Here is a 110,796-nt window from a genome sequence, read left to right on the forward strand (position 1 = left end):
CCGGGGCGACCGGTGCGGCGCTGGTGTGGATCCCGCGCCGGGCGGGCGAGCGGGGCGCACTCGAAGCGGGCGCCCTGCCGGGGCTGCTGCCGGGCGGGCGCCCGGCGACGGATCCGCGGGCGCGCGAGGAGACGGCGGCCGCCTGGGGCGTGGCCGAACTGCCGCGCAGCCCCGGGCGGGACACCGGCCAGATCGTCGAGGCCGCCGCCTCGGGCGAGCTGGGCGCGCTGGTGGTGGCCGGGCTGGAGCCCGCGGACCTGCCCGACCCGGCGCGGGTGCGTGAGGCGCTGGACGCGGTCGGGTTCCTGGTGAGCCTGGAGCAGCGGCCGGGCGAGGTGACGGAGCGGGCGGACGTGGTGCTGCCGGTCGCGGCCGTGGCCGAGAAGCCGGGCACGTACGTCGACTGGGAAGGCCGGGCCCGCCCGTTCGAGGCGGCGGTCCGGCCGGACCAGGCGACGACCCGGCAGCCCATGCCGGACGCGCGCGTGCTGCACATGCTGGCCGCCGCCATGGACGTGGACCTGGCACTGCCCGATGTGCCGTCGGCGCGGGCCGAGTTGGAGCGGCTGGGCCGCTGGCGGGGCGAGTGGGCGTCCGGCCCCTCCGAGCCCGCGCGCCCGGTGCCGCGGCCGCAGGCCGGGGAGGCGGTGCTCGCCGGGCACCGGCTGCTGCTCGACCGGGGCCGGCTCCAGGAGGGCGACGACGCGCTGGCCGCCACCCGGCACGCGGCCCTCGCACGGGTGTCGGCGGCGACGGCGGAGGAGGCGGGCGTCAAGGACGGCGACGTGCTCCGGGTGACCGGCCCGGCCGGGTCCGTCCAACTGCCCCTGAAGGTCACCGCGATGCCGGACCGGGTGGTGTGGCTGCCGCTGAACTCCACGGGCGGGGGCGTGGCCTCCGACACCGGCGCCCAGCCCGGCGCGGTGGTCCGCATCGGCCCCGCGACGACTCCGGAGGTGCAGTCGTGAACGTCCCGCACACGGTCCTCGCCGCCGAGGACCTGTCCATGTTCGGCTCCGACCCGTGGTGGCTGGTGCTGATCAAGGCCGTGTTCTGCTTCGCGTTCCTCATGCTGACCGTGCTGTTCTCGATCGTCTGGGAGCGCAAGGTCGTGGCGTGGATGCAGCTGCGCATCGGCCCCAACCGGCACGGCCCGTGGGGTCTGCTGCAGTCGCTGGCCGACGGCATCAAGCTGATGCTCAAGGAGGACGTGGTCGTCCGCCGCGCGGACAGGATCGTCTACGTCCTGGCCCCGGTCGTCGCCGCGATCCCCGCGTTCATGGCCATCGCCGTGATCCCCTTCGGGCCCGCGCACGACGAGATCTCGATCTTCGGCCACCGCACCACCATGCAGCTCACCGACCTGCCGATCGCGGTGCTCTACATCCTGGCCGTCGCCTCGGTGGGCATCTACGGGATCGTGCTGGCCGGCTGGTCCTCCGGCTCGACCTATCCGCTGCTCGGCGGGCTGCGCTCCTGCGCGCAGATGATCTCCTACGAGATCGCGATGGGCGCGGCCTTCGCCTCGGTCTTCCTCTACTCCGGCTCGATGTCGACGTCGACGATCGTCGAGGCACAGCACGACCGCTGGTACGTCCTGCTGCTGCCGGTCTCCTTCCTCGTCTACATCGCGACGATGGTCGGCGAGACCAACCGGGCCCCGTTCGACATGCCGGAGTCCGAGGGCGACCTGGTCGGCGGCTTCAACACCGAGTACTCGTCGATCAAGTTCGCGATGTTCATGCTCGCCGAGTACGTCAACATGGTCACGGTCTCGGCGGTGGCGACCACCCTCTTCCTGGGCGGCTGGCAGGCCCCGTATCCGCTCTCGGCGGTGTGGCCGGGGGCGAACCACGGCTGGTGGCCGCTGCTGTGGTTCGTCATCAAGGTGCAGGTGCTGCTGTTCTTCTTCATCTGGCTGCGCGGCACGCTGCCCCGGGTGCGCTACGACCAGCTGATGAAGCTGGGCTGGAAGGTGCTCATCCCGGTCTCGGTGGTCTGGCTGATGCTCGTCGCGACCGTGCGGGCGCTGCGGAACGAGAACTACGACTTCCAGGACATCGTGCTCTACGTCGGCGGCGCGGTGCTCACGGTGCTGCTGCTGTCCTTCCTCGTCGACGTCTTCCGGGAGCGGGACGGCGGCGGGAAGCACGCGGGCGGGGTGCCCGCCGGCCAAGCCGGGCCGGGGGCAGGGCCGTTCGGCCCGGTGGCGGGCGGCTTCCCCGTGCCGCCGCTGCCCGGCCAGGAGGTGCCGCACGTGCCGCGGCGGCGGCCGCGCCGGGAGCGGGAGCCCGTTGTCAGTGGCGGGGTGGACACTCTGAGTGACGGAAAGGAGGCGGGGGGCAGTGTCTGACTTCCAGAACCCCGTGGCCGGCTTTGGCGTGACCTTCAAGGCCATGTTCAGGAGGCGGCTCACCGAGCAGTATCCGGAGTACAAGAAGCCGACCGCGCCGCGCTTCCACGGCCGCCACCAGCTCAACCGGCATCCCGACGGCCTGGAGAAGTGCATCGGCTGCGAGCTGTGCGCCTGGGCCTGCCCGGCGGACGCCATCTACGTGGAGGGCGCGGACAACACCGAGGAGGAGCGCTACTCCCCGGGCGAGCGGTACGGCCGCGTCTACCAGATCAACTATCTGCGCTGCATCCTGTGCGGCCTGTGCGTCGAGGCGTGCCCCACGCGGGCGCTGACGATGACCAATCAGTACGAACTGGCCGACGAGAGCCGCGAGTCGCTGATCTACACCAAGGAGCAGCTGCTGGCCGGCCTCGAAGAGGGCATGGTCGACACCCCGCACGCGATCTTCCCCGGCATGACCGAACAGGACTACTACCGGGGGCTGGTGACGGAGGCGGCGCCGGGCACGGTCCGGCAGCCGGCGGTGTCCAGGGGCGAACACCCCGAAGAGGAAGGGGCGGACGCATGAGCGCCCTCGCGGACGCCGTCTCGTCCACGTCCACCGGTGAGGCCGTGCAGTTCTGGATCCTGGCGGTGGTCGCCGTGGCCGGGGCGCTCGGCACGGTGTTGATAAGGAAGGCCGTGCACAGTGCGCTGTGCCTCGCCGGGACGATGATCGTCCTCGCGGTCTTCTACCTCGCCAACGGCGCCTACTTCCTCGGCATCGTGCAGATCGTCGTCTACACCGGCGCGATCATGATGCTGTTCCTCTTCGTCGTCATGCTGGTCGGCGTCACCGCCGCGGACTCCCTGAAGGAGACCATCAAGGGCCAGCGCGTGCTCGCCGGACTGTGCGTCCTGGGCTTCGGCATCCTGCTCGCCGCGGGCATCGCCAACGCCTCGCTGCACCGGTTCAACGGGCTCGGCCAGGCCAACTCCGGTGGGAACGTGCAGGGGCTGGCGGCGCTGATCTTCACCAAGTACGTCTTCGCCTTCGAACTCACCGGCGCACTGCTCATCACCGCGGCCGTCGGCGCGATGGTGCTCACCCACCGGGAGCGCACCGAGCGCGCCGCCACCCAGCGCGAGCGGTCCGAGGCGCGCGTCCGCACGGGCACCCAGGTCCCCCCGCTGCCCGCGCCCGGCGTCTACGCCCGGCACAACGCGGTCGACGTCCCCGGCCTGCTGCCCGACGGCACGGCGTCCGAGCTCACCGTCAGCCCGACACTGCGCGACCGCGGCCAGATCCGCGACGTGTCCGGCGAGGCCCTCGCCGAGCTCGCCGCGCTGGAGCAGCGCGCGCAGGAGCGGCTGGAGAGCGGCCGCGGCGAGGAGAGCGCGCACGGACAGGGAGCCGCCAAGTGAACCCGGTCAACTACCTCTACCTCGCGGCCCTGTTGTTCACCATCGGGGCGGCCGGTGTGCTCGTCCGGCGGAACGCGATCGTCGTCTTCATGTGCATCGAGCTGATGCTGAACGCCTGCAACCTGGCGTTCGTCACGTTCTCCCGGATGCACGGCACGCTCGACGGCCAGATCATCGCCTTCTTCACGATGGTCGTGGCGGCCGCCGAGGTCGTCGTCGGCCTCGCGATCATCGTGAGCATCTTCCGCTCCCGCCACTCGGCCTCGGTCGACGACGCCAGCCTGCTGAAGCTGTAAGGGGACGCAGACGTGGAGAACCTCATCGGATTGCTCGTCCTGGTGCCCTTGCTGGGCGCGGGCGTGCTGTTGTGCGGCGGGCGCCGGCTCGATCGCAGCGGGCCGTGGGTGGGCACCGGGCTCGCGGCCGTGTCCTTCGTGCTCGGCGTGTGGCTCTTCGCCGACATGCTGGGCAGGAAGGGCGACAACCGGGCGCTGGACGTCACGGTGTTCAGCTGGGTGCCGGTCGGCGGTTTCCGGGCCGACGTCGGCTTCCACCTCGACCAGCTGTCGATGACCTTCGTCCTGCTGATCACGGGCGTGGGCTCGCTGATCCACCTCTACTCGGTCGGCTACATGGCGCACGACGAGCGGCCGCGGCGCTTCTTCGGCTACCTCAACCTCTTCCTCGCCGCGATGCTGCTGCTCGTCCTCGCCGACAACTACCTGCTGCTGTACGCCGGATGGGAGGGCGTGGGCCTCGCCTCCTACCTGCTGATCGGCTTCTGGCAGCACAAGCCCAGCGCTGCGACGGCGGCGAAGAAGGCCTTCCTCGTCAACCGCGTCGGCGACATGGGCCTGTCCATCGCGATCATGGTCATGTTCACCACCTTCGGCACCTTCTCCTTCGCGCCCGTCCTCGCCCACGCGGACCAGGCGGGCGAGGGGAAGCTCACGGCCATCGGCCTGCTGCTCCTGCTCGGCGCGTGCGGCAAGTCGGCCCAGGTGCCGCTGCAGTCCTGGCTCGGGGACGCGATGGAGGGCCCGACTCCCGTCTCGGCCCTGATCCACGCGGCCACGATGGTGACGGCCGGGGTGTATCTGATCACCCGGTCCTCGGCGATCTTCAACGGGGCGCCGGACGCGCAGACGGCCGTGGTCACGGTCGGCGCGGTCACGCTCCTCTTCGGTGCGATCGTCGGTTGCGCGAAGGACGACATCAAGAAGGCCCTGGCCGGTTCGACGATGTCCCAGATCGGCTACATGATCCTCGCCGCGGGCCTCGGGCCGGTCGGCTACGTCTTCGCGATCATGCACCTGGTCACCCACGGCTTCTTCAAGGCCGGGCTCTTCCTCGGTGCCGGTTCGGTGATGCACGGTATGAACGACGAGGTGGACATGCGCCGTTACGGCGGCCTCCGCTCGTACATGCCCGTCACGTTCTGGACGTTCGGCCTCGGCTATCTCGCCATCATCGGCTTCCCGGGCCTGTCCGGCTTCTTCTCCAAGGACAAGATCATCGAGGCCGCCTTCGCCAAGGGCGGCACCGAGGGCTGGATCCTGGGCGCCGCCGCCCTGCTGGGCGCGGCCATCACCGCGTACTACATGACGCGCGTGATGCTGCTGACCTTCTTCGGCGAGAAGCGCTGGCAGCCGACAGTGTCTGACAGCGGCTCCGCCGCGGAGGACGGCAACCTGCCGCACCCGCACGAGTCGCCGAAGACCATGACGATCCCGATGATCCTGCTCGCCGTCGGATCGGTCTTCGCCGGTGGCCTGTTCAGCATCAACAGCGCCTTCCTGAAATGGCTGGAGCCCGTCACCGGGCACGCCGAGGGACACTCGCCGGTCGGCGCCGGGCAGGTCACCGCGGCCACCATGGTCGTCCTCGTGATCGGCGCCGCCGTCGCCTGGCAGCAGTACGGGCGCTCGCCCGTGCCGGTCACGGCGCCGCGCGGCACGCTCCTCACCCGGGCGGCCCGGCGCGACCTGCTGCAGGACGACTTCAACCACGTCGTGCTGGTGCGCGGCGGCGAGCACCTCACGCGCAGCCTGGTCTACGTCGACCACAAGCTCGTCGACGGCGTGGTCAACGGCACCGCGGCCTCCGTCGGCGGGCTGTCGGGCCGGATGCGCCGGCTGCAGAACGGCTTCGCGCGGTCGTACGCGGTCTCGATGTTCGGCGGCGCGGCGGTGCTGATCGCCGCGACCCTGCTGATGAGGGCGGTATAAGCCATGACTTCTCTGCTGACGGTCACGGCGGCGGTGCCCGCGCTCGGCGCGGTGGCCACGGCCGCGGTCCCCGCCGCGCGCCGCACCGCCGCCAAGTGGCTCGCGCTGGCCTTCTCGCTCGCCACGCTGGGCCTCGCCGGGGTGCAGCTGGCGCAGTTCGATCCGCATGCGGCCGGGCCCTTCCAGCTCACCGAATCGCACGCCTGGATCAAGGACTTCGGGGTGCGGTACGAGCTGGGCGTCGACGGCATCGCGGTGGTGCTGATCGCGCTCACCGCGGTGCTGGTGCCCTTCGTCGTCCTGGCCGGCTGGCACGATGCCGACCCGCTGGAGACGCACTCGAAGCGCTGGCGGCCCACGCAGGGCTTCTTCGCGCTCATCCTCATGGTCGAGGCGATGGTGGTGATCGCCTTCGAGGCCACCGACGTCTTCCTCTTCTACATCTTCTTCGAAGCCATGCTCATCCCGATGTACTTCCTCATCGGCGGCTTCGGGGACCGGGCGGGGGAGCGCACCGAGGAGGAAGCAGCGGCCCAACGCTCGTACGCGGCCGTCAAGTTCCTGCTCTACAACCTGGCCGGCGGTCTCATCATGCTGGCCGCGGTCGTCGGGCTGTACGCGGTCACCGCCCACCAGCTGGGCACCGGCACCTTCTCCCTCCAGGAGATCCTCCAGGCGCGCGCCGCGGGCAGGCTGCACTTCGCGACCGTCACCGAACGCGCCCTGTTCCTCGGCTTCTTCTTCGCCTTCGCGGTGAAGGCGCCGCTGTGGCCGGTGCACACCTGGCTGCCCAACGCCATGACGGAGTCCACGGCCCCGGTCGCCGTGCTCATCACCGCGGTGGTCGACAAGGTCGGCACGTTCGCGATGCTGCGCTTCTGCCTCCAGCTCTTCCCCGAGGCCTCGAAGTGGGCGACCCCGGTGATCCTGGTGCTGTCGCTGATCAGCATCCTCTACGGGGCGCTGCTGGCCGTCGGCCAGCGGGACATCAAGCGGCTGATCGCCTACGCCTCGATCTCGCACTTCGGCTTCATCATCCTGGGCATCTTCGCGATGACCACCCAGGGCCAGGGCGGTGCCACGCTCTACATGGTCAACCACGGGATCTCCACGGCGGCGTTGATGCTGATCGCGGGCTTCCTGATCTCGCGCCGCGGTTCGCGGCTCATCGCGGACTACGGCGGCGTGCAGAAGGTGGCGCCGGTCCTCGCCGGCACCTTCCTGGTGGCCGGTCTGGCCACGCTGTCGCTGCCGGGCCTGGCGCCCTTCGTCTCCGAATTCCTGGTGCTCGTCGGCACGTTCAGCCGACACCCGGTGATCGGCGGGGTGGCGACCCTCGGCATCGTGCTGGCCGCGCTCTACGTCCTCGTCCTCTACCAGCGCACCATGACCGGCCCGGTGCGCGAGCCGGTGCGCGGCATGCCGGACCTCAGGGTGCGCGAACTGGCCGTCGTGGCACCGCTGATCGCGCTGCTGCTGTTCCTCGGCGTCTATCCCAAGCCGCTGACCCGGATGATCGACCCGGCCGTCGCGCACACGATGGCGCAGGTGGACCGGACCGATCCCAAGCCGCCCGTGCAGGCGAACGATGTGGAGGCCGCGAAGTGAGTCACCCGGCATCCGTGCAGGCCGTCCATGCCGCCCAGACTGTCCACAGCCTGTGGACAAGTGTGGCGGCCGAGGCACCACGGAAGATCCCCGGCCCGCACATCGAGTACGCCCAGCTGTCCCCGACGCTGATCGTCCTCGGTGCCGCGGTCCTGGGCGTCCTCGTCGAGGCGTTCCTGCCGCGCCGCGCCCGCCATATCTCCCAAGTCGTGCTGGCCGTCGTCGGGTTGGCCGCCTCCTTCGCCGCCGTCGTCGCGCTGGCGGCCGACGGCTACGCGACCGACAAGGCGCATATCGCGGCCATGGGGGCGCTGGCCGTCGACGGCCCGGCGCTGTTCCTGCAGGGCGTGATCATTCTCGTCTCCCTGGTCGCGGTGTTCACCTTCGCCGAGCGCCGGCTCGACCCGGCCGCGCACGGCCGCCCGGTGGACTCCTTCGTCGCCGAGGGCGCCGCGGTGCCCGGCGGCGACGCCGAGCGCAGGGCGGTGAAGGCGGGCCTGACCACGACCGAGGTCTTCCCGGTGCTGCTCTTCGCAGTCGCGGGCATGCTCGTCTTCCCCGCCGCCAACGACCTGTTGACGCTCTTCGTGGCCCTGGAGGTCTTCTCCCTCCCGCTGTACGTGCTGTGCGGGCTGGCCCGGCGGCAGCGGCTGCTCTCGCAGGAGGCGGCCGTCAAGTACTTCCTCCTCGGCGCCTTCTCCTCGGCGTTCCTGCTCTTCGGCATCGCGCTGCTCTACGGCTACGCGGGCACGGTCACCTACGCGGGCATCGCCGAGGTCGTCGGCGGCACGACGCCGACGGTCGACCCGGCGCTCGCATCGACCATGGGCAACGACGTGCTGCTGCTGACCGGCGGCGCGATGGTGCTGATGGGCCTGCTGTTCAAGGTGGGCGCGGTGCCGTTCCACATGTGGACCCCGGACGTGTACCAGGGCGCCCCCACGCCGGTGACGGGCTTCATGGCGGCGGCGACGAAGGTCGCCGCCTTCGGGGCCCTGTTGCGGCTGCTGTACGTGGTGCTGCCGGGCATGCGCTGGGACTGGCGGCCGGTGATGTGGGGCGTCGCGATCGTCACGATGCTGATCGGTGCGGTCGTGGCCGTCACGCAGACGGACGTGAAGCGGCTGCTGGCCTACTCGTCCATCGCGCACGCGGGCTTCATCCTGGCCGGTGTCATCGCGGTGACGCCCGACGGTGTCTCGTCGGTGCTGTTCTACCTCGCGGCGTACTCGTTCGTGACGCTGGGCGCGTTCGCGGTGGTGACGCTGGTGCGGGACGCGGGCGGCGAGGCGACGCACCTGTCCAAGTGGGCCGGTCTCGGGCGGCGTTCGCCGCTGGTGGCGGCGGTGTTCGCGGTGTTCCTGCTGGCGTTCGCGGGCATCCCGCTGACGAGCGGGTTCGCGGGGAAGTTCGCGGTCTTCAAGGCCGCGGCGCAGGGCGGGGCGGCACCGCTGGTCGTCGTGGGTGTGCTGGCGTCCGCGATCGCGGCGTTCTTCTACATCCGGGTGATCGTGCTGATGTTCTTCAGCGAACCGAAGGCGGAGGGCCCGACGGTGGCGGTACCGAGCCCGCTGACGTCGACGGCGATCGCGATCGGGGTGGCGGTGACGGTGGTCCTGGGCGTGGCCCCGCAGTACTTCCTGGATTTGGCGGGCCAGGCGGGGACGTTCGTGCGCTGAACGGACACCCCGCGCCCCGCACCCCGTTTCCCCGCGCCCCGTAAGGGGCGCGGGGAACTGCGCGACCAGCCCAAGCCGACCCGCAGCCGAAGAACGACCGCTCAGTGCCCGATCTTGCTGAGGTCCGGCAACTGCGGCATCTGCCCACCGGAAGCGCCCCCGGGCGCACCCGCCTTGGTAAAGGTCTCCTTGACCCCCGAGGCCCAAGCGATCGTCAGCGACGATCCATCCGCCTTCTCGACGGTGCCGTGCGTCCGCTTGGTGTCACCGTCGGCACAGGTCAGGTCCAGCGCGGCCGGCTTGGCCTGGTTGATGCCGCCGCTGCACTTGTGGGCGCCGTTGACCACGGCGGCCTTGGTGCCGCTGATGTAGAGACCGACGGCGCCGTCGGGCGACTTGAGGTCGGCCCAGCCGCCGTTCAGCGCGGCGGCGTCGGCCTTGTTGTTGGAACCCGGGTCCGGGGCCGGGGCGTTGCTGCCCGGCGCAGCCGGCTGCGCGCTGGCGGTCGGCTTGTCGCCGTCCGCCTTCTTGTCGCCGCCGCTGTCACTGCTCTTGCTGCAACCGGTCATCAGCACAGCGGCGATGCACGCCGCCCCCGTGATCTGTACTGCCTTGCGCACTACGTGCCCTTCCGTTGTCCTCGTGGAACTGGACACGACAAGTTAGCAGCGCGACTCCGGTACGCACCCCGCGCCCGTCCCTACGCCGTGCGCGCCGGGAGGATGCGCCCGCGGACCTCGCCCAGCCCGATGCGCGCGCCGTCGGCGCCCGGTGCCCACGCCGTCAGCACGACCTCGTCGCCGTCCGCGAGGTACGGCCCCTTGCCCTGCGTGAGTTCGAGCAGGCAGCCCAGCTGGTCGGGCTCGGGACCGCTCACCGTGCCGGACGCGTAGAGGTCGCCGGTGCGCAACGAGGCGCCGTTGACGGTCATATGGGCCAGCTGCTGGGCCGCGGTCCAGTACATGGAGGCGAACGGCGGCCGCGAGACGACCTCCCCGTTGATGCGCACCTCGATCCGCAGGTCGATGCCGCCGGGTTCGGCGGCGCTGTCGTCCAGGTACGGCAGCAGCGGGTGCGTGCGCTCCGGCGGTGCCGTGCGGGCCGCGTCGAAGGCCTCCAGCGGGGTGATCCACGCCGAGACGGACGTCGCGAAGGACTTGCCGAGGAACGGGCCGAGCGGCACGTACTCCCATGCCTGGACGTCGCGCGCCGACCAGTCGTTGACGAGGCAGACGCCGAAGACGTGCTCGCGGAACTCCCCGATCGGCACAGGAGTTGCGGCCGGTGCCGGAGTGCCGACGACGAAGCCGACCTCGGCCTCGATGTCGAGCCGCAACGACGGCCCGAACGAGGGCAGTTCGGCGTCGGGGGCCTTGCGCTGGCCCTGCGGGCGCACGACGTCGGTGCCCGACACCACGACCGTGCCCGCGCGCCCGTGGTAACCGATGGGCAGGTGCTTCCAGTTGGGCGTGAGCGGGTCCATGCCGGGGCGGAAGATGCGGCCCACGTTGGTGGCGTGGTGCTCGCTGGCGTAGAAGTCGACGTAGTCGGCGACCTCGAACGGCAGGTGGAGCGTCACCGCGTCCAGCGGGAGGAAGTACGGCTCCTGCAGCCAGCCGCGGATCTCCCGCCGTACGGCCTCCCACACCGGACGCCCGGCCGCCATCAGCGCGTTGAGCGTGGGCTGCGCGAGCAGCCCGGCGTGGGCGGAGCCGTGCGCGGCCGCCGCGGCCGCCGCGTCGAGGACATGGTCGCCGAGGCGGACGCCGACGCGGGGGCGGTCCGGCGCGTCGGGCGTGCTGAAGATTCCGTACGGAAGGGTGGCCGCGCCGAAGGGGTCGCCTTCGGGCAGTTCGCTCGGGCTGTGCACGTGCATGGTGATGCTGCCTCGCCTTCTCCTGGACGTCCGGACGCTCCGGTTCGGCCCCGGGGGCCGGTCCACACATTACGTCGTGAATGTTCCATGGCAAGAGGTGTTCGAGGGGCCGCCCGATCGTTGGCTAAAGGGGGAGCAATGTCCGGTAACTCCTTGCTGGAAGCGGCGATTCCGAAGTAGCGTCCTAAGTCGGGTCACACTCATTGGGGGGCCGCTGAGGCTGGGTGGCCGAGGGGGGTGCTGGTGGCGATCAGGCGCGCGCCCGTAGCGGCGGACCGGTCCGTACCAGGTTTGATCGTGAAGATCGGTGACTATCCCCTGCACCACGGCGGGGTGGGCGCGATCCGCAGCCTCGGCCGGCTGGGGGTCCCGATGTACGCGGTCACCGAGGACCGCTGGACCCCCGCGGCGCTCTCCCGCTATCTCACCGCGGGCTTCGTCTGGCCCACCACGGGCACCGAGCCCGCGGAGGAGCTGGTCGCCGGCCTGCTGGGGATCGGGCGGCGGATCGGCCGGCCCGCGGTGCTGGTGCCCACGGACGAGGAGGCGGCCGTCCTCGTCGCCGAGCACGCCGCCGAACTCGCCGGCAGCTTCCTCTTCCCCCCGGTCGAGCAGGGGCTGCCCCGCAGACTCGCGAGCAAGCAGGGGCTGCACGAACTGTGCACGGAACACGGGGTGCCCACCCCGGCCACGCTGTTCCCCGTCTCGTTCGAGGAGATCGAGAAGTACGCGTCCGTCGCCCGTTTCCCCGTGGTCGCCAAGAACCGCGAGGCCTTCGAGCGGCGCCGCAGGCCCGCCGTGCACGGCACGACCCGCATCGGCGGCCCCCGCGAACTGCTGGACCTGGCCCGGGAATGGGGCCCGGAACCCGGCGTGATCCTGCAGGAGTACCTGCCGCGCGAGGAGGCGGAGGACTGGATCGTCCACGCCTACTTCGACGCCGAGTCCGCGCCGCTGGCCCTGTTCACCGGCGTGAAGGTGCGCTCCTGGCCGCCGCACGCGGGCATGACGGCCAACGCCTACATCGTCGACAACCCCGAACTGGCCGCGATGGCCGAGCAGTTCATCAAGCGCATCGGCTTCTGCGGGATCATCGACCTGGACTGGCGCTTCGACCGCCGCGACGGGCAGTACAAGCTGCTCGACTTCAACCCGCGGATGGGCGCCCAGTTCCGCATGTTCGAGAACGAGGCCGGCATCGACGTCGTCCGGGCCCAGCACCTCGACCTCACCGGCCGCAAGGTGCCCGAGGGCGAGCAGCTCACGGGGCGCCGCTTCGTCGTCGAGAACATCGACCTGCCCGCCCTGGCCGCGTACCGCCGCAGCGGCTATACCACCCCGCACGCCCCCGCCCGGGCCAGCGGCACCGAGCTGGCGTGGGCCGCGCGCGACGACATCAAGCCCTTCTTCACCATGCTCGCCCGGTTCGTACGGCCGGGAGTCCGGCACCTGCGGCAGCTGTGGCGCTCCCGGCGCCGCGCCGCCGCCGCGGCGGCCGTGGAGCAGTCCGCCGAGCAGTCCGCCCGATAAGCCCTGGCCCGCACAGGCCCTGGAGCGAGGAACGCCCTGGAGGGGGAGCACGTGACACTTCCGGTAGCAGTCATCGGGGCCGGCCCGTACGGCCTCTCGACCGCGGCCCACCTCAAAGCGCGCAACGTGCCCACGCGGGTCTTCGGCGCGCCGATGGTGAGCTGGCGCGAGCACATGCCCGCCGGGATGCTGCTCAAATCCACCCCGGTCGCCTCGAGCATCGACGCCCCGCAGCCGGGCCACACGCTGTCCGACTTCTGCCTGGACACGGGAGAAGGCCGCTACGAGTCCGACTGGGACGTCATCCCCGGCGACACCTTCTCCCGGTACGGACTGTGGTTCCAGGAGCGGCTGGTGCCCGCGCTGGAGCAGGTGCGCGTGGTGTCCGTGGAGCGGCGCGACCATGGCGCCGGCTTCGAGCTGAAGCTGGACTCGGGCGAGCAGTTCGCCGCCCGCGCGGTGGTCGTCGCCACCGGGCTGAGCGGGCTGGCGCACCTGCCGCCCGAGCTGGCCGCGGCGGCCCCGGACGGCCCCGCGCCGGGTGCCGCCTTCTCGCACAGCTCCCAGCACCGCGACCTGTCCGGCTTCGCGGGGCGCGAGGTCGTGGTCGTCGGCGCCGGACAGTCCGCCCTGGAGACCGCGGTGCTGCTGGCCGACGCGGGGGCGACCGTGCGCGTGGTCGCCCGCAGGCGCGGCGCGGTGCGCTTCGGGGCGCCGCCGGACGGGCAGTCCCTGCTGAAGCCGGACACGCCGTTCGGGCGCGCCTGGTCGCTGTACGCCTTCTCGTACCACGCGGACCGCTTCCGCCATCTGCCGTCGCCGACCCGGGGTTTCCTGGTGCGCCGGGTGCTCGGGCCGCTCGGGGCCTGGTGGCTGCGGGACCGGTTCGTCGGCCGGGTGCAGGTCAGCGAGGGGCGGCGAATCACCGGTGCCCGGACGGAGGACGGGCGCGCCGTGCTCACGCTGACGGGTGACGGGGGCGTCACGAGCGAGATGCGCGCCGACCACGTCATCGCCGCCACCGGCTACCGCATGGACCTCGGCGCGCTCGACTTCCTCGGGGCCGGGCTGCGCGCCCGGCTGGCGGTGGCGGCCGGCGGACCGCGGCTCGGGGCCGGTTACCGGTCCTCGGTGCCGGGCCTCTTCTTCACCGGGCTGCCCGCGGCGGCCAGCTACGGGCCGGTGATGCGGTTCGTGTGCGGGACGGAGTACGCGTCGCCGCGGCTCGCGCGGGCGGTCGCGGCGCTGTAGCAGAACCGGATCCACGAACGCCGGACGGGTATTTCCAGCCCGTCCGGCGTTTGCGTGGACGGCCCCCGGAAGGGGCGCTCCACGCAGGGGGCGAAAGGATTGCGCCACGGGGCGGCCGGGCCGGAAAGGGCGGGCGCCGAGGGTGATCGACAGCCGACCGGATACGCTGACTTTCGGTGGAGACAGCGACACATCGACAAACCCCGTAGTCGCAGGCAGACAGGAGTACCCCTCGTGACCGTCGTCGGGCCTTTCGGGCTGAGCGTGCGGGACCAGGCTCTTGAAGCCGATGTCCAGGCCGGGCTGGCCGCCGTCGAGGAGGGCCTCCTGGAGGCCACCAAGAGCGAAGTGCCCTTCATCACCGAGGCCGCCCAGCACCTGGTCCGGGCCGGCGGCAAGCGGTTCCGGCCGCTGCTGGTGTCGCTCGCCGCGCAGTTCGGCGACCCGTACGCCCCCGGCGTGGTGCCCTCGGCCGTCGTCGTCGAGCTCACCCACCTGGCCACGCTCTACCACGACGACGTCATGGACGAGGCCGCGGTGCGCCGCGGCGTGCCCAGCGCCAATTCCCGCTGGGGCAACTCCGTGGCCGTCCTGACCGGCGACTTCCTCTTCTCCCGCGCGTCGCAGATACTCGCCGATCTCGGCCCGGAGGCCGTCCGCATCCAGGCCGAGGCCTTCGAGCGCCTGGTGACCGGCCAGATCCTGGAGACGGCGGGCCCGCGCGACGGGCGCGACCCCGTCGAGCACTACCTGGACGTCATCGCGGGCAAGACCGGCTCGCTGATCGCCGTCTCCGGCCGCTACGGCGCCATGATGTCCGGCGCGGACGAGGGTGTCGTCGAGATCCTCACCCACTACGGGGAGCGGCTCGGCACCGCCTTCCAGCTCGCCGACGACGTCCTGGACATCGCCAGCGACTCCCACGAGTCCGGCAAGACGCCCGGCACGGACCTGCGCGAGGGCATCCCCACCCTGCCCGTGCTGCACCTGCGGGCCCACGCCGAGGCCACCGGCGCGCCCGCGGACCTGGAGCTGTGCGCGCTGCTCGACGGCGACCTGTCCGACGACGCGGTCCACGCCGAGGTGCTGCGCAGACTGCGCGCCCACCCGGCGCTGGAGCAGGCGCGGCGCGACACCGTGCGCTACGCCCAGGAGGCCCGCGCGATCCTGGCGCCGCTGCCCGCCTGCCCGGCGAAGGCCGCGCTGGAGGAGCTGTGCGACGCCGTGGTGCACCGCGCGGGCTGACGGGCTGACGGTGCGTCGGTGACGGGTGTTCCGCCGCGCGGCGGGCCCGTCATCGTTCCGTGTCATACCCGAGGCGTACGCCGAGTTGATCCCGTCGGCTGATGACCGTCCACGGCCGCTTTGGTGGAATGGAAGACGTCCCCACCACCGAGCGGTCGGGCCACTGTTGAGCCTTGGGTGGGGACACACGTAAGTCTTACGACGTGCAAGACCGCCGCAGACGACGGAGGTAGAGCACATGGCACGGATCCAGCCGACACCAGAGGCCGACGGCACCGCCGGGGCCACGGGCCGCCGCAAGGCCGTCCGTTACGCGGTTCCGGTCGTGGTGGCGGGCGTCGCCGCGTCGGCCATCGGGATCGGCTCCGCCCTCGCGAGCTCCGGCGCCCCCGACCTTCCCAAGATCAGCGCGCAGGACCTGATAGCGAAGATGGCCGCGTCCGACACCCGGCAGATGTCGGGCACGGTGAAGATCAGCACGGACCTCGGCCTGCCCGCCCTGCCCTCGGGCCTCTCGCTGGGCGGCGGCGCCAAGGGCGGTGGCGGGAAGGGCGGCGATGCCTCCCCGCAGGCCAAGCTCACCGAACTCGCCTCCGGCACGCACACGCTGCGGGTGGCCTCCGACGGTCCGGACAAGCAGCGGCTCTCGGTCGTAGAACAGTCCGCCGAGTACAGCGTCGTCCGCAACGGCGACCAGGTGTGGGCGTACGACAGCGCGAGCAACACCGCGTACCACTCCAAGGCGCAGCAGGGGCAGCACGGCGGCAGCAACTCCCGTGAGGGCATGCCCGGTGACGTGAAGGACGCCTCGCCGCAGGAGCTGGCCAAGAAGGCCCTCGCCGCGGCTGACGACACCACGGCGGTCACGGTCGACGGCACGGCGAAGGTGGCCGGGCGGGACACCTACCAGCTGCTGATCAAGCCCAAGCAGTCCGAGACCACGGTCGGTTCCATCCGGATCGCGGTGGACGCGAAGAACGGCGTGCCGCTGAAGTTCACGCTCTCGCCGAAGAGCGGCGGCAAGGCCGTGGTCGACGCGTCGTTCACCAAGGTGGACTTCGGCAAGCCGGCGGCGGACACGTTCTCGTTCACCCCGCCGAAGGGCGCCAAGGTGACCGAGGGCGGCAAGGAGGTCGGCAAGGAGGCGAAGGGCGGCAGGCTCCCGGAGGGCCTCGACGGTCTGACCGGCGGCGCCGGCCACGAGGGCGGCTCGAAGGTCATCGGCAAGGGCTGGGCGTCCATCGCCGAGTTCAAGGGCGACAAGGCCGCGGTCCCCGGCAAGGGCAGGAGCCAGGGCGCCGACAAGAACGCCGGCAAGAACGGCGACGCGTCCAAGCTGCTGGACAGCTTCGGCTCCAAGGTGACGGGCGACTTCGGCTCCGGCCGGGTCTTCAGCACCCGGATCGTCAACGCCCTGATGACGGACGACGGCAGGGTCTACGTCGGTGCGGTCTCCAAGGACGCGCTGATCAAGGCGGCGGACGCGGCCAAGTAAGCCGTGTCCCGATGTCACCCCGGCCGTCGCCGGGCCGGGGTGACACGCGCGTCGGCGAAAGCCGGCGGAAGGAGACCTGTGGTGGACGAACCGGTGATCGAGACGCACGCGCTCACCAAGCGCTACGGCCGCGGCCGGCCGGCCGTCGACGGCCTCGGCCTCGTCGTGCCGCGCGGCAGCGTCTTCGGCTTCCTCGGCCCCAACGGCTCCGGGAAGACGACCACGATCCGCATGCTCATGGGCCTGATCGAGCCGACGTCGGGTGTCGCCCGGGTCCTCGGCGAGCCGATGCCGCGGGCGGGGCAGCGGGTGCTGCCCCGGGTGGGCGCCCTCATCGAGGGCCCCGCGCTCTACGGCTTCCTCAGCGGCCGCGACAACCTCGTCCGGCTCGACTCCGCCGACCCCGCCGCGGACCCCCGCACCCGGGCCGCCCGGGTCGGCGAGGCGCTGGACCGGGTGGGGCTCGCGAACGCCGCGGCCAAGAAGGCCCGGGCGTACTCGCTCGGCATGAAGCAGCGACTCGGCCTGGCGGCAGCCCTGTTGCAGCCGCGCGAGCTGCTGGTGCTCGACGAGCCGACCAACGGCCTCGACCCGCAGGGCATGCGCGAGATCCGCACCCTGGTGCGCGACCTGGCCGCCGGCGGCACCACGGTCTTCCTCTCCTCCCACCTCCTGGACGAGATCGAGCAGGTCTGCACGCACGTGGCGGTGATGTCCCGGGGCCGGCTGCTCACCCAGGGCACGGTGGCCGGACTGGCCTCCTCCGTGCGCGGCCGGCTGTCCGTCACCACGCCCGACACGGCCGAGGCCGTGCGCGTCCTGAAGGAGCACGGTGTGAACGACCTGGTGGTCACCGACGACCGCGTGACGGGCGAACTGCCCGCCGGCGAACTGGCGGACCTCAACGCCGCACTGGTCCGCGCGGACGTCCGGGTACGGGCCTTCGGCGCCCAACGGGCATCCCTGGAGGACGCGTTCGTGGCACTCACCGGGGAGGGTTTCGATGTCGCAGGCTGACGTGCTGCCGATACGGCCGGGGCGCCCGAACCCGCTGTGGCGCCTCTCCCTCTTCCGCAACGAGACCGTCACCGTGTTCCGCCGCTGGCGCACCCTGGCGCTGCTGGGCGTGCTGGCGGCCGTGCCGGTGCTGGTGGGCATCGCGGTGAAGCTGGAGACCGGGCGCGGCGGGGGCGACGGCGGCGGGGGAGGCCCCGCCTTCATCAACCAGGTCACCAACAACGGCCTGTTCCTTGTCTTCACGTCCCTGGCGGTGACGCTGCCCTTCTTCCTCCCCATGGCGGTGGGCGTCGTGGCGGGCGACTCCGTCGCCGGCGAGGCATCCGCCGGCACGCTGCGCTACCTGCTCGTGGCCCCCGCCGGCCGGACCCGGCTGCTGCTCGCCAAGTACGCGTCCACGCTGGTCTTCTGCCTGGCGGCGACGCTGGTCGTGGCGGTGTCCGCGCTGACGGTCGGGGCCCTGCTCTTCCCGCTGGGCGACGTGACCCTGATCAGCGGGACGACGGTGTCCTTCGGCGACGGCCTGCTGCGGGCCCTGGCCATCGCGGGCCTCGTGGCGGCATCGCTGACCGGCCTGGCGGCACTGGGCCTGTTCGTCTCGACGCTCACCGACAGCGGCATCGCGGCGATGGCGACGACGGTCGGCCTGCTGATCACGGTGCAGATCCTGGACCAGTTCCCGCAACTGCACGCGGTGCAGCCCTACCTCTTCCCGCACTACTGGCAGAGCTTCGCGGACCTGCTGCGGGACCCGGTCTGGGGCGAACAACTGCTCCGCAACCTGGGGCTGCAGGCGCTGTACGTGGCGGTGTTCGGCTCGGCGGCGTGGGCGAGGTTCACGACGCGGGACGTGACGGCGTGAGGGAGCCGGGGCCCCGGGGCCCCGGCGGCCCCCGTTACGAGTTGCTGCTCAGCTTCCACACCGCGGAGGCAATGGCCGCCGTATTGGTGCCGAGCGCGGTGTCGTCCAGGTTCTTGGACGTATCGCACGCCTGGTGATAGCAGGCGTCGAATGCCTGCCCGGCCGTCCCGCCCCACTGCGCCGCCTGCGCATCCGTCTTGATGTAGTCGGCCCCGCTGAACAGCCCGCCCACGGGGATCCCGGCGTCCTGGAAGGGCGCGTGGTCCGACCGGCCGTCTCCCTCGTGGTCGACCTCGGTCGCGATGTTCTTCGCCGCGAACCAGTTCTCGAAGAGTCCCTGCAGCCGGGAGTCGTACCCGTAGACGAAGTAGCCGGGGTTCGGCGAGCCGATCATGTCGAAGTTCAGATACTCGTCGATCTTCGAACGGTCGGCGCCGGACAGCTTGTCGACGTAGTTCGTGGAGCCGACCATCCCGAGCTCCTCCGCCCCCCACCACCCGAACCTCAGGTGCTTGTCCGGCTTGTAGCCGGAGCGGGCGACGGCGAGGGCGACTTCCAGGACGCCGGCCGAGCCGGAGCCGTTGTCGTTGATGCCGGGGCCGCGGGTGACGGAGTCGAGGTGCGAGCCGGCGAAGACGACGTGGTTCGGGTCGCCGCCCGGCCAGTCGGCGACGAGGTTGTAGCCGGTGGACCCGTTGGACGTGAACCGCTGGACGGTCGTGGTGTATCCGGCCGCGTCCAGCTTGCTCTTGATGTAGTCGAGCGAGGCCTTGTAGCCGCTGCGCCCGTGGGCGCGGTTGCCGCCGTTGGCGTCGGCTATGGACTGGAGCCGGTCGAGGTGCGCCTTGATGTCGGCGACGGGTATGTCGGGCGCGTCGGCGGCCGTTGCGGGGCGCGCCGCGGATGCCGGTATGGAGGACGAGCCGATGAGGGCGGCGGCGAGCAACGCCGCAGCAAGGTGGGTTCTGGGACGCATGTGGGGGGCTCCCAACTCAGTGCTTGACGTGAGCATGATGCTGGGTGGCCCCCCGGACGTGCGTCAAGAGCGGATTTCGGACACCGGATTCCGCTTATCGGAGGGCGGGTTGGCCGCGGTCGAGGCCTTCTCCTGCGCGCCCCGCAACTCGACGCGCGCCTTCCGCGCCGTCCGCAGCGCATCCCCGACCAGCAGCGCCAGCGCCAGCCACACCAGGGCGAAGCCCGCCCAGCGCTCGGCCGGCATCGCCTCGTGGAAGACGGCCAGTCCCAGGGCGAACTGGAAGACCGGCGCGAGGTACTGCACCATCCCGATCACGGTGAGCGGCAGCCGCACGGCGGCCACGCCGAAGCAGATGAGCGGCAGCGCGGTGAGCGCGCCCGAACTCATCATCAGCAGCGCGTGCCCGGTGCCGTGGCCGGTGAAGGTGCTGTGCCCCTGTGCCCCGAGGAAGACGAGGAAGCCGAGCGCGGGCAGGAACTGCACGGCCGTCTCGGCGGCGAGCGACTCCAGCCCGCCGAGCCCCACCCGCTTCTTCACCAGGCTGTACGAGCTGAACGTGGCGGCGAGTGCGAGGGAGATCCACGGCGGCTTCCCGTAGGCCACGGTCATCACGACCACCGCCGCCGCGCCCACCCCGACGGCCACCCACTGCGCGGTCCGCAGCCGCTCGCGCAGGATGAGCACGCCGAAGGCGATGCTCACGAGCGGGTTGATGAAGTACCCCATGGACGTCTCGACGACGTGCCCGGAGTTCACGCCCCAGATGTAGACGGCCCAGTTCACGGAGATGAAGACGGCACCGAGCGCGATCATCCCGATCCGTTTGGGCTGCCGCAGGAGCGGCCGTATCCACCCCCAGTGCCGCGTCACGGCCAGCACGACGACGACGGCCACGAGCGACCACACCATGCGCTGCGCGAGGATCTCGGCCGCGCCGGCGGGCTTGAGCAGCGGCCAGTACAGCGGGAAGAGACCCCAGATCGTGTACGCGGCGATGCTGCAGATCAACCCCGTACGGGTCTCACTCCGTGCGGACGGCAGGTTCGACGTCAAGGTCCCTCCCTGGGTGGTGGCGGATGAATACGACCCAGCGAAGTTAGCGCCGCGGGCGGGTGGATGTCATTCGCGTCTCGCGTGACGGTCATGACATTGCCGGCTCTGATAGAACAAACAACCGCACGTTCCCGAGGGAGCGCGCGGGCAATTCCATGTATTGAGTTCAACTCGGGGGATATTCGTGGCAACTCCGCCGCAACCTCAGCAGCAGCCTGCCTCCTTCGGCCCTCCGCAGGGCTTCCCGCCCCAGCCGGCGCCGCCCGGCGGCGCGGCCTGGGGACAGCCGGGATTCGCCGCCCAGCCGCCGCACTCGGGCTGCCGGCTGTGCGGCGCCGTACCGACAGTCGAGGCAACGGTCCGGGGACACCAGGGCATTCTCGTCATGATGAGGTTCCTGAAGCTCGACGGCCCCTTCTGCCGGACGTGCGGTACGGCCGTGCTGCGCGACATGACGGCGAAGACGATGTGGCAGGGCTGGTGGAGCCCGATCTCGCTCGTCATCATCACGCCCTTCACGCTCATCTGGAACGCGGTCGTCAACGCCAAGCTGAAGAAGCTCGCGCCTCCGGTCCCCGGCCAGCCGGGTCAGCAGCTGGACCCGGGCAAGCCGCTGCTGCAACGGCCCGCCATCTATTTGGCGTTGATACCGATCATCTGGTTCACCCTCCTCATCATCCAGATCGTCACGGACGGCGGATTGTCCAGCAGCTCGGGCAGCTCGGGGGGTGACACCGGTTTCCACGCCTCGGACAACAACAAGCCGCAGAAGACGCTCAAGCTCGGCCAGCCCAGCGCCCAGGCCCAGGAGGTCCAACGCAACGGCAAGACCGGCAAGTTCACCATCACGCCGCAGCGCGTGGTCATGGGCAAGCCGTCCGACCTCGCCGAGCTCGACGACAAGAACAAGGACAAGTACCAGGGCAAGACCCTGGCCTGGGTCTACGTGAACGCCAAACTGGTCGGCGGCGACGCCCCCATCGAGGGCCCCATGATCGGCAGCGACGTCGGAGTCCTGTCGGAGGGCGACGAGCCGGGCACCGGCCTGATCCTCATAGGCGACCTGAGCAGCAGGCCGGCCGACTGCAAGGAGGAGGACACGACGGCCACATGGCAGAAGGGGGACGAACACAGCTTCTGCCGGCCGTTCATCGTCCCGGACGGCAAGAAGCTCACGACCGTCACCTACTCCCGCGGCTTCAGCGCGGCGCCGCTGAAGTGGACGGTCGACTAGGACTTACGCCCGCCGCATCCCTTCCGACAGCGCAAATCACGAATTTCACCGTGAGGAACGAGGATTTGCGCTGCCGGAAGGGCTTGCCCCCCTCACACATCCGCCTCCGGTTCCACCTTCCGCCCCGTCCGGAACCGTTCCATCGCCCGTGTCACGTCGAACGGCAGGATCGTCACCGCCACATTGGGCAGCTGCTCCAGGACGCGGGCGATCTCGTTGCCCGTGTCGCGGTGCAACAGCCGTCCCATGGGCGTCGAATGGGTGCGCCGTGGGATCAGGAGGGTGAGGGCCGTCGTGCCGTCCTCCGTCGTGCGGGCCGCGAGTTCCGCCACGGCGCGGCGGAGGCGGCGGTCCGGGCAGTTGACGACTCCCAATGGGACCGTGGTGCCCGGGGTTTCGTCCCAGCGGGCGATCAGGCGCCGCGCCCTCGCCTCGTCGATCATGAAGTGGACGGCCCGGACCTCGTCCGGGCGCAGTTCGTGGGCGTAGCGCAGGGCCTTGACCGTCGCCAGGTCGAGGCCGTCGACGAGGACGTACACCACGTGCCGGCGCCACCGCGGCCCGTCCGCCGTGAACGTCGGGACGTTCTCCAGCGCCTCGGCCTCCTCGCGGTACTGGCGGTTGATGCGGATCAACGCCCAGACGCCGAGCGGGAAGACGACGACGACCAGCCACGCGCCCTCCGTGAACTTGGTGATCGCGAAGATCACGACGACGAGCGCGGAGGTCACGGCCGCGGCCAGGTTCACCGCGATCTTGATGCGGCGGTACGGCTCGTCGAGCCGCCAGTGGTGGGCGGTCATGCCGGCGGCCGCCATGGTGAAGCCGGTGAAGACGCCGATGGCGTAGAGCGCCACGAGCTTGTCGACGCTGCTGCCCGTGACGAAGAGCAGGGCGAGGGAGACGACCGTGAGGCAGATGATGCCGTTGGAGAAGGCGAGGCGGTGACCGCGCCGCGTCAGCTGGCGGGGCAGGAAGCGGTCCTCGGCGACGAAGCTGGCGAGGAACGGGAAGCCCGTGAAAGGGGTGTTGGCGCCCGTGTAGAGGATCAGCGCCGTCGCCAGCTGGACGTACACCAGGCCCACCGTGCCCGCCCAGCTGCTGCCGAAGATGAGGTGGGCCTCCTGTGCGATGACGGTCGGGTTGCCGTCGACATAGGGGATCGCGTGCGTGAAGTGGGCGAGGGTGGAGACGCCGAGCACCATGATGCCGAGGATGATGCTCATCGCGGTGAGCGTGCGGCGGGCGTTGATGCCCTGCGGGCTGCGGAAGGCGGAGACGCCGTTGGAGATGGCCTCCAGACCGGTGAGCGAGGAGCCGCCGTTGGCGAACGAGCGGAGCACCATGAACAGCGAGGTGCCGTACAGCCAGCCGCTGCCGGAGGTGCCGAGCGGGATGGCGCCGTGCGCGTGCACGTCGGCGTGCGGCAGCCCGGTGGTCAGGGCGCGGACCAGGCCGACGGCCAGTATCAGGGCGACGGCCACCATGAAGAGGTAGGCCGGGGCGGCGAAGGCCCGGCCCGCTTCGCGGATGCCGCGCAGATTGCCGTACATCAGCACCACCACCACGCCCGCGGTGATGGGGAGCTTGAGGTGGTCCATGCCGGTGTAGCCGTTGCCCACGAGGTGGGCGAGGGAGATCAGCGCATCGGTGCCGGCGGCGGTCTGGACGGCGACGGTGACGATGTAGTCGACGAGCAGGGCGACGGCCGCGATCTGGGCGATGCGCGGCCCGAAGTTCTCGCGGGCGACGACGTACGAGCCGCCGGCGCGGGTGTAGACGGAGACGACGTCCCGGTAGGAGAGCGTCAGGAGCAGCAGGACCAGCAGGATCGCGCCGGTCACCGGCATCAGCAGTGTGAACGCCGCGACGCCGACGACGGGGACGAGGATGCGCAGCATCTCCTCGCTGCCGTACGCGGTGGAGGAGATGCAGTCGGAGGCGAGGACGCCGAGGGCCAGCGGGTTGGAGAGTTTCTCCGCGGCGAGCTGCTCGGTGACGAGCGGGGGGCCGAGGAGACGGCGTTTGACGCGGTAGGCGAACCGGTCGCGGATGACGACGGGCGCGCCGTCCCCGTCCAGGGGCGCTTTTGAGTCGGCCATGGCCATATCAGAACGGTTCCCGGGCCGAAACACCGTCAGACGCCCCGGCCGGGCACCCGATTCGGGTCCCCGGCAGGGGCACGGCAGCGGTGCGGACTAACCGACGACGGTCCATGTGTCGTTGCCGGCGAGCAGCGCGGCGAGGTCGCCCTTGCCCTGCTGTTCGACGGCGGCCTCCAGTTGGTCGGCCATGAGCGTGTCGTAGACGGGCCGGTCGACGCTGCGGAAGACGCCGATGGGCGTGTGGTGCAGCGTGGTGGGGTCCGCGAGGCGGGAGAGCGCGAACGCGGTGGTGGGGGACGTCGCGTGGGCGTCGTGCACCAGGATCTGCGCCTCGTTCTCCGCGGTCACGTCGACGACCTTCAGGTCACCGGTTGCCGGGTCGCGGACGACGCCCTTGGCGTCGTCGGTCCCGAAGCGGATCGGCCGGCCGTGTTCCAGGCGGATCACGGCCTCCTGCGCCTGCTGCTTGTCCTTCAGTACCTCGAAGGCGCCGTCGTTGAAGATGTTGCAGTTCTGGTAGATCTCGACCAGCGCGGTGCCCGGGTGTTCGGCGGCCTGGCGCAGCACCTCGGTGAGGTGTTTGCGGTCGGAGTCGACGGTGCGGGCGACGAAGGAGGCCTCCGCGCCGATGGCCAGCGAGACCGGGTTGAAGGGGGCGTCCAGCGAGCCCATCGGCGTCGACTTGGTGATCTTGCCGACCTCGGAGGTGGGGCTGTACTGGCCCTTGGTGAGGCCGTAGATCCGGTTGTTGAAGAGGAGGATCTTGAGGTTGACGTTGCGCCGGAGGGCGTGGATGAGGTGGTTGCCGCCGATGGACAGCGCGTCGCCGTCGCCCGTGACCACCCAGACGCTCAGGTCCCGCCGGGAGGAGGCCAGCCCCGTGGCGATGGCCGGGGCGCGGCCGTGGATGGAGTGCATCCCGTAGGTGTTCATGTAGTACGGGAAGCGGGAGGAGCAGCCGATGCCGGAGACGAAGACGATGTTCTCCTTCGCCAGGCCGAGTTGGGGCATGAAGCCCTGCACGGCGGCGAGGATGGCGTAGTCGCCGCAGCCGGGGCACCAGCGCACTTCCTGGTCGGACTTGAAGTCCTTCATGGACTGCACGGCTTCGGCCTTCGGCACCAGCTTGAGTGCTTCGATGCCCGGGAGCGTCTCAGTCATTGATGGCCTCCTTGAGCACATCGGCGAGCTGCTCGGCCTTGAACGGCATTCCGCTCACCTGGGTGTAGGAGCGGATGTCCTTCAGGTACTTCGCCCGCAGCAGGGTGGCGAGCTGGCCGAGGTTCATCTCCGGCACGACCACCTTCTCGTAACGCCCGAGAACTTCCCCGAGGTTCCCCGGGAAGGGGTTGAGGTGGCGCAGGTGGGCCTGGGCGACGGTGCCGCCCGCGGCGCGCACCCGGCGCACGGCCGCCGTGATCGGCCCGTACGTCGAGCCCCAGCCCAGTACGAGCAGCTTCGCGTCGCCCGTGGGGTCGTCCACGGCGAGATCGGGTACGGCGATGCCGTCGATCTTGGCCTGCCGGGTGCGGACCATGAAGTCGTGGTTGGCCGGGTCGTAGGAGATGTTGCCCGTGCCGTCCTGCTTCTCGATGCCGCCGATGCGGTGCTCCAGGCCCGGGGTGCCGGGCACGGCCCAGGGGCGGGCCAGCGTCTGCGGGTCGCGTTTGTACGGCCAGAAGACCTCGGTGCCGTCGGCGAGCTCGTGGTTGGGGGAGGCGGCGAACTGCACGCGCAGATCGGGGAGTTCGTCCATCTCCGGGATCCGCCACGGCTCGGAGCCGTTGGCCAGGTAGCCGTCGGAGAGCAGGAAGACCGGGGTGCGGTACGTGAGCGCGATACGGGCCGCATCCAGGGCCGCGTCGAAGCAGTCGGCCGGGGTGCGCGGCGCGACGACGGGCACCGGCGCCTCGCCGTTGCGCCCGTACATCGCCTGCAGCAGGTCGGCCTGTTCGGTCTTGGTCGGCAGGCCGGTCGAGGGCCCGCCGCGCTGGATGTCGACGATCAGCAGCGGCAGTTCGAGCGAGACCGCCAGGCCGATGGTCTCCGACTTCAGGGCGACACCGGGACCGGAGGTGGTGGTCACCGCCAGCGAACCGCCGAACGCGGCGCCCAGGGCGGCGCCGATACCGGCGATCTCGTCCTCGGCCTGGAAGGTGCGCACGCCGAAGTTCTTGTGCTTCGACAGCTCATGGAGGATGTCGGAGGCCGGGGTGATCGGGTACGAGCCCAGGTAGAGCGGCAGATCCGCCTGCCGGCCCGCGGCGATCAGACCGTACGCCAGCGCGAGGTTGCCGGAGATGTTGCGGTAGGTGCCCGCCGGGAACGCGGACGTCGCCGGGGCGACCTCGTAGGAGACCGCGAAGTCCTCCGTGGTCTCACCGAAGTTCCAGCCGGCCCGGAAGGCCGTCACATTCGCCTCGGCGATGTCCGGCTTCTTCGCGAACTTCTTCCGCAGGAACGCCTCGGTGCTGTCCGTCGGCCGGTGGTACATCCACGACAGCAGACCGAGCGCGAACATGTTCTTGCTGCGCTCCGCCTCCTTGCGGGAGAGGCCGAACTCCTTGAGCGCCTCGATCGTGAGCGTCGTCAGCGGCACGGGGTGGACGTTGTAGCCGTCCAGGGTGCCGTCCTCCAGCGGGCTGGAGTCGTAACCCACCTTCGCCATCGCACGTTTGGCGAACTCGTCCGTGTTGACGATGATCTCGCCGCCGCGCGGCACATCCCCCAGGTTGGCCTTCAGCGCGGCCGGGTTCATCGCCACCAGCACATTGGGGGCGTCGCCCGGGGTGAGGATGTCGTGGTCGGCGAAGTGCAGCTGGAACGAGGACACGCCCGGCAGAGTGCCTGCAGGAGCACGGATCTCGGCCGGGAAGTTCGGCAGCGTCGACAGGTCATTGCCGAAAGAAGCCGTCTCCGACGTGAAACGGTCTCCCGTGAGCTGCATACCGTCACCCGAGTCGCCCGCGAACCGGATGATCACCCGGTCCAGCCGGCGGATCTCCTTGACGAGCGGGGCCGCCCCGGGCGGGGAGTCCCCACGGGGCTCGGCGGAATCGGCCTGTCCGGCCGGGCTGCTGACCTGGCTGGTCACTGCTTCGGACCTCCCTCATGGCGGCGCCGCGCCGGTGGTGGTGCCGAGCGGCGTTCCCATGGCCATCGTACGGGGGCAGGCCTTGGGTCCCTCGGGAGGAGTGCTTGATCGGTCGAGCGGTTTGGTGGGTATTTGTTCCTGTTTATCGCGATCTGGATGCTCGTCGTGAGCCGACGTCGGCACACGGTTCTAGTAATCCATTGGTCCCGGTCCGCCGGTCCTACGTCCGCCGGGAGCGCCCCTCCGCTTGGTGCCGGACGGGGGGAACCGGCCTGGGGAACCCCCCGACGTATGACATTCCGTCAGGACTTCAGATAGGTCAGCACCGCGAGCACGCGCCGGTGATCCCCGTCACTCGGCGACAGGCCCAGCTTCAGGAAGATGTTGCTGACGTGCTTCTCCACCGCACCGTCGCTCACCACCAACTGCCGTGCGATGGCCGAGTTCGTGCGCCCCTCGGCCATCAGGCCCAGCACCTCGCGCTCCCGCGGGGTGAGTCCCGCCAGCACGTCCTGCTTGCGGCTGCGGCCCAGCAACTGGGCGACGACCTCGGGGTCCAGCGCCGTGCCGCCCTGCGCGACGCGCACCACCGCGTCCACGAACTCCCGGACCTCGGCGACCCGGTCCTTCAGCAGGTAGCCCACGCCCCGCGTGCTGCCTGCCAGCAGCTCGGTCGCGTACTGCTCCTCCACGTACTGGGAGAGCACCAGCACGCCCAGGTCCGGGTGCTCGCGACGCAGCCGGACGGCGGCGCGCACGCCTTCGTCCGTGTGCGTCGGGGGCATGCGGACGTCGGCGACCACCACATCGGGCAGGGCGTTCTCGTCCGCGAACTCCTTGATGACCTTCAGCAGTGCCTCGGCGTCGCCCACGCCCGCGACGACCTCGTGCCCCCGATCGGTCAGCAGCCGGGTCAGGCCCTCCCGGAGCAGCACCGAATCCTCGGCGATGACCACCCGCACCCTGTCCTCCACGCTCTCAGGCCTGTTCACGCTCCCAGCATCGCAGCAAGCGCGCCCCCGAAGGGGCGCGGGGAACCAGAACTACCGATCCCGCCAGGGCAACTCCGCCGTGACGACGGTCGGCCCGCCGACCGGCGAATCGACGACGAGCACCCCGTCGATGGACCCGAGCCGCTCGGCGAGGCCCGCGAGCCCGCTCCCGGTGGCGGTGGTCGCACCGCCACACCCGTCGTCCAGCACCTGCAACATCAGGCGATCACCGGACCGCCACACCTCCACGCGCCCCGCGCGTGCCCGGCTGTGCTTGCCGATGTTCTGCAGGAGTTCGGAGACGGTGAAGTAGGCGATGCCCTCGATGGCGGGAGCGGGCCGGCCGTCCAGGTCGGCCGAGACGCCCACCGGGACGGTGCAGCGCGCGGCCAGCGCCGACAGGGCGGGCCCCAGGCCGCGGTCGGTGAGGATGGCGGGGTGGATGCCGCGGGCGAGGTCGCGCAGCTCCTGCAGGGCGAGCTTCAGCTCGCCGTGCGCCTCGTCGACCATCTTGGCGGCGGCCTCGGGGTCGTCCGGCAGCTTGTCCTTGGCCAGGCCGAGGTCCATGGCGAGGGCGACGAGACGGGCCTGGGCGCCGTCGTGCAGGTCGCGTTCGATGCGGCGCAGGTCGGCGGCCGCGGTGTCGACGGCCACGCCGCGGTCCTGCTCCAGCTCGGCCACCCGGGTCGCCAGCCGGGACGGGCCCAGCAGGCCCGTCACCATCAGCCGGTCCACGTGCGCGAAGCCGCGGATCACCCATGCGGTGCCCAGCACCAGCAGCAGGCCGAGCGCGCTGGTCGCCACGATGGCGAAGGGGCCGCCGAGGTAGACGGCGTGCCCGTCGGCGTTGCCGTAGAGCTGGATGCCGGGGTGGCCGACGTAGGTGGGGAAGACCCACTGCCAGGCCGGGTACAGGAGCATCGCCCAGCTGTACGTCCACAGCGTCACCGAGACGCAGAACGCGAACACCGCCCACGGGAAGTGCAGCACCGCGTAGAGCATGTGCCGCCACGACGTACCGCTCTTGAGCAGGGCACCCACCCAGGACAGGGGGCCGCTGCGGCCGTTGCGGATGCGCGGGTTCACCGGCTCGGGCTCGGCGATGTCGAGGCGCAGCAGCGCGCGGGCCCGCGCACGCTCCAGCGCGCCGAACCCGCGCGTGCCGGCGAGCGCCAGGGCGAGCACCGGCACGCCGAGGAAGGTGACGAGCAGGCCCGTGCCGAGGGTGGTCATCACGACGGCGTAGCAGAAGAAGAAGACGGCCAGAGGGAAGCCGAGCACCAGGTGGAGGAACTCCCGCCAGGTGCGGCTCTCCAGCGGTGCGCGCAGCGCGGCGGGCACCCGGGGGCTGATGGTGGTTGCGTGGTGGATCGCCATACGTCCACCCTTCCGGGAGGAGGGGAGCGGAACCATCCGGTGGATCGGTGTCCTGGGGGTGGGGATGTCCCCACCCCCGGACCCCGGCAGCCGCTACCGATCCCGCCAGGGCAGCTCGGCCGTGACGACGGTCGGCCCGCCGACCGGCGAATCGACGACGAACATCCCGTCGACGGACCCGAGCCGCTCGGCGAGGCCCGCCAGACCGCTCCCGGTGGCGGTGGACGCACCGCCGCACCCGTCGTCGCGGACCTGGAGCATGAGGCGGTCCGCCGACCGCCACACCTCCACGCGCGCCGTGAGCGCCCGGCTGTGCTTGCTGATGTTCTGCAGGAGTTCGGAGACGGTGAAGTAGGCGATGCCCTCGATGGCGGGGGCGGGACGGGTCTCCAGGTCCACCGCGACGGAGACCGGCACCGTGCAGCGGCCCGCCACGGAGGACAGTGCCGCGTCCAGGCCGCGGTCGGTGAGCACGGCCGGGTGGATGCCGCGGGCGAGGTCGCGCAGCTCCTGCAGGGCGAGCTTCACCTCGCCGTGCGCCTCGTCGACCATCTTCGCCGCCACTTCCGGGTCCTCCAGCAGCTTCTCCTTGGCCAGGCCCAGTCCCATGGCGAGGGCGACGAGACGGGCCTGGGCGCCGTCGTGCAGATCGCGTTCGATCCGGCGCAGGTCGGCGGCCGCGGTGTCGACGACGACGCCGCGGTCCTGCTCCAGCTCCGCGATGCGCCGCTCCAGTTCGCTCGACGGGCACAGCAGGCCGCGCACCATGGTCCGGTCGACGTTGGTCAGCAGCCGGGCGATGTACCCGAGGACCGGCCAGGCGACGAAGAGCGAGACCATGACGAGGGCGAAGGTGAGGATGCCCCAGGGCAGCCGGACGAACCCGTACAGCGTGGCGCGCCAGCCGACCGGGTCCTTCAGGGTCGTCCACAACCAGCCGAAGAATCCGCGGTTCGAGCGGCCCCGCGAGCGGGCCAGCGGGCTCGGCTCGTCGATGTGCACGCCCAGCAGGCGGCGGGCCCGGCGCCGCTCCAGCCGGCCCAGCTGCCGCGCGCCCGTCAGGCCCGCGGCCAGCAGCGGCAGTCCGATGACGGTGACCGCCAGGCCGATGCCGGCGTAGAGCCACAGGGAGACATAGAAGAAGGCGACGACGGCCTCCGGCAGGTTGATCAGGAGGTGTGCGATCTCCTTCCATGTCCGCGCGTCGAATGCGGGACGAGGTGCGGGCAGGTGGTCGTCGTCGGTGCTCATGGCCCCTAGCCTGCCCGTCCGGTGAGGCCTGTCGCCATGGGGGCCGCGGGTGGTGAGGGGTGGGGACAACCCCACCAGGGCCTAGACTCCCAGGCGTACAGATCGTCGAACAAACAGGACAGGGAGCGAGGGGCGGACGTGCCGGAGACGACCGTGCGCGCCGGTGGTGCCGACGTCCGGCTTGCCGCCGAGTACTTCCACAGCTATTCCGTCGTCGGCCTCCTCGCGGTGATCGGAGTCCTCTTCGTCGCCGTGGCCTTCGGCGCCGGGCGGCTGCTGCGGCCGGTGGTGCCGACGCCGGAGAAACTGCTGACGTACGAGTGCGGGGTGGACCCCGTCGGCGAGGGCTGGGCGCACACGCAGGTGCGCTATTACGTGTACGCGTTCCTGTACGTGATCTTCGCGGTGGACTCGGTCTTCCTGTTCCCGTGGGCGACGGTCTTCGCCGCGCCGGGCTTCGGCGGGGCCACGCTCGTGGAGATGTTCGTCTTCCTCGGGTTCCTCGCCGTCGGCCTGCTGTATGCATGGAAGAAGGGCGTCCTGGAATGGACGTGACACCGGACGTGACACCCGTGACCCCCGTCGACCTCCCCGAGCCCCGCCGCCTGGGGACCCTGGCCCGGCTGGCGCCCGAACCCATGAAGGTGATCCTGAACTGGGGCCGCCGCTACAGCCTGTGGGTCTTCAACTTCGGCCTGGCCTGCTGCGCGATCGAGTTCATCGCCGCGTCGATGGCCCGGCACGACTTCATCCGCCTCGGCGTCATCCCGTTCGCGCCCGGCCCGCGGCAGGCGGACCTCATGATCGTCTCCGGCACGGTGACGGACAAGATGGCCCCGGCCGTGAAGCGGCTGTACGAGCAGATGCCCGAGCCGAAGTATGTGATCTCCTTCGGCGCCTGCTCGAACTGCGGCGGTCCGTACTGGGACTCGTACTCCGTGACGAAGGGCGTGGACCAGATCATCCCCGTCGACGTCTACGTCCCCGGCTGCCCGCCGCGCCCCGAGGCGCTGCTGCAGGGCATCCTCAAGCTGCAGGAGAAGATCGCCGAGGAGTCGCTCGGCAAGCGGTACACCACCGACGCGCCGGTCGCGGCGCTGCGCAGCGGCCTGGTGACCCCGCCGCCGGCGCCCGGTGCCGGGGGGCGGGCCTGATGACGGCTGTCGGCTGGCTGCCGGAAGCCCCCGAGGCGCTCTTCGGAGAGGGCGCGACCGCGGAGGAGGCGTACGGCCTGCTCACGGTGGACGTCCCCGCGGAGTCCTGGATCACCACGCTGGAGACCGCCCGCGACCGGCTGGGCTGCACGTTCTTCGACTGGCTGAGCGCCGTGGACGAGCCCGGCACGGGCTTCCGCGTGTGCGCACACGTGGTGGGCCTCGCGGGCGGGGTGCACCGGCTGCTCGTCCGTACGACGGTGCCGCACGAGGCCCCGGTTCTCCCGACGGCGGTCGGCGTGTACGCCGGTGCGGAGTGGCACGAGCGCGAGACGCACGAGATGTTCGGCGTGGACTTCACGGGCCACCCGCACCTGGTCCCGCTCCTCCTCCCCGAGGGCTTCGAGGGCCACCCCCTGCGCAAGGACTTCGTCCTGGCGGCACGGGTGGCCAAGGCGTGGCCCGGCGCGAAGGAGCCGGGCGAACCGGCGGAAGGCGGCCCGAAGCGCCGCCAGATGCTGCCGCCGGGCGTCCCCGACCCGAACGAATGGGGCCCCCTGAAGGGCCAACTCCCTCCGGCCCCGGCCAGGCCGGCTCGCGCCGCACGCACGCCGGGTGCCTCCACGGACCGCCCGGTGCGGCGCACCCGCACGGCGGGCGAGGGCTCGGCGAGCCAGGCGGCCGAGGCGCCGGTGCGGCGGGCACGGAGTGCGAGTGAGGGTTCGGCAAGTCAGGCGGCTGAGGCTCCGGTGCGCCGGACGCGCAGTGCGAGTGAGGGTTCGGCGAGCCAGGCGGCTGCCGCCCCGGCGCGCCGCACCCGCAGCGCGGCCGACGGCTCGGCGAGCCAGCAGCCGGCCACGGCAGAACCGCGCTCGTCGGACGCCCCGTGGCACCACGCCCGCCCGGCCTTCGACTCTCCTGAACGACCCGAGGCGGCAGAGCCGCACACGGCCCCGGCGTCCGAACCGGCCCCCGGTGCCGGCGCACCGGCCGCGGCGCCCGAACCACCTTCCGGCCCGGCCGCAGGCGAACCGGCGGAGCCGCGTACCCCCGACGAGCCCGCCGCAGGCGAACCGGCCGGAGGCCCGGCCCCCGGTGGAGCCGGGAGCAGCCCGGAGCGGGACCCGGAGTCCGACCCCGAGCCCGCCGCAGGCGAACCGGCCGCGGCGCCGGAGCCGCGTACCCCCGACGAGCCCGCCGCAGGCGAACCGGCCGGAGGCCCGGCCCCCGGTGGAGCCGGGAGCAGCCCGGAGCGGGACCCGGAGTCCGACCCCGAGCCCGCCGCAGGCGAACCGGCCGCGGCGCCGGAGCCGCGTACCCCCGACGAGCCCGCCGCAGGCGAACCGGCCGGAGGCCCGGCCCCCGGTGGAGCCGGGAGCAGCCCGGAGCGGGACCCGGAGTCCGACCCCGAGCCCGCCGCAGGCGAACCGGCCGCGGCGCCGGAGCCGCGTACCCCCGACGAGCCCGCCGCAGGCGAACCGGCCGGAGGCCCGGCCCCCGGTGGAGCCGGGAGCAGCCCGGAGCGGGACCCGGAGTCCGACCCCGAGCCCGCCGCAGGCGAACCGGCCGCGGCGCCGGAGCCGCGTACCCCCGACGAGCCCGCCGCAGGCGAACCGGCCGGAGGCCCGGCCCCCGGTGGAGCCGGGAGCAGCCCGGAGCGGGACCCGGAGTCCGACCCCGAGCCCGCCGCAGGCGAACCGCGTACCCCGACCGAGCCCGCCGCAGGCGAATCCGGTGAACCCCGTCAGAACAACCCCGCCGGAGGCGACACCGTATGAGTGGCACCCTCGACGTCGTCCTGCGCCTGCTCGCCGTGTTCGTCGCGTTCATCGCGCTGCCGCTGGTCGTCGGGCAGACCGAGCACAAGGTCATGGCCCATATGCAGGGGCGCCTCGGGCCCATGTACGCCGGCGGGTTCCACGGGTGGGCGCAGCTCGTCGCCGACGGCGTGAAGTTCGCGCAGAAGGAGGACGTCGTCCCCGCGGGAGCGGACCGGCGGGTCTTCCAGCTCGCGCCCGTCGTCGCGCTGCTGCCGTACCTGCTCGTGCTCATCGCTATCCCGGTCGGACCGGGCAACGCCGTGGGGCAGTTCGTCGACGCCGGCATCTTTTTCGTCCTCGCCGTCATGGGCGTCGGCGTCCTCGGCTCGCTGATGGCCGGCTGGGCGTCGGCCAACAAGTTCTCCCTGCTGGGCGGCCTGCGCACCGCCGCCCAGCTGATGGCGTACGAGCTGCCGATGCTGCTCGCCGCCGCCTCGGTCGCCATGGCGGCCGGCACCGTCTCGCTGCCCGGCATCCTGGACGCCTTCCACTGGTGGTGGGTGCCCTGGCAGATCGTCGGCGGACTGGTCTTCTTCACGGCCGGCCTGGCCGAACTGCAGCGGCCGCCGTTCGACATGCCGGTCGCCGACTCGGAGATCATCTTCGGTGCGTACACCGAGTACACCGGCCTGCGCTTCGCGATGTTCCTGCTCGCGGAGTTCGCGGGCATCGTGGTTCTCTGCGCCCTGACCGCGGTCCTCTTCCTCGGCGGCTGGCACGGCCCCTTCGGGGCCGACGGCCTCGGCTGGCTGTGGACGCTGCTCAAGACGGCCGTGCTCGCGTTCGTCGTGATCTGGCTGCGCGTGAGCTATCCGCGGCTGCGCGAGGACCAGTTGCAGAAGCTGGCCTGGACCGTGCTCATCCCGCTCGCGCTCGCGCAGATCGCGCTGACCGGCATCGTGAAGGTGGCGATCCAGTAATGCCCGTCCCCGGCTCCGGCCTCGCCAAGGGCCTCGCCGTCACGCTCCGGACGATGACCCGTCGCTCGGTCACCGCCCAGTACCCGGACGTGCAGCCCGAACTGGCCCCCCGCACCCGCGGGGTCATCGGCCTGTTCGAGGAGAACTGCACCGTCTGCATGCTGTGCGCCCGCGAGTGCCCGGACTGGTGCATCTACATCGACTCCCACAAGGAGACCGTGCCCGCGGCCGTCCCCGGCGGCCGCGAACGCAGCCGGAACGTCCTCGACCGCTTCGCGATCGACTTCGCGCTGTGCATGTACTGCGGCATCTGCATCGAGGTGTGTCCGTTCGACGCCCTGTTCTGGTCGCCGGAGTTCGAGTACGCCGAGACGGACATCCACGAGCTCACCCACGAACGCGACCGGCTCCGCGAGTGGATGTGGACCGTCCCCGAGCCGCCCGCGCTCGACCCTGCGGCCGAGGAACCCAAGGAGATCGCGGCCGCCCGCAAGACGGCCGAGAAGCTGGCAGCACAGCAGGCGAAGGAAAACACCGAGGAAGGGGACAGCGCATGACCGGCCACACGCTCGCCGCGCAGGCGCCCGGCTTCCTCTCCCCCTCCGGCGTCGAGGTCGCCTTCCTCCTCGTCGGCATCGTCACCCTCGGCGCGGCCCTCATCACCGTCACCACCCGGCAGCTGGTGCACGCCGCCCTGTGGCTGGTGGTGGCGCTCGGCGGGCTCGCCGTGGAGTACCTGCTGCTGACCGCGGAGTTCATCGCCTGGGTACAGGTGCTGATCTACGTCGGCTCCGTCGTCGTGCTCCTCCTCTTCGGGCTGATGCTCACCAAGGCCCCCATCGGCCGCTCCCCGGACGCCGATTCGGGCAACCGCTGGGCCGCCCTCACGGTGGCCGTCGCGGCCGCGGCCGCGCTCGTCTGGGTCGTCGTGGACGCCTTCCGGACGACCTGGATCGACCTGCGCGGCTCCCCGCAGGGCACCACGAAGGTCACCGGCGACATCCTCTTCCGGCACTGGGTGCTGCCGTTCGAGGCCCTGTCCGTCCTGCTGCTCGCCGCACTGGTCGGCGCGATCGTCCTGTCCCGCAAGGGACAGGGGGAAAGACGCGGCGAAAGCGGAGAAGGGGAGCAGCACTGATGCATCTCGTCTATCCCGCCGTCCTCGCCGCCCTCCTCTTCTGCGTGGGCCTCTACGGCGTGCTCGCCCGGCGCAACGCGATCCTGGTCCTGATGTCCGTCGAGCTGATGCTCAACGCCGTCAACCTCAACCTCGTCGCCTTCGACGTGTGGCTGCGCGACACGCTCCACGCCGGACAGGCGCTCACCCTCTTCGTCATCGCCGTCGCCGCCGCCGAGATCGGCATCGGCCTGGCCATCGTCCTGCTCGTCCACCGCAACCGCGGCACCGCCGACATCGACCGGCTCCGCGACCTCAAGGAGACGCCGGACGACCGCCCCGAACGACCCGAGCAGGACCAGCAGAAGGCGGAGGCCGCCGCGTGACGACCACGACCACCGCCGTTCTCGTCCCCCTGCTGCCCTTCCTCGGCGCCGTCGCGGGTCTGCTCACCGGCCGCCGCGCGCCCGGATTCGTCCGGCCCCTCGCCGTGCTGCCGGCCGTGGCCGCGGCCGTGCTGGCCGTCGTCGTGGCCTGGCAGCAGGGCGGCGGCAAGGCCGTCGACGCGGCCACCCGGCTGACCCCGACCGGCTCCGTGCCGATCGACCTCGCCCTGCACCTGGACGGCTTCGCCGTGCTCGCCGCCGTCCTCGTCGGCGTCGTCGCGACCTGCGTCCAGCTGTACTCGACGGCCTACCTGCGCAACGACCCGCGCTACCCCTCCTACGCGGCCCTCGTCTCCCTCTTCACCTCCGCGATGCTGCTCGTCGTCTACTCCGGCGACCTGATGGTGCTGCTGGTCGGCTGGGAGGTCATGGGCATCTGCTCGTACTTCCTCGTCGGCCACTACTGGGAGACCAAGGAGGCGCGCGCGGCGTCCCTCAAGGCCTTCCTGGTCACCAAGTTCGGCGACGTCCCCTTCCTGATCGGCATCTTCGCGCTGGCCGCCGACGCCGGCACGTTCCGGATCAACGGCATCCTGACCGCCGCCGCGAACGGCGGCCTCGCGCACCCGACGCTGGACGCGCTGCTGCTGCTCGCCGGCGTCGCGGGCAAGTCCGCGCAGTTCCCGCTGCACACCTGGCTGCCCGACGCGATGGCCGGCCCCACCCCGGTGTCCGCGCTGATCCACGCCGCGACGATGGTCGCCGCCGGTGTGTACGTCGTCGCCCGGCTGCTGCCCGTCTTCACCGCCTCCACGGCCGCACTCGTCGTGCTCGCCGTGATGGCCGCCGTCACCATGGTCGGCTCGGCGCTCGCCGCGCTCGCGCAGGACGACATCAAGCGCGTCCTCGCCTACTCGACCATCGGCCAGCTCGGCTACATGACCGGCGCACTCGCCGTCGGCGACCGCAGTGCCGCCGTCTTCCACCTCCTCACGCACGGTGCGTTCAAGGCGCTCCTCTTCCTCGGGGCAGGCGTGATCATCCACGCCGCCGGCACCAACTCGCTGTCCGCGATGGCCCGCACGGGCGGCCTCGCCCGGCGCATCCCGGACGCGTACTGGACGATGACCGTCGCCCTGCTCGCGCTCGCCGCGATCCCTCCCTTCAGCGGCTTCTTCTCCAAGGAAGCCGTCCTCGGCGCCGCGGAGCACGCCGCCCGCGGCGAGGCGTCCGGCATCCCCGGCGCGGCCGGCTGGACCGTGCTGGCCGCAGGACTGCTCACCGCCCTGCTCACCGCCGCCTACGCGGGCCGCCTCTGGCTCATGGCCTTCCGCGGCACCGGTCCCGAGGCCGCGGACCACGGCCGGGAGCCCGTCGCCATAAACGCGGTGCTCTGGGTGCTGTTCGTGCCGGCCCTCGCGCTGGGCCTGGCCGCCTGGAAGCTGCCCGACTGGTTCGGCGGACACGCGCTGACCCCGACCCTCACCACCTCCGTCCTCGGCACCGGCTGTGCCCTGCTGGGCCTGGTCGCCGTCCACGCGGCCTGGCGCCGCTCCCGCGCGGTCACCGCGGCCGTCCCCATGGGCGCCGTGGCCGCCGACCCGGACGCCGCCCCCTATGTGTCCGAGACGGAGACCATCGCCACCCACGAGCAGGCCTACGGGAGCATCGCGGGCGCGCAGGACCCCGGCGACCCCGGCCGGCTGCTGCTCGGCCCCCTGCACCGGCACGCCGCCACCGGCTTCCACCTCGACGTCGTCTACTCCGCCCTGTTCGTCCGGCCCACCCGCGCCGCCGCCCGCCTGGCGCAGTTCCTCGACCGCGAGGTCGTCGAGACGTACGTGCGCGGTGCCGCCTCCGCCCCCGGGCTGCTCGGTGCCGCCGTGCGCCGGGCGCAGACCGGCAATGTGCAGACCTACCTCGGTGCCCTGTTCGCCGGCTCCGTCGTCCTGGCCGTCGCCGCCGTTCTCGTAGCCACCGGAGCCTGACCGTGAGTCATACCGTTCTGCAGATCCTCCTCGCTGCGATCGTCGTCGTCCCCCTCCTCGGAGCCGTCGCCGCCCTGCTGCCGGCCCCGCCCGGCCTCAAGGGCAGGAGCCCCGAGCAGGCCGTGCTGCGGCACGGCGTCACCGTCACCGGCGTCGTCCTCGCGCTGTCCGTCGCCCTGGCCGCCGGCTTCGACCACGGTCACCCGGCGCGGATGCAGGCGACCACGGACGTCGGCTGGATCCCGGCCCTCGGCATCCGGATGCATCTCGGCGTGGACGGCGTCTCCCTCCCCCTCATCGTCCTGACCGCGCTGCTGACCTTCCTCTGCGCGCTGTACAGCTACGGTTCACCCCCGCGTGAGCGGGGAACCGATCCGAAAGCCTTCGTCGCACTGATCCTCGTGCTGGAGTCCGGCACCCTGGCGAGCTTCGCGGTGCTCGACCTGGTGCTGTTCTTCCTGGCGTTCGAGATGGTCCTCGTCCCGATGTACTTCCTCGTCGCCCGCTGGGGCGGCGACGGCCGCGAGCGCGCGGCCTGGCGCTTCATCCTCTACACCGTGCTCGGCTCGGTCGTGATGCTGCTCGGCCTCCTCCTCGTCGGCATCAAGGGCGGCACCTTCGACATGGTGGCACTCGCCACCGACAACGGCTCGAAGCTCAGCCACACGACGCAGCTCGTCGCGGCTCTGGCCATCGGTGTCGGACTGGCCGTCAAGGCCCCGATGTGGCCCCTGCACAGCTGGCTGCCCGACGCCCACACCGCCGCCCCGACCACGGGTTCGGTGCTGCTCGCGGGCGTCCTGCTGAAGATGGGCACGTACGGTTTCGTCCGCATCGTCCTGCCGGTCACCCCGGACGGGGCCCACTCCCTGGCTCCCTACCTCGCCGCCTTCGCGGCCGTCGGCATCGTCTACGGCTCCCTGGTCTGCCTCTCGCTGGCCCGGTCCGGCGCAAAGGGCGACCTCAAGCGGCTGATCGCCTACTCCTCCGTGGGCCACATGGGCTTCGTCCTCCTGGGCATCGCCACCCTCACCCCCACCGGGGTCAACGGCGCCCTCTTCGCCAACATCGCCCACGGCCTCATCACCGGCCTCCTCTTCTTCCTGGTCGGCGCGATCAAGGACCGGTACGGCACCAGCGACCTCGACACCCTCTCCGGTGCCACCGGCGCGGCCCTCTACGGCCGGGCCCCCCGGCTCGGCGGCCTCCTGGCCTTCGGCGCCGTCGCCTCCCTCGGGCTGCCCGGACTGGCCGGATTCTGGGGCGAGATGCTCGCCATGTTCGGCGCGTTCCGCCCCGCCGACGGCCTCAGCCGCCCCGCCTACCTGACGTTCATGGTCCTCGCCGGCCTCGGCACCCTGCTCACGGCCGCCTACATGCTGGTCGTCGTGCGCCGCGTGTGCATGGGGGAGACGACGCAGGAGGCCCCCGTCGTCGCGGACGTCCGGACGTACGAGTTCGCCGCCTGGACCCCGCTCGCCGTCCTCACCGTCCTCGCCGGACTCTGGCCCGCGGCCCTCCTCGGCCTCACCGACCCGGCCGTACAGCAGCTCCTCCGAGGAGGCAACTGATGGGCTCCCTCGTCCAGTCCGTCGACTGGCTCGCCATCGCCCCGCCCACCGTCACCGCCGTCGTGGCGCTGGCCGTCCTGGTCGCCGACCTCTTCCTGCCGGACGCGCGCAAGCCGCTGCTCGGGCGCATCGCCGTCGCCGGACTGGTGCTGGCAGGGCTGAGCCTGCTCCCGCTGCTCGGCGGCGACCGCTCCACCTTCTGCCTGACGACCGGCACGCGCGTGTGCAGCTACACGGCCGACCACTTCACCCTGGTCATCCAGTTCCTCGTGCTGGGCGGAGCACTGCTGACCGCGCTGCTGTCCTTCAGCGCGCTCGACGATCTCGAACTTCCCCATGGGGAGTACTGGTTCCTGCTGCTGTCCTCCGCCGCGGGGGCCGCGCTGCTGCCCGCCTCCCGCGACCTCGCCACGCTCGTCGTGGCCCTGGAGGTCGCCTCCCTGCCCGCGTTCGCCCTCGTGGGCCTGCGCCGCGGTGACAGCCGCTCCTCCGAGGCCGCGCTGAAGTTCTTCCTGTCGTCGGTCACCGCGACCGCCGTCACCCTGCTCGGCGTCAGCTTCGTCTACGCGGCCACCGGCACCCTGCACCTCGCCCAGGTCGCCGAGGGCCTCACCCACGTCGACCCGCGCCTGGCCACCCTCGCCGAGGCGGGCGTCGCCCTCACCCTCGTCGGCTTCGCGTTCAAGACCGCGGCCGTCCCGTTCCACTTCTGGGTGCCCGACACCTACGCGGGCGCGCCGCTGCCCGTCGCCGCGTACCTGTCCGTCATCGGCAAGGCGGTCGGCTTCACCGGCCTGATCCTCGTGACGGTCCTCGGCTTCCCGTCGTACGCCGACGTCTGGGGCCCGGCCCTCGCCGTCCTCGCCGCCCTGACGATGACCATCGGCAACGTCGCCGCCCTGCGCCAGCGCCCGGAGCGCGACCGCAGCGCCGTCCGCCTGCTCGCCTGGTCCTCCGTCGGCCAGGCCGGCTACCTGCTCGTGCCGATCGCGGCCGCCGGCTACGCGGGCGGCCCGGGGCACGCCATCGGCTCCACCGTCGCGTACGCCCTGATGTACGCCGCCGTGAACCTCGGCGCCTTCGCCGTCGCCGCGCTCGTCGCCCGCACGAGCCCCGGCAACCGCATCACCGACTACCGCGGCCTGTACGCCCGTCGCCCGCTCGCGGCGCTCGCCCTCGGCTTCTTCCTGCTCTGCCTGGCCGGTCTGCCGCCGGGCGTGATCGGCCTGTTCGCGAAGGTCACGGTCTTCACCGCGGCCGTGGACGCGGGCCTGGGCTGGCTGGCGGTCGTCATGGCCGTCAACGTCGTGATCGCGCTCTACTACTACCTGCAGTGGACGGCGGTGCTGTTCAAGCCGGCCGCGGGGCAGCCTGCCGGCGAGGACGCGGAGGCGCCGCAGGCACCTCGGTCCACGGGCCGGATCCCGCTGCCCCTGGCCACCGCCATCGCCCTGGCGGCCGCCCTCGGCATCGCCCTCTCCGGCGCCCCGCAGCTGGTCCTGCGCTTCGCCTCCGGGGCGCTCCTGTAGCGGTGATCACCCGAACGGGGCAGCCCCGGAGCGCGTGCACAAGGGAACTGGCGGCCTCTGTCTGGCGTTGACCAGTTCGAAAGGTTCCACTGGTTCAAGGGTTCCCCTGCCGCACCACTTGGAGGGCGTACCGTGCACCGCCGACACAACGGGCTCAGGACGGCCGTGCTCCTCGGGGGGCTGTCCGCGCTCATCATCGTCATCGGCAGCTTCTTCGGACGCGGGGGCCTGGTCGTCGCGGTCCTGGTGGCGCTCGGCACCAACGCCTACGCCTACTGGAACAGCGACAAGCTGGCCCTGCGCGCGATGCGCGCGCGGCCCGTCAGCGAGTTCGAGGCGCCCCAGCTCTACCGGATGGTCCGCGAGCTCTCCACGGCCGCGCGGCAGCCCATGCCGCGCCTGTACATCTCCCCGACGGAGGCCCCCAACGCCTTCGCCACCGGCCGCAATCCGCGCAACGCGGCCGTCTGCTGCACCGACGGCATCCTGCGCCTGCTCGACGAGCGCGAGCTGCGCGGCGTCATCGGCCACGAGCTCAGCCACGTCTACAACCGGGACATCCTCATCTCCTCCGTGGCCGGCGCCCTGGCCTCGGTGGTGATGTTCCTGGTCAACTTCGCCTGGCTGATCCCCTTCGGCCGCGACGAGGACGACGAGGGCCCCGGCATCCTCGGCATGCTGCTGATCATGATCCTCGGCCCGGTCGCGGCCTCGCTCATCCAGCTGGCCGTCAGCCGCTCCCGCGAGTACGAGGCCGACGCCTCCGGCGCCCGCCTCACGGGCGACCCCCTGGCCCTGGCCTCGGCGCTGCGCAAGCTGGAAGCGGGCACCCAGCGCCTGCCGCTCCCGCCGGAGCCGCGTCTGGAGACCGCGAGCCACATGATGATCGCGAACCCGTTCCGGGCGGGGGAGGGCATGTCGAAGCTCTTCTCCACGCACCCGCCGATGCCGGAGCGCATCGCCCGCCTGGAGCAGATGGCCGGCTACCACCGGCCGTAGCCGGGAGCTCAGGCCTTGCCGAAGCCGTCGAGGCCGGTGAAGCCGGCGGCACCGTCGACGCTGTCGACGAGTGTGAAGTCGTCGCCGTCGGCGAAGACGACGGTCTGGCCGTCGAAGACGCCCCCCTTGCAGACCAGCGTGTAGTAGGGCTGCGTCTGAAGCCCGCCCTTGATCACGCCGAGCCTGCCCTTGCCGTTGTAGCAGCTCCTGAAGTCCGTGTCCGTCGGGACGACGGCGGAGGCGGAGGCTCCGAGTGCGCTGAAGGCGACCAGCACCGCGGCGACGACGGCGGGGCGGACCGCCCGGGCCCGTACGGGCATGCGTATGGACATGGGGACTCCTCGCGGAAATGCGCAGGGTTGCGACACGCCCACCATGACCGGCCGCCCCGCCGGACGGCTCGCTGCGTTACCCCATTCGGGGGCAGCGGGCCGGGCGGTCAGAGCGGCAGGAATGCGTCGAGCCCGGGGTCGTGCGCGAGCACCAGCCCGGTGTTCACCTCGTAGAACCAGCCGTGCAGCCGCAGCCGCCCGTCGGCCAGCCGCTCCCGGACGGACGGGTACGTGCGCAGCCGGTCCAGCTGGACGCGCACATTGCGCTGCACCGCCGCGTGCACGCCGGGGTCGCCTCGTGCCCGAACCGGTCCAGGCCGTCCGGCAGCTGGGAGTTGAGCCAGCCCGCGACGGCCGGCACGGCGGTCAGGTCCTCGCCGCGCACCCGGGCCCCGACCGCGCCGCAGTGCGAGTGGCCGCACACGACGATGTCGGGCACTTCGAGCACGTCCACCGCGTACTCCACGGTCGCGGACTCGCCGCTGGGCCGGGCGTCGTCGTACGCGGGGACGGCGTTGCCGGCCGTCCGCAGTTCGAACAGCTCGCCCGGGCGGGCGCCGGTTATCAGGGACGGCACGACCCGCGAGTCGGAGCACGTCACGAACAGCGCCGTGGGCGACTGCCCGTCGGCGAGCCGTCCGAACTCGGCGCGCCTGCGGGCGTTGCGTGCGATGCGCCGCCTCAGGGTGCGGGCGTGTTCGATGAAGGGCTGCATGAGGTTCCCCCTGGGTGCATGCCGATGCCGACGATACCCAGGAACTGCCCTTGCAGGACTGGTGATATGCCTGGTTCCGGAAGGCGCCCCCGGGGAGGCCCGCTGACCAGGAGCAACCGAAGCGGAGCGCTACGGCGTCTCAGTGGCCGGAGAACCGGTCGCGTGGAAGGCTGTCATTTATGAGGTTCATCCTGAATGTAATTTGGCTGGTCCTCTGCGGACTGTGGATGGCCATCGGCTACGTGATCGCCGGCCTCGTCTGCTGCGTGCTCATCGTCACGATCCCCTTCGGCATCGCCAGCTTCCGTATCGCCTCGTATGCCCTGTGGCCGTTCGGCCGCACGACGGTGGAACGGCGTGACGCGGGCGCGGGTTCGCTCATCGGCAATGTCATCTGGATCGTCTTCGCGGGCTGGTGGCTCGCGCTGGGCCACATCTTCACCGGAATCGCGCTCTGCTGCACGATCATCGGTATTCCGCTGGGCATTGCGAACTTCAAGCTGATCCCGGTGTCGCTGATGCCGCTCGGCAGGGAAATCGTGTCCACGGACGAGGCGTTCGGCCGCTGGTAGCGGCAAGTCGGCCGCCGTTCACGGAAAAGGGCGCGTCGGGGACGGCGGAACCGTCCCTGACGCGCCCTCTCCGGGTCGCCGCAACCGGCAGTCGGCTAGCGATAGTTGACGAACTGCAGGGCGAAGTCCAGGTCCTTGCCCTTCAGCAGGGCGATGACGGCCTGGAGGTCGTCGCGGCTCTTCGAGGTGACCCGCAGCTCCTCGCCCTGGACCTGGGCCTTGACGCCCTTGGGGCCCTCATCGCGAATGATCTTGGCGACCTTCTTCGCGTTCTCCTGGGAGATGCCCTCCTGGAGCGAGGCGAAGATCTTGTACTCCTTGCCGGAGGCCTGCGGGTCGCCCGCGTCCAGGGCCTTCAGCGAGATGCCGCGCTTGATGAGCTTGGACTGGAAGACGTCGAGAATCGCCTTGACCCGCTCCTCGGAGTTGGCGCGCATCTCGATCTTCTCGCCGGACCAGGCGATCGACGCACCGACGTTCTTGAAGTCGAAGCGCTGCGAGATCTCCTTGGCGGCCTGGTTGAGGGCGTTGTCGACCTCCTGCCGCTCGACCTTCGAGACGATGTCGAAACTGGAGTCGGCCATATCGAGTTGGCTCCTCGTGCATAGATCGATCAGGGGATCGGCCCGGTGGCAACCCGGGCCGGTGGCCGGGGACGGCCGCGGCGCCAGCCTAGTCATCCCGGGCCCCGCAGGGGCGCTGCGAACCGAGTGGCGGACCACCCCTGGTCATCGGGTATGGTTTACGTCGTTGCCCCGGGGGATCTCGCAAGGGACCCGAGGCGACCAACCCATGGCGGTGTGCCCGAGTGGCCAATGGGAGCGGACTGTAAATCCGTCGGCTTAGCCTACCCAGGTTCGAATCCTGGCGCCGCCACCGGACAAGGCCCCCGATCTTCGGATCGGGGGCCTTTCCGTTTGCCGGACGGCCTGCGGATCAGGCCCCCGCCGCCTTGGCGACCGCTTCCGTCACCGGCATGCCGCCGCCGATCAGCTCCAGCGTCCGGCCCGCCGTCCCCGGCTCGTCCAGCAGCGCCGCCAGCACGGCCGCCACGTCGTCGCGCGTGACGTCGCCCCGGCCCGTGGCCTCCGCCAGGGCCACCAGGCCCGTACCCGGCCCGTCCGTCAGCCGTCCCGGGCGCAGGATCGTCCAGTCCAGGCCGGACCGGGAGCGGACGTCCGCGTCGGCGGCGCCCTTCGCGCGCAGGTACGCGGCGAAGACCGGATCCGTGCCCTCCGGGGGTTCGCGGTCGGCGCCCATCGAGGAGACGACCAGGAAGCGGCGCACCCCGGCCGCCTCGGCCGCGTCGGCGAAGAGCGTGGCCGCCCCGCGGTCGACCGTGTCCTTGCGTTCCGCGCCGCTGCCCTGGCCCGCGCCGGCCGCGAACACCGCGGCGTCCGCGCCCTCCAGATGCCGTGCCACGTCCCCGACCGTCGCCGACTCCAGGTCGCAGACGACCGGTTCGGCACCTGCCGCGAGCAGATCGCCCGCCTGTTCCGGGCGTCGGATGACACCCGACACCTCGTCACCGCGCGCGGCGAGCAGGCGCTCCAGCCGCAGCGCGATCCGACCATGTCCACCTGCGATGACAATGCGCATGATCCGACCGTAGCCCGCTACCGGCGGTCAGGCCGGGTCCGCGCCGCGCGGCGCCTGTCGCGGCAGGTCCAGGGCCACCGCGGCCTGGGAGTCGCAGAACTCCCGCACCGCGCTCGTCCTGGCCACCACCCGCCCCCGGTGCACCACGAGGCGGCTGTAGCCCAGCGACAGGACCCCCGCGATCCCCTCGCCCCGCACCGCCAGCAGCTCCGCGGGGAACCCTGCCTCCACCCGCACCTCCGGCAGCCCCATCGCCGCGCGGGCCCGGCCGGCCACGGCCTCGTACGCCCCGGCGGGCGGCAGTTCGGCCCGCGAGGCCAGCAGGAAGGCGGCCTCCAGGGGGTCGCCGCGGCCGACCGGGTTGGCCGCGTCCCGCAGGGCCCCGCTGCCCGCGGCGATCCGCACGCCCGCCGCCCGCAGCAGGCGGACGGGCGCGGCGGCCGCACCCCGGGCGGCGGGGCAGTCGCCCTGCGGCAGGCACACCACCGTCACACCGGCGGCGGCGAGTTGCTCGGCCGCCCGGACGGCCTGGTCGTACGGCAGCCGGCCCAGGCCGCCGCACGGACCGAGGGCGACGCCGGGGCGCAGCCGGCCCGCCATGGCGGCCAGCCGGGCCAGACGGACGGGGTCCTCGCCGTCGGTGTGCAGGTCGACGGCGCAGCCGTACTCGGCAGCGACGTCCAGCACGGCCTCGGCGTAACCGGTCGGGTCGGGGTCGAGGTCGGGGCAGCCGCCGACGGCCGTGGCGCCCATCTTCACCGCGTCCCGCAGCATGGCCAGCCCGTCGGCGCCCGCCACGCCCGTCAGCAGCCGGGGCACGGCCACGGCGGACAGCTCCGTGAGCCCGCGCAGCGCCCGGCGGGCCTGGAGCACCCCCTCCAGCGAGCGCAGCCCCTGGACGTCGCCGATGCGGACGTGGGTGCGCACCGCCGTTGCGCCGTGGCCGAGTTGCAGCAGGGCGGCTTCCGTGGTGCGGCGCTGGACGTCCTCCGCGGAGTACGGGACGGGGCCGCCGATGTCGGCCGTCAGCGCGGTGTCGCAGTGGGCGTGCGGTTCGGCGGGGGCGGGCAGCAGCAGGTAGCCGCCCAGGTCGACGCGGGGGCCGGGCGCGAGGCTGCCCGCCGTGCCCACGGCCTCGATGCGCCCGCCGCTCAGCCGCACGTCCACGATGCGGCCGTCGGCCAGCCGCGCGCCGCAGAGCAGCAGCGCACCGTCGCCGGCGGACAGCGGCACGGGCAGGCCGCCGGGCGGTCTGCTGGCGTCGCCGTCGGGGTTTCTGGCGGGCTGCGGCTGACTGTCGGGCATCGCGCTCCTCCGGGGGCCGGGGCATGCATGATCACGCAGCGTGCTCCGAGCGTAGGACCCCTGTGCAGCCGCTTCGCGCAGGCGCCGAATAGTCGTACCGGTGTGGTCCGCGCGTCGCACCGGGGCGGGCTGCGCGGGGGTGGCCCGATACGGATTTCACCTTCGGCGGCAGACCGTGTAATGTCTTCCTCGCTCGCCCCAATAGCTCAGTCGGCAGAGCGTCTCCATGGTAAGGAGAAGGTCAACGGTTCGATTCCGTTTTGGGGCTCTGGTGTGAGAGGTTTCCTCGTCCTCGGACGGGGAATCCCTCCCGCATCACAGCGGTGTAGCTCAGTCGGTAGAGCAAGCGGCTCATAATCGCTGTGTCACCGGTTCAAGTCCGGTCACCGCTACACACAGTAGCCGATTGCGGGGTCGGTCCTCCGATCGGCTACTCTTGTCTGCGTTAAATCCGTCCATTCCGTCAAGGAGCACTCACGTGGCTGCCACCGACGTCCGCCCGAAGATCACGCTGGCCTGCGTGGAGTGCAAGGAGCGGAACTACATCACCAAGAAGAACCGGCGCAACAACCCGGACCGCCTTGAGATGAAGAAGCACTGCCCGCGCTGCAACTCTCACACTGCGCACCGCGAGACCCGCTAAACGCATACGTCGTTCATGAGGCCGTCCCCATTCCGGTGGGGGCGGCCTCATGGCGTATCCATGGATGTACGCGGGTGTACGTGTGTGTACCCATGGCGTACCGAATCCCCCAGTCCAGGAGGTGCCGAGCGATGCCGCTCGACCAGTCCTTCGTCGGACGGACCTATCCGGCCACCGACCCGTACGAGGTCGGGCGGGAGAAGATCCGCGAATTCGCCGAGGCCATCGGCGACGCCAATCCGGCGTACACCGACCCCGAGGCCGCCCGGGCGCTCGGGCACCGCGACGTGATCGCCCCGCCGACCTTTGTGTTCGCCATCACATACAAGGCCGCGGGCCAGGTCATCGAGGACCCGCAGCTCGGGCTGGACTACAGCCGCGTGGTGCACGGCGACCAGAAGTTCGCCTACAGCCGCCCGGTGTGCGCGGGCGACCGGCTGACGGTCGTCTCCACCATCGAGTCGATCAAGTCCCTCGCGGGCAACGATGTGCTGACGATCCGTGGTGACGTCCACGACGAGCACGGCGAGCACGTGGTGACCGCCGAGACCAAGCTGGTGGCGCGCGCCGCCGAGGAGGCGTGATGGCTGCCACGATCGCGTACGCCGACGTCGAGGTCGGCACGGAGCTGCCGGCGCAGACCTTCCCGGTCGCCCGGGAGACCCTGGTCCGCTACGCGGGCGCGTCCGGCGACTTCAACCCGATCCACTGGAACGAGAAGTTCGCCAAGGAGGTCGGGCTCCCGGACGTCATCGCACACGGCATGTTCACCATGGCCGAGGCGATCCGCGTGGTGACCGACTGGGCCGGCGACCCGGCGGCCGTCGTCGACTACGGCGTGCGCTTCACCAAGCCGGTCGTGGTGCCGAACGACGACAAGGGCGCGCTCCTCGAGGTGAGCGCCAAGGTCGCGGCCAAGCTGGACGACGAGGCCCGCACGGTCCGCGTCGACCTGGTGGTGCGGTGCGCCGACCAGAAGGTCCTGGGCATGTCGCGGGCGGTCGTCAAGCTCGCCTGAGCCGCAGGGGCCGGGCCCCTGCGGCCCGGCCCCGTACTCTTGTGCGCGTGCAGGAAAACCACGATGCCCCCCTCGCGCCCCTGACCACCTTCCGGCTCGGCGGGCCCGCCGCCCGTCTCGTCACGGCCGTCACCGACGACGAGGTGATCGCGGCCGTCCGAGAGGCCGACGCGAGCGGCACCCCGCTGCTGATCATCGGCGGCGGCAGCAACCTCGTCATCTCCGACAAGGGCTTCGAGGGCACCGCCCTGCGCATCGCCACCGAGGGCTTCCTGCTCGACGGCACGTCGCTGGAGCTCGCCGCCGGCGAGAACTGGTCCGACGCCGTCGCCCGCACCGTCGAGGCCGGCCTGGCGGGCATCGAGTGCCTGGCCGGCATCCCCGGCTCCGCGGGCGCCACCCCGATCCAGAACGTCGGGGCCTACGGACAGGACGTCTCCGCGACGCTCACCGAGGTCGTCGCCTACGACCGCCGCTCCGGCGAGGTCGTCACCCTCACCAACGCCGAGTGCGGCTTCTCGTACCGGCACAGCCGCTTCAAGCAGGAGCCGGACCGCCACGTCGTGCTGCGCGTCCGCTTCGAGCTGGAGGACGCGGGCGGGCTGTCCGCGCCGATCAAGTACCCGGAGACGGCCCGCGCCCTCGGCGTCGAGGCCGGCGACCGGGTCCCCGCCGCCGTCGCCCGCGCGACGGTGCTCAGGCTGCGCTCCGGCAAGGGCATGGTCCTCGACCCCGAGGACCACGACACCTGGTCGGCCGGGTCGTTCTTCACCAACCCCGTCCTCACCGCGGCGGAGCACGAGGCCTTCCTGGCCCGCGTGACCGAGCGGCTCGGCCCGGACGTCATGCCGCCGGCGTTCCCCGCGGGCGACGGCATGGTCAAGACCTCGGCCGCCTGGCTGATCGACCGGGCCGGCTTCACCAAGGGCTACGGGACCGGCGCGGCCCGCATCTCGACCAAGCACACGCTCGCCCTCACCAACCGGGGCGACGCGACCACCGAGGAGCTCCTCGCCCTCGCCCGCGAGGTGCGCGACGGCGTCCACGCGGCCTTCGGGGTGACGCTGGTCAACGAGCCGGTCACCGTCGGCGTCAGCCTCTGAGCGCTCCACCGGGAGTCCGGTGCGTCATCCGAGGGTGCGTCGTGGCCGGTCGCGCAGTTCCCCGCGCCCCTTCGGGGCGGCTGGGCGTCAGTCCGCCGCCAGCCAGTCGTCCACGCCCGCCAGCAGCCGCCGGCGCACGTCCTCCGGCGCCCGCGAGGCCCGGACCGACTGGCGGGCCAGCTCGGCCAGCTCCGCGTCCGTGAAGGCGTGGTGCTCCCGCGCCAGCTCGTACTGGGCGGCCAGCCGCGAGCCGAAGAGCAGCGGGTCGTCCGCCCCCAGCGCTATCGACACCCCGGCCTCGTACAGCGTGCGCAGCGGGACGTCGGCGGGCTTCTCGTAGACGCCGAGGGCGACGTTCGACGCCGGGCACACCTCGCACGTCACACCGCGCTGGGCGAGCTTGCGGAGCAGCCTCGGGTCCTCGGCGGCCCGCACGCCGTGGCCCACGCGGCCCGCGTGCAGGTCGTCCAGGCAGTCGCGCACGCTGCCCGGTCCCGCCAGCTCGCCGCCGTGCGGGGCGGCCAGCAGACCGCCCTCGCGGGCGATCTGGAAGGCCCGGTCGAAGTCGCGGGCGAGTCCGCGCCGCTCGTCGTTGGAGAGCCCGAAGCCGACCACGCCGCGGTCCGCGTACCGCACGGCGAGCCGGGCGAGGGTACGGGCGTCCAGCGGGTGCTTCATCCGGTTCGCGGCGACGAGGACCCGTATCCCCAGTCCCGTGTCCCGCGACGCGGTCTCCACCGCGTCCAGGATGATCTCCAGCGCGGGGATCAGCCCGCCCAGCCGGGGGGCGTACGAGGTGGGGTCGACCTGGATCTCCAGCCACCCCGAGCCGTCCCGGACGTCCTCCTCGGCGGCCTCCCGGACCAGGCGCCGGATGTCGTCGGGGGAGCGCAGGCACGACCGCGCGATGTCGTAGAGCCGCTGGAAGCGGAACCAGCCGCGCTCGTCCGTGGCCCGCAGTTTCGGGGGCTCTCCGCTGCTCAGCGCCTCGGGCAGGTGCACGCCGTATTTGTCGGCCAGCTCCAGCAGGGTCGAGGGGCGCATGGACCCGGTGAAGTGCAGGTGCAGGTGGGCCTTCGGCAGTCGACGGAGATCACGCACGCGTTCCATTGCCCGATCCTGCCGCAGGAGGGGGGCCGGCGGGAAGGCACTTTCCCCGATCGCCCTGATCGGGGAGGGGTCCGAAAACGTTTCCTGGGGCCCGCGCCCCGTGGAGGGGCGCGGGCGGGCGGCAGGCTACTCGGCCTCGGCCAGCAGCTTCTGGAGGCGGGAGACGCCCTCGACGAGGTCCTCGTCGCCCAGGGCGTACGACAGGCGCAGGTAGCCCGGCGTGCCGAAGGCCTCGCCCGGGACGACCGCGACCTCGGCCTCGTCCAGGATCAGCGCGGCCAGCTCCACGGACGTGGCGGGCCGCTTGCCGCGGATCTCCTTGCCGAGGAGGCCCTTGACGGACGGGTACGCGTAGAACGCGCCCTCCGGCTCGGGGCAGACGACGCCGTCGATCTCGTTGAGCATCTGCACGATCTTGCGGCGGCGGCGGTCGAAGGCGGTCTTCATCTCGTCGACGGCCTTCAGGTCGCCGGAGACGGCGGCCAGGGCAGCGGCCTGTGCGACGTTGCTCACGTTGGACGTGGCGTGCGACTGCAGGTTGGTCGCGGCCTTCACCACGTCCTGCGGGCCGATGACCCACCCGACGCGCCAGCCGGTCATCGCGTACGTCTTGGCGACGCCGTTGACGACGATGCACTTGTCGCGCAGCTCGGGCACGACGACCGGCAGCGAGTGGAACTCGGCGTCGCCGTAGACCAGGTGCTCGTAGATCTCGTCCGTCAGCACCCACAGGCCGTGCTCGGCGGCCCAGCGGCCGACGGCCTCGATCTGCTCGCGGCTGTAGACCGCACCGGTCGGGTTCGACGGCGAGACGAAGAGCAGCACCTTGGTGCGCTCGGTGCGCGCGGCCTCCAGCTGCTCCACGGAGACGCGGTAGCCGGTGGTCTCGTCGGCCACGACCGGGACGGGCACACCGCCGGCCAGGCGGATGGACTCCGGGTACGTGGTCCAGTACGGGGCCGGGACGATGACCTCGTCGCCCGGGTCGAGGATCGCGGCGAACGCCTCGTAGATCGCCTGCTTGCCGCCGTTGGTGACGAGCACCTGGGACGCCTCGACCTCGTAGCCGGAGTCGCGCAGCGTCTTCGCGGCGATCGCGGCCTTCAGCTCGGGGAGGCCGCCGGCGGGCGTGTAGCGGTGGTACTTGGGGTTGCGGCAGGCCTCCACGGCGGCCTCGACGATGTAGCCGGGCGTCGGGAAGTCGGGCTCGCCGGCGCCGAAGCCGATCACCGGGCGCCCGGCGGCCTTGAGGGCCTTCGCCTTGGCGTCCACGGCGAGGGTGGCGGACTCGGAGATCGAACCGATGCGGGCGGAGACCCGGCGCTCGGTGGCGGACTGGACAGGGGGGACGGGCGGAGTCGCAGCGCTCATGGAGGCATCGTCCCAGACCCGGCAGGAAGCGGACACATACGTTTCGCAGAGCAGTCATCCGGGTCGTCGCAACGGCCCGCAGGAGGTTCACGGAGGACCCCGTTCCGGGCCTCTGCACCGCAAGCCGTTCGACGCTGGGCTCCGGACCACGTACACTCATCCGTCGTTGGCCCCTCACCGGCAACTCCAGCCCGTGCACTCCGTGCGTCCGGCCGGATGCGGTACGTTGGGGGGAACCACAAAGGGTCGTAGCTCAATTGGTAGAGCACTGGTCTCCAAAACCAGCGGTTGGGGGTTCAAGTCCCTTCGGCCCTGCTACACGCATCGTCACCAGGTGCGTGCGTGCAGATGTACTGATGCACCGCCGTGCGGCTCGAACCGGGCGCGGCACGGCCACGACCCGGATTCAGGTGAGGACGTAGTGACGGAAGCCCTGGGCTCCACCGCGACACCTGAGAGCGGTCGTCCTGAGGACGAGCTGGCCGCCAAGAAGGGCCGCCGTGGCGGGAAGCGCGGGAAGAAGGGCCCTCTGGGCCGCCTCGCGCTGTTCTACCGTCAGGTGGTCGCGGAGCTCCGCAAGGTCGTCTGGCCCACCAGGAGCCAGCTGTCGACGTACACCACCGTGGTGATCGTCTTCGTTGTCATCGTCATTGGACTGGTGACCGTGATTGACTATGGGTTCAACCAGGCCGTCAAGTACGTCTTCGGCTGAGCCCGCGCGTAAGGCGGCCTCCAGGGAGGTTCGCCTCTTCGCACGTTCCACCCCTTGAAGCCAGGAAGAAGCAGCCACGTGTCTGACCCGAACCTGAACGACGCCGTCGACTCCGTCGAGAAGGCCGAGGCCGACGTGGACGCGGCGGCCGTCTCGGCCGAGGTCGAGGGCGACGACACCGCGCAGGAGATCGTCGAGAACGCCGACGGCACCGACGAGCTCGACGCCGAGGAAGCCGCCGCGGGCGAGCCGGCCGAGGAGGCCGCCCTGCACGTCGACAGCGACGAGGACGCCGCCGCCGTGGAGCAGGCCGACGAGGCCGACGCCGAGCTGCCCGCCGAGGAGGCCCCGGTCGACCCGATCGCCGCTCTCCGCGAGGAGCTGCGCGGCCTGCCCGGCGAGTGGTACGTCATCCACACCTACGCGGGCTACGAGAACCGCGTGAAGACCAACCTCGAGCAGCGTGCCGTCTCGCTGAACGTCGAGGACTACATCTTCCAGGCCGAGGTGCCGCAGGAAGAGGTCGTCCAGATCAAGAACGGCGACCGCCGCACCGTCCGCCAGAACAAGCTCCCCGGCTACGTGCTGGTGCGCATGGACCTGACGAACGAGTCCTGGGGCGTCGTCCGCAACACCCCGGGTGTCACCGGCTTCGTCGGCAACGCCTACGACCCGTACCCGCTGACCCTGGACGAGATCGTCAAGATGCTCGCGCCGGAGGCGGAGGAGAAGGCCGCCCGCGAGGCCGCCGAGGCCGAGGGCAAGCCCGCGCCGTCCCGCAAGGTCGAGGTCCAGGTGCTGGACTTCGAGGTGGGCGACTCGGTCACCGTCACCGACGGCCCGTTCGCCACGCTGCAGGCGACGATCAACGAGATCAACGCCGACTCGAAGAAGGTCAAGGGCCTCGTCGAGATCTTCGGTCGCGAGACCCCGGTCGAGCTGAGCTTCGACCAGATCCAGAAGAACTAGTTCCTCAACACTTCCGAGAGGCCAGACCAGGGCGGTCTGGCCTCTCGGTTTTTGGCCCGGCCACGTTACCCGTTATCGTGGTGCGGTATGCCTGCGCGCAGTGTGCTCAGGCAAAGAACCTCTCACTAGGACCCGGAGAGAGCAATGCCTCCCAAGAAGAAGAAGGTCACGGGGCTCATCAAGCTCCAGATCCAGGCCGGTGCCGCCAACCCGGCTCCGCCGGTCGGCCCCGCGCTGGGTCAGCACGGCGTCAACATCATGGAGTTCTGCAAGGCCTACAACGCCGCGACCGAGTCGCAGCGTGGCATGGTCGTGCCGGTGGAGATCACGGTCTACGAGGACCGTTCCTTCACCTTCGTCACGAAGACCCCGCCGGCCGCGAAGCTGATCCTCAAGGCTGCGGGCGTGCAGAAGGGCTCCGGCGAGCCGCACAAGACCAAGGTCGGCAAGATCACCGAGGCGCAGATCCGCGAGATCGCCACGACCAAGATGCCCGACCTGAACGCCAACGACCTGGATGCCGCCGCGAAGATCGTCGCCGGCACCGCCCGCTCCATGGGCATCACGGTCGAGGGCTGACGGCCACCACCTCGCAGTACCCGTGGGAGGGCCGGCGCGGTCCGTACCACGAACTCCATGAACACTGAGGAGAAGCAGTGAAGCGCAGCAAGAACCTCCGCGCTGCGGACGCCAAGATCGACGCGGAGCGCCTGTACGCCCCGCTCGAGGCTGTCCGTCTGGCGAAGGAGACCTCCACCGCCAAGTTCGACGCGACCGTCGAGGTTGCCTTCCGCCTGGGTGTCGACCCGCGCAAGGCCGACCAGATGGTCCGTGGCACCGTGAACCTTCCGCACGGCACCGGTAAGACCGCCCGGGTCCTGGTCTTCGCGACCGGCGACCGTGCCGAGGCCGCGCGTGCCGCGGGCGCCGACATCGTCGGTGCCGACGAGCTGATCGACGAGGTCGCGAAGGGCCGTCTGGACTTCGACGCCGTCGTCGCCACCCCGGACCTCATGGGCAAGGTCGGCCGCCTCGGCCGCGTGCTCGGTCCCCGTGGCCTGATGCCGAACCCGAAGACCGGCACGGTCACCCCGGACACCGCCAAGGCTGTCACGGACATCAAGGGCGGCAAGATCGAGTTCCGCGTCGACAAGCACTCGAACCTGCACTTCATCATCGGCAAGGTGTCCTTCGACGACACCAAGCTGGTGGAGAACTACGCCGCGGCCCTGGAGGAGATCCTCCGTCTGAAGCCGTCGGCCGCCAAGGGCCGCTACATCAAGAAGGCGACCCTGGCCACCACGATGGGCTCGGGCATCGCCCTGGACCCGAACCGCACCCGCAACCTGCTGGTCGAGGACGAGACCGTCTGAGACCGCCTGTAACGGGCTTCCGCCGGGCCCCGCACCCTTCCTGGGTGCGGGGCCCGGCGCGTTGGTGCGGGGCGGTGGGACGGGACCGGATATCCGGTTGCCGCGCTGTCGGTGGCCGGGGATATCGTCCGTACAACATCGTTCATGGGGGGTTGTGTTCATGAATCGCCGTACGCTCCACGTCACTGCCGGTATGGCCGCAGGACTGCTGCTCTGCGGGGCCGTCACGGGCTGCTCGGCCTCGGACGGCAAGCGCAGTGCCTCGTCGGCCGCGGCCGGCGCCGAGGCCGCCTCCGGGGCCCCTGTGGCCGCCGTGCAGACCGCTGCGAAGAAGGCCGCCGAGCTGAAGTCCCTGCGGGTCGAGATGAGCGGTACGGTGCCGGGCGCTCCTGGGCGGATGCAGGCCGACATGGCCATGAGCATGGCCCCCAAGGCCATGGAGATGAACATGGAGCTCGCCGGCCGGGGGGAAGAGGGCGGCAGGTTCACGCTCAAGCTCGTCGGGGACGCCATGTACCTCGGCGGCAGCGAGAAGATAGCCGGCCACCTGGACGGCAAGCACTGGGTGAAGCTGCCCCTGAACGGCAAGATGAAGGACGCCCTGGACGGGATGGGCGCGGCCCACCAGGATCCGTCCGCCCAGACGGATCTGCTCTCCGGCTCCAGGAACATCAAGAAGGTAGGCGAGGAGACCGTCGCCGGCACCCGGGCCACGCACTACGCGGGCTCCGTCACGATCGACGAGATGGAGGGGCAGGTCGGCAAGGGCGGCAGCGACGCGGTCAAGGAGAGCCGCCGCAAGTCGGTCGAGCAGCTCCGGCAGCAGGGCGTGCAGAAGCTCGATGTCGACCTGTGGATCGACAAGGACAGCCGGCCGGTCCAGCTGCGCGAGCGCGGGCAGGCCGACAAGGGCCCGCTCGACCTGACCATGGTCTTCAAGGACTTCGACAAGCCGGTCACCGTCGAGGCCCCGGCGGCCGACGACACGGCGGACATGGGCGACCGCCCGGCGGGCGGTCTGGGCGGCGGTCTGGGCGAGGCCTCCAAGAGCCTCTGAGCCGCCCGGTCGGCACCGATTTGCGTGACCGGAGGTCGGTCACCTATCGTGTCCGGGAAGCCAAAGACCGCTGGTTGCTTCTGTATGCGTCGGTGCACACGGAAGCCGAAGGATCCGCTAGCTGCGGACGGCCCGCGCAGGTGACATCGAGGAATTGCTCCCGGACGCATTGTTGTCCGGTCGAGTTACGCCCCGTGCGCCTGCGCCGGGGCGTTTGATTTGCCCAAGCCCCTTCTGCGCGGTCCTCATCACCCGGAAGGAGGCCGAGGCTCATGGCGAAGACCGAGAAGGTCTCGGCTGTGGCGGAGATTGCGGACGAGTTCCGCAATTCCAACGCCGCAGTCGTGACCGCGTACACCGGTCTGTCCGTTGCGCAGCTCAGGCAGCTGCGCCGTTCGCTCGGTGACAACGCTCAGTACCGTGTGGTGAAGAACACGCTGACCAAGATCGCGGCCAATGAGGCTGGGATCGTCGCGCTGGACGAGCACCTGAGTGGCTCGACGGCTGTCGCCTTCGTGACCGGTGACCCGGTCGAGGCGGCGAAGGGTCTTCGTGACTTCGCCAAGGAGAACCCCGCTCTCGTCATCAAGGGCGGTGTCCTTGAAGGCAAGGCGCTGTCCGCCGACGAGATCAAGAAGCTTGCGGACCTCGAGTCCCGCGAGGTTCTGCTCAGCAAGCTGGCCGGTGCCATGAAGGGCAAGCAGTCCCAGGCTGCCTCGCTCTTCCAGGCGCTGCCGACGAAGCTCGTCCGCACCGTGGACGCGCTGCGCGCCAAGCAGGCCGAGCAGGGCGGTGCCGAGTAATTCGGCTCGCACATTGATCGCTGCCCCCGGGCGGTGATCACAGCGGGCCAGTACAGCCCGCCGACATGTACATCCCGGCACCTGCCGAATTAGTGGAAGGAACGCCATCATGGCGAAGCTGACCAAGGACGAGCTGCTCGCGCAGTTCGAGGAGATGACCCTCATCGAGCTGGCCGAGTTCGTCTCCGCCTTCGAGGAGAAGTTCGACGTCACCGCCGCCGCCGCTGCGCCGGTCGTCGTTGCCGGCGGCGTCGCCGGTGGCGAGGCTGCCGCCGAGGAGGAGAAGGACGAGTTCGACGTCATCCTCACCGGCGCCGGCGACAAGAAGATCCAGGTCATCAAGGTCGTGCGTGAGCTGACCTCCCTGGGTCTGAAGGAGGCCAAGGACCTCGTCGACGGCACCCCGAAGCCGGTCCTCGAGAAGGTCGCCAAGGACGCCGCGGAGAAGGCCGCCGAGGCCCTCAAGGGCGCCGGCGCCTCCGTCGAGGTCAAGTAACACCTGCCGGCCCGGGCCCCTGTGGCCCCGGCCGGACAACTCAAGGGCGATCACCCATGCGGGTGGTCGCCCTTGGGCGTTCCCGGGACGGATGCGTGTGACTGTCGGAGGGTGCGAGTATGGTGATCTTCGTTGTCCGGGGCGCTCGAGGGGGCGCCCGGGAGCCGGGGGCCTTGACGAACGGCACGCCGCGCGCAATTCTCAGGACGCGTCGCCACATCGATCCTCCGTCCGAGGCATGGATCGTGGGCGGGCAGGGAAGTATCGTCATGCGCTTCCGGCGCATGGCTCGCGTCAGGCGTGGGCCGGGCGCAGGTCGGACGCAGCGGACGGCGAGGAACAACAGGATCCCGGAGGGAGAGATTGGTATCGCACCGGTCTCGGGAAATCCGCTCTGGACATCAGTGGGCCAAGTGGCTACACTGACCCTTTGCGCTGCCTGTTAGCTGCTCCCTGCCCGTCACCAGGGGCATGCCCACTTCCGAGCATTGCTGAGAGAGACCCTCTGACCTGGGATTTCTCCCCGTGCTGCACGTAGTGGGACCGGTACGCGCGTAGTGAGTCCGAGCCCTCGGAAGGACCCCCTCTTGGCCGCCTCGCGCAACGCCTCGACCGCCAATACGAACAACGGCGCCAGCACTGCCCCGCTGCGCATCTCCTTTGCGAAGATCAAGGAGCCCCTCGAGGTTCCGAACCTCCTTGCGCTGCAGACCGAGAGCTTCGACTGGCTGCTCGGCAACGCCGCCTGGAAGGCTCGCGTCGAGGCTGCGCTGGACAGTGGTCAGGACGTCCCCACCAAGTCCGGTCTGGAGGAGATCTTCGAGGAGATCTCCCCGATCGAGGACTTCAGCGGGTCGATGTCGCTGACCTTCCGTGACCACCGCTTCGAGCCCCCGAAGAACTCCATCGACGAGTGCAAGGAGCGCGACTTCACGTACGCGGCTCCGCTCTTCGTCACGGCCGAGTTCACCAACAACGAGACCGGCGAGATCAAGTCCCAGACGGTCTTCATGGGCGACTTCCCGCTCATGACGAACAAGGGCACCTTCGTCATCAACGGCACCGAGCGTGTCGTGGTCTCGCAGCTGGTCCGCTCGCCGGGTGTCTACTTCGACTCGTCGATCGACAAGACCTCCGACAAGGACATCTTCACCGCCAAGATCATCCCGTCCCGGGGTGCCTGGCTGGAGATGGAGGTCGACAAGCGCGACATGGTCGGTGTCCGCATCGACCGCAAGCGCAAGCAGTCCGTCACCGTCCTCCTGAAGGCGCTCGGCTGGACGACCGAGCAGATCCTCGAGGAGTTCGGCGAGTACGAGTCCATGCGCGCCACCCTGGAGAAGGACCACACCCAGGGCCAGGACGACGCGCTGCTCGACATCTACCGCAAGCTGCGCCCGGGCGAGCCCCCGACGCGTGAGGCCGCGCAGACGCTGCTCGAGAACCTCTACTTCAACCCGAAGCGCTACGACCTGGCCAAGGTCGGCCGCTACAAGGTCAACAAGAAGCTGGGCGCGGACGCCCCGCTCGACGCCGGTGTGCTGACCGTCGACGATGTCATCGCGACGATCAAGTACCTGGTGAAGCTGCACGCGGGCGAGGTCGAGACGGCCGGCGAGAACGGCACCTCGATCGTCGTCGAGGTCGACGACATCGACCACTTCGGCAACCGCCGCCTGCGCAACGTCGGCGAGCTCATCCAGAACCAGGTCCGCACCGGTCTGGCCCGTATGGAGCGCGTCGTCCGCGAGCGGATGACCACCCAGGACGTCGAGGCGATCACGCCGCAGACCCTGATCAACATCCGGCCGGTCGTCGCCTCCATCAAGGAGTTCTTCGGCACCAGCCAGCTGTCCCAGTTCATGGACCAGACCAACCCGCTGTCGGGTCTGACCCACAAGCGCCGTCTGTCGGCGCTGGGCCCGGGTGGTCTGTCCCGTGAGCGGGCCGGCTTCGAGGTCCGTGACGTCCACCCGTCGCACTACGGCCGCATGTGCCCGATCGAGACCCCCGAAGGCCCGAACATCGGTCTGATCGGCTCGCTCGCGTCCTACGGCCGCGTCAACGCGTTCGGCTTCGTCGAGACCCCGTACCGCAAGGTCGTCGACGGCCAGGTCACCGACGAGGTGAACTACCTGACCGCTGACGAGGAGGACCGCTTCGTCATCGCCCAGGCGAACGCCCCCCTCACCGAGGACCTGCGCTACGCCGAGTCCCGCGTCCTGGTCCGCCGCCGTGGCGGCGAGGTCGACTACGTCGACCCGTCCGAGGTCGACTACATGGACGTCTCGCCGCGCCAGATGGTGTCGGTCGCGACCGCCATGATCCCGTTCCTCGAGCACGACGACGCCAACCGCGCGCTCATGGGATCGAACATGATGCGCCAGGCCGTGCCGCTGATCAAGGCCGAGGCCCCGCTCGTCGGCACCGGCATGGAGTACCGCTGCGCGGTCGACGCCGGTGACGTCATCAAGGCCGAGAAGGACGGTGTCGTCCAGGAGGTCTCCGCCGACTACGTCACGGTGGCCAACGACGACGGCACGTACAACACGTACCGGGTCGCCAAGTTCTCCCGCTCCAACCAGGGCACCTCCTTCAACCAGAAGGTCGTCGTCGACGAGGGCGCCCGCGTCGTCGCCGGCCAGGTGCTCGCCGACGGCCCGTCCACCGACAACGGTGAGATGGCACTCGGCAAGAACCTCCTCGTGGCGTTCATGCCGTGGGAGGGCCACAACTACGAGGACGCGATCATCCTGTCGCAGCGCCTCGTCCAGGACGACGTCCTCTCCTCGATCCACATCGAGGAGCACGAGGTCGACGCCCGTGACACCAAGCTGGGCCCCGAGGAGATCACCCGGGACATCCCGAACGTCTCCGAGGAGGTCCTCGCCGACCTCGACGAGCGCGGCATCATCCGCATCGGTGCCGAGGTCGTGGCCGGCGACATCCTGGTCGGCAAGGTCACCCCGAAGGGCGAGACCGAGCTGACCCCGGAGGAGCGCCTGCTCCGCGCGATCTTCGGTGAGAAGGCCCGTGAGGTCCGTGACACCTCGCTCAAGGTCCCGCACGGCGAGATCGGCAAGGTCATCGGCGTCCGCGTCTTCGACCGCGAAGAGGGCGACGAGCTGCCCCCGGGCGTGAACCAGCTGGTCCGCGTCTACGTGGCCCAGAAGCGCAAGATCACCGATGGTGACAAGCTCGCCGGCCGTCACGGCAACAAGGGTGTCATCTCCAAGATCCTGCCGGTCGAGGACATGCCGTTCCTCGAGGACGGCACCCCGGTCGACATCATCCTCAACCCGCTCGGTGTCCCGTCCCGAATGAACCCGGGACAGGTCCTCGAGATCCACCTCGGCTGGCTCGCCAGCCGCGGCTGGAAGGTCGAGGGCGACGAGGACTGGATGAAGCGCCTGCAGGCGATCGGCGCCGACGAGGTCGCCGCCGGCACCAACGTCGCGACCCCGGTCTTCGACGGCGCCCGCGAGGACGAGATCGCCGGTCTCTTCGAGTCCACGATCCCCAACCGCGACGGCGAGCGCCTGGTGCTCCCGTCCGGCAAGGCCCGGATGTTCGACGGCCGCTCCGGCGAGCCGTTCCCGGACCCGATCTCGGTCGGGTACATGTACATCCTCAAGCTGCACCACCTGGTCGACGACAAGCTCCACGCGCGTTCGACCGGTCCGTACTCCATGATCACCCAGCAGCCGCTGGGTGGTAAGGCTCAGTTCGGTGGCCAGCGCTTCGGTGAGATGGAGGTGTGGGCGCTGGAGGCATACGGCGCCGCATACGCCCTCCAGGAGCTGCTGACCATCAAGTCCGACGACGTCACCGGCCGTGTGAAGGTCTACGAGGCGATCGTCAAGGGCGAGAACATCCCCGAGCCCGGCATCCCCGAGTCCTTCAAGGTGCTCATCAAGGAGATGCAGTCTCTGTGCCTCAACGTGGAGGTGCTGTCCTCGGACGGCATGTCCATCGAGATGCGCGACACCGACGAGGACGTCTTCCGCGCTGCGGAGGAGCTCGGTATCGACCTGTCCCGGCGCGAGCCGAGCAGCGTCGAAGAGGTCTGACGGGTCTGGTGGGGGGCTTCCCCCGGGAAGCCCCCCACCTCCCCCATTGCCTGAACGGCATGGGAGGGACCCCCATCCGGACCCCCAGACCACTGATGTAGAGCCCATATCCCGCCACGGCGGGAGGGCACGAACCCTGAAAGAGGGATTGACGACAAAGTGCTCGACGTCAACTTCTTCGACGAGCTGCGGATCGGCCTGGCGACCGCGGACGACATCCGAACCTGGTCCCACGGCGAGGTCAAGAAGCCGGAGACCATCAACTACCGCACCCTGAAGCCGGAAAAGGACGGGCTCTTCTGCGAGAAGATCTTCGGCCCCACCCGGGACTGGGAGTGCTACTGCGGCAAGTACAAGCGTGTCCGCTTCAAGGGCATCATCTGTGAGCGCTGTGGCGTCGAGGTCACCCGCGCCAAGGTGCGCCGTGAGCGGATGGGCCACATCGAGCTCGCCGCCCCCGTCACCCACATCTGGTACTTCAAGGGCGTCCCGTCGCGCCTGGGCTACCTGCTGGACCTGGCCCCGAAGGACCTCGAGAAGGTCATCTACTTCGCCGCCTACATGATCACGTGGGTGGACGAGGAGCGCCGCACGCGCGACCTGCCCTCGCTGGAGGCCCATGTCTCCGTCGAGCGCCAGCAGATCGAGCAGCGCCGCGACGCCGACCTCGAGGCCCGCGCCAAGAAGCTCGAGGCCGACCTGGCCGAGCTCGAGGCCGAGGGTGCCAAGGCCGACGTGCGCCGCAAGGTGCGCGAGGGCGCCGAGCGTGAGATGAAGCAGCTGCGCGACCGTGCGCAGCGCGAGATCGACCGCCTCGACGAGGTCTGGAACCGCTTCAAGAACCTCAAGGTCCAGGACCTCGAGGGCGACGAGCTGCTCTACCGCGAGCTGCGCGACCGCTTCGGCACCTACTTCATGGGTGCGATGGGCGCCGCCGCGCTGCAGAAGCGCCTGGAGTCCTTCGACCTGGACGAGGAGGCCGAGCGCCTCCGCGAGATCATCCGTACCGGCAAGGGCCAGAAGAAGACCCGTGCGCTCAAGCGCCTCAAGGTCGTCTCCGCCTTCCTGCAGACCCGCAACAGCCCCAGCGGCATGGTGCTGGACTGCATCCCGGTGATCCCGCCGGACCTGCGTCCGATGGTGCAGCTGGACGGTGGCCGCTTCGCGACCTCCGACCTGAACGACCTGTACCGCCGTGTCATCAACCGCAACAACCGTCTGAAGCGTCTGCTCGACCTCGGTGCCCCCGAGATCATCGTGAACAACGAGAAGCGGATGCTCCAGGAGGCGGTCGACGCCCTCTTCGACAACGGCCGTCGTGGTCGCCCGGTCACGGGCCCCGGCAACCGTCCGCTGAAGTCCCTCAGCGACATGCTGAAGGGCAAGCAGGGTCGCTTCCGTCAGAACCTGCTCGGTAAGCGTGTCGACTACTCGGCCCGTTCCGTCATCGTCGTCGGCCCGCAGCTCAAGCTGCACCAGTGCGGTCTGCCGAAGGCCATGGCGCTGGAGCTCTTCAAGCCGTTCGTGATGAAGCGCCTGGTCGACCTGAACCACGCGCAGAACATCAAGTCGGCGAAGCGCATGGTCGAGCGCGGCCGCACGGTCGTGTACGACGTGCTCGAAGAGGTCATCGCCGAGCACCCGGTGCTGCTGAACCGTGCACCCACGCTGCACCGCCTCGGCATCCAGGCCTTCGAGCCGCAGCTGGTCGAGGGCAAGGCCATCCAGATCCACCCGCTCGTCTGCACCGCGTTCAACGCGGACTTCGACGGTGACCAGATGGCCGTCCACCTGCCGCTCTCCGCGGAGGCGCAGGCCGAGGCCCGCATCCTGATGCTGTCCTCGAACAACATCCTCAAGCCGGCCGACGGCCGTCCGGTCACCATGCCGACCCAGGACATGGTGCTCGGTCTGTTCTTCCTCACCACCGACGAGGAAGAGCGCAAGGTCATCGGTGAGGGCCGGTCCTTCGGTTCGGTCGCCGAGGCGATCATGGCGTTCGACGCCCGCGAGCTCTCGCTCCAGGCGAAGGTCGACATCCGCTTCCCGATCGGCACCGTCCCGCCGCGCGGCTGGGTTCCCCCGGTCGCGGAGGAGGGCGAGCCGGAGTGGCAGCAGGGCGACTCGTTCCGCCTGCGCACCACCCTGGGCCGTGCGCTCTTCAACGAGCTGCTGCCCGAGGACTACCCGTTCGTCGACTACTCGGTGGGCAAGAAGCAGCTCTCCGAGATCGTCAACGACCTGGCCGAGCGCTACCCCAAGGTCATCGTGGCGGCGACGCTCGACAACCTGAAGGCGGCCGGCTTCCACTGGGCGACCCGTTCCGGTGTCACCGTCGCGTTCTCGGACATCATCGTCCCCGAGGCCAAGCGCGCCATCGTGGCGGGCTACGAGGCCCAGGACGAGAAGGTCCAGAAGCAGTACGAGCGCGGTCTGATCACCAAGGACGAGCGCACGCAGGAGCTCATCGCGATCTGGACCAAGGCGACCAACGAGGTTGCCGAGGCGATGAACGCGAACTTCCCCAAGACGAACCCCATCTTCATGATGGTTGACTCGGGTGCCCGAGGAAACATGATGCAGATGCGGCAGATCGCCGGTATGCGTGGTCTGGTGTCGAACGCGAAGAACGAGACCATCCCGCGACCCATCAAGGCGTCGTTCCGCGAGGGTCTCTCCGTGCTGGAGTACTTCATCGCCACGCACGGTGCCCGTAAGGGTCTCGCCGACACCGCCCTGCGTACCGCCGACTCGGGTTACCTGACCCGTCGTCTCGTGGACGTCTCGCAGGACGTGATCATCCGCGAGGAGGACTGCGGCACCGAGCGCGGCCTCAAGCTGACGATCGCCTCCAAGGGCGAGGACGGCGTCCTGCGCAAGGCCGAGGACGTCGAGACCAGCGTCTACGCCCGCATGCTGGCCGAGGACGTCGTCGTCGACGGCAAGGTCATCGCGCCGGCCAACGTCGACCTCGGTGACGTGCTCATCGACCAGCTCGTCGCCCACGGCGTCGAGACGGTCAAGACCCGCTCGGTCCTCACCTGTGAGTCCGCGGTCGGCACCTGTGCCTTCTGCTACGGCCGCTCGCTGGCGACCGGCAAGCTGGTGGACATCGGCGAGGCGGTCGGCATCATCGCCGCCCAGTCGATCGGTGAGCCCGGTACCCAGCTGACGATGCGTACCTTCCACACCGGTGGTGTGGCCGGTGACGACATCACCCAGGGTCTGCCCCGTGTCGTCGAGCTCTTCGAGGCCCGTACCCCGAAGGGTGTCGCCCCGATCTCCGAGGCCGCCGGCCGCGTGCGGATCGAGGAGACCGAGAAGACCAAGAAGATCGTCGTCACTCCGGACGACGGCTCCGACGAGACCGCGTACGCGATCTCGAAGCGGGCCCGTCTGCTGGTCGGCGAGGGCGAGCACGTCGAGGTGGGCCAGAAGCTCACCGTGGGTGCCACCAACCCGCACGACGTCCTGCGCATCCTCGGCCAGCGCGCCGTCCAGGTCCACCTGGTCGGCGAGGTCCAGAAGGTCTACAACTCGCAGGGTGTGTCGATCCACGACAAGCACATCGAGATCATCATCCGGCAGATGCTGCGCCGCGTGACGATCATCGAGTCCGGCGACGCGGAGCTGCTGCCGGGCGAGCTCGTGGAGCGCTCGCGCTTCGAGTCCGAGAACCGTCGCGTCGTGACGGAAGGTGGCCACCCGGCCTCCGGCCGTCCGCAGCTGATGGGTATCACCAAGGCCTCGCTGGCGACGGAGTCCTGGCTGTCGGCCGCCTCCTTCCAGGAGACGACCCGAGTCCTGACGGATGCGGCGATCAACGCCAAGTCCGACAGCCTCATCGGCCTCAAGGAGAACGTCATCATCGGTAAGCTCATCCCGGCCGGTACGGGTCTGTCCCGCTACCGCAACATCCGGGTCGAGCCGACCGAGGAGGCCAAGGCCGCGATGTACTCGGCCGTCGGCTACGACGACATCGACTACTCGCCGTTCGGCACGGGTTCGGGCCAGGCGGTGCCGCTGGAGGACTACGACTACGGTCCGTACAACCAGTGAGTTGATCGATCCGCGCGCAGGGCGGTCACCCCGATACGGGGTGGCCGCCCTGCGGCGTTTCACCGTGCGGTGAGCTGGAACACGGAGACGGCGACCCCCGCGACCGCCGTCACCGCACCGATGCCGGCGAGCGGCCAGCGGTTCCGCTCCAGCGCGTCCAACCGGGCCTCGTGATCGGCCAGTTGCTTGTCGGTCTGGTCGCTGCGCTGCACGAGCAGTGCGAGCGACCCGTCGACGCGGGCGAACCCGGCCTCCATGGTGCCGCGCAGCCGCTCGAGTTCGAGGGCGACGGGTGAGGTGGGGTCGTTCGTCATCCGCGACCCCGGCCGTCGGGGTGTCCTGGCTGCTCGGTGCGCAGCCAGCCGGGCAGCAGGGCCTGGACGGCGGGCAGCGCCATGACGCGGGCGAGCCCGCCGGTCACGGCCAGGGCACCGGCGACCCAGGGCAGGGAGGCGGGGATGCCGGAGGCGTCGACGATCGCGGGGAGTGCGACGGTGAGCCCGACGGCGGTCTGGAGGAGGGTGCGGAGGGTCCGCTTGGCGGCGTCGGTCATGGCCTTGTGCCTTTCCGGGTCAGGAGGAGTGCGGGACCTTCAGCGCGTCCCAGGTGACGCGCCCCGGCCAGCCGTCGGCGTCGGAGCCGCTGAAGCCCTGCTTGCGCTGCCAGGCGCCGTACGACTGCCGGTCGGCGTCGGTCCACTGCGGGCCGGGCCCCTGGGAGTAGGCGGAGCAGCCCTCTTCGACGAGACGGCGCCCCATGGCCGTGACGACGGGGGAGTTGGGGGCCGTGCGGAAGAAGTCGGCGCCGGGGAAGGGCTCGTAGCCGTTGCCGGCGGCGGGGACGGCCAGTTCCTGGCCGGGGTGGAGGGTGTCGGGGTCGGGGAGCTCGTTGAGGGAGACGAGCCGGTCGACGGTGGTGGCGTGGGACTCGGCGATGGTGGTGAGGGTGTCGCCGAGCTGCACGGTGTAACTCGCGGTGGCGGGGCGGGGGTTGACGCCTCCGGCGGGCTCGCCGCCGAGGCGGGCTGCGACGCGGTCGCGCATGTCGTCCATGGCGAAGCCGACGGGGTCGACCTTGGTGTTCGTCCACTCCTTGTGGCCGATGACGGACCCGGCCTCCCAGCCGTGCGCGCGGCAGAGCGCGGCCGAGACGCGCTCGATGGCGTCGAGCTGGGCGGCGGGCCACGGGTCGTCGCCGTCGCCGAGGTTGATGCACTCGAAGCCGTAGAAACGGGCGTTGCCGTCGGTGTCGTTGGCGGTGGGGCGGGGGAGCGCGGACTCGCCGACGACGGCCGAGAGGACGTCGCCGTCGCCCGTACCGGCGTGGTTGGCGCGGCCGTTGCCGACGAGGTGGACGACGCCGTCCTTGTCGATGACGCCGTGGCAGAGCGGGCCGGGGAGCTCGTCGTAGCCGTCGTAGCAGAGCTCGACGGAGGAGGCGGTGCCGGAGGTGACGGTGTGGTGGACGATCACGCCGTTGACGGGGCCCCAGGCGCCCTTGTGGTTGCGGTTGTGGTCGCGCCAGTCGTCGACTTCGACAACGGTGACGCCTTCGGCGCGGAGCGCGGTGACGAACTGGTCGGCGGTGAGGGGAGTTGCCATGGGTTCACTCCAGGGGGTGCGCATACGGACGCCCCGCACCGCGGGGAGCGGTGCGGGGCGGAGGGGCGATGTGGGGGTCAGGCGGGGAGGGCGTAGGAGACGGAGATAGTGAGCTGTGCCTTGTACTCGGACGTCTCGCTGTACTCCCAGTTGCGAGGAATGCGCAGGCACCAGCCTCTGCCGTCCATGGTCGGACCGCTCGAGAGGTCGTACTTCGCTTCCTTCCCGTCAAGAATCAGCGAGTGCCAGCCGCCGAGCAGCATTGCGCCGTCCGGAACCTGGAGCGTGAATTGCTGCTCCTCGAACTCGTGCTGGAAGGTGAACGACTTGGTCGTCTGCTCGATGGACTTGATGGCGCCCACGGCGCTGAGGGAACGGGTGGTCATGAGAGGTGAGGTCCTTTCTTGTCAGGCCAGCGCGAACCAGTACCGGGTGCCCAGGGCCATGGTTCCGTTGGCCCAGTCGACGTCGGTGGGCAGCGCGGTGTTGGCCTTCGTGGGCGACATGACCGTGCGCGGCACTGCGCCGGGGCGGCCGAAGCGGCCCGGGACGTCGTAGCCGCCGTTGCCGGTCATGATCCGGGGCGCGTTGGCAGAGTTGGTGTAGTTGAGCAGCAGCGCGATGACGTAGATGCCGGGCTGGAGCACCGCAGGTGCACTCAGCGGCAGGAACGAGGTCGAGCCGCCGATGTCGTGAGCCTCCGGGTAGACCATGCTCAGGTCGGCGGTCTGGGCGATCCGCTTGCCCGTGGCGTCGTATATGCCCGCGAAGGAGCCCGCGCCGATGCCACCGGATGCGCCGGAGTAGCCGAGCGTGTGGGTGCAGATCTCCTTGACGGTGACCTGCGACCGTACGATCACGGCGTTGTAGTAGATGCGTCCGCTCGCCGGAATGTCGCCGGGTGAGGCGGAGTTGATGGGGCTCTTGCCGTCACCGAGACCCGGATCGAAGGTCCAGGCGACGAATCCGAGGTCGGCGGGTGCCCAGTCGTTGGTGCGTGCCACCCCGTCCACGTAGGACTTACGGGCCAGATGCTCGGGCGCCGTCGGGTCGGCCTTCGCGGAAGGCACGGCGCTGAACGTCTTGGCGCCGTCCACGGTCTGTGCTCCGGCGAGCAGGACGGCACGCCCGGTGGGCTCCGCGCCCACGTCGGCGGCGGTGAGCTGCACGTCGCCGCTGCGGGTGTTGACCGAGCGCACGCCTGCGGCGCGCTCGTCCAGGGTGACGGTGGTGCCGTCGGGCTTGCGGTAGGCCAGCGTGCCGCCGTTGGCGTAGAGCACGATGCCGTCCGTGGGCTTGCCGTTCGGTACCGCGGTGGCGTTCTTGATGCCGAGGACGGCCTGGCCGCCCGCGGTGTCGGTGACGGCGGCGCCGATCTGGACGTTGCCGGTGAACTGGGCGTCGGCGGTGGCCGTGAGCCGGCCGGCCGGGTCGATGCGGACGCGGGTGGCGCCCGTCGCGTCCTGCACGTCGGCGCCGCGCGCGGTGAACGTACCGGTCACCGCCAGCGGACCGGCGACCGTGCCGCCGTCGGCCGGGAGGGCGCCCACGTCCTTGGCGTCGAGGCGGATGTCGGTCTCCGTGCGGCCGTTGACGGAGTGCACCGCACCCGCCGGGCCGGCCGGTCCGGGCGGCCCGGGCGGGCCCGGGAGGCCGGCCACGGCGACGTAGTCGGGCGTGCCGGGGTCGGTGGGCGCGATGTCCGCGAGATCGGCCTTCGGCTGCGCGGCCGGCAGCAGGATCTTGTACGGGGCCCGACCCCGCACCCCGGACAGCTTCTCGGTGACGGTGTACGCCCAGTTCTGCGGGTTCATGCCGGGCGTGTCCGTGGCGGGCAGCGTGACGGAGATCCGCCCGTCGGCGTCGAGCACGCCGGTGACGGGGCCGCCGAGCATGACGTCGCTCGCGCTGTGGGTCAGCAGCGGGGGCGGCTCGAAGACGACGCTGCCGGTGAGGGAGTTGCCGTCAGGGGAGAGGTACCGGGCGGTCACGGTGACGGTGGGAATGGCACTGGGGAGCACGGTGGTGTCTTCCTGTTGTGCGGATGAAAGGGGGAGAGGGAGCGGGAGCGGGTCAGGACTGAACGCCGTACAGGGCGCGGGGAATGCACCAGACGGTGCTGTTGCCGTTGGCGGCGCGCGCCTGGACCTCGAAGTTGACGGTGGCGTCGTATGCAGCGCTCACGGATTCGTAGAACCACAGGCTGCCCTTCCCGGTGGGCCCGACCTGTTTGCCGTCGACGAGCAGCCGGATCTCGCCGCCGTCGTTCGCGTACGCGTAGTCGATCTTGCAGTAGATCCGGGGGTGTTGGATGACCGCGTGGCTGCTGTACAGCGTCTTCCAGCTCGTCGACTGGGTGGACTCCCACTTGGTGGCGTCGTCCGGTACGGGCAGCGGGTAGGGCAGGAACGGTTTGGCCAGCCCGAAGTTGCGGGCGTCCTCCGCGAAGATGATGTTGCCCTTGCGGTCCCACATGCGGATGGGCTGGACGGGCAGGTCCTCGGGATCGCCCGTCCACACGCTGAAGGCCAGCGAGCCGTCGTCGCGCCGGAGGACGACGCCCTGCTGGTACTGGCCGCCCGGCCGGTCGGGGGAGACCCGGCCGACGTAGGCGAGTTCCTTGCCCTCGGGGGTGCGCACCGTCAGCGAACCGCCGTCGCCGATGACGACCTTGCCGCCCTGGATCTCGTCCATCTTGGGCCGCGTGTTGGCGCTGCCCATGAGCGCGCGTACCTGCCGTTCCAGGTCGCGGATGCGGTCCAGCAGGTCCATGGGGATGGCGGCCATCAGATTCCTTCCAGGTAGAGCTTGGCGGTCTCGGCCTTTGCACGTTCCGGAGGCGACACGGTCATGCCCACCACCCGGAAGCGGGCGCTGAGCCCCTCCGGATGCCACAGGTCGGTGATGCGCAGCCGGACCGTGGCGCCGAGGAGGGCCGGGGGCATCCGCCCGTCGAGCCGGATGACGGCCTCGGGGATGATCTGGGGGCGGCGGGAACGGCCGAGTTCGGCGTCGGCGAGGCTGTTGAGGGTGGCCCGGTCGCTGACGGAGCTGTGGTCGGAGGTCCCTTCGAGCCGGGGCCATCCGGCGTCCAGTTCCGCGATCGCCGTCTTCCGCTCGGACATCGTCGGGACGGAGTCCGCGGCCTGGTTGCGGTTGGCCGAATCCCCGCGTGCGACCCAGATGTTGGCCTGCAGAGTCGCGTCGCTGGGCAGGGAGTAGGACAGCAGCGGCCCGGGGCGGTCGAGCACGATGTCCTGTGCGCCGACGCGGATCTGCGGGTGGCCGAGCTGGAGCCGCTTCACGCGCCGGGCGGTGACCGGGTCGCGGTAGCAGTGGATCCGCCACTCGAAGCCGTCCTGCAGGGCGGCGAGGCCGTCCAGGATCTCGCGGACCCGGGCGACGTCCGTGTAGGCGTATTTCTGGCTGCGGGTGACGCCCGAGACGTCCGGCCCGTACTCGATGCCGATGTCGCCGCCGGGCTGTGCCTGGATGTGGTCGACGACGTTGCGGACGAGGTCGAACTGGTCGACGTTCGTGCCCTCCAGGCTGCTGGAGAGGATCCGGTGGTCCAGGTACGAGTCGAAGGTGCCGGCCTGGATCTCGGCCGTCATCCGGCCCTGCTCGTCACCGGTCGGCGTGCACGTCCACAGGATGCCGCCCCACCAGATCTCGCCGCCGCGCTCCAGCCAGACCGCGGTGCGGCCGGGCTGGAGCGCGGTACGGGCCCGCTGGGCGAGCGCCTGGTCGGGGAGGGGGACCGTGGCGCGCAGCGAACCGGCCTTGCCGATGTAGTCGTCGAACTCGACGCCCGTCAGCGGCAGGCTGTCGACGACCTGGTCGGTGCGCAGGTCGCAGAACAGGGCGCGGTAGGCGGGCCGGCCGGGCGTGATCACTGGGAGGCCTCGTAGCTGCCCCACACGGTGTACCAGTGGCCGTCGGCGGCGGTCTCCGGGAAGTTGCCGTCGGCCCAGTCGGGGGCGGTCTCGCCGTTCGGCTTGTTCGTCGTCCAGCCGCACGCGGCGCCGTTCGCGTGGCGGGTGGTGTCGAGGAAACACGTTCCGGCGTAGTAGCCCTTGTTGAGGCGCGAACGGAGGTGGCCGTTGATGGCGGGTCCGGTCGGGCGGACCGGCAGGGAGAGCCACCAGTTGCCGTTCGTGTCGACCCACTTCGTACTCGAACCGATCTTCAGCGTCGCGCTGAAGTGGACGATCGCGCCGTCGTGCAGATACCGGCCGTACAGTGCGCCGTTTCCGATGGCCGGCTTCGGCCCGTTGTCCGCACCCCACTCGGGCGTGTAGTCCTGCCAGCCCGGCCGCGGCTCCGGGTACGCCTTCCACTGCGCACCGTCCCAGCGCTCCAGGCCCGTACCGGTGTCGCGGTACTGGCCGGGGTAGGCGCCGGGGAAGTTCAGACCCCAGCCGCGCGGGATGATGCCGCCGACGGAGACGGTGGCGCGGCGGCGGTCGCGGACGGCGGTGTCCCAGTTGATGCCGCCCTTGCCGGCGGAGGCGCCGGCGGGGACGGTCACTTCGGCCAGGGCGAGCGCACCGGCGGGCGTCGAGGGCGCGGCCGGGGTGGCGGCGGGAACGCCCTGGACGATCTCGATGACGGCCTCGGTGCGGTTCGAGGTGTCCTGCTGTGCGTCGTAGACGCGCACGACGACGAGGTCGATGCGCGGGTTGTTCGCGTCGCCGTCGGTGAAGACGAGGGGGACGTAGTCGGTGACGGTCACCGGGTAGGCGCCGGCCTGCTCGCTGCTCTGGACGACGGCGCGGCCCGGCGAGACCTTGCCGGTCATGCCCGCCTGGTCGCCGAAGACGTACAGCCCGTCCATGACGTACTTGCCGTACTGGGAACCGGGGATCACGCCGTCCCGCGAGGACAGCACGCCGGACGGGGCCATGGTGCCCAGCGGGGCGAGCCGGGTGTCGACACGGGTCTGACCGCCGCCTGCGTCGGTGCGGTTGAGCAGCCATGCGCTGCGGACGCTGTTCATCTCGTCCTCCGAGAGTTGGGTGGTGAAGGGTTGGGGGGAGCGGGGCGGGGGTGCTGTCACCAGTGGGCGTCGCGCCAGCGGACGGTCACCGAGGCGCGGGAGTCGTCGGATGCGGGGCCCGCGCGGAAGGCGAGCGAGGTGACGCCGGGCTCCAGTTGGAAGAGCTGCTCCGGGGTGGAGCGGGCGGTGGCGGTGTAGAGCCGGGAGGCGGCGCCGTTGAGGGTGACGGTTCCGGCCACGGTGTCGACGGCCAGTACGTCGGACTCGGCGAGCTGGATGTCGTACTCGAGCTGCCGCCCGTCACCGAGCCGTGTGAGGGACGGCGTCTCGGCCGGCCCCCGGAACTCGATCACCGGGTTCACCGGGGCGTCGCCCGCGTTGACGGCTGTGATCGTGCCGGTGCTGCCGGCCGCGCCCCACTCCAGCGGCCACTCCAGGCCGCTGTCCGGCTCCCACAGCAGCCCGGGCTCGGGCGTGGGCAGGCCGGTACGGGCGCGCTGTTCGGTGATGCCGAGGCGGCGGGGGTCGGTGCACAGCCACTGGATCGACACCGAGGCGATGCCGTGGGTGACGTACGTGCGGTCGGTCGTGGCCGCACGGCGGTCGACGCGCGCCCGGCAGGCGAGCGTCTGACCGTGCAGGCGTACGGCCAGCCACTGTTCACCGCTGTTGACGCCCGTGGCGGCGCGGAAGGCCTGGGCGACGGCCTGCGCCTGGTCCGGACGGTCGGGCAGCAGCCAGACGGTCGCGGAGACCGTCCGCGGCTTCGCCCACTGGGCGCCGGGCCAGGAGCCGTGCTGGGCGGGCTTGGGCACGTCGGCCGAGTCGAGCTCGGGGAGGTCGTCCCAGCCGGTCAGGCCCTTGGCGTCGATCTGGTAGGGCGTGCCGGGGCCGAAAAGAAGCCCGGCCCACTGGATCTGCCCGTCCTGGGTGATCAGTGAGCCGGGGGGTTCGATGGCGGTGTCGATGTCGGCGACGGTGTTCATTTGTGCTGGGGGCATGGGGAGTTGGCCCTCACCTTCTCGTCTGTCGTGTCTGCCGTGTCTGTGCGAGGAAGAGCAGGTCCGCGGCGATGCCGTGGGAGCCGCGGCCTTCGGGCTCGTGGTAGTGGTCGATGCGCGGGACCGCCTGTGTGGTGGAGGTGGTTCGGGCGGCCGCGGCCGTCTGCGTGAGCAGCCGGTCGAGCGCGGACAGCGGCAGCACGGCCTCGGCCTCGCCGGCCTCGGCGAGGACGACGGGGACGCCGCCGTCGCGGGGGCCGACGACGCCGCCCTGGGCGAGCATCGGGATCTTGGGGAGGTGGATGCCGAACTTCTTGCCGAGGATGTTGACGCTGATGCTGTTGAGGCCGTCGATGACCCAGTTGGCGAAGCCGATCAGCCCGCTGATCGGGCCCTTGACGACACCGGCGACGGCCTGGAACGCGGTCTGGAGGAAGCCGCCCATGCCGTGCAGGGCGCGCTCCATGGCGGAGCTGACTTTGCGGAACGCGCCGGGGAGGTGCCGGCCCACCCAAGTGGCCACCGGTTTCACGACGTTGAAGACGCCCTTCCAGAAGCCGATGACGACGGTGAGGTAGGCGGTGACGACGGGTACGGCGACGGTGAGGGCCGTGTCGATCAACTGGCCGACCGTGGTGAAGACCTGCTCCATCAGCTGCTGACCGAGCTCGGAGTTCAGGGCGAACTCGACGATCTGCTCGGCGAACGGGGCGAGCAGGGTGATGAGGAGGACGAAGGGGTTCGCCTTCATCACCAGGTTGACGACGTTCATCACGCCACTGGCGATTTTGAGACTGCCGCCGAGTTTGGCCGTGAAGGCGCCGGCTTTGCCGGCGCCCTTGCCGAGCAGGGCGAGGGACTTGGTGGTGGTGTCGGACTGCCGCTTGAGGTTCTTGAGGAGGCGGGAGGACTGCTGGGAGCCGGTCTTGGTCTTCAGCAGGCCGGAGTTGGCGGTACTGGCCTGCTTGCCGAGGGCCTGCGCGGCGCGGCCGGTGGTGGTGGCGCCGGTCCCGAACTGCTTGATGCCGGTGCTTGCTTGCGTTGCCGACTGCTTGACGCGGTCGAGGACGCGGGAGGCGGAGGCGATGGCGCGCTGACTGGTCTGTACGGAGCGGGCGGCCTGGCCGAGTGCGGAACCGAAGGTGCGGAACGCACCGGCCGAGTCGGCGAGGGGGTTACGGACGCGGGGGAGAGCTGCGACGGCGGGCACGTGGCTCACCCACGGGCCTTGGCCAGGAACATCAGGGCCCGGGCGGTGTCCCGGGGGCTGCCGGCCTGGGTGGCGTAGTAGTTCTCGATGTGGAATCCGGCGCCGGAGGCCTGCCGGGCGCCGTTGCCGGCGGCGGCGAGGCGTGCCTCGACGGCGGTACGCGTCAGCAGCCGGTCGAGCTTCGACAGCGGCATGACGGCCTCGGACTCACCGGCTTCGGCGACGATCGCCGGAACACCGCCGCTGCGCGGCGCGACGATGCCGCCCTCGGCGAGCATGGGGATGGACGGGATGTGCACGCCGAAGGTCTTGCCGCCGACGAAGGGCACCCAGCCCGGGATGGTGACGCTGATGCCGTTGAGGGCGCCGATGGCGCTGTTGACGAGGCCGATGACCCCGTTGATCGGGGCCTTGACGGCCCACAGGATGCCGTTGAAGACGGAGCCGGCGAAGGAGGAGAGTCCGCCCCAGGCGCTGGAGAGTGCACTGCTGACCGCGTGGAAGGCGTCGGGGATGGCGGAGCCGATCCAGAGCGCGATCGGCAGGATGGCGGCCTTGATCCCGTTCCACACCTTGGAGATGAGGGCGCCGGTGGACTTCATCAGCGGCCCGATGGCCTTCATGACGGTGCCCACGACCTTGCCGATGACGTCGAAGGCGACCTTCATGATCTTCTGCATCGCCTTGGAGCGGGACGCCACCTCGACGACCTTCTCGATGAGCGGCGCGAGCAGTCCGAGCAGCATCCCGATGACATTGCCCTTCATGGACTTGTTGAGCCCCTTGACCCCGCCGTCGGCCTTCTTGAGCCCGCCCTGGAACTTCGCCATGGCGGGCCCGCCCTTGCCGGCCTCCTTGCCGACCTTGGCCACGGACTTGGCGGCCTGGTCGGCGGCGGTCTTCATGCCCTTCAGCTCACGGGTGGACTGCTGGGCGGAGGTCTTGATCCTGCTGACGTTGGTGTTGGCGGTACCGGCTTGCCGGCCGAGGGTGCCGGCGGCGCGGGCGGCGGCGTCGATGGTGGTTCTGAAATTTCTGGCCGCGCCGCCGGCCCGGCCAAATGACTGCGTGAGAGACATGTGTCATCCAATGTGCTGGCTCTGAAGCCTTACAGCTCGCGTTCCAATTCCTTCAGTACGCGCTTGAAACTGTCGACATTTCTTGCGCTCCCTCCGGCCTGAACATCTATCTGCTGCATGGCTTTCAGGAACTGTCCGGCCACCTTCCTGGTCTGCTCGGCGCTCTTCTTTGCGTTGCTGGCGCTTGCCTTTGCCTCGCGAGAACCGGTTGCAGCGATCTGCGTGTTCCTCTTGGCTGAGCTCGCCAGATTTTTCGCCACATCGGCATCGCGCTTGGCCCGGGCGGCGTGCTCGATCGACTGTCTGGCGTTCTTGTGCGCTGCGTCGGCGTCCTTCTTGGCGTTCTTTGCGTCTTCTCGTGCCGCGTGTGCGTCGTTCTTGATCTCCTGCAGCTCAGCCTTGGTTGCTGCTTCCTTCTGCTTTTCTTCTTCCTCCTTCTTTTCCGCCTTCGCCTTGAGTTTTCTTCCATGGATCGCCTGCTGCAGGCTGAGGTTTTTGGTCTTCTTCACCTCTTGTCCGGCAAACGTCAGGCCTTTTTCGTCCCACTTGAACAGGGACTGGTCGAACTTGAAGATCTGTCCGCCGAGGGCGGCGCCGCTGAAGTCGCCGGCCTTCACTGCCTGGACTGATGCGTCCTTGAAGAGCTCAGCTTTGATCTTTGGTAGCTCGGCAGCCAGTTCTGATCGTGCGGCGTCCCGAGCCGCTTGCGTCACTCTCGGGTCCTCGCTCGCGAGATGTTCAGGTTCTGGCATATCCAACCCTCTCGTCTAATGCGGAATCATTTGGCGATCAGAATCCCCGTCGCCAGGGAGAGGAGAAGTGCGCTCATGGTGAGTGCGCCTATCCATGATGTGCGCAGTTCGCTGCTCAGGTCCGTGATGATGGCGGCCCGCGACGGCTTCTTCGGGTCGAAAACGATCTCCGTCGTATCGGACGCTTCGAATACCTTTACCGGCCAGTATTCCGATGACACGGTGAAGACTTTGCCATCCGGGGTTGAATACTCGAAAATCGACGCAACGGAACCTTCTCCCCACTGATGGTGGGTGCATACCCCTTCGGTTTTCATGCCGCTTCTTCGTAGGCGAGAAAGCTGGAACGCGCTCCGGCAGAACACTATGGCCGGAAGCAGCAGGATGCCGAATATGAAGAGAAGTATGATTGCCCCGCCCATTGTCATTCCTTTGTTGCGGATGGGTTTCTTCGACCCGCCCTGATCCTCCGTCAGATAGGAGCAACAGTAGGGCATGGTGCTGAAATGACGGGACGGGTCGGGGCGGTGGCTTGTGCCACTTGCCGCTAACCGAAGAAGGCAGCGAGCTGGCTCGGAGTCGGCTGTTCCGGCAGCGGGGTGGCACTTTCGGAGTCGTATGCGACAGCGGGCGCCATGTCCGGCGACAGCGGCCGCGGCACCGGCTCCGGATAGTCCAGCGGCTCGCCGTCCTCGCCACCGTTGATCGTCGCCGTCATCCAGTTGGCGACAGCCAAATGGTCAACCGCCGCCGCCACCAGATGAGTCGACGCATCCCACTCCACGGCCTCGCCGTGCAGATCACGATTGACCGCACTGTCCCGCGGCATGTGCTTGACCAGCACCATCAGCCGCCGCGAAGACAGCGCCCCCCGGTGCCAGTCCAGCAGATCCACACCGAAGTGCCGCAGCAGATCGGCCTCAAGAGCCTCGGCGTGTTCTTCCACGAACGCGTCGAGGCTCAGTCTTCCCCCAGGCCGAGCCCGGTCTCCTTGCCGTACGCCTCAAGAATCGCGGCGATGTCCTGCATCGTCACGTCGTGCTCGACGAAGCGCGCGAACTGTTCCTTGCCCAGCAGCAGGCCCAGCAGCCCGTCCACGTCGTTGTCGTCGAGCTCGCGCAGGGCACGCGCCGTGCGGTGGCCGATCTCCGTGGGGAGTTCGAAGGTGTCGCCGTCCAGCGAGAAGGACCACGAACGGCCGTGGGCCTCCAGGCGCTGGGCGCGGGCCGCGTTGACGTCGAAAGCGGGCATGGAACTGCTCCTTGAAGTGCTTGAGGTGAGTGGGGAATCGGGGCGCCGCCCCGGGACGGGGAAGGAGCGGCGCCCAGGTGTGGCGGGCTGCGCCTACTTGCCGGCCGGCGCCGCCGTCGGCGCGAACGCCTTGTCCTTCATCAGCCACGTCGCCAGCGGCGCCCCCGGCTTCGACGCCATCGCCGTGAACGTGACGCCCAGCTTGACCGCACCCTTGCGGTTGAGGTCCATGTCGTCGCTGACGGTCACCAGACCGCGCGGCACGACAAAGCGGTAGCGCACATCCGCACCGTCGCTGAACTCGACGCCCAGCGCACGCTCGTCCTCGCCCTGGTCGCTGTGGATCTCGTACTTGAACAGGCCCGAGTTCGGGGCCGTCTCGACGACCTCGCCGCCGCCGAAGAAGAACGGCAGCGTGTCCTCGTTCAGCTGCAACATGCCGAACTTCAGAGTCAGTTCGCGCTCGGTGTAGATCGTGCGGGCGGGGGTGAGGGACTGCCACGTGTCGATGTTGGCGGTCTTGCCCTTGCGGCCGAACTTCACGCCGTCGGTGCTGGTGAAGCCCAGGTCGTGCCAGGCGGCACCCCACTCGGTGGTGGTGTCGGCGGGGGCGTCGGTGCCGACCTTGGCGATCAGGATGCGGCCGGTGCCGGCCACGCGGATCTCGCTCGGGTTCATTCCGGACATGGGAACTCCTAGGAGGAGAGGGAAAAGGGGAAAAGGGGATGCGTCACGCCGGGCGGAGGGAGAGGCGCACCGTCGTGAGGTAGCGGTTGCCCGCGGGCCGGTTGTAGTCCGGCAGCCAGCGCACCGCCTCCGTCTCCACGACGTCGGTCACGACGGCCGTCCCGTGGACGGTGCCGCGGAGCTGGAGCAGCGCGGCGCGCACGGCGAGGGAGACGGCGTGCGCGGTGGTCTTGTCGGGGCCGTACACCTCCAACTCGACGAGCGGAGTGTCGAGATGAAGGTCGTCCACCCAGGCGCCGCCGGTCCGGGAGACCAGCACGACCTTCTGCGTACCGTCGAATCCGCTCGGCGGACGGTTGTCGACGACGACGCCCGCGAGCTCCGGCCGGTACTTGAGGTTGTCGACGATCAGGCGTTCCACATCGGGGAACGACAGCAGTGCCTCGCTCATCGCCGTCACCGCGGCCAGTAGTTGGCCTGGACCTCGGCGTAGGTGAGGGTCGGGTCGACGTCGCCGTTGATGATCTCGATGGTCCAGACGACGTGGTTGCCGGGGTCGCAGACGGCACCGGCGCGGGTCTGGGTGATGTAGGTGTTGCCGCCGGTGCCGAGGTGCTCCTCGATGGGCCCCTCCTTGACGGTCTCGCCCTTGGCGTTCAGCTCGTCGAAGCGGGTCTGGACGGTCAGGCCCGGAGCGACGTCCTTGAGGGTGGCGGCAGCGGTGGCGATGTAGTCGGAGTTGCCCGTGATGAAGGCGGGGTCGGTCTTGTCGGGGTGCTGGTTGCCGCCGTCGGAGTACTCGTCGATGAACGGGATCGCGGTGACCGTGTTCCGCTTCAGGACGAGGTCCGCCTTGCGGGCGAGGCTGACGCGCCTGGGGGCGTCGTCGAGCGCGTTGGCCAGTTCGGCGATCAGTTCGGCCGCTGCCTTCTCGTGCTTGGCGTAGTAGGTCGGGTACGCGCTGACCTGGACGGCCTGGGCCACCTCGTAGAGCTGCGCCGAGGTGAGGTAGTCGGCGCCGAACTTTCCGGGGCAGATCTTCTTCATCTCGGAGAAGAACTTCCAGGACGTCCAGTGCGGGTCGAGCCGCTGGGCCCGGGTGCCCCACCAGTCCTGCTGCTGGAACATGCCGATGCTGGTCGCGTCGCCGTGGTCGAGGTTGCGCATTCCCGACTCCTGGAGCGCGGTGGCAACACCGATGACTGCGCCGCGGTAACCGAGGCCTGCCTTGAGCGCCTCTTCGAGAATTGCCTGGGCGTTGCTCCGCTGGTCGGCGTCGAAGCTCCACGGATCCTGCGTGTACGTGAGCTTGTACGGCAGCAGATCGCTGACCGAGACCATGCTGTTTTCCTTTCTGGGGAATACGGAAAAGGGGTGTCCCGGCATGCGCTGCATGCCGGGACACCCCTGCTGCTCGACAGGCGCTGAGCGCGCCCCGCCTTATCGCGGCCAGTAGTTGGCCTGGACCTCGGCGTAGGTCAGCGTCGGGTCGACGTCGCCGTTGATGATCTCGATCGTCCAGACGACACGGTTGCCCGGGTCGCAGACCGCGCCGGCGCGGGTCTGGGTGATGTAGGTGTTGCCGCCGGTGCCCTGGTGCTCCTCGATCGGGCCCTCCTTGACGGTCTCGCCCTTGGAGTTGATCTCGTTGAAGCGGGTCTGGATCGTCAGGCCGGGCTTGACGTCCTTGAGGGTGGCCGCGGCGGTGGCGATGTAGTCCGAGTTGCTGGAGATGAAGGCCGGGCCGCCCTTGTCGGGGTGCTGGTCGCCGCCGTCGGCGTACTCGTCGATGAACGGGATCTGGGTAACGGTGTTCCGCTTCAGAACGAGCTCGGTCTTGCGGGCAAGGGAAACGCGCTTCGGCATGTCGTCGTCCTCAATGTAGTTGGGGTGGCCGTATCCGTAGATGCGGGAAGAGTTGCGGCTGATGTGGCGGCGGTAGACGCCGTCGCCATTGCTGGAGCCGTCGTCGTTGGTGTTGCCGCCGATGGTGGTGATGGTGCTGTCGTCGAAGGATTCGACGATTTCGGTGTGGTCGCCGCCGCCGGGGCCGTAGAACACGATGGCGCCGACGGACGGCGTGCTGCTCCACAGGTTGCGGTTCTGGAACCAGTCGACGCCTGCCGAGCAGCCTTCGTAGCGCGGAATGATGTCGTCGTTGCCCGACTTGGCGGCGCAGTACGAGACGAACATCGCGCACCATGGCTGGTTGTTGTCGCCGTACCAGCGGCCGAACATGTTGTCGTTGTCCGGCCCTTCCTTGTACCCGATGTGCTTGGCGGCCTCATCGAGCAGTGCTTTGGCTGTATTGGCCATTTTTGAATGCGCCATTCATAAGGGGCCGGTGAGGGAAATCCCGCACGCTGTCGCGTGCGGGCGGTCGAGCCGCACAGTCGTCTCCGGTCGGCCGTTGCGGCCCGTCGCTGTCGACGGCGCCGCCGTGCAAGGTGGCCCGGCGTACTGGCCGGCTCAACGCGAAGCGGCGGACGCCGTACCCGAGTTGGGGGCACAGCTCCGCCGCTGCATCTATTGTGAACGAGGTTGTGCGCGATCGCAACAAGAAGTTGCGGGCTCGCTCATAGAGGGGGAGGTCGGGGGGTCAGTACCCCAGCCGCAGCACCGCCTCGCGGATCTCCGCGATCTCCGACTCGACGTCCCGGTACCAGTCCGTCACCTTGCGACCCGGCTCCAGCTCCACCCGTCCCGCGTCCAGTTCGCGGAGCCGGTCTCCGGCCGCGTGGAGGCGGACTTCGAGGGCGAACTTGCCCTGGGCCGTGGGGCCCGCCCACGCGAGTTCGTTCGCGGCGGCGGCGATCGCGGCGTGGGCGCGTTCGCGCATGGGGGCGAGCTTGTCGCGGAGTTCGAGCATGTTCCGGTAGAGGTCGAGGAACGAGCTCATGAGGCCGGCCATCTCCTCCATGGTCTCCGCGCAGTTGGAGACGAAGTCGGCGAAATACGCGGCCGCCTCGGTCAGTTCGAAGAGCTCTGCGTCGGCCGCCCGGCTGCCGTCCCAGGCGCGCCGGGCCTCCGCGAACGAGGCCATGCCCTCCTCCATCTCGTCCCACGCCTCCCGGTGGCAGGCCAGTCGGGCCCGCGCGGACTTGGCCGGGAGGCCGTCCCCCTGGTCGAGCAGCTCTTCGATCGTGACGTAGGTGTCACGGAGCTTGCCGAAGACGTCCACGACGCCCGCGTGCGTCTCATCCGCGATGCGGAGGACTTCCGTCAGATCGCTCCGTGCCTCGGCGACTGCCGCTTCGTACTCCTGCTCGCGCCGCCGTGCCCGCCTGCGTCCCCACATGATGACTCCCGCCCCGTTGTCTCTTTGGGCCCTTTGGGCCACTCCTTTCCATGATCATGTGCGTGTTACGTTTTGTGGAGAAGTGGGGTCGAGTGCGGCCCGTGTCTGGAAACGACGTCCGAAACGACGAAAGGTTCGCGCCGTGACCACGCCCAACACCCCTGCTGTGATCACCCTGACCAAGGCGGACGGAGCCGCCGACCTGGACGGCGTGACGAAGATGGGTGTCGGCGCCTCGTGGGACACCACGGCCGGTCTCGGCGGCGGGCTGATGGGCGCGCTGCGGAAGGCCCGTGGCACCGACCTCGACGCGATCGCGATCCTGATGAGCGGCGACGAACCGGTCCGGTTCGCCGGTCTGGACGTGACCGACCCGCTGAAGAACGGCGGGATCACGCACTCCGGCGACAACCGGACGGGCCGCGGCGACGGCGACGACGAGCTCATCGAGGTCACCTTCGACAAGGTTCCGCCCCAGGTGACGTCCATCGTGTTCGTGTGCGCCGCCTTCAAGAAGGGCAGCGACTTCCAGCACGCCGCCAACATCTCCTTCAAGATCTACGACAGCACCGGCGGCAGCACGGCACAGGTCGCCGACATCTGGCCGTCGTTGCTCGGCGCCGGCAACGCCATCGCCGTGGCCAAGGCGTACCGGGTCGGCGCCTCCTGGAAGCTGGAGGTCGTCAACGAGCGCGGCACCGTCCAGCAGGGCGACCGGGACAGCCTGCTCCGCTTCGCCATGGGAAAGTAGCGCGGCCGCGCCCCGTTCCGGCGTCTCTCGCGGGCCTTCCGCAGGGCTCCGTCACAGGTTCGTGCGATCTTTCAGTCGACTGCCACTCTGGCGACGGAGTGTCAGACCCACGGGATAGATTAAGTGGGCGATCGCACACACTCCCGGGTATCCCGTACAGATGCACCGGATGAGTCTTGGCGGGGGCAAATCAGTCGGTGGATGGCACCTGGGGGTGGTGGCATGAGCGAGCAGGTCGGGATGTGCGGAGGGACCACTCAGTGAGCGTGCACAGCGAGCAGCTCGCGGATGTCGTGGCTGCGACGGTGGAAGTGGCCGCCGAATCCGGGCAGGCGGGGGCCTTCACCGACGAGGTCGCCAAGGCGCTGACCTCGGTCGTGCAGAAGCTCGCCGGGAAGGCGTTCGACGCCGCCGAGGTACGGGGCTTCGTCAGCGGGTGGCAGGAAGCGGTCGAGGTCATACAGGAGAAGCGCACCGGCACCGCCGGTGCACAGGTGTACCGGATGCCGTCGTGGGGGGCCGGAGCGCTGGAGGGCGAGGAGTAGTCAGCCGTACTGCAACGGGCGCCTCTGCCGCAGGACTTCGCAGCAGCCGGTCCGGCGCGAAGGGCGGATGGGTGAGATCGGTGCGCTGCTCCCGCAGCTCATCCGGGATGCCCGGGCCGCTGCGTACGCGTACACCGGCAGTGACGCGGCGGCCGTACGCCACGCCGTTCGGGCCCACGAACGCCGGTATCGCGAAGGTCAACTTCCTTGTGGAGATGGAACGGTGCGCCGCCGGAGTGGGTGCTTCCGACAGCCCAAATCCTTGGTTCCGAGCCCGGAAAATCGAGGTTTCCGCCACCGGAAACGGCCACTCACGTGCCCGTCTACCCCCTGTGCGTGCCGCCCGAAGCCGCTTCCGATTTCGTGTGGAGGACCTCGCGGGCCTGGTCCGCGGCGCGGGCGATGCTCTCCGAGACGAATTCGAGGAAGCGGGTGATGTTTTCGAGACGGACCGCCGCCGGGGTGCCGGGGACGAGGACGCCGACGCCCTGGCGTGCGACTTCGGCGACATGGGCGGTGCCGCGGGCGCTCGCCATCATGGACTGGTACCAGACGTCGTCGTCCACCACATAGCGCTCCCGGCGGCGTTCGTCGCGTTCGCGGCGGACGAGGCCCTGCTCCTCCAGGTACGTCACCGCCTTGGAGATGGACGACGGGCTGACCTGGAGGTGCCGGGCGAGTTCGGTGGCGGTGAGGCTGCCGGTGTCGGTGGTGCAGAGGCAGGCCAGCACCCGGGCCATCATCCTGGGCGTGCCCGACTGCATGAGGACGGTGGTGAACGTGTCCTCGTATACGCGCACCGCCTCGGCGTCGCGCCCGTGGGCCTGCGGGGATGCCTCCTGCCCCCGTGGGGCGGTCTGCCGGCGGCGTTGGGCGCGGCGTTCGGTGGCGCGGTGCGCGAGGTCGGCGCGGTAGGCGGTGGGGCCGCCGTTGCGCATCACCTCGCGCGTAATGGTCGACGTCGGGCGCTCCAGGCGCCTGGCGATCTCCGCGTAGGCGAGGCCGTCGGCCAACCCCAGCGCGATCTGCTGGCGTTCGGGCTGGGTGAGTCTGCCTCCCGGCATCGCGGCCTCCTTCATGGTCTGTCCGTCCGTGCGTGCGTCCGTCCGTGCGCGGCTCCAGCGTAGCGTTCGCTTTCTTCTCATTGCAACAAAGGGGTGCCCGGTCCGTTGCGTTCAGTTCTGGTCGGTTGCAATGAATTGCGGGCCATGAGCTGCGCAGATGGGGAGTTGGTGCAACTGCAGCGTTGCCAGACGCGCGAACACAACGTAGCTTTTCCGGTGTTGGAAACAGCGGGCCGAGCGAGTGCCCGCCGCCGAACAAGGAGAAAAGTGATGCGCTCGTTCGACACCCCCGCCCCGATCGCCGCCGTCCTGGACATCCCCGCCGGCCGCATCCAGGTCATCGCCGCCGATCGCACCGACACCACCGTCGACGTCCGGCCCGCCAACCCCTCCAAGAGCCGCGACGTCCAGACCGCCGAGCAGACCGTCGTCGAACTCGCCGACGGTGTCCTCCGGATCCACACCTCCGAGCCCAAGAACCAGCTCCTCGGCCCCGGTTCCGTCGAGGTCACCGTCCAACTGCCCACCGGCTCCCGCATCGAGGCCAGGACTGCGGGCTGCGAGCTGCGCGGCGTCGGCCGTCTCGGCGACGTCACCTTCGAGGGCGCCTACCGCCAGATCAAGCTCGACGAGGCCGCGAGCCTCCACCTCACCGCGGTCGACGGCGACGTCGAGGTCGGCCGGCTGGGCGGCTCCGCCCGGATCAGCACCGCGCGCGGCGACATCCGCGTCGCCGAGGCCGTGCGCGGCACGGTCGTGCTCCGCACCGAGTCCGGCAGCATCACGGTCGACGCCGCCGCCGGCACCTCCGCCTCCCTCGACGCCGGCACCGGCCACGGCCGCGTCAGCAACGCCCTCAGGAACGACGGCACCGCCGAACTCCGGATCCACGCCACCACTTCGTACGGCGACATCACCGCCCGCAGTCTGTGACGCGGAATGACGCGGAACTCAGACGGGGCGCCGGTAGACCTGGCGCGACCCGCCCTCCGGGCCGGGAGGCGCCGGCTCGGCCGGCGAGAAGCCCAGACGCTCGTAGAAGACCCGGGCGCCGCCGGCCACGGCCCCCGGGTGGTCGGCCCCGAAGGTGACGACCTCGACGGTGCCGGGGCCGCCGACCGCGAACCTGCGCATCGCCTCCGCCATCAGCGCGCGGCCGACGCCCGTGCCGCGCTGCTGCTCGCACACGACGAGCCAATGCACGTGGTACGTCGGGGACTTGGCGCCGAACAGCATGCCGCCGAGGAGGCGGGGCCCGGCGAGGGGAACGGCCACGAGGGCCGTACCGCGTCGGATGTGCTTGTCCACCGCGGCACGGAAACCGGGGTCCTCGACCATCGCGCCGAACCAGTGCTCCACTTGGGCGGCCAGGCCGAGGAAACCGGGGGCGTCCTGCTCGCGGGCGGGTCTGACGATCATTGAGGCATTCTCGCCGAGGCCCGGCTGAGACAGCCGCGGCTCTCTGCCCCCTCACCCACAAGTCCCCTATATACAAGGCCCCCGCTCATGCCCCCTCCGTGTCGCCCGTTCCGCGGCGAACACGTCCTCCAGGCGGAACAGGTGTGCGCGGCCCCGGCGGCCCGCCGGGGCGAGGTGTTTGTGCTGGACCCATTTGCGGACGGCATCCGGGGAGACCGCCGCCTCCTGGGCGGCTATGGCCGTCGTCACCAAAGTCGGTGTCGTCATCCGGCCGAGTCCTCCTCGTCCGCCGCCGCCGTGAGTTCCGTCAGGTCGGCGGCGATCGTCTCCGTCAGCTGTTGCCAGCGGTCCCGCGGCCACGCGTGGCGGTGACGGTCGTCCGTCGTGCAGGTGCAGGACGGATCCGCGCAGCGGCAGCCGGGGTTGATGCAGAGGACCGTCTCGCGGTGGGGGAACACCCGCAGCGAGACGGAGTCGCAGTGCGGGCAGCGGCCGCGTACGCGGACGGGGGTCTCGGCGTCGCCGAGGGCGCGGGAGCAGCGCCGGGCCATGCGGCGGGACTCGGCGCGGACGTGGTCCGCGAGGAGCGGGTCCGCCGTGATGCCGCGGTCCAGCAGGGCGAGCAGGCGCAGCAGGCGCTGCTCGACCGTGCCGCGCGGCGGGTGCGGGAGGCGGAGGCGGTCGCAGACGGCCTCCTCCAGTTCCACCACGCCGTCCGTGATGTCGCGGATGGTGTCCGAGACGAAGAGGCGGATGGGGGCGGAAGGGGGCCTGCCCGAGCGGGGCGTCCTCTCCGCCGCGGGGCGGGCCGTGCGGCTGGGGGCCAGTTCCCGGTTCAGCTCCGGGAACTGGCGGAGGAGGACGCCGAGCCAGAAGGCGGAAGAAGACGCGGAAGAAGACGCGGTCATGAGCAGTACTCCTCGGGGATACGGACCTCCCGGCCGTTGCGCCACAGGCGCCCCGCGCACACGCCGTCGAACCAGCTCTCGCGCGGGGCGACGGCCTCCAGGCAGTGGCGCCGGACGCGGCAGACGGCGCATGCGCGCAGGGCGGGGAGGGCGGCCTTCGGGCGGCGGGCGAAGACGGTGTGGTCGGGGAGGCCGGTGCAGGCGGCGAGGGAGCGCCAGTCGGCGGGGCGGCGGGAGGCGGAGGGGTAGCGGTCCTGGGGGAGCGGGGCGCGGAGGGCGGGGGCGGGCATGCGGGGGCGGTCCCCTTCGGGAACGGGGGCGGGAAGCAGGAGGGTGGGTTGTTGCGGTGGCGCAATCAGACTCTACGGACTTGTGTGCGCGATCGCAACAACTGGCAACCTGCCTCCCTCTCGTGTCTCCCGTCACACCCGTCGCGCCATCTGGTGGGATTTCCCTGGGACTTGAACTGCTATTGATCAGCCAAACGGCGCGAATTTACCCACCCGAGGTGGCAAGTTGCGCCCGCGCACAGCATTCTGGTTATTGCGTGCGCGATCGGACGGTAGGGTCTGAAGTTGCGGAGGGAGCAGTGCTATGGGCGAAAAAGGCTCGGAGATGGAGCGGTTCGCGGGCTGGGTCGAAGGTCTTATGCGGGACCGCGGATATGACATCGACAGCCCCCGGGGCGGCGGCCGGTCCCGGCTGGCGGAGGATGCGGGGGTGCACCGAGCGGCGGTGACCCGGCTGCTGCAGCGGCAGAGCATGCCCGACCTGGAGACCATGCGGGCCCTTGCGCGGGTGCTCGGCGTCTCGCTGCGGGACATGCTCATCCAGTCCGGCAAGGTCACCCCGGAGGACCTGCCGCTGCCGGGCGCCCCGCGCGCCGCGGCGGCCGCGGGCCCGGAGCGGACCCCGGGCGGCAGGCGGGTGACCCCCGCCGAGGCCGCCGACCTGCTCGGCATCCCGGACAGTCACCGCCGGCAGTTCGTCGAGATGACGGAAATGATCATCGCCGTGGGCGGCACCAAGCCGGAGGACCCGCGGAAGACGGCGGCCGGGCACTGAGCGGGCACTGAGAGAGTGGCAACCGGACGGTTGTCAGGGGAGGCAACTCGCCATCGGGCATCACCCGTTGGGCGGAGCGGCCGCACGCCGCCCGCCCTTCCACGGGGCACCCCGGAGAGCCCCGGCGGGGCGCCCCTGATCTGCGGCTGAGGCCGTACACAGGGGCGTCGTCCGCGTGTGCATTTGTTTTGACCGCAGCCCATGCGGTAGGTACGCTCTGACCTTGTGCCTGGGGTGTCCCTGGGCTCTCGTGCGTGCCTTCAAACCGTACGGGACGCCCGGAACCGAGCGGTCCGCACCGTTTCGGCGACACCGGAATCTGCGCCACTTCCCGCCATCGGCGGGGGTCTGCAGCCTTCGACACACCCGACCGCGTGGGTCGGTGTTTGCTCCCGGGTTAGTTTTATCGCGATCACAGAAACCGGAGAAACGGTGCCTACGATCCAGCAGCTGGTCCGAAAGGGCCGGCAGGACAAGGTCGAGAAGAACAAGACGCCCGCACTCGAGGGTTCGCCCCAGCGCCGTGGCGTCTGCACGCGTGTGTTCACGACCACCCCGAAGAAGCCGAACTCGGCCCTCCGTAAGGTCGCGCGTGTGCGTCTGACCAGCGGCATCGAGGTCACCGCTTACATTCCGGGTGAGGGTCACAACCTGCAGGAGCACTCCATCGTGCTCGTGCGCGGTGGCCGTGTGAAGGACCTGCCGGGCGTCCGCTACAAGATCATCCGCGGCTCGCTCGACACCCAGGGCGTCAAGAACCGCAAGCAGGCTCGCAGCCGCTACGGCGCCAAGAAGGAGAAGTAAGAATGCCTCGTAAGGGCCCCGCCCCGAAGCGCCCGGTCATCATCGACCCGGTCTACGGTTCTCCTCTTGTCACCTCGCTGATCAACAAGATCCTGCTGCACGGCAAGCGCTCCACCGCCGAGCGCATCGTGTACGGCGCCATGGAGGGTCTGCGCGAGAAGACCGGCAACGACCCGGTCATCACCCTCAAGCGCGCCCTCGAGAACGTCAAGCCCGCTCTCGAGGTCAAGTCCCGCCGCGTCGGTGGCGCGACCTACCAGGTTCCGGTCGAGGTCAAGCCCGGCCGTGCCTCCACCCTGGCGCTGCGCTGGCTGGTCGGTTACTCCCGCGCCCGTCGCGAGAAGACCATGACCGAGCGCCTCATGAACGAGCTGCTGGACGCCTCGAACGGTCTCGGCGCCTCGGTCAAGAAGCGTGAGGACACGCACAAGATGGCCGAGTCCAACAAGGCCTTCGCGCACTACCGCTGGTAGTCGCTACCCCCATCGAGAACCGAGAGAAGACTGAGCCATATGGCCACCACTTCGCTTGACCTGGCCAAGGTCCGCAACATCGGGATCATGGCCCACATCGACGCGGGCAAGACGACCACCACCGAGCGGATCCTGTTCTACACCGGTGTTTCGTACAAGATCGGTGAAGTCCACGACGGCGCTGCCACGATGGACTGGATGGAGCAGGAGCAGGAGCGCGGCATCACGATCACGTCTGCCGCGACGACCTGCCACTGGCCGCTGAACAACGTCGACCACACCATCAACATCATCGACACCCCGGGCCACGTCGACTTCACCGTCGAGGTGGAGCGTTCGCTGCGCGTGCTCGACGGTGCCGTGACGGTGTTCGACGGCGTTGCCGGTGTTGAGCCGCAGTCCGAGACCGTTTGGCGTCAGGCGGACCGCTACGGCGTGCCGCGTATCTGCTTCGTCAACAAGCTCGACCGCACCGGTGCCGAGTTCCACCGCTGTGTCGACATGATCGTCGACCGCCTGGGCGCGGTTCCGCTGGTCATGCAGCTGCCGATCGGCACCGAGGCCGACTTCAAGGGCGTGGTCGACCTCGTCCAGATGAAGGCGCTGGTCTGGTCCGCCGAGGCCGCCAAGGGCGAGATGTACGACGTCGTCGACATCCCGGACACGCACATCGAGGCTGCCGAGGAATGGCGCGGCAAGCTCCTCGAGGGCGTTGCCGAGAACGACGAAGAGATGATGGAGCTGTACCTGGGCGGCGAGGAGCCGACCGAGGAGCAGCTGATGGCGGCCATCCGCCGCATCACTCTCGCCTCGCGTGGCGGCGGCGACTCCGTCACCGTCACCCCGGTGTTCTGTGGCACCGCGTTCAAGAACAAGGGCGTCCAGCCCCTGCTCGACGCGGTCGTCCGCTACCTGCCGTCGCCGCTCGACATCGAGGCCGTCGAGGGCCACGCGGTCAACGACGCCGACGAGGTCGTGAAGCGCAAGCCGTCCGACGACGAGCCGTTCGCCGGCCTTGCCTTCAAGATCATGAGCGACCCGCACCTCGGCAAGCTCACCTTCGTCCGGGTCTACTCGGGCCGCATGGAGGCCGGCACCCAGGTGCAGAACTCCGTGAAGGGCAAGAAGGAGCGCATCGGCAAGATCTACCGGATGCACGCGAACAAGCGTGAGGAGATCGACTCGGTGGGTGCCGGCGACATCGTCGCCGTCATGGGTCTGAAGCAGACCACCACCGGTGAGACCCTCTGCGACGCCGCGAACCCGGTGATCCTGGAGTCCATGGACTTCCCGGCGCCGGTCATCCAGGTCGCGATCGAGCCCAAGTCCAAGGGCGACCAGGAGAAGCTGGGTGTCGCCATCCAGCGTCTCGCGGAGGAGGACCCCTCCTTCCAGGTCCACACGGACGACGAGACGGGCCAGACCATCATCGCGGGTATGGGCGAGCTGCACCTCGACGTGCTGGTCGACCGTATGAAGCGTGAGTTCAAGGTCGAGGCCAACGTCGGCAAGCCGCAGGTCGCGTACCGCGAGACGATCCGCAAGGCCGTCGAGCGTATCGACTACACGCACAAGAAGCAGACTGGTGGTTCCGGCCAGTTCGCCAAGGTGCAGATCGCAATCGAGCCCCTCGAGGGCGACGGTTACGAGTTCGAGAACAAGGTCACCGGTGGCCGCATCCCGCGGGAGTACATCCCGTCCGTGGACGCGGGTTGCCAGGAGGCCATGGAGTTCGGTGTTCTGGCCGGCTACCCGCTGACCGGCGTCAAGGTGACGCTGCTCGACGGTGCCTACCACGACGTCGACTCCTCCGAGCTCGCCTTCAAGATCGCCGGTTCCATGGCGTTCAAGGAGGGTGCCCGCAAGGCGTCGCCGGCTCTGCTCGAGCCGATGATGTCCGTCGAGGTCACCACTCCCGAGGACTACATGGGCGATGTGATCGGTGACATCAACTCCCGCCGTGGCCAGATCGAGGCCATGGAGGACCGTCACGGCGCCAAGCTCGTCAAGGGCCTGGTTCCGCTGTCGGAGATGTTCGGCTACGTCGGCGACCTCCGCAGCAAGACCTCGGGTCGCGCAAGCTACTCGATGCAGTTCGACTCCTACGCCGAGGTTCCGCGGAACGTCGCCGAGGAGATCATCGCGAAGGCCAAGGGCGAGTAACCGGCTCCCGTCTTCACAGGCGAAGCTCACGCTTTAGGCTTTACACCGACTGTCGGGGTGTACCGCAGCAAACCGCAAGGAATGCGGCGGCCACCCCGGCGGACGGCACCCCAGCAAAGATCACCTGGCGCCGATGAGTAAGGCGTACAGAACCACTCCGTAGGAGGACCCAGTGGCGAAGGCGAAGTTCGAGCGGACTAAGCCGCACGTCAACATCGGCACCATCGGTCACGTCGACCACGGTAAGACCACTCTTACCGCGGCGATCACCAAGGTGCTGCACGACAAGTTCCCGGACCTGAACCCCTACACGCCTTTCGAGGACATCGACAAGGCCCCTGAGGAGCGTCAGCGCGGTATCACCATCTCCATCGCGCACGTTGAGTACCAGACGGATGCCCGTCACTACGCTCACGTGGACTGCCCGGGTCACGCGGACTACATCAAGAACATGATCACCGGTGCCGCCCAGATGGACGGCGCGATCCTGGTCGTGGCCGCCACCGACGGCCCGATGCCGCAGACCAAGGAGCACGTGCTCCTGGCCCGCCAGTCCGGTGTTCCGTACATCGTCGTCGCCCTGAACAAGGCCGACATGGTGGACGACGAGGAGATCCTGGAGCTCGTCGAGCTCGAGGTCCGTGAGCTCCTCAACGAGTACGAGTTCCCGGGCGACGACGCCCCGGTCGTCAAGATCTCCGCCCTGAAGGCGCTCGAGGGCGACCCGACCTGGGTCAAGTCCGTCGAGGACCTGATGGACGCTGTGGACGAGAACATCCCGCAGCCGGAGCGCGACGTCGACAAGCCGTTCCTGATGCCGATCGAGGACGTCTTCACGATCACCGGTCGTGGCACCGTCGTCACCGGTCGTATCGAGCGTGGTGTCCTGAAGGTCAACGAGACCGTCGACATCATCGGCATCAAGACCGAGAAGACCTCGACCACCGTCACCGGTATCGAGATGTTCCGCAAGCTGCTCGACGAGGGCCAGGCCGGTGAGAACGTCGGTCTGCTCCTCCGTGGCATCAAGCGCGAGGACGTCGAGCGCGGCCAGTGCATCATCAAGCCGGGTTCGGTCACCCCGCACACCGAGTTCGAGGCCACGGCGTACATCCTCTCCAAGGACGAGGGCGGCCGCCACACCCCGTTCTTCAACAACTACCGTCCGCAGTTCTACTTCCGTACGACTGACGTGACCGGTGTTGTGACCCTCAAGGAGGGCACGGAGATGGTCATGCCCGGCGACAACGCCGAGATGTCCGTCTCCCTGATCCAGCCCGTCGCGATGGAGGAGGGCCTGCGCTTCACCATCCGTGAGGGCGGCCGCACCGTCGGCGCCGGCCAGGTCACCAAGATCAACAAGTAAGCTCCGCTTGCTCGAGATCTGAGCGGGCCCCGCATCCTTCCCGGATGCGGGGCCCGCTCGCTTTTCATGCGCTGTACGGCAGGATCCGCCGCAGCAGGCCGCGCGGATGGCCGCGGCGGCGCCACTCCCGCGGATAGCCGATCGAGACCTCCTCGAAGCGCACGCCGTCGTACCAGGTCGTACGCGGAATGTGCAGATGCCCGTAGACCACGGCGGCCGTGGCGAAGCGCCGGTGCCAGTCGCCGGTGCGGACGGTGCCGCACCACTGGGCGAACTGCGGGTACGTCAGCACATCGGTGGGCTCGCGCACCAGCGGCCAGTGGCTGACCAGCACCAGCGGCAGCGCCGGGTCGTGCGCCGCCAGCCGGGCCTCGGTCTCCGCGACCCGCTCGCGGCACCAGTCGTCGATGCCGGCGTACGGCTCGGGGTGCAGCAGATACTCGTCCGTGCAGACGATCCCCGCCTCGTACGCCTCGGCCAGGGACTGCTCCTTGGTGGCCGCGGTGGGCGTGCGGAAGGTGTAGTCGTACAGCGTGAACACCGGCGCCACCGCGACCGGCCCGCCCTCGCCCCGCCACACCGGGTACGGGTCCTCGGGCGTGGCCACGCCGAGGCCGCGGCACAGCTCCACCAGGCGCTCGTAGCGGGCTTTGCCGCGCAGCTGGACGGGGTCGGTGCGCGGTGTCCACAGCTCGTGGTTGCCCGGCGTCCAGACGACCTTGGCGAACCGCCCGGCGAGCAGGCGCAGGGTGCGCTCGATGTCGTCGAACCGCTCGGCGACGTCGCCCGCGACGATCAGCCAGTCCCCGTCCGAGGCGGGGCGCAGCGATTCGGCGATGGGCACGTTGTCGGCGACGCCGGTGTGCAGGTCGCTGACGGCGAGGAGCGAAGGCGCAGGTAACAGCGGCATGCGGCCAACCTACGCGGCCGCGGGCCGCCAGATCCACGGCGTTGCGTCCATGCCCATGCCGACGGCGCACAGCTGATGCGCCGCGTCGACCGAGAGGGACGGCGTGCCCACGGGCAGGTACGAGCCCCCGGCCTGGACGGGGGAGCCGCCGGACTCCGCGTCGACGAGCTGCATACGGCCGTCCATGGCGCGGCCCAGGACCATCAGGGCGTCCTTGCCGCGCTGGGGGAGCAGCGCGGCGGCCAGCGGCCCGTAGCCCGAGAAGCCGTGCAGGCCCGAGGCGCTGACCTCCTCCGTGCCGTCGCCGCTCGCGGCGAGGCGGTACGAGACGGGCTCCGCCGCCTCCGGGACCCGGTAGACGAGGGTGACGGCGCCGTCCGGGCCCAGGCCCGCGGCGACGGGATCGCCGCCGGGGCCCGGCAGGCCCTTGAGCGGCATGAAGCTCACCGGCTTGTCCGGGGCCTCCTGGCTCCAGTGGTGCACGGTGTCCCGGCCGATGCCGAAGACGTGGACGCGGTGGTCCTTGTCCAGGACGGCGGTGAGGCCCTCCTGGATCTCCTGGCCGTGCAGGCTCTGCCACTTGCCCCACTTGCCGTCGGCCGCGCGCATCCGGCAGGAGACGCCCTTGCCCGCGTTGCGGACGAAGACGTACACGCGCCCGTCGGGCGTGGCGACGGCGGCGGGCATGCCGACGCGGCGTCCGCGCTCGGCCTTGTGCTCCGGGTTGCCCAGGCCCTTCCAGGCCCGGGAGGCGCCGCCCGCGGTGTGCTGCTCCAGGACGACGATCTCCCGGCTGTCCGCCCGGCCCTGGCCCTCCAGCTTGGCGAAGCGCATGCCGAACAGCAGCTGCCGCCCGGCCGAGTCCGTGACCGCGGCGAGAGCGGGGGCCAGCGGCCCGCCGCCGAGGTTCTGCGGGGCGCCCCAGCGGCCGCTGCCGGCGGAGGTCTCCTGCCAGCGCACGGCCTGCAGGCCCAGGACGCCGAAGGCCTCCAGGCGGCCGGCGCGGTCGCTGACGGCGACGGGCATGGCGCCGGGGTGCCGGTAGTGCGTGGAGCGGATCCAGCCCTTGCGGTTGGTGAGCGGCTTGTCGCCGCCCTGGCCGTAGTCGCCGCAGCCCGCGGCGTTGCCGCACTGCCAGCCGGGGTCGCCGCCGTAGTCGGCGACGAGCTTGTGCTTCTCCTCGACGATCTGCTGCGGGAGATTGTGCGGCCAGCGCTGGTTGTAGTAGCCGCGGAAGGACGTGGTGGTGAAGCGGGGCGGGTGGCCCTTGCGGCGGGTGGTGTCCGCGACCCACTGGGAGAGCGCCTTCCAGGTGAAGAGCGCGGTGGGGGTGTGGTCGCGGTGGTCCGAGCACGACCCGTAGTCGTTGTCCTTGGGGTGGCTCGCGTCGTGGACCTGGTAGTCCGGGTCCGGGTCCATGGTGTGGACCACGGTCGGCCCGTATGTGGCCATGATCGACGCCAGCACGTCGACCAGGGTGCTGTGCTCGTACTTGCTGACGCTGGTGCACGGCGAGCCGGTGGCGACCAGGCTCTGCATGACGGCGTAGGGCGCGTCCCAGAGGTGGGGGAGGCGGGTGTTGCCGGGGGAGAGCATGGCGATGTTGAGGAAGATCAGCCGGGCCCTGCGGTTGCCGTTGACGAGCTCGTTCGTCTCGGCCCGCACACCGCCCGGCAGGTCCAGGACGGACTTCTTCCAGGGCGTGAACCGGTCCGCGCCCAGCATCTCCGCGTACGCCTGGCGCAGGCCCTGGTGGCGTGCGGAGGAGTAGGCGGCCTTGTCGGGCTTGCTCCTGGGCATGCCCTTGATCCAGTTCTGCCCGACGGATTCGCCGGCGGTGACGTAGACCGAGACGACGGGGACGCCGGCCTGCACGATGCGCTCGGCGTCGGGGTTCATGAAGAACAGGTCGTCGTCGGGGTGCGCCATCACCTGGAGCAGCAGCGGGTTCTCGGCGCCGGTGAAGGACTGCCGGGAGGCCGGGTCGACGGCGGTGACGGGCGCTTCGGAGGGCTTGGACGGGCCGGAGCCGCCGCCGCTGCTGCACCCGGTGGCGCAGGCGGCCGTGGCGACCGCGATCCCCGCGAGTACGCTGCGGCGCGTGACGACCCCTCGCTGTGCGATGTTCACCTGACGAAACTCCGTCCCGTTGTGCAGCGTGCAGCCCCCGGATGTCCCCGCGTACGAGGGAGACGGCAGAGTGTCCGGGCGGGTTGCCCAAGCGCTCACAAAGCCTCCCCGGGACCCATAGTCTCGCCGGAAAGCGGCGGGTTGGTTTGACAACTGAGCCGCTCGGGGTACCTTTTTCGGCTGCGATTGGCGTCCCTTCGGGCCCGTGTGGCACACTGTTCAGGTTGCTCGGTTGAGTGCCGATGCTGCGCGCCTCCCGCCGGGAGGACTGGAAGCGAGTCCCGCAGTACTCGTCGTCCCTTCTCAGGGGCGGAAGTACGGGAATCTTCCGGGAAGTGTCAGCGGGGTACCGGCCAGGCACTCGGTGGGTGTTCTTCCCCCACAACCCCCTTGAGCAGGGATCTTCCTTCGGGGAGATCTGCTGGAAGGGGCGCGACACGCCCGACCGCGTGGGTCGGAGAGTGGAGCGGGGAGGGACGGTGCGGCCGCACGGCCCGCCGAGTTCCGGAGCGTTACGAGAGACAGGACTACGAAGTAGCCATGGCGGGACAGAAGATCCGCATCCGGCTCAAGGCCTACGACCACGAGGTCATCGACTCCTCGGCGAAGAAGATCGTCGAGACGGTGACCCGCACTGGTGCGTCGGTCGCGGGCCCGGTGCCGCTGCCCACTGAGAAGAACGTGTACTGCGTCATCAAGTCGCCGCACAAGTACAAGGACTCGCGCGAGCACTTCGAGATGCGCACGCACAAGCGCCTCATCGACATCCTCGACCCCACGCCGAAGACGGTTGACTCGCTGATGCGTCTCGACCTGCCGGCCGGCGTCGACATCGAGATCAAGCTCTGAGGTGACGCGCGAGATGGCTAAGCAGATCAAGGGCGTCCTGGGCGAGAAGCTCGGCATGACGCAGGTCTGGGACGAGAACAACCGTGTCGTCCCGGTGACCGTCGTCAAGGCCGGGCCCTGCGTCGTTACCCAGGTCCGCACCAACGACACCGACGGCTACGAGTCGGTCCAGATCGCCTTCGGCGAGATCGACCCGCGCAAGGTGAACAAGCCCCTCAAGGGCCACTTCGCCAAGGCCGACGTGACCCCCCGCCGCCACCTGGTGGAGCTCCGCACCTCCGACGCCTCCGAGTACACCCTCGGTCAGGAGATCACCGCGGACGTGTTCGAGGCCGGCGTCAAGGTCGACGTCACCGGCAAGAGCAAGGGCAAGGGCTTCGCCGGTGTCATGAAGCGCCACAACTTCCGTGGCCTCGGCGCCGGGCACGGCACCCAGCGCAAGCACCGCTCCCCCGGTTCCATCGGTGGCTGTGCCACCCCGGGCCGTGTGTTCAAGGGCCTCCGCATGGCGGGCCGCATGGGCAACGAGCGGGTCACCACCCAGAACCTGACCGTCCACGCCGTTGACGCGGAGAAGGGTCTGCTGCTCATCAAGGGCGCAGTTCCTGGTCCGAACGGCGGCCTCGTCCTGGTCCGTACCGCGGCCAAGGGGGCCTGAGGTAACCGATGAGCACCATTGACATCCTTTCGCCGGCAGGCGACAAGGCCGGGACCGTCGAGCTCCCCGCGGAGATCTTCGACGCCAAGGTCAGCGTTCCGCTGATCCACCAGGTCGTCGTCGCGCAGCTGGCCGCTGCCCGTCAGGGCACGCACAAGACCAAGACCCGTGGCGAGGTCCGCGGCGGTGGCAAGAAGCCGTACCGCCAGAAGGGCACCGGTCGCGCCCGTCAGGGTTCGACCCGCGCGCCGCAGTTCGCCGGTGGTGGCGTCGTGCACGGTCCCGTGCCGCGTGACTACTCGCAGCGGACCCCGAAGAAGATGAAGGCCGCCGCCCTGCGCGGTGCCCTCACCGACCGGGCGCGTCACTCCCGCATCCACGTCGTCTCCGGCGTGGTCGACGGCGCGGTGTCCACCAAGGCCGCCAAGGGCCTGTTCGGCAAGATCTCGGAGCGCAAGAACCTGCTCCTGGTCGCCGAGCGCTCCGACGAGGCCGCGTGGCTGTCCGCCCGCAACCTGCCCCAGGTGCACATCCTGGAGCCGGGCCAGCTGAACACGTACGACGTGCTCGTCTCCGACGACGTGGTCTTCACCCAGGCCGCTCTCGAGTCCTTCGTGTCTGGCCCCAAGGCCGTTGAGACCGAAGGGAGCGAGGCCTGATGACTGAGGCCGTCGTCACCAGCAAGACCTTCTCGGACCCGCGCGACCTCCTGGTCAAGCCGGTTGTCTCGGAGAAGAGCTACGCGCTGCTGGACGAGAACAAGTACACGTTCATCGTCGACCCGCGCGCCAACAAGACCCAGATCAAGCAGGCCGTCGAGGCGGTCTTCTCGGTCAAGGTCACCGGGGTCAACACGATCAACCGTCAGGGTAAGCGCAAGCGCACCAAGACCGGTTTCGGCAAGCGCGCCAACACCAAGCGCGCCATCGTGACCCTCGCCGAGGGCGACCGTATCGACATCTTCGGCGGCCCGGTCTCCTAACGGAGTTCCGAGTCGTCCGATATCGGACGAGGACTGAAAAATGGGTATCCGCAAGTACAAGCCGACGACTCCGGGCCGTCGTGGCTCCAGCGTCGCCGACTTTGTCGAGATCACGCGGTCCACGCCGGAGAAGTCGCTGGTCCGCCCGCTGCACAGCAAGGGCGGCCGTAACAACGCCGGTCGTGTGACCGTTCGCCACCAGGGCGGTGGCCACAAGCGCGCCTACCGTGTGATCGACTTCCGTCGTCACGACAAGGACGGCGTGCCGGCCAAGGTCGCTCACATCGAGTACGACCCGAACCGCACCGCGCGCATCGCGCTGCTCCACTACCTGGACGGCGAGAAGCGCTACATCATCGCTCCGCGTGGCCTGAACCAGGGCGACCGGATCGAGAACGGCCCCGGGGCCGACATCAAGCCGGGCAACAACCTGCCGCTGCGCAACATCCCGGTCGGTACGACGATCCACGCCATCGAGCTGCGGCCCGGCGGCGGTGCGAAGATCGCCCGTTCCGCCGGTTCCTCCGTGCAGCTGCTGGCGAAGGAGGGCGCCTACGCCCACCTGCGCATGCCGTCCGGTGAGGTCCGCCTGGTCGACATCCGCTGCCGCGCCACCGTCGGCGAGGTCGGCAACGCCGAGCAGTCGAACATCAACTGGGGCAAGGCCGGCCGCATGCGCTGGAAGGGCGTCCGCCCGACCGTCCGCGGTGTCGCCATGAACCCCGTTGACCACCCGCACGGTGGTGGTGAGGGCAAGACCTCCGGTGGTCGCCACCCGGTCTCGCCGTGGGGTCAGAAGGAGGGTCGTACTCGTTCTCCCAAGAAGGCGAGCAACAAGTACATCGTCCGCCGCCGCAAGACGAACAAGAAGCGCTAGGAGCGGGTTTAGATGCCGCGTAGTCTCAAGAAGGGACCCTTCGTCGACGGCCACCTCATCAAGAAGGTGGACGCTCAGAACGAGGCTGGTACCAAGAACGTCATCAAGACCTGGTCCCGTCGCTCCATGATCGTGCCGGCCATGCTCGGCCACACGCTCGCGGTGCACAACGGCAAGACCCATGTCCCGGTGTTCGTCACCGAGTCCATGGTCGGCCACAAGCTCGGCGAGTTCTCGCCGACCCGCACCTTCCGCGGCCACGTCAAGGACGACCGCAAGTCGAAGCGCCGCTAAGCGGGGTGCGAACGACTATGACTGACACCGAAGGGACAACCATGGAAGCCAGGGCCCAGGCGCGGTACATCCGCGTCACGCCCATGAAGGCCCGCCGCGTGGTGGACCTCATCCGTGGCATGGACGCCACGGAGGCTCAGGCGGTCCTGCGTTTCGCCCCGCAGGCCGCGAGCGTGCCGGTGGGCAAGGTGCTGGACAGCGCCATTGCCAACGCCGCGCACAACTACGACCACACGGACGCCTCTTCGCTGTACATCAGCGAGGCGTACGTCGACGAGGGCCCGACCCTGAAGCGGTTCCGTCCGCGTGCTCAGGGCCGTGCCTACCGGATCCGCAAGCGGACCAGCCACATCACCGTGGTCGTCAGCAGCAAGGAAGGAACCCGGTAATGGGCCAGAAGGTTAACCCGCACGGGTTCCGGCTCGGCATCACCACGGACTTCAAGTCCCGCTGGTACGCCGACAAGCTGTACAAGGACTACGTCAAGGAAGACGTTGCCATTCGTCGCATGATGACGAAGGGCATGGAGCGCGCCGGTATCTCGAAGGTTGAGATCGAGCGCACCCGCGACCGCGTCCGCGTCGACATCCACACCGCCCGCCCGGGCATCGTCATCGGCCGCCGTGGCGCCGAGGCCGACCGCATCCGTGGCGAGCTGGAGAAGCTGACCGGCAAGCAGGTCCAGCTGAACATCCTCGAGGTCAAGAACCCCGAGGTGGACGCTCAGCTGGTGGCCCAGGCCGTCGCCGAGCAGCTGTCCTCCCGTGTCTCCTTCCGTCGCGCCATGCGCAAGAGCATGCAGTCGACGATGAAGGCCGGCGCCAAGGGCATCAAGATCCAGTGCGGTGGCCGTCTCGGCGGCGCCGAGATGTCCCGCTCGGAGTTCTACCGCGAGGGCCGTGTGCCCCTGCACACGCTCCGTGCGAACGTCGACTACGGCTTCTTCGAGGCCAAGACCACCTTCGGCCGTATCGGCGTGAAGGTCTGGATCTACAAGGGCGACGTCAAGAACATCGCCGAGGTCCGCGCGGAGAACGCCGCGGCCCGTGCGGGCAACCGCCCGTCGCGTGGCGCCGGCGAGCGCCCGGCCCGTGGTGGCCGTGGCGGCGAGCGCGGTGGCCGCGGCCGCAAGCCGCAGCAGGCTGCTGCCGAGGCCCCCAAGGCCGAGGCCACCGCTGCTCCGGCTGAGACCACCGGAACGGAGGCCTGACCGACATGCTGATCCCTCGCAGGGTCAAGCACCGCAAGCAGCACCACCCCAAGCGGAACGGCATGGCCAAGGGTGGCACCGAGCTCGCCTTCGGTGAGTACGGTATCCAGGCCCTGACCCCGGCCTATGTGACGAACCGTCAGATCGAGTCCGCTCGTATCGCCATGACGCGTCACATCAAGCGTGGCGGCAAGGTGTGGATCAACATCTACCCGGACCGTCCCCTCACGAAGAAGCCCGCCGAGACCCGCATGGGTTCCGGTAAGGGTTCCCCCGAGTGGTGGGTCGCGAACGTCAAGCCCGGTCGGGTGATGTTCGAGCTGTCCTTCCCGAACGAGAAGGTTGCACGTGAGGCGCTCACCCGAGCCGCCCACAAGCTTCCGATGAAGTGCCGCATTGTTCGGCGCGAGGCAGGTGAGTCGTGATGGCTGCCGGTACCAAGGCGACCGAGCTGCGTGAGCTGAACAACGAGGACCTCGTTGCCAAGCTGCGTGAGGCCAAGGAAGAGCTGTTCAACCTCCGTTTCCAGGCGGCGACCGGACAGCTTGAGAACCACGGCCGGCTGAAGGCCGTCCGCAAGGACATCGCCCGGATCTACACCCTGATGCGTGAGCGCGAGCTCGGCATCGAGACGGTGGAGAGCGCCTGATGAGCGAGAAGAACATGACTGAGACGAACGAGCGCGGCTACCGCAAGACCCGTGAGGGCCTCGTCGTCAGCGACAAGATGGACAAGACCGTCGTCGTCGCTGTCGAGGACCGCGTCAAGCACGCGCTGTACGGCAAGGTCATCCGCCGTACCAACAAGCTCAAGGCGCACGACGAGCAGAACGCCGCGGGTGTCGGCGACCGCGTCCTCCTCATGGAGACCCGGCCGCTGTCCGCGACGAAGCGCTGGCGCGTCGTCGAGATCCTCGAGAAGGCCAAGTAATTTCTGAGGGGTTTCCCTCGGATAAGTTCCGCCAGGCTCGGCAGGGGCTCCTCGGAGCCCCTGCCGGGAACCGGCAGACGATCAGGAGATAGACGTGATCCAGCAGGAGTCGCGACTTCGCGTCGCCGACAACACTGGTGCCAAGGAGATCCTTTGCATCCGTGTTCTCGGTGGCTCGGGTCGCCGCTACGCGGGCATCGGTGACGTCATCGTCGCCACCGTCAAGGACGCGATCCCCGGTGGCAACGTGAAGAAGGGCGACGTCGTCAAGGCTGTCGTCGTTCGCACCGTCAAGGAGCGCCGCCGTCCGGACGGCTCGTACATCCGCTTTGACGAGAACGCGGCGGTCATCCTCAAGAACGACGGTGACCCCCGCGGCACCCGTATCTTCGGCCCCGTCGGCCGAGAGCTGCGCGAGAAGAAGTTCATGAAGATCGTCTCGCTCGCGCCGGAGGTGCTGTAAGCATGAAGATCAAGAAGGGCGACCTGGTTCAGGTCATCACCGGCAAGGACAAGGGCAAGCAGGGCAAGGTCGTTCAGGCCATGCCCGCTGAGAACCGCGTCCTCGTCGAGGGTGTCAACCGGGTCAAGAAGCACACCAAGGCCGGCCAGACCGCCCGTGGTTCCAAGACCGGCGGCATCGTGACCACCGAGGCCCCGATCCACGTCAGCAACGTTCAGCTGATCGTGGAGAAGGACGGCAAGAAGGTCGTCACTCGCGTCGGTTACCGCTTCGACGAGAACGGCAACAAGATCCGCGTTGCCAAGCGGACGGGTGAGGACATCTGATGGCTACCACTCCGCGTCTCAAGACGAAGTACCGCGAGGAGATCTCGGGCAAGCTGCGTGAGGAGTTCTCGTACGAGAACGTCATGCAGGTTCCCGGCCTGACCAAGATCGTGGTCAACATGGGTGTGGGCGACGCCGCCCGCGACTCCAAGCTGATCGAGGGCGCCATCCGCGACCTCACCACGATCACCGGTCAGAAGCCCGCCGTCACCAAGGCCCGTAAGTCCATCGCGCAGTTCAAGCTGCGCGAGGGCCAGCCGATCGGTGCCCACGTCACCCTCCGTGGCGACCGCATGTGGGAGTTCCTGGACCGCACCCTGTCGCTCGCGCTGCCGCGCATCCGCGACTTCCGTGGTCTCTCCCCCAAGCAGTTCGACGGTCGGGGCAACTACACCTTCGGTCTCACGGAGCAGGTCATGTTCCACGAGATCGACCAGGACAAGATCGACCGGGTCCGGGGCATGGACATCACCGTGGTGACCACGGCGAAGAACGACGACGAGGGCCGCGCCCTGCTTCGTCACCTCGGCTTCCCCTTCAAGGAGAACTGACCGTGGCGAAGAAGTCTCTGATTGCCAAGGCCGCTCGCAAGCCGAAGTTCTCGGTTCGCGCGTACACCCGCTGCAACCGCTGCGGCCGCCCGCACTCCGTCTACCGCAAGTTCGGCCTCTGCCGCGTGTGCCTTCGTGAGATGGCTCACCGTGGCGAGCTGCCGGGCGTGACCAAGAGCTCCTGGTAACAACCCACTTGGGTTGACCAGGGCTCTCGGTAAGCATCAAGGACGGCGGGGGCCCAGCCCCGACTCACGTAGAGTTGAAGGGTTGGGTGCCCGCCGCCCATGACCGTCTTACTACGCCGTAGGTCCCCGCGCCGCACCCGTCCCGACACTGTTCGGGGAGAGGGATGGCGCAGATAGGAAACCCCGGCGAGAGAGGCCGAAGGCCAAACATGACCATGACCGATCCGATCGCAGACATGCTGACCCGTCTGCGGAACGCGAACTCGGCGTACCACGACTCCGTGGCCATGCCTGCCAGCAAGATCAAGGCGCACATCGCCGAGATCCTGCAGCAGGAGGGCTACATCGCCGGCTGGAAGGTCGAGGACGCCGAGGTCGGCAAGTCCCTCGTCATCGACCTGAAGTTCGGCCCGAACCGTGAGCGCTCCATCGCGGGCATCAAGCGGATTTCGAAGCCGGGCCTGCGGGTCTACGCAAAGTCCACCAACCTGCCGAAGGTCCTCGGCGGCCTGGGCGTGGCGATCATCTCCACGTCCCACGGTCTCCTGACCGGCCAGCAGGCCAGCAAGAAGGGCGTGGGTGGGGAAGTCCTCGCCTACGTCTGGTAATCGGGAACGGAGGAAAAGCCAATGTCGCGAATCGGCAAGCTCCCCATCCAGGTTCCCGCTGGTGTGGACGTCACCATCGATGGCCGCACGGTCCAGGTGAAGGGCCCCAAGGGCACCCTGACCCACACCGTTGCCGCGCCCATCGAGATCGTCAAGGGCGAGGACGGCACCCTTCAGGTGACCCGTCCCAACGACGAGCGTCAGAACAAGGCCCTGCACGGCCTGTCCCGCACGCTGGTGGCGAACATGATCACCGGCGTGACCCAGGGTTACAGCAAGAACCTCGAGATCAGCGGTGTCGGTTACCGCGTCCAGGCGAAGGGCTCCAACCTGGAGTTCGCCCTGGGCTACAGCCACCCGATCCTGGTCGAGGCTCCCGAGGGCATCACCTTCAAGGTGGAGTCCCCGACCAAGCTGTCTGTCGAGGGCATCGACAAGCAGAAGGTCGGCGAGGTCGCCGCGAACATCCGCAAGCTGCGGAAGCCCGACCCGTACAAGGCCAAGGGCGTCAAGTACGCGGGCGAGGTCATCCGCCGCAAGGTCGGAAAGGCTGGTAAGTAAGCCATGGCATACGGTGTCAAGATTGCTAAGGGCGACGCCTACAAGCGTGCCGCCAAGCAGCGCCGTCACATCCGCATCCGTAAGAACATCTCGGGTACGGCTGAGCGCCCCCGTCTTGTGGTGACGCGTACCAACCGTGGCATCACCGCTCAGGTCATCGACGACCTCAAGGGTCACACCCTGGCGTCGGCGTCGCACCTGGACGCGTCGATCCGTGGTGGCGAGGGCGACAAGGGCGCCCAGGCCAAGAAGGTTGGCGCCCTGGTCGCCGAGCGTGCCAAGGCCGCCGGTGTCGAGGCCGTCGTGTTCGACCGCGGTGGCAACCAGTACGCCGGGCGCATCGCCGCTCTGGCTGACGCCGCCCGCGAAGCCGGGCTGAAGTTCTAAGCCCCGGTTCCGGAGCTAGCGGACGTAACAGAGAGAGGTAATTCCAATGGCTGGACCCCAGCGCCGCGGTGGCGGCGCCGGTGGCGGCGAGCGGCGGGACCGGAAGGGCCGTGACGGTGGCGCTGCCGCCGAGAAGACCGCGTACGTTGAGCGCGTAGTCGCGATCAACCGCGTCGCCAAGGTTGTCAAGGGTGGCCGTCGCTTCAGCTTCACCGCGCTGGTCGTGGTGGGTGACGGCGAGGGCACCGTGGGTGTCGGTTACGGCAAGGCCAAGGAAGTTCCCGCGGCCATCGCCAAGGGCGTGGAAGAGGCCAAGAAGAACTTCTTCCGTGTCCCCCGCATCGCGGGCACCATCCCCCACCCCATCCAGGGTGAGAAGGCGGCCGGTGTCGTTCTGCTCAAGCCCGCCACCCCCGGTACCGGTGTTATCGCCGGTGGCCCGGTGCGTGCGGTGCTCGAGTGCGCCGGCATCCACGACATCCTGTCGAAGTCGCTCGGTTCTTCGAACCCGATCAACATCGTGCACGCCACGGTGGAGGCGCTCAAGGGCCTGCAGCGGCCCGAGGAGATCGCCGCCCGTCGTGGTCTGCCGCTCGAGGACGTCGCCCCCGCCGCTCTGCTGCGGGCGCGTGCAGGGGTGAGCGCGTAATGGCTCGTCTCAAGGTCACGCAGGTCAAGTCCTACATCGGCAGCAAGCAGAACCACCGCGACACCCTGCGTTCGCTCGGGCTCAAGCGCCTGAACGACGTGGTTGTCAAGGAGGACCGCCCCGAGATCCGCGGCATGGTGCACACCGTCCGCCACCTCGTGACGGTCGAGGAGGTCGACTGACATGGCGGAGCAGAACCCGCTGAAGGTCCACAACCTCCGTCCCGCCCCGGGCGCCAAGACCGCCAAGACCCGTGTGGGTCGTGGTGAGGCGTCGAAGGGTAAGACGGCTGGTCGCGGTACCAAGGGTACGAAGGCCCGTTACCAGGTTCCGGAGCGCTTCGAGGGTGGCCAGATGCCGCTCCACATGCGCCTCCCGAAGCTGAAGGGCTTCAAGAACCCCGCCCACAAGCAGTTCCAGGTCGTGAACCTGGACAAGCTGGCCGAGCTCTACCCGCAGGGTGGCGAGGTCACGGTGGCCGGTCTGGTCGCCAAGGGCGCTGTTCGCAAGAACGAGCTCGTCAAGGTCCTTGGCCAGGGCGAGATCTCCGTGGCGCTGCAGGTGACGGTCGACGCCGTCTCCGGCTCCGCCAAGGAGAAGATCGCCGCCGCCGGCGGCACCGTCACCGAGCTCATCTGAGTTCGTTGATCTGACAACCGGGGATGTCCCATAACGGGGCATCCCCGGTTGGTCGTTCCAAGGGGGGCACGGTCGCCGGTAAGGTGGCGTGCACTGCTGTTAACCTCCGTGCGGCCTGCTTCCGTACGGACTTTGACCGATTTGTATTCGTCGATCCTCAAGACCGTCACCTCTCGCGTGGCTGCGTGAGAGGCGCAGGAGGCACCGTGCTCACCGCGTTCGCCCGGGCGTTCAAGACGCCCGACCTGCGCAAGAAGCTACTGTTCACGCTGGGCATCATGGTGCTCTTCAGGCTCGGGGCACATGTCCCCGTGCCGGGCGTCGACTACCGCAACGTCCAGACGTGCCTCGACCAGGCCAAGAGCGGCCAGAGCCTTTTCGGCCTCGTGAACATGTTCAGCGGTGGTGCACTGCTGCAGGTCACGATCTTCGCGCTCGGCATCATGCCCTACATCACGGCGAGCATCATCCTGCAGCTGCTCACGGTCGTGATCCCACGCCTGGAAGCCCTCAAGAAGGAGGGGCAGAGCGGCCAGACCAAGATCACGCAGTACACGCGTTATCTGACCGTCGCGCTCGCCGTCCTCCAGGGCACCGGACTCGTGGCCACTGCCAGCACCGGTGCGCTGTTCGGGAGTTGCCCCGTCGGCAACCAGATCGTGCCGAACCACTCGATCTTCACCACGATCACGATGGTCATCACGATGACCGCCGGCACCTGCCTGATCATGTGGCTCGGTGAGCTCATCACCGACCGCGGCATCGGCAACGGCATGTCGATCCTGATGTTCACCTCCATCGCCGCCGGCTTCCCGGGCGCCCTGTGGGGCATCAAGATGCAGGGCAAGCTGATGGGCGGCTGGCTGGAGTTCGGCCTGGTGATCCTCTGCGGTCTGGCCATGGTCGCGCTCGTCGTCTTCGTCGAGCAGGCCCAGCGCCGGATCCCCGTGCAGTATGCGAAGCGCATGATCGGCCGCCGTTCGTACGGCGGTACGTCCACCTACATCCCGCTCAAGGTGAACCAGGCGGGTGTGATCCCCGTCATCTTCGCCTCGTCGCTCCTCTACATCCCGGCTCTGCTGGTGCAGTTCACCGGCTCCAAGGCGGGCTGGGCGACGTGGGTGCAGACCAACCTGGTCAAGGGCGACCACCCCGTCTACATCGTCACGTACTTCCTGCTGATCGTTTTCTTCGCCTTCTTCTACGTCGCCATCTCCTTCAACCCCGAAGAAGTTGCGGACAATATGAAGAAGTATGGTGGCTTCATCCCGGGCATCCGGGCCGGCCGACCCACCGCGGAGTATCTGAGCTACGTGCTGAACCGCATCACGTGGCCTGGCTCGCTGTACCTGGGCTTGATTGCGCTGGTGCCGACCGTGGCACTGGTCACACTCAACGCAAACCAGAACTTCCCGTTCGGGGGAACCAGCATCCTGATCATCGTGGGTGTCGGTCTGGAGACTGTGAAGCAGATCGAGAGCCAGCTTCAGCAGCGCAACTACGAAGGGTTCCTCCGCTGATGCGAATCGTCCTCGTCGGGCCGCCCGGCGCCGGCAAGGGTACGCAGGCCGCGTACCTCGCCAAGAATCTCGCGATCCCGCACATCTCGACGGGTGACCTGTTCCGGGCGAACATCAGCCAGGGCACGGAGCTGGGCCTGCGGGCCAAGGGCTACATGGACGCGGGCCAGCTGGTCCCGGACGAGGTCACCATCGGGATGGCCCGCGACCGGATGAACCAGCCGGATGCCGAGAACGGCTTCCTGCTCGACGGCTTCCCGCGGAACGTCGCCCAGGCCGAGGCCCTCGACGAGGCCCTCCAGGCGGACGGCGTGAAGCTGGACGCCGTGCTGGACCTGGAGGTCCCGGAGGACGAGGTGGTCAAGCGCATCGCCGGCCGCCGGATCTGCCGGAACGACTCCAGCCACGTCTTCCACGTCACCTACAGCCGCCCGAAGCAGGACGGCGTGTGCGACGTCTGCGGCGGCGAGCTGTACCAGCGCGACGACGACAGCGAGGACACCGTCCGCAAGCGGCTCGAGGTCTACCACACGCAGACGGAGCCGATCATCGACTACTACAAGGCCCAGGGCCTGGTGGTGACGATCTCGGCCCTCGGCAAGGTCGCCGAGGTCACCGGACGGGCGATGGACGCCCTGGAGCGCAGCTCCTGACCCTCACGGTCTGTACACGGCCGCGGTGCCCTTGCGGGCACCGCGGCCGTAGTGTTGTTTCCGCCCAGCCAACCGAGAGCCGAGAAAGGCACCCCACATGGTGGAGATCAAAACCCCCCAGCAGATCGCGAAGATGCGCGAGGCGGGGCTGGTCGTCGCCGCCATCCACGCGGCCACCCGGGAGGCGGCCGTGCCCGGTGCCACGACCAAGGACCTGGACGACGTCGCCCGCAAGGTGATCGCCGAGCACGGTGCCAAGTCGAACTTCCTGGGGTACGGCGGGTTCCCCGCCACCATCTGCACCTCGGTGAACGAGGTCGTCGTGCACGGCATCCCGGACACGAAGACCGTCCTGAAGGACGGCGACATCATCTCGATCGACGCCGGCGCGATCATCGACGGCTGGCACGCGGACGCGGCCTTCACGGCCTTCGTGGGCTCCGGTCACGCCCCGGAGCTGATCGAGCTCTCCCGGGTGACCGAGGAGTCCATGTGGGCCGGCATCGCCGCCGTGAAGAACGGCAACCGCCTGGTCGACCTCTCCAAGGCCATCGAGGGCTACATCCGCCGCCAGCCGCGTCCCGCGAGCGGCAAGTACGGGATCATCGAGGACTACGGCGGGCACGGCATCGGCTCCGAGATGCACATGGACCCCCACCTGCTGAACTACGTGTCCCGCAAGCGGGGCAAGGGGCCGAAGCTGGTGCCGGGGTTCTGCATCGCCATCGAGCCGATGGTGAGCCTGGGGACGGCGAAGACGCATGTCCTGGAGGACGACTGGACCGTCCTGACGGACGACATGACCTGGTCCTCCCACTGGGAGCACTCCATCGCCCTCACGGAGGAGGGCCCCCTGGTCCTGACGGCCCCGGACGGCGGCCGCGCCAAGCTGGCCGCGATGGGCATCACGGCCGCGCCTGACCCGCTGGCCTGACGTCCGGGCGGGGCGCCGTCCATAAGCCGGTGAGCCGGAAGACGGGTGGACGTATCACCCTCGATTAGGCTTTCCCGTTTCACTGACGTAGACTGACGCGTCGGCTCTCGTCTATCCGCATGCCCGCGTTCCGCGTGGGGGTGCGAATACGGAGTCGATCAAGGTAGCCGATTCGAAAGGCGAAGCGTGGCCAAGAAGCAAGGTGCCATCGAGATCGAGGGCACCGTGATCGAGTCTCTGCCGAACGCGATGTTCAAGGTGGAACTCCAGAACGGTCACAAGGTCCTCGCGCACATCAGCGGCAAGATGCGGATGCACTACATCCGTATCCTTCCCGACGACCGGGTCGTGGTGGAGTTGTCCCCGTACGACCTGACGCGCGGCCGGATCGTCTACCGCTACAAGTAGATCTTGCCCATAGCCCCGCCTCCCGTGGGGTGAAGGCACTGACCCGGAGAACCTGCATCCCATGAAGGTCAAGCCGAGCGTCAAGAAGATCTGCGACAAGTGCAAGGTGATCCGCCGCCACGGCCGGGTCATGGTCATCTGCGACAACCTGCGCCACAAGCAGCGCCAGGGCTGACGCAGAACCTGCACTTCAGCAGTTTCTTCGCGCGACGCGAGCAATACGTACATACGCAGGACCCGTCCCTCTCTGTGATGGAGGGCGACACCCCCGGCTCGGAGGCCGGGGACCCAGCCGGTACCTGATACGGCCCCTGGGAGCGGTCTTGTGGAAGACCTCCGACGAACATCTGGAGCCAGTCAATGGCACGCGTTTCCGGTGTCGACATCCCGCGTGAAAAGCGCGTGGAGGTCGCACTCACCTACGTCTTCGGCATCGGCCGCACCCTGGCGAAGGAGACCCTCGCCAACACCGGTGTGAACCCGAACACCCGCGTTCGTGACCTGTCCGAGGAGGACCTGGTCAAGATCCGCGAGTACGTGGACGCCAACATCAAGACCGAGGGCGACCTGCGTCGCGAGGTCCAGGCCGACATCCGCCGCAAGGTCGAGATCGGCTGCTACCAGGGTCTGCGCCACCGTCGTGGCCTGCCCGTCCACGGCCAGCGCACCAGCACGAACGCTCGTACCCGCAAGGGCCCGCGTCGCGCCATCGCCGGCAAGAAGAAGCCGGGCAAGAAGTAGTCCTCAGCGGACGCTCACCAGCGGTCTTCGCTGTAGGACCGACCACCTCCACGGGAGAATCGAATGCCCCCCAAGGGACGCCAGGGCGCTGCCAAGAAGGTGCGCCGCAAGGAAAAGAAGAACGTCGCTCACGGCCACGCGCACATCAAGAGCACGTTCAACAACACCATCGTTTCGATCACCGACCCCACGGGCAACGTGATCTCCTGGGCCTCCGCCGGCCACGTCGGCTTCAAGGGCTCGCGCAAGTCCACCCCGTTCGCCGCGCAGATGGCCGCCGAGTCGGCTGCCCGTCGCGCGCAGGAGCACGGCATGCGCAAGGTCGACGTCTTCGTCAAGGGCCCGGGTTCCGGTCGTGAGACCGCCATCCGCTCGCTCCAGGCGACCGGCCTCGAGGTTGGCTCCATCCAGGACGTCACCCCGACCCCGCACAACGGCTGCCGTCCGCCGAAGCGTCGTCGCGTCTGACGCGTCGGCCGCTTCGCGGTTGCCTTGAGGGTGTGGGCGGCACGGCTCTTCGGAGCCGTGCCGCCCGTACCCTTGTAGTACCTCAGGACATCAAATAGTGGGTGTCCATGACTGAAGGATCCTTCGCATGCTGATCGCTCAGCGTCCCTCCCTCACCGAAGAGGTCGTTGACGAGTTCCGTTCCCGGTTCGTCATCGAGCCGCTGGAGCCGGGCTTCGGCTACACCCTCGGCAACTCCCTGCGTCGTACGCTCCTCTCCTCGATCCCGGGTGCGGCGGTCACGTCCATCCGCATCGACGGTGTCCTGCACGAGTTCACCACCGTGCCGGGCGTCAAGGAGGACGTCACCGACCTCATCCTCAACATCAAGCAGCTGGTCGTCTCCTCGGAGCACGACGAGCCGGTCGTGATGTACCTGCGCAAGCAGGGCCCGGGTCTGGTCACCGCCGCCGACATCGCCCCGCCGGCCGGTGTCGAGGTGCACAACCCCGACCTGGTCCTGGCGACCCTGAACGCCAAGGGCAAGCTGGAGATGGAGCTGACCGTCGAGCGCGGTCGCGGCTACGTCTCCGCCGTCCAGAACAAGCAGGTGGGCCAGGAGATCGGCCGTATCCCGGTCGACTCCATCTACTCGCCGGTTCTCAAGGTCACCTACAAGGTCGAGGCGACCCGTGTCGAGCAGCGCACCGACTTCGACAAGCTGATCGTCGACGTCGAGACCAAGCAGGCCATGCGCCCGCGCGACGCCATGGCGTCCGCCGGCAAGACCCTGGTCGAGCTGTTCGGTCTGGCCCGCGAGCTCAACATCGACGCCGAGGGCATCGACATGGGCCCGTCCCCGACGGACGCCGCCCTGGCCGCCGACCTGGCGCTGCCGATCGAGGAGCTCGAGCTCACCGTTCGGTCCTACAACTGCCTCAAGCGCGAGGGCATCCACTCCGTGGGTGAGCTCGTCGCCCGTTCCGAGGCCGACCTGCTCGACATCCGCAACTTCGGT

At 69.7% G+C, this 110,796-nt stretch carries 119 protein-coding genes, 4 tRNA genes and 2 pseudogenes (1 of these 125 only partly in view); 81 read left to right on the forward strand and 44 right to left on the reverse strand.

The window, feature by feature from the left end; translation table 11 throughout:
- The 8 genes from HG542_RS17790 to nuoN form a co-directional block, all read left to right on the forward strand.
- Window positions 1–968 (forward strand): molybdopterin dinucleotide binding domain-containing protein (locus HG542_RS17790; protein WP_171082604.1); only part of this gene is annotated, 968 nt, incomplete at its 5' end.
- Between the two features lie 38 nt (window positions 969–1,006).
- Window positions 1,007–2,353 (forward strand): NADH-quinone oxidoreductase subunit NuoH, encoded by a 1,347-nt coding sequence (gene nuoH / locus HG542_RS17795; protein ID WP_171082806.1) that lies wholly within the window; start codon window positions 1,007–1,009, stop codon window positions 2,351–2,353.
- A complete protein-coding gene (gene nuoI, locus HG542_RS17800) occupies window positions 2,346–2,924 on the forward strand; it encodes an NADH-quinone oxidoreductase subunit NuoI (RefSeq protein ID WP_171082608.1) in 579 nt (192 codons plus the stop codon). The genes nuoH and nuoI overlap by 8 nt, the downstream gene beginning before the upstream one ends.
- Window positions 2,921–3,760, forward strand: coding sequence for an NADH-quinone oxidoreductase subunit J (locus HG542_RS17805; protein ID WP_171082610.1), 840 nt, complete (start codon window positions 2,921–2,923; stop codon window positions 3,758–3,760). Before nuoI ends, HG542_RS17805 begins: the two co-directional genes overlap by 4 nt.
- Window positions 3,757–4,056 (forward strand): NADH-quinone oxidoreductase subunit NuoK, encoded by a 300-nt coding sequence (nuoK, locus tag HG542_RS17810; protein WP_171082612.1) that lies wholly within the window; start codon window positions 3,757–3,759, stop codon window positions 4,054–4,056. Before HG542_RS17805 ends, nuoK (HG542_RS17810) begins: the two co-directional genes overlap by 4 nt.
- A gap of 12 nt (window positions 4,057–4,068) precedes the next feature.
- Window positions 4,069–5,988, forward strand: coding sequence for an NADH-quinone oxidoreductase subunit L (gene nuoL / locus HG542_RS17815; protein ID WP_171082614.1), 1,920 nt, complete (start codon window positions 4,069–4,071; stop codon window positions 5,986–5,988).
- 3 nt (window positions 5,989–5,991) lie between these two features.
- Window positions 5,992–7,596, forward strand: coding sequence for an NADH-quinone oxidoreductase subunit M (locus HG542_RS17820; protein WP_171082617.1), 1,605 nt, complete (start codon window positions 5,992–5,994; stop codon window positions 7,594–7,596).
- Window positions 7,593–9,275, forward strand: coding sequence for an NADH-quinone oxidoreductase subunit NuoN (nuoN, locus tag HG542_RS17825; protein ID WP_227727387.1), 1,683 nt, complete (start codon window positions 7,593–7,595; stop codon window positions 9,273–9,275). The genes HG542_RS17820 and nuoN overlap by 4 nt, the downstream gene beginning before the upstream one ends.
- Before the next feature lie 101 nt (window positions 9,276–9,376).
- On the opposite strand, the gene HG542_RS17830 is transcribed toward nuoN, so the two are convergent.
- Window positions 9,377–9,895 (reverse strand): hypothetical protein, encoded by a 519-nt coding sequence (locus tag HG542_RS17830; RefSeq protein WP_171082619.1) that lies wholly within the window; start codon window positions 9,893–9,895, stop codon window positions 9,377–9,379.
- Window positions 9,896–9,975: 80 nt separating this feature from the next.
- Window positions 9,976–11,151 (reverse strand): fumarylacetoacetase, encoded by a 1,176-nt coding sequence (gene fahA / locus HG542_RS17835; protein ID WP_171082621.1) that lies wholly within the window; start codon window positions 11,149–11,151, stop codon window positions 9,976–9,978.
- 297 nt (window positions 11,152–11,448) lie between these two features.
- Between fahA and HG542_RS17840 the strand changes: the two genes are divergently transcribed.
- From HG542_RS17840 to HG542_RS17865, 6 genes are all read left to right on the forward strand, one after another.
- Complete coding sequence (locus HG542_RS17840; RefSeq protein ID WP_373313210.1) at window positions 11,449–12,681, forward strand: carboxylate--amine ligase; 1,233 nt, start codon at window positions 11,449–11,451, stop codon at window positions 12,679–12,681.
- A 51-nt stretch (window positions 12,682–12,732) separates the two neighbouring features.
- Window positions 12,733–13,932 (forward strand): NAD(P)-binding domain-containing protein, encoded by a 1,200-nt coding sequence (locus tag HG542_RS17845; protein WP_171082623.1) that lies wholly within the window; start codon window positions 12,733–12,735, stop codon window positions 13,930–13,932.
- Between the two features lie 234 nt (window positions 13,933–14,166).
- A complete protein-coding gene (locus HG542_RS17850) occupies window positions 14,167–15,177 on the forward strand; it encodes a polyprenyl synthetase family protein (protein ID WP_171082625.1) in 1,011 nt (336 codons plus the stop codon).
- Window positions 15,178–15,415: 238 nt separating this feature from the next.
- A complete protein-coding gene (locus HG542_RS17855) occupies window positions 15,416–16,672 on the forward strand; it encodes a LolA family protein (RefSeq protein ID WP_171082627.1) in 1,257 nt (418 codons plus the stop codon).
- Between the two features lie 78 nt (window positions 16,673–16,750).
- On the forward strand, window positions 16,751–17,689 hold the full coding sequence (locus HG542_RS17860; protein ID WP_308438090.1) for an ABC transporter ATP-binding protein: 939 nt from the start codon (window positions 16,751–16,753) through the stop codon (window positions 17,687–17,689).
- Window positions 17,676–18,551, forward strand: a complete 876-nt coding sequence (locus tag HG542_RS17865) for an ABC transporter permease (protein ID WP_171082631.1) — start codon at window positions 17,676–17,678, stop codon at window positions 18,549–18,551. The genes HG542_RS17860 and HG542_RS17865 overlap by 14 nt, the downstream gene beginning before the upstream one ends.
- A gap of 34 nt (window positions 18,552–18,585) precedes the next feature.
- On the opposite strand, the gene HG542_RS17870 is transcribed toward HG542_RS17865, so the two are convergent.
- Together HG542_RS17870 and rarD are read right to left on the reverse strand one after the other, a co-directional pair.
- Entirely contained in the window at window positions 18,586–19,527 is a 942-nt protein-coding gene (locus HG542_RS17870) for a M28 family metallopeptidase (protein ID WP_229922867.1), read from the reverse strand.
- A gap of 63 nt (window positions 19,528–19,590) precedes the next feature.
- Window positions 19,591–20,583, reverse strand: a complete 993-nt coding sequence (gene rarD, locus HG542_RS17875; protein WP_227727381.1) for an EamA family transporter RarD — start codon at window positions 20,581–20,583, stop codon at window positions 19,591–19,593.
- Window positions 20,584–20,968: 385 nt separating this feature from the next.
- On the opposite strand from rarD, the gene HG542_RS34400 reads away from it, so the two are divergent.
- Window positions 20,969–21,817 carry a hypothetical protein gene (locus tag HG542_RS34400; RefSeq protein ID WP_176606671.1) on the forward strand — a complete coding sequence of 283 codons (849 nt, stop codon included), beginning with the start codon at window positions 20,969–20,971 and terminating at the stop codon, window positions 21,815–21,817.
- 92 nt (window positions 21,818–21,909) lie between these two features.
- Here the strand turns inward: HG542_RS34400 and HG542_RS17885 are convergent, their stop codons facing one another.
- From HG542_RS17885 to HG542_RS17910, 6 genes are all read right to left on the reverse strand, one after another.
- Window positions 21,910–23,919 carry an APC family permease gene (locus HG542_RS17885; RefSeq protein WP_171082634.1) on the reverse strand — a complete coding sequence of 670 codons (2,010 nt, stop codon included), beginning with the start codon at window positions 23,917–23,919 and terminating at the stop codon, window positions 21,910–21,912.
- A 96-nt stretch (window positions 23,920–24,015) separates the two neighbouring features.
- A complete protein-coding gene (locus HG542_RS17890) occupies window positions 24,016–25,083 on the reverse strand; it encodes a 2-oxoacid:ferredoxin oxidoreductase subunit beta (protein ID WP_171082635.1) in 1,068 nt (355 codons plus the stop codon).
- Complete coding sequence (locus HG542_RS17895) at window positions 25,076–27,016, reverse strand: 2-oxoacid:acceptor oxidoreductase subunit alpha (protein ID WP_171082636.1); 1,941 nt, start codon at window positions 27,014–27,016, stop codon at window positions 25,076–25,078. The genes HG542_RS17890 and HG542_RS17895 overlap by 8 nt, the downstream gene beginning before the upstream one ends.
- A gap of 302 nt (window positions 27,017–27,318) precedes the next feature.
- Window positions 27,319–27,990, reverse strand: coding sequence for a response regulator (locus tag HG542_RS17900; protein ID WP_308111395.1), 672 nt, complete (start codon window positions 27,988–27,990; stop codon window positions 27,319–27,321).
- A 69-nt stretch (window positions 27,991–28,059) separates the two neighbouring features.
- On the reverse strand, window positions 28,060–29,385 hold the full coding sequence (locus tag HG542_RS17905) for a sensor histidine kinase (RefSeq protein WP_227727378.1): 1,326 nt from the start codon (window positions 29,383–29,385) through the stop codon (window positions 28,060–28,062).
- A 93-nt stretch (window positions 29,386–29,478) separates the two neighbouring features.
- On the reverse strand, window positions 29,479–30,636 hold the full coding sequence (locus HG542_RS17910) for a sensor histidine kinase (protein WP_171082640.1): 1,158 nt from the start codon (window positions 30,634–30,636) through the stop codon (window positions 29,479–29,481).
- Window positions 30,637–30,774: 138 nt separating this feature from the next.
- Between HG542_RS17910 and HG542_RS17915 the strand changes: the two genes are divergently transcribed.
- The 11 genes and pseudogenes from HG542_RS17915 to htpX all read left to right on the forward strand — a co-directional run bounded on the left by HG542_RS17915 (window position 30,775) and on the right by htpX (window position 42,120).
- The gene (locus tag HG542_RS17915) at window positions 30,775–31,191 is read left to right on the forward strand and encodes an NADH-quinone oxidoreductase subunit A (RefSeq protein WP_171082641.1); all 417 of its coding nucleotides are present in this window, start codon (window positions 30,775–30,777) and stop codon (window positions 31,189–31,191) included.
- Window positions 31,182–31,790 carry an NADH-quinone oxidoreductase subunit B gene (locus HG542_RS17920; protein ID WP_171082643.1) on the forward strand — a complete coding sequence of 203 codons (609 nt, stop codon included), beginning with the start codon at window positions 31,182–31,184 and terminating at the stop codon, window positions 31,788–31,790. Before HG542_RS17915 ends, HG542_RS17920 begins: the two co-directional genes overlap by 10 nt.
- Window positions 31,790–33,139 (forward strand): annotated as a pseudogene (locus HG542_RS17925) (NADH-quinone oxidoreductase subunit C); the annotation flags it as partial. The gene HG542_RS17920 and the pseudogene HG542_RS17925, both read left to right, overlap by 1 nt.
- 425 nt (window positions 33,140–33,564) lie before the next feature.
- The gene (locus HG542_RS17930; protein WP_171082646.1) at window positions 33,565–34,530 is read left to right on the forward strand and encodes a complex I subunit 1/NuoH family protein; all 966 of its coding nucleotides are present in this window, start codon (window positions 33,565–33,567) and stop codon (window positions 34,528–34,530) included.
- Entirely contained in the window at window positions 34,530–35,087 is a 558-nt protein-coding gene (locus HG542_RS17935; RefSeq protein WP_171082648.1) for a NuoI/complex I 23 kDa subunit family protein, read from the forward strand. Before HG542_RS17930 ends, HG542_RS17935 begins: the two co-directional genes overlap by 1 nt.
- Entirely contained in the window at window positions 35,084–35,668 is a 585-nt protein-coding gene (locus HG542_RS17940; RefSeq protein WP_171082649.1) for an NADH-quinone oxidoreductase subunit J family protein, read from the forward strand. Before HG542_RS17935 ends, HG542_RS17940 begins: the two co-directional genes overlap by 4 nt.
- The gene (gene nuoK / locus HG542_RS17945) at window positions 35,668–36,033 is read left to right on the forward strand and encodes an NADH-quinone oxidoreductase subunit NuoK (RefSeq protein ID WP_171082652.1); all 366 of its coding nucleotides are present in this window, start codon (window positions 35,668–35,670) and stop codon (window positions 36,031–36,033) included. Before HG542_RS17940 ends, nuoK (HG542_RS17945) begins: the two co-directional genes overlap by 1 nt.
- Window positions 36,030–38,021 carry an NADH-quinone oxidoreductase subunit 5 family protein gene (locus HG542_RS17950; RefSeq protein WP_171082654.1) on the forward strand — a complete coding sequence of 664 codons (1,992 nt, stop codon included), beginning with the start codon at window positions 36,030–36,032 and terminating at the stop codon, window positions 38,019–38,021. Before nuoK (HG542_RS17945) ends, HG542_RS17950 begins: the two co-directional genes overlap by 4 nt.
- A 17-nt stretch (window positions 38,022–38,038) precedes the next feature.
- Window positions 38,039–39,592 carry a complex I subunit 4 family protein gene (locus HG542_RS17955; RefSeq protein WP_171082816.1) on the forward strand — a complete coding sequence of 518 codons (1,554 nt, stop codon included), beginning with the start codon at window positions 38,039–38,041 and terminating at the stop codon, window positions 39,590–39,592.
- Window positions 39,592–41,121: an NADH-quinone oxidoreductase subunit N gene (locus tag HG542_RS17960; protein ID WP_171082656.1), complete on the forward strand. Its 1,530-nt coding sequence runs from the start codon at window positions 39,592–39,594 to the stop codon at window positions 41,119–41,121. The genes HG542_RS17955 and HG542_RS17960 overlap by 1 nt, the downstream gene beginning before the upstream one ends.
- A gap of 132 nt (window positions 41,122–41,253) precedes the next feature.
- Window positions 41,254–42,120 (forward strand): zinc metalloprotease HtpX, encoded by an 867-nt coding sequence (gene htpX / locus HG542_RS17965; RefSeq protein ID WP_171082657.1) that lies wholly within the window; start codon window positions 41,254–41,256, stop codon window positions 42,118–42,120.
- An 8-nt stretch (window positions 42,121–42,128) separates the two neighbouring features.
- Here the strand turns inward: htpX and HG542_RS17970 are convergent, their stop codons facing one another.
- Window positions 42,129–42,452, reverse strand: coding sequence for a hypothetical protein (locus HG542_RS17970; protein ID WP_171082659.1), 324 nt, complete (start codon window positions 42,450–42,452; stop codon window positions 42,129–42,131).
- A gap of 107 nt (window positions 42,453–42,559) precedes the next feature.
- Window positions 42,560–43,167: pseudogene (locus HG542_RS17975) on the reverse strand (carbonic anhydrase).
- Between the two features lie 179 nt (window positions 43,168–43,346).
- On the opposite strand from HG542_RS17975, the gene HG542_RS17980 reads away from it, so the two are divergent.
- The gene (locus HG542_RS17980; RefSeq protein ID WP_171082661.1) at window positions 43,347–43,739 is read left to right on the forward strand and encodes a YccF domain-containing protein; all 393 of its coding nucleotides are present in this window, start codon (window positions 43,347–43,349) and stop codon (window positions 43,737–43,739) included.
- A gap of 95 nt (window positions 43,740–43,834) precedes the next feature.
- Here HG542_RS17980 and HG542_RS17985 read toward each other — a convergent pair whose 3' ends face one another.
- Window positions 43,835–44,323, reverse strand: coding sequence for a YajQ family cyclic di-GMP-binding protein (locus HG542_RS17985; protein ID WP_171082663.1), 489 nt, complete (start codon window positions 44,321–44,323; stop codon window positions 43,835–43,837).
- Between the two features lie 210 nt (window positions 44,324–44,533).
- On the opposite strand from HG542_RS17985, the gene HG542_RS17990 reads away from it, so the two are divergent.
- Window positions 44,534–44,615 (forward strand) — tRNA-Tyr (locus HG542_RS17990).
- 60 nt (window positions 44,616–44,675) lie between these two features.
- Here HG542_RS17990 and HG542_RS17995 read toward each other — a convergent pair.
- Window positions 44,676–45,338 (reverse strand): SDR family oxidoreductase, encoded by a 663-nt coding sequence (locus HG542_RS17995; protein WP_171082666.1) that lies wholly within the window; start codon window positions 45,336–45,338, stop codon window positions 44,676–44,678.
- A 27-nt stretch (window positions 45,339–45,365) separates the two neighbouring features.
- Complete coding sequence (locus tag HG542_RS18000; protein ID WP_171082668.1) at window positions 45,366–46,643, reverse strand: amidohydrolase family protein; 1,278 nt, start codon at window positions 46,641–46,643, stop codon at window positions 45,366–45,368.
- A 195-nt stretch (window positions 46,644–46,838) separates the two neighbouring features.
- On the opposite strand from HG542_RS18000, the gene HG542_RS18005 reads away from it, so the two are divergent.
- From HG542_RS18005 to HG542_RS18030, 6 genes are all read left to right on the forward strand, one after another.
- Window positions 46,839–46,911: transfer RNA gene (locus tag HG542_RS18005), tRNA-Thr, on the forward strand.
- Between the two features lie 51 nt (window positions 46,912–46,962).
- Window positions 46,963–47,035: transfer RNA gene (locus HG542_RS18010), tRNA-Met, on the forward strand.
- An 86-nt stretch (window positions 47,036–47,121) separates the two neighbouring features.
- Window positions 47,122–47,286 (forward strand): 50S ribosomal protein L33, encoded by a 165-nt coding sequence (gene rpmG / locus HG542_RS18015; RefSeq protein WP_003956487.1) that lies wholly within the window; start codon window positions 47,122–47,124, stop codon window positions 47,284–47,286.
- Between the two features lie 131 nt (window positions 47,287–47,417).
- Window positions 47,418–47,870, forward strand: a complete 453-nt coding sequence (locus HG542_RS18020; protein ID WP_171082670.1) for a MaoC family dehydratase N-terminal domain-containing protein — start codon at window positions 47,418–47,420, stop codon at window positions 47,868–47,870.
- Window positions 47,870–48,304 carry a MaoC family dehydratase gene (locus tag HG542_RS18025; RefSeq protein WP_171082672.1) on the forward strand — a complete coding sequence of 145 codons (435 nt, stop codon included), beginning with the start codon at window positions 47,870–47,872 and terminating at the stop codon, window positions 48,302–48,304. Before HG542_RS18020 ends, HG542_RS18025 begins: the two co-directional genes overlap by 1 nt.
- A gap of 47 nt (window positions 48,305–48,351) precedes the next feature.
- Window positions 48,352–49,407, forward strand: coding sequence for a UDP-N-acetylmuramate dehydrogenase (locus HG542_RS18030; RefSeq protein ID WP_171082674.1), 1,056 nt, complete (start codon window positions 48,352–48,354; stop codon window positions 49,405–49,407).
- A gap of 87 nt (window positions 49,408–49,494) precedes the next feature.
- Here HG542_RS18030 and HG542_RS18035 read toward each other — a convergent pair whose 3' ends face one another.
- Window positions 49,495–50,517, reverse strand: coding sequence for an adenosine deaminase (locus HG542_RS18035; protein WP_171082676.1), 1,023 nt, complete (start codon window positions 50,515–50,517; stop codon window positions 49,495–49,497).
- A 126-nt stretch (window positions 50,518–50,643) separates the two neighbouring features.
- A complete protein-coding gene (locus HG542_RS18040) occupies window positions 50,644–51,888 on the reverse strand; it encodes a pyridoxal phosphate-dependent aminotransferase (protein ID WP_171082677.1) in 1,245 nt (414 codons plus the stop codon).
- Window positions 51,889–52,130: 242 nt separating this feature from the next.
- Here HG542_RS18040 and HG542_RS18045 point away from each other — a divergent pair.
- The 10 genes from HG542_RS18045 (at window position 52,131) to HG542_RS18090 (ending at window position 65,427) form a co-directional block, all read left to right on the forward strand.
- Window positions 52,131–52,203: transfer RNA gene (locus tag HG542_RS18045), tRNA-Trp, on the forward strand.
- Between the two features lie 106 nt (window positions 52,204–52,309).
- Window positions 52,310–52,600 (forward strand): preprotein translocase subunit SecE, encoded by a 291-nt coding sequence (gene secE, locus HG542_RS18050; RefSeq protein ID WP_171082679.1) that lies wholly within the window; start codon window positions 52,310–52,312, stop codon window positions 52,598–52,600.
- A gap of 78 nt (window positions 52,601–52,678) precedes the next feature.
- A complete protein-coding gene (nusG, locus tag HG542_RS18055; protein ID WP_171082681.1) occupies window positions 52,679–53,569 on the forward strand; it encodes a transcription termination/antitermination protein NusG in 891 nt (296 codons plus the stop codon).
- Between the two features lie 144 nt (window positions 53,570–53,713).
- On the forward strand, window positions 53,714–54,148 hold the full coding sequence (gene rplK / locus HG542_RS18060) for a 50S ribosomal protein L11 (RefSeq protein ID WP_171082683.1): 435 nt from the start codon (window positions 53,714–53,716) through the stop codon (window positions 54,146–54,148).
- Between the two features lie 77 nt (window positions 54,149–54,225).
- Window positions 54,226–54,942: a 50S ribosomal protein L1 gene (rplA, locus tag HG542_RS18065; protein WP_171082685.1), complete on the forward strand. Its 717-nt coding sequence runs from the start codon at window positions 54,226–54,228 to the stop codon at window positions 54,940–54,942.
- A 160-nt stretch (window positions 54,943–55,102) separates the two neighbouring features.
- The gene (locus HG542_RS18070) at window positions 55,103–55,999 is read left to right on the forward strand and encodes an SCO4651 family lipoprotein (RefSeq protein WP_171082687.1); all 897 of its coding nucleotides are present in this window, start codon (window positions 55,103–55,105) and stop codon (window positions 55,997–55,999) included.
- A 272-nt stretch (window positions 56,000–56,271) separates the two neighbouring features.
- Entirely contained in the window at window positions 56,272–56,802 is a 531-nt protein-coding gene (gene rplJ / locus HG542_RS18075) for a 50S ribosomal protein L10 (RefSeq protein WP_171082689.1), read from the forward strand.
- 109 nt (window positions 56,803–56,911) lie between these two features.
- Window positions 56,912–57,298, forward strand: coding sequence for a 50S ribosomal protein L7/L12 (rplL, locus tag HG542_RS18080; protein ID WP_171082691.1), 387 nt, complete (start codon window positions 56,912–56,914; stop codon window positions 57,296–57,298).
- 587 nt (window positions 57,299–57,885) lie between these two features.
- Window positions 57,886–61,368 (forward strand): DNA-directed RNA polymerase subunit beta, encoded by a 3,483-nt coding sequence (gene rpoB / locus HG542_RS18085; RefSeq protein ID WP_171082693.1) that lies wholly within the window; start codon window positions 57,886–57,888, stop codon window positions 61,366–61,368.
- A gap of 159 nt (window positions 61,369–61,527) precedes the next feature.
- The gene (locus HG542_RS18090; protein ID WP_171082696.1) at window positions 61,528–65,427 is read left to right on the forward strand and encodes a DNA-directed RNA polymerase subunit beta'; all 3,900 of its coding nucleotides are present in this window, start codon (window positions 61,528–61,530) and stop codon (window positions 65,425–65,427) included.
- A 59-nt stretch (window positions 65,428–65,486) separates the two neighbouring features.
- Here the strand turns inward: HG542_RS18090 and HG542_RS18095 are convergent, their stop codons facing one another.
- The 20 genes from HG542_RS18095 to HG542_RS18190 all read right to left on the reverse strand — a co-directional run bounded on the left by HG542_RS18095 (window position 65,487) and on the right by HG542_RS18190 (window position 81,305).
- Entirely contained in the window at window positions 65,487–65,741 is a 255-nt protein-coding gene (locus tag HG542_RS18095) for a hypothetical protein (protein ID WP_171082698.1), read from the reverse strand.
- Window positions 65,738–65,980 carry a hypothetical protein gene (locus HG542_RS18100; RefSeq protein ID WP_171082700.1) on the reverse strand — a complete coding sequence of 81 codons (243 nt, stop codon included), beginning with the start codon at window positions 65,978–65,980 and terminating at the stop codon, window positions 65,738–65,740. Before HG542_RS18100 ends, HG542_RS18095 begins: the two co-directional genes overlap by 4 nt.
- Window positions 65,981–65,999: 19 nt before the next feature.
- The gene (locus tag HG542_RS18105; RefSeq protein ID WP_171082701.1) at window positions 66,000–67,028 is read right to left on the reverse strand and encodes a peptidoglycan-binding protein; all 1,029 of its coding nucleotides are present in this window, start codon (window positions 67,026–67,028) and stop codon (window positions 66,000–66,002) included.
- Between the two features lie 77 nt (window positions 67,029–67,105).
- Window positions 67,106–67,414 carry a hypothetical protein gene (locus tag HG542_RS18110; RefSeq protein WP_171082704.1) on the reverse strand — a complete coding sequence of 103 codons (309 nt, stop codon included), beginning with the start codon at window positions 67,412–67,414 and terminating at the stop codon, window positions 67,106–67,108.
- 21 nt (window positions 67,415–67,435) lie between these two features.
- Window positions 67,436–69,049, reverse strand: a complete 1,614-nt coding sequence (locus HG542_RS18115; RefSeq protein WP_171082705.1) for a phage tail protein — start codon at window positions 69,047–69,049, stop codon at window positions 67,436–67,438.
- A gap of 52 nt (window positions 69,050–69,101) precedes the next feature.
- Entirely contained in the window at window positions 69,102–69,815 is a 714-nt protein-coding gene (locus tag HG542_RS18120) for a hypothetical protein (protein ID WP_171082707.1), read from the reverse strand.
- On the reverse strand, window positions 69,815–70,924 hold the full coding sequence (locus tag HG542_RS18125; protein WP_171082708.1) for a hypothetical protein: 1,110 nt from the start codon (window positions 70,922–70,924) through the stop codon (window positions 69,815–69,817). Before HG542_RS18125 ends, HG542_RS18120 begins: the two co-directional genes overlap by 1 nt.
- Window positions 70,921–72,027, reverse strand: a complete 1,107-nt coding sequence (locus HG542_RS18130) for a hypothetical protein (protein ID WP_171082710.1) — start codon at window positions 72,025–72,027, stop codon at window positions 70,921–70,923. Before HG542_RS18130 ends, HG542_RS18125 begins: the two co-directional genes overlap by 4 nt.
- A 56-nt stretch (window positions 72,028–72,083) precedes the next feature.
- Window positions 72,084–73,028, reverse strand: coding sequence for a phage distal tail protein (locus HG542_RS18135; protein ID WP_229922866.1), 945 nt, complete (start codon window positions 73,026–73,028; stop codon window positions 72,084–72,086).
- Between the two features lie 13 nt (window positions 73,029–73,041).
- Window positions 73,042–74,238 (reverse strand): hypothetical protein, encoded by a 1,197-nt coding sequence (locus HG542_RS18140; protein ID WP_171082713.1) that lies wholly within the window; start codon window positions 74,236–74,238, stop codon window positions 73,042–73,044.
- A gap of 5 nt (window positions 74,239–74,243) precedes the next feature.
- Entirely contained in the window at window positions 74,244–75,317 is a 1,074-nt protein-coding gene (locus tag HG542_RS18145; RefSeq protein WP_171082715.1) for a phage tail family protein, read from the reverse strand.
- 29 nt (window positions 75,318–75,346) lie between these two features.
- Window positions 75,347–76,030 (reverse strand): hypothetical protein, encoded by a 684-nt coding sequence (locus HG542_RS18150; RefSeq protein ID WP_171082717.1) that lies wholly within the window; start codon window positions 76,028–76,030, stop codon window positions 75,347–75,349.
- A 65-nt stretch (window positions 76,031–76,095) separates the two neighbouring features.
- Complete coding sequence (locus tag HG542_RS18155) at window positions 76,096–76,491, reverse strand: DUF3592 domain-containing protein (RefSeq protein WP_171082719.1); 396 nt, start codon at window positions 76,489–76,491, stop codon at window positions 76,096–76,098.
- 125 nt (window positions 76,492–76,616) lie between these two features.
- Window positions 76,617–76,964, reverse strand: coding sequence for a hypothetical protein (locus HG542_RS18160; RefSeq protein ID WP_171082819.1), 348 nt, complete (start codon window positions 76,962–76,964; stop codon window positions 76,617–76,619).
- Between the two features lie 65 nt (window positions 76,965–77,029).
- On the reverse strand, window positions 77,030–77,320 hold the full coding sequence (locus HG542_RS18165; protein WP_171082721.1) for a hypothetical protein: 291 nt from the start codon (window positions 77,318–77,320) through the stop codon (window positions 77,030–77,032).
- A 93-nt stretch (window positions 77,321–77,413) separates the two neighbouring features.
- Window positions 77,414–78,007 (reverse strand): phage tail tube protein, encoded by a 594-nt coding sequence (locus HG542_RS18170; RefSeq protein WP_171082723.1) that lies wholly within the window; start codon window positions 78,005–78,007, stop codon window positions 77,414–77,416.
- Between the two features lie 43 nt (window positions 78,008–78,050).
- Window positions 78,051–78,458, reverse strand: coding sequence for a hypothetical protein (locus HG542_RS18175; RefSeq protein ID WP_171082725.1), 408 nt, complete (start codon window positions 78,456–78,458; stop codon window positions 78,051–78,053).
- A 5-nt stretch (window positions 78,459–78,463) separates the two neighbouring features.
- Window positions 78,464–79,348 (reverse strand): hypothetical protein, encoded by an 885-nt coding sequence (locus HG542_RS18180; protein WP_171082727.1) that lies wholly within the window; start codon window positions 79,346–79,348, stop codon window positions 78,464–78,466.
- A 99-nt stretch (window positions 79,349–79,447) separates the two neighbouring features.
- Window positions 79,448–80,323: a CHAP domain-containing protein gene (locus tag HG542_RS18185; protein ID WP_171082733.1), complete on the reverse strand. Its 876-nt coding sequence runs from the start codon at window positions 80,321–80,323 to the stop codon at window positions 79,448–79,450.
- A gap of 283 nt (window positions 80,324–80,606) precedes the next feature.
- Window positions 80,607–81,305, reverse strand: coding sequence for a hypothetical protein (locus HG542_RS18190; RefSeq protein WP_171082734.1), 699 nt, complete (start codon window positions 81,303–81,305; stop codon window positions 80,607–80,609).
- A 166-nt stretch (window positions 81,306–81,471) separates the two neighbouring features.
- On the opposite strand from HG542_RS18190, the gene HG542_RS18195 reads away from it, so the two are divergent.
- Window positions 81,472–82,056, forward strand: a complete 585-nt coding sequence (locus HG542_RS18195) for a TerD family protein (protein ID WP_171082821.1) — start codon at window positions 81,472–81,474, stop codon at window positions 82,054–82,056.
- 260 nt (window positions 82,057–82,316) lie between these two features.
- The gene (locus HG542_RS18200; RefSeq protein WP_176606673.1) at window positions 82,317–82,601 is read left to right on the forward strand and encodes a hypothetical protein; all 285 of its coding nucleotides are present in this window, start codon (window positions 82,317–82,319) and stop codon (window positions 82,599–82,601) included.
- 323 nt (window positions 82,602–82,924) lie between these two features.
- Here the strand turns inward: HG542_RS18200 and HG542_RS18205 are convergent, their stop codons facing one another.
- Window positions 82,925–83,665 carry a helix-turn-helix domain-containing protein gene (locus tag HG542_RS18205; RefSeq protein ID WP_171082738.1) on the reverse strand — a complete coding sequence of 247 codons (741 nt, stop codon included), beginning with the start codon at window positions 83,663–83,665 and terminating at the stop codon, window positions 82,925–82,927.
- Window positions 83,666–83,935: 270 nt separating this feature from the next.
- On the opposite strand from HG542_RS18205, the gene HG542_RS18210 reads away from it, so the two are divergent.
- On the forward strand, window positions 83,936–84,598 hold the full coding sequence (locus tag HG542_RS18210; RefSeq protein WP_171082740.1) for a DUF4097 family beta strand repeat-containing protein: 663 nt from the start codon (window positions 83,936–83,938) through the stop codon (window positions 84,596–84,598).
- An 18-nt stretch (window positions 84,599–84,616) separates the two neighbouring features.
- Here the strand turns inward: HG542_RS18210 and HG542_RS18215 are convergent, their stop codons facing one another.
- From HG542_RS18215 to HG542_RS18230, 4 genes are all read right to left on the reverse strand, one after another.
- On the reverse strand, window positions 84,617–85,084 hold the full coding sequence (locus HG542_RS18215; protein ID WP_171082742.1) for a GNAT family N-acetyltransferase: 468 nt from the start codon (window positions 85,082–85,084) through the stop codon (window positions 84,617–84,619).
- Between the two features lie 66 nt (window positions 85,085–85,150).
- On the reverse strand, window positions 85,151–85,351 hold the full coding sequence (locus HG542_RS18220) for a hypothetical protein (RefSeq protein WP_171082744.1): 201 nt from the start codon (window positions 85,349–85,351) through the stop codon (window positions 85,151–85,153).
- Window positions 85,348–85,992: a hypothetical protein gene (locus HG542_RS18225; protein ID WP_171082746.1), complete on the reverse strand. Its 645-nt coding sequence runs from the start codon at window positions 85,990–85,992 to the stop codon at window positions 85,348–85,350. Before HG542_RS18225 ends, HG542_RS18220 begins: the two co-directional genes overlap by 4 nt.
- A complete protein-coding gene (locus HG542_RS18230) occupies window positions 85,989–86,282 on the reverse strand; it encodes a hypothetical protein (protein WP_227727346.1) in 294 nt (97 codons plus the stop codon). Before HG542_RS18230 ends, HG542_RS18225 begins: the two co-directional genes overlap by 4 nt.
- Before the next feature lie 304 nt (window positions 86,283–86,586).
- Between HG542_RS18230 and HG542_RS18235 the strand changes: the two genes are divergently transcribed.
- The 5 genes from HG542_RS18235 (at window position 86,587) to tuf (ending at window position 91,863) form a co-directional block, all read left to right on the forward strand.
- On the forward strand, window positions 86,587–87,057 hold the full coding sequence (locus tag HG542_RS18235) for a helix-turn-helix domain-containing protein (RefSeq protein WP_171082749.1): 471 nt from the start codon (window positions 86,587–86,589) through the stop codon (window positions 87,055–87,057).
- 432 nt (window positions 87,058–87,489) lie between these two features.
- Complete coding sequence (gene rpsL / locus HG542_RS18240) at window positions 87,490–87,861, forward strand: 30S ribosomal protein S12 (RefSeq protein ID WP_003948652.1); 372 nt, start codon at window positions 87,490–87,492, stop codon at window positions 87,859–87,861.
- Between the two features lie 2 nt (window positions 87,862–87,863).
- The gene (rpsG, locus tag HG542_RS18245) at window positions 87,864–88,334 is read left to right on the forward strand and encodes a 30S ribosomal protein S7 (RefSeq protein ID WP_171082751.1); all 471 of its coding nucleotides are present in this window, start codon (window positions 87,864–87,866) and stop codon (window positions 88,332–88,334) included.
- A gap of 39 nt (window positions 88,335–88,373) precedes the next feature.
- Window positions 88,374–90,497 carry an elongation factor G gene (fusA, locus tag HG542_RS18250; RefSeq protein WP_171082753.1) on the forward strand — a complete coding sequence of 708 codons (2,124 nt, stop codon included), beginning with the start codon at window positions 88,374–88,376 and terminating at the stop codon, window positions 90,495–90,497.
- A 172-nt stretch (window positions 90,498–90,669) separates the two neighbouring features.
- Window positions 90,670–91,863, forward strand: a complete 1,194-nt coding sequence (gene tuf / locus HG542_RS18255; RefSeq protein ID WP_171082755.1) for an elongation factor Tu — start codon at window positions 90,670–90,672, stop codon at window positions 91,861–91,863.
- 64 nt (window positions 91,864–91,927) lie between these two features.
- Here the strand turns inward: tuf and HG542_RS18260 are convergent, their stop codons facing one another.
- Window positions 91,928–92,773 carry a metallophosphoesterase family protein gene (locus HG542_RS18260; protein WP_171082757.1) on the reverse strand — a complete coding sequence of 282 codons (846 nt, stop codon included), beginning with the start codon at window positions 92,771–92,773 and terminating at the stop codon, window positions 91,928–91,930.
- 9 nt (window positions 92,774–92,782) lie between these two features.
- Window positions 92,783–94,903 (reverse strand): PIG-L family deacetylase, encoded by a 2,121-nt coding sequence (locus tag HG542_RS18265; RefSeq protein ID WP_229922865.1) that lies wholly within the window; start codon window positions 94,901–94,903, stop codon window positions 92,783–92,785.
- A 540-nt stretch (window positions 94,904–95,443) separates the two neighbouring features.
- Between HG542_RS18265 and rpsJ the strand changes: the two genes are divergently transcribed.
- The 29 genes from rpsJ to HG542_RS18410 all read left to right on the forward strand — a co-directional run.
- On the forward strand, window positions 95,444–95,752 hold the full coding sequence (gene rpsJ / locus HG542_RS18270) for a 30S ribosomal protein S10 (protein ID WP_003948644.1): 309 nt from the start codon (window positions 95,444–95,446) through the stop codon (window positions 95,750–95,752).
- 13 nt (window positions 95,753–95,765) lie between these two features.
- Window positions 95,766–96,410 (forward strand): 50S ribosomal protein L3, encoded by a 645-nt coding sequence (gene rplC / locus HG542_RS18275; RefSeq protein WP_171082758.1) that lies wholly within the window; start codon window positions 95,766–95,768, stop codon window positions 96,408–96,410.
- A gap of 8 nt (window positions 96,411–96,418) precedes the next feature.
- Entirely contained in the window at window positions 96,419–97,069 is a 651-nt protein-coding gene (gene rplD / locus HG542_RS18280) for a 50S ribosomal protein L4 (RefSeq protein ID WP_171082760.1), read from the forward strand.
- A complete protein-coding gene (rplW, locus tag HG542_RS18285) occupies window positions 97,069–97,392 on the forward strand; it encodes a 50S ribosomal protein L23 (RefSeq protein ID WP_058046827.1) in 324 nt (107 codons plus the stop codon). The genes rplD and rplW overlap by 1 nt, the downstream gene beginning before the upstream one ends.
- A 40-nt stretch (window positions 97,393–97,432) precedes the next feature.
- On the forward strand, window positions 97,433–98,269 hold the full coding sequence (gene rplB, locus HG542_RS18290) for a 50S ribosomal protein L2 (RefSeq protein ID WP_171082762.1): 837 nt from the start codon (window positions 97,433–97,435) through the stop codon (window positions 98,267–98,269).
- A gap of 12 nt (window positions 98,270–98,281) precedes the next feature.
- Window positions 98,282–98,563 (forward strand): 30S ribosomal protein S19, encoded by a 282-nt coding sequence (gene rpsS, locus HG542_RS18295; protein WP_004950443.1) that lies wholly within the window; start codon window positions 98,282–98,284, stop codon window positions 98,561–98,563.
- Window positions 98,564–98,604: 41 nt separating this feature from the next.
- On the forward strand, window positions 98,605–98,952 hold the full coding sequence (gene rplV, locus HG542_RS18300) for a 50S ribosomal protein L22 (RefSeq protein WP_030685471.1): 348 nt from the start codon (window positions 98,605–98,607) through the stop codon (window positions 98,950–98,952).
- On the forward strand, window positions 98,952–99,773 hold the full coding sequence (gene rpsC / locus HG542_RS18305) for a 30S ribosomal protein S3 (protein WP_171082764.1): 822 nt from the start codon (window positions 98,952–98,954) through the stop codon (window positions 99,771–99,773). The genes rplV and rpsC overlap by 1 nt, the downstream gene beginning before the upstream one ends.
- 5 nt (window positions 99,774–99,778) lie before the next feature.
- Window positions 99,779–100,198 (forward strand): 50S ribosomal protein L16, encoded by a 420-nt coding sequence (gene rplP, locus HG542_RS18310; RefSeq protein ID WP_004950450.1) that lies wholly within the window; start codon window positions 99,779–99,781, stop codon window positions 100,196–100,198.
- Window positions 100,198–100,422: a 50S ribosomal protein L29 gene (gene rpmC / locus HG542_RS18315; protein WP_004950453.1), complete on the forward strand. Its 225-nt coding sequence runs from the start codon at window positions 100,198–100,200 to the stop codon at window positions 100,420–100,422. The genes rplP and rpmC overlap by 1 nt, the downstream gene beginning before the upstream one ends.
- Window positions 100,422–100,703, forward strand: a complete 282-nt coding sequence (gene rpsQ, locus HG542_RS18320; RefSeq protein WP_171082766.1) for a 30S ribosomal protein S17 — start codon at window positions 100,422–100,424, stop codon at window positions 100,701–100,703. Before rpmC ends, rpsQ begins: the two co-directional genes overlap by 1 nt.
- 94 nt (window positions 100,704–100,797) lie before the next feature.
- The gene (rplN, locus tag HG542_RS18325) at window positions 100,798–101,166 is read left to right on the forward strand and encodes a 50S ribosomal protein L14 (protein ID WP_004946682.1); all 369 of its coding nucleotides are present in this window, start codon (window positions 100,798–100,800) and stop codon (window positions 101,164–101,166) included.
- 2 nt (window positions 101,167–101,168) lie between these two features.
- Window positions 101,169–101,492 (forward strand): 50S ribosomal protein L24, encoded by a 324-nt coding sequence (rplX, locus tag HG542_RS18330; protein WP_171082768.1) that lies wholly within the window; start codon window positions 101,169–101,171, stop codon window positions 101,490–101,492.
- Window positions 101,489–102,043 (forward strand): 50S ribosomal protein L5, encoded by a 555-nt coding sequence (gene rplE / locus HG542_RS18335; RefSeq protein ID WP_373313215.1) that lies wholly within the window; start codon window positions 101,489–101,491, stop codon window positions 102,041–102,043. Before rplX ends, rplE begins: the two co-directional genes overlap by 4 nt.
- Window positions 102,044–102,045: 2 nt before the next feature.
- On the forward strand, window positions 102,046–102,231 hold the full coding sequence (locus tag HG542_RS18340; RefSeq protein WP_004946670.1) for a type Z 30S ribosomal protein S14: 186 nt from the start codon (window positions 102,046–102,048) through the stop codon (window positions 102,229–102,231).
- A 209-nt stretch (window positions 102,232–102,440) separates the two neighbouring features.
- Window positions 102,441–102,839: a 30S ribosomal protein S8 gene (rpsH, locus tag HG542_RS18345; RefSeq protein ID WP_121801998.1), complete on the forward strand. Its 399-nt coding sequence runs from the start codon at window positions 102,441–102,443 to the stop codon at window positions 102,837–102,839.
- Window positions 102,840–102,860: 21 nt separating this feature from the next.
- Entirely contained in the window at window positions 102,861–103,400 is a 540-nt protein-coding gene (gene rplF, locus HG542_RS18350; protein ID WP_171082770.1) for a 50S ribosomal protein L6, read from the forward strand.
- A gap of 3 nt (window positions 103,401–103,403) precedes the next feature.
- Window positions 103,404–103,787 (forward strand): 50S ribosomal protein L18, encoded by a 384-nt coding sequence (gene rplR / locus HG542_RS18355; RefSeq protein WP_171082772.1) that lies wholly within the window; start codon window positions 103,404–103,406, stop codon window positions 103,785–103,787.
- Between the two features lie 46 nt (window positions 103,788–103,833).
- Window positions 103,834–104,436 carry a 30S ribosomal protein S5 gene (gene rpsE, locus HG542_RS18360; protein WP_171082774.1) on the forward strand — a complete coding sequence of 201 codons (603 nt, stop codon included), beginning with the start codon at window positions 103,834–103,836 and terminating at the stop codon, window positions 104,434–104,436.
- The gene (rpmD, locus tag HG542_RS18365) at window positions 104,436–104,618 is read left to right on the forward strand and encodes a 50S ribosomal protein L30 (RefSeq protein ID WP_018558884.1); all 183 of its coding nucleotides are present in this window, start codon (window positions 104,436–104,438) and stop codon (window positions 104,616–104,618) included. Before rpsE ends, rpmD begins: the two co-directional genes overlap by 1 nt.
- Window position 104,619: 1 nt before the next feature.
- The gene (rplO, locus tag HG542_RS18370; RefSeq protein WP_171082775.1) at window positions 104,620–105,075 is read left to right on the forward strand and encodes a 50S ribosomal protein L15; all 456 of its coding nucleotides are present in this window, start codon (window positions 104,620–104,622) and stop codon (window positions 105,073–105,075) included.
- A gap of 206 nt (window positions 105,076–105,281) precedes the next feature.
- A complete protein-coding gene (gene secY, locus HG542_RS18375) occupies window positions 105,282–106,595 on the forward strand; it encodes a preprotein translocase subunit SecY (protein ID WP_171082777.1) in 1,314 nt (437 codons plus the stop codon).
- Complete coding sequence (locus HG542_RS18380) at window positions 106,595–107,248, forward strand: adenylate kinase (protein ID WP_171082780.1); 654 nt, start codon at window positions 106,595–106,597, stop codon at window positions 107,246–107,248. The genes secY and HG542_RS18380 overlap by 1 nt, the downstream gene beginning before the upstream one ends.
- A 97-nt stretch (window positions 107,249–107,345) precedes the next feature.
- Window positions 107,346–108,182 (forward strand): type I methionyl aminopeptidase, encoded by an 837-nt coding sequence (gene map / locus HG542_RS18385; protein WP_171082782.1) that lies wholly within the window; start codon window positions 107,346–107,348, stop codon window positions 108,180–108,182.
- Window positions 108,183–108,368: 186 nt separating this feature from the next.
- Entirely contained in the window at window positions 108,369–108,590 is a 222-nt protein-coding gene (gene infA / locus HG542_RS18390) for a translation initiation factor IF-1 (RefSeq protein WP_003956442.1), read from the forward strand.
- 61 nt (window positions 108,591–108,651) lie between these two features.
- Window positions 108,652–108,765: a 50S ribosomal protein L36 gene (rpmJ, locus tag HG542_RS18395; protein ID WP_003956441.1), complete on the forward strand. Its 114-nt coding sequence runs from the start codon at window positions 108,652–108,654 to the stop codon at window positions 108,763–108,765.
- A 185-nt stretch (window positions 108,766–108,950) separates the two neighbouring features.
- Entirely contained in the window at window positions 108,951–109,331 is a 381-nt protein-coding gene (gene rpsM / locus HG542_RS18400) for a 30S ribosomal protein S13 (RefSeq protein WP_171082784.1), read from the forward strand.
- Window positions 109,332–109,394: 63 nt separating this feature from the next.
- Complete coding sequence (gene rpsK / locus HG542_RS18405; RefSeq protein WP_003948617.1) at window positions 109,395–109,799, forward strand: 30S ribosomal protein S11; 405 nt, start codon at window positions 109,395–109,397, stop codon at window positions 109,797–109,799.
- Window positions 109,800–109,926: 127 nt separating this feature from the next.
- Window positions 109,927–110,796 carry the 5' portion of a DNA-directed RNA polymerase subunit alpha gene (locus HG542_RS18410; RefSeq protein ID WP_004946635.1) on the forward strand. Its footprint extends 153 nt past the window's final position, so 870 of the gene's 1,023 nt are visible here — the first part of the coding sequence; it begins with the start codon at window positions 109,927–109,929; the stop codon falls past the right edge of the window.

It is taken from the genome of Streptomyces morookaense (genome assembly GCF_013030945.1).
Classification (GTDB): Bacteria; Actinomycetota; Actinomycetes; order Streptomycetales; family Streptomycetaceae; genus Streptomyces; species Streptomyces morookaensis.

What these genes read in the sequence shown, in the direction of transcription:
- HG542_RS18230 (WP_227727346.1), bottom strand. Translation starts at nt 86,282, where the DNA reads ATGCCCGCCCCCGCCCTCCGCGCCCCGCTCCCCCAGGACCGCTACCCC.
- rpsM (WP_171082784.1), top strand. Translation starts at nt 108,951, where the DNA reads ATGGCACGCGTTTCCGGTGTCGACATCCCGCGTGAAAAGCGCGTGGAG.
- rplO (WP_171082775.1), top strand. Translation starts at nt 104,620, where the DNA reads ATGGCGGAGCAGAACCCGCTGAAGGTCCACAACCTCCGTCCCGCCCCG.
- HG542_RS18040 (WP_171082677.1), bottom strand. Translation starts at nt 51,888, where the DNA reads ATGAGCGCTGCGACTCCGCCCGTCCCCCCTGTCCAGTCCGCCACCGAG.
- HG542_RS18180 (WP_171082727.1), bottom strand. Translation starts at nt 79,348, where the DNA reads ATGGTCTCGGTCAGCGATCTGCTGCCGTACAAGCTCACGTACACGCAG.
- rplB (WP_171082762.1), top strand. Translation starts at nt 97,433, where the DNA reads ATGGGTATCCGCAAGTACAAGCCGACGACTCCGGGCCGTCGTGGCTCC.
- HG542_RS18210 (WP_171082740.1), top strand. Translation starts at nt 83,936, where the DNA reads ATGCGCTCGTTCGACACCCCCGCCCCGATCGCCGCCGTCCTGGACATC.
- rpsJ (WP_003948644.1), top strand. Translation starts at nt 95,444, where the DNA reads ATGGCGGGACAGAAGATCCGCATCCGGCTCAAGGCCTACGACCACGAG.
- HG542_RS17890 (WP_171082635.1), bottom strand. Translation starts at nt 25,083, where the DNA reads ATGACTGAGACGCTCCCGGGCATCGAAGCACTCAAGCTGGTGCCGAAG.
- HG542_RS18190 (WP_171082734.1), bottom strand. Translation starts at nt 81,305, where the DNA reads ATGTGGGGACGCAGGCGGGCACGGCGGCGCGAGCAGGAGTACGAAGCG.
- HG542_RS17985 (WP_171082663.1), bottom strand. Translation starts at nt 44,323, where the DNA reads ATGGCCGACTCCAGTTTCGACATCGTCTCGAAGGTCGAGCGGCAGGAG.
- HG542_RS18070 (WP_171082687.1), top strand. Translation starts at nt 55,103, where the DNA reads ATGAATCGCCGTACGCTCCACGTCACTGCCGGTATGGCCGCAGGACTG.
- HG542_RS18220 (WP_171082744.1), bottom strand. Translation starts at nt 85,351, where the DNA reads ATGACGACACCGACTTTGGTGACGACGGCCATAGCCGCCCAGGAGGCG.
- rplR (WP_171082772.1), top strand. Translation starts at nt 103,404, where the DNA reads ATGGCATACGGTGTCAAGATTGCTAAGGGCGACGCCTACAAGCGTGCC.
- rpsK (WP_003948617.1), top strand. Translation starts at nt 109,395, where the DNA reads ATGCCCCCCAAGGGACGCCAGGGCGCTGCCAAGAAGGTGCGCCGCAAG.
- nuoK (WP_171082652.1), top strand. Translation starts at nt 35,668, where the DNA reads ATGCATCTCGTCTATCCCGCCGTCCTCGCCGCCCTCCTCTTCTGCGTG.
- rplF (WP_171082770.1), top strand. Translation starts at nt 102,861, where the DNA reads ATGTCGCGAATCGGCAAGCTCCCCATCCAGGTTCCCGCTGGTGTGGAC.
- HG542_RS18025 (WP_171082672.1), top strand. Translation starts at nt 47,870, where the DNA reads ATGGCTGCCACGATCGCGTACGCCGACGTCGAGGTCGGCACGGAGCTG.
- HG542_RS17885 (WP_171082634.1), bottom strand. Translation starts at nt 23,919, where the DNA reads ATGGCCGACTCAAAAGCGCCCCTGGACGGGGACGGCGCGCCCGTCGTC.
- HG542_RS17905 (WP_227727378.1), bottom strand. Translation starts at nt 29,385, where the DNA reads ATGGCGATCCACCACGCAACCACCATCAGCCCCCGGGTGCCCGCCGCG.
- HG542_RS17865 (WP_171082631.1), top strand. Translation starts at nt 17,676, where the DNA reads ATGTCGCAGGCTGACGTGCTGCCGATACGGCCGGGGCGCCCGAACCCG.
- HG542_RS18260 (WP_171082757.1), bottom strand. Translation starts at nt 92,773, where the DNA reads ATGCCGCTGTTACCTGCGCCTTCGCTCCTCGCCGTCAGCGACCTGCAC.
- rpmD (WP_018558884.1), top strand. Translation starts at nt 104,436, where the DNA reads ATGGCTCGTCTCAAGGTCACGCAGGTCAAGTCCTACATCGGCAGCAAG.
- HG542_RS18185 (WP_171082733.1), bottom strand. Translation starts at nt 80,323, where the DNA reads ATGGCCAATACAGCCAAAGCACTGCTCGATGAGGCCGCCAAGCACATC.
- HG542_RS18105 (WP_171082701.1), bottom strand. Translation starts at nt 67,028, where the DNA reads ATGGCAACTCCCCTCACCGCCGACCAGTTCGTCACCGCGCTCCGCGCC.
- HG542_RS18205 (WP_171082738.1), bottom strand. Translation starts at nt 83,665, where the DNA reads ATGCCGGGAGGCAGACTCACCCAGCCCGAACGCCAGCAGATCGCGCTG.
- rplV (WP_030685471.1), top strand. Translation starts at nt 98,605, where the DNA reads ATGGAAGCCAGGGCCCAGGCGCGGTACATCCGCGTCACGCCCATGAAG.
- HG542_RS18155 (WP_171082719.1), bottom strand. Translation starts at nt 76,491, where the DNA reads ATGGGCGGGGCAATCATACTTCTCTTCATATTCGGCATCCTGCTGCTT.
- rpsE (WP_171082774.1), top strand. Translation starts at nt 103,834, where the DNA reads ATGGCTGGACCCCAGCGCCGCGGTGGCGGCGCCGGTGGCGGCGAGCGG.
- HG542_RS17930 (WP_171082646.1), top strand. Translation starts at nt 33,565, where the DNA reads ATGAGTGGCACCCTCGACGTCGTCCTGCGCCTGCTCGCCGTGTTCGTC.
- HG542_RS18135 (WP_229922866.1), bottom strand. Translation starts at nt 73,028, where the DNA reads ATGCCCCCAGCACAAATGAACACCGTCGCCGACATCGACACCGCCATC.
- HG542_RS18175 (WP_171082725.1), bottom strand. Translation starts at nt 78,458, where the DNA reads ATGAGCGAGGCACTGCTGTCGTTCCCCGATGTGGAACGCCTGATCGTC.
- HG542_RS18130 (WP_171082710.1), bottom strand. Translation starts at nt 72,027, where the DNA reads ATGAACAGCGTCCGCAGCGCATGGCTGCTCAACCGCACCGACGCAGGC.
- HG542_RS17960 (WP_171082656.1), top strand. Translation starts at nt 39,592, where the DNA reads ATGGGCTCCCTCGTCCAGTCCGTCGACTGGCTCGCCATCGCCCCGCCC.
- fahA (WP_171082621.1), bottom strand. Translation starts at nt 11,151, where the DNA reads ATGCACGTGCACAGCCCGAGCGAACTGCCCGAAGGCGACCCCTTCGGC.
- HG542_RS17820 (WP_171082617.1), top strand. Translation starts at nt 5,992, where the DNA reads ATGACTTCTCTGCTGACGGTCACGGCGGCGGTGCCCGCGCTCGGCGCG.
- HG542_RS18110 (WP_171082704.1), bottom strand. Translation starts at nt 67,414, where the DNA reads ATGACCACCCGTTCCCTCAGCGCCGTGGGCGCCATCAAGTCCATCGAG.
- rplD (WP_171082760.1), top strand. Translation starts at nt 96,419, where the DNA reads ATGAGCACCATTGACATCCTTTCGCCGGCAGGCGACAAGGCCGGGACC.
- rpsC (WP_171082764.1), top strand. Translation starts at nt 98,952, where the DNA reads ATGGGCCAGAAGGTTAACCCGCACGGGTTCCGGCTCGGCATCACCACG.
- rplC (WP_171082758.1), top strand. Translation starts at nt 95,766, where the DNA reads ATGGCTAAGCAGATCAAGGGCGTCCTGGGCGAGAAGCTCGGCATGACG.
- HG542_RS17855 (WP_171082627.1), top strand. Translation starts at nt 15,416, where the DNA reads ATGGCACGGATCCAGCCGACACCAGAGGCCGACGGCACCGCCGGGGCC.
- HG542_RS18120 (WP_171082707.1), bottom strand. Translation starts at nt 69,815, where the DNA reads ATGGCCGCCATCCCCATGGACCTGCTGGACCGCATCCGCGACCTGGAA.
- HG542_RS18145 (WP_171082715.1), bottom strand. Translation starts at nt 75,317, where the DNA reads ATGTCTCTCACGCAGTCATTTGGCCGGGCCGGCGGCGCGGCCAGAAAT.
- HG542_RS17910 (WP_171082640.1), bottom strand. Translation starts at nt 30,636, where the DNA reads ATGAGCACCGACGACGACCACCTGCCCGCACCTCGTCCCGCATTCGAC.
- HG542_RS17805 (WP_171082610.1), top strand. Translation starts at nt 2,921, where the DNA reads ATGAGCGCCCTCGCGGACGCCGTCTCGTCCACGTCCACCGGTGAGGCC.
- rpmC (WP_004950453.1), top strand. Translation starts at nt 100,198, where the DNA reads ATGGCTGCCGGTACCAAGGCGACCGAGCTGCGTGAGCTGAACAACGAG.
- HG542_RS17935 (WP_171082648.1), top strand. Translation starts at nt 34,530, where the DNA reads ATGCCCGTCCCCGGCTCCGGCCTCGCCAAGGGCCTCGCCGTCACGCTC.
- HG542_RS18225 (WP_171082746.1), bottom strand. Translation starts at nt 85,992, where the DNA reads ATGACCGCGTCTTCTTCCGCGTCTTCTTCCGCCTTCTGGCTCGGCGTC.
- rpsQ (WP_171082766.1), top strand. Translation starts at nt 100,422, where the DNA reads ATGAGCGAGAAGAACATGACTGAGACGAACGAGCGCGGCTACCGCAAG.
- rplJ (WP_171082689.1), top strand. Translation starts at nt 56,272, where the DNA reads ATGGCGAAGACCGAGAAGGTCTCGGCTGTGGCGGAGATTGCGGACGAG.
- HG542_RS18000 (WP_171082668.1), bottom strand. Translation starts at nt 46,643, where the DNA reads ATGCCCGACAGTCAGCCGCAGCCCGCCAGAAACCCCGACGGCGACGCC.
- HG542_RS17920 (WP_171082643.1), top strand. Translation starts at nt 31,182, where the DNA reads ATGGACGTGACACCGGACGTGACACCCGTGACCCCCGTCGACCTCCCC.
- HG542_RS18235 (WP_171082749.1), top strand. Translation starts at nt 86,587, where the DNA reads ATGGGCGAAAAAGGCTCGGAGATGGAGCGGTTCGCGGGCTGGGTCGAA.
- HG542_RS17980 (WP_171082661.1), top strand. Translation starts at nt 43,347, where the DNA reads ATGAGGTTCATCCTGAATGTAATTTGGCTGGTCCTCTGCGGACTGTGG.
- HG542_RS34400 (WP_176606671.1), top strand. Translation starts at nt 20,969, where the DNA reads ATGATGAGGTTCCTGAAGCTCGACGGCCCCTTCTGCCGGACGTGCGGT.
- rpsS (WP_004950443.1), top strand. Translation starts at nt 98,282, where the DNA reads ATGCCGCGTAGTCTCAAGAAGGGACCCTTCGTCGACGGCCACCTCATC.
- HG542_RS18100 (WP_171082700.1), bottom strand. Translation starts at nt 65,980, where the DNA reads ATGACCGACGCCGCCAAGCGGACCCTCCGCACCCTCCTCCAGACCGCC.
- rplW (WP_058046827.1), top strand. Translation starts at nt 97,069, where the DNA reads ATGACTGAGGCCGTCGTCACCAGCAAGACCTTCTCGGACCCGCGCGAC.
- rplK (WP_171082683.1), top strand. Translation starts at nt 53,714, where the DNA reads ATGCCTCCCAAGAAGAAGAAGGTCACGGGGCTCATCAAGCTCCAGATC.
- rpmJ (WP_003956441.1), top strand. Translation starts at nt 108,652, where the DNA reads ATGAAGGTCAAGCCGAGCGTCAAGAAGATCTGCGACAAGTGCAAGGTG.
- rpsG (WP_171082751.1), top strand. Translation starts at nt 87,864, where the DNA reads ATGCCTCGTAAGGGCCCCGCCCCGAAGCGCCCGGTCATCATCGACCCG.
- HG542_RS18095 (WP_171082698.1), bottom strand. Translation starts at nt 65,741, where the DNA reads ATGACGAACGACCCCACCTCACCCGTCGCCCTCGAACTCGAGCGGCTG.
- HG542_RS18020 (WP_171082670.1), top strand. Translation starts at nt 47,418, where the DNA reads ATGCCGCTCGACCAGTCCTTCGTCGGACGGACCTATCCGGCCACCGAC.
- map (WP_171082782.1), top strand. Translation starts at nt 107,346, where the DNA reads ATGGTGGAGATCAAAACCCCCCAGCAGATCGCGAAGATGCGCGAGGCG.
- HG542_RS17940 (WP_171082649.1), top strand. Translation starts at nt 35,084, where the DNA reads ATGACCGGCCACACGCTCGCCGCGCAGGCGCCCGGCTTCCTCTCCCCC.
- HG542_RS17970 (WP_171082659.1), bottom strand. Translation starts at nt 42,452, where the DNA reads ATGTCCATACGCATGCCCGTACGGGCCCGGGCGGTCCGCCCCGCCGTC.
- HG542_RS18170 (WP_171082723.1), bottom strand. Translation starts at nt 78,007, where the DNA reads ATGTCCGGAATGAACCCGAGCGAGATCCGCGTGGCCGGCACCGGCCGC.
- HG542_RS18215 (WP_171082742.1), bottom strand. Translation starts at nt 85,084, where the DNA reads ATGATCGTCAGACCCGCCCGCGAGCAGGACGCCCCCGGTTTCCTCGGC.
- HG542_RS17995 (WP_171082666.1), bottom strand. Translation starts at nt 45,338, where the DNA reads ATGCGCATTGTCATCGCAGGTGGACATGGTCGGATCGCGCTGCGGCTG.
- nuoH (WP_171082806.1), top strand. Translation starts at nt 1,007, where the DNA reads ATGTTCGGCTCCGACCCGTGGTGGCTGGTGCTGATCAAGGCCGTGTTC.
- rplP (WP_004950450.1), top strand. Translation starts at nt 99,779, where the DNA reads ATGCTGATCCCTCGCAGGGTCAAGCACCGCAAGCAGCACCACCCCAAG.
- fusA (WP_171082753.1), top strand. Translation starts at nt 88,374, where the DNA reads ATGGCCACCACTTCGCTTGACCTGGCCAAGGTCCGCAACATCGGGATC.
- rpsH (WP_121801998.1), top strand. Translation starts at nt 102,441, where the DNA reads ATGACCATGACCGATCCGATCGCAGACATGCTGACCCGTCTGCGGAAC.
- rplX (WP_171082768.1), top strand. Translation starts at nt 101,169, where the DNA reads ATGAAGATCAAGAAGGGCGACCTGGTTCAGGTCATCACCGGCAAGGAC.
- HG542_RS18035 (WP_171082676.1), bottom strand. Translation starts at nt 50,517, where the DNA reads ATGGAACGCGTGCGTGATCTCCGTCGACTGCCGAAGGCCCACCTGCAC.
- rplL (WP_171082691.1), top strand. Translation starts at nt 56,912, where the DNA reads ATGGCGAAGCTGACCAAGGACGAGCTGCTCGCGCAGTTCGAGGAGATG.
- HG542_RS17870 (WP_229922867.1), bottom strand. Translation starts at nt 19,527, where the DNA reads ATGCGTCCCAGAACCCACCTTGCTGCGGCGTTGCTCGCCGCCGCCCTC.
- HG542_RS18165 (WP_171082721.1), bottom strand. Translation starts at nt 77,320, where the DNA reads ATGCCCGCTTTCGACGTCAACGCGGCCCGCGCCCAGCGCCTGGAGGCC.
- HG542_RS18380 (WP_171082780.1), top strand. Translation starts at nt 106,595, where the DNA reads ATGCGAATCGTCCTCGTCGGGCCGCCCGGCGCCGGCAAGGGTACGCAG.